At 59.9% G+C, this 113,630-nt stretch carries 104 protein-coding genes and 2 pseudogenes (2 of these 106 running past the window's edge); 52 read left to right on the top strand and 54 right to left on the bottom strand.

Going from position 1 to position 113,630, the window contains the following annotated elements; translation table 11 throughout:
- Positions 1-713, bottom strand: partial view of a LacI family DNA-binding transcriptional regulator gene (locus AM571_RS33840; RefSeq protein ID WP_074065273.1) — the 5' portion only. The gene continues 283 nt to the left of window position 1, outside the view; only the first 713 of its 996 coding nucleotides appear in the window; the start codon lies at positions 711-713; the stop codon falls past the left edge of the window.
- Between the two features lie 175 nt (positions 714-888).
- Here AM571_RS33840 and AM571_RS33835 point away from each other — a divergent pair, with 175 nt between their 5' ends.
- The 6 genes from AM571_RS33835 to AM571_RS33810 all read left to right on the top strand — a co-directional run bounded on the left by AM571_RS33835 (position 889) and on the right by AM571_RS33810 (position 6,215).
- Positions 889-1,836 carry a sugar ABC transporter substrate-binding protein gene (locus tag AM571_RS33835; protein ID WP_074065272.1) on the top strand — a complete coding sequence of 316 codons (948 nt, stop codon included), beginning with the start codon at positions 889-891 and terminating at the stop codon, positions 1,834-1,836.
- 124 nt (positions 1,837-1,960) lie between these two features.
- Complete coding sequence (locus AM571_RS33830) at positions 1,961-3,082, top strand: ABC transporter permease (protein WP_074065271.1); 1,122 nt, start codon at positions 1,961-1,963, stop codon at positions 3,080-3,082.
- 2 nt (positions 3,083-3,084) lie between these two features.
- Positions 3,085-3,879: an ATP-binding cassette domain-containing protein gene (locus AM571_RS33825; protein WP_074065270.1), complete on the top strand. Its 795-nt coding sequence runs from the start codon at positions 3,085-3,087 to the stop codon at positions 3,877-3,879.
- An 81-nt stretch (positions 3,880-3,960) separates the two neighbouring features.
- Positions 3,961-4,764 (top strand): TIM barrel protein, encoded by an 804-nt coding sequence (locus AM571_RS33820; RefSeq protein WP_074065269.1) that lies wholly within the window; start codon positions 3,961-3,963, stop codon positions 4,762-4,764.
- Positions 4,765-4,806: 42 nt separating this feature from the next.
- Positions 4,807-5,799, top strand: coding sequence for an inositol 2-dehydrogenase (iolG, locus tag AM571_RS33815; protein WP_074065268.1), 993 nt, complete (start codon positions 4,807-4,809; stop codon positions 5,797-5,799).
- Between the two features lie 128 nt (positions 5,800-5,927).
- Entirely contained in the window at positions 5,928-6,215 is a 288-nt protein-coding gene (locus tag AM571_RS33810; RefSeq protein WP_074065267.1) for a MurR/RpiR family transcriptional regulator, read from the top strand.
- A 247-nt stretch (positions 6,216-6,462) separates the two neighbouring features.
- Here AM571_RS33810 and AM571_RS33805 read toward each other — a convergent pair whose 3' ends face one another.
- The 5 genes from AM571_RS33805 to AM571_RS33785 are packed head-to-tail and all read right to left on the bottom strand — an operon-like array spanning position 6,463 to position 11,066.
- Positions 6,463-7,695 (bottom strand): ABC transporter substrate-binding protein, encoded by a 1,233-nt coding sequence (locus AM571_RS33805; protein ID WP_074065266.1) that lies wholly within the window; start codon positions 7,693-7,695, stop codon positions 6,463-6,465.
- Positions 7,696-7,727: 32 nt separating this feature from the next.
- On the bottom strand, positions 7,728-8,687 hold the full coding sequence (locus AM571_RS33800) for a branched-chain amino acid ABC transporter permease (RefSeq protein ID WP_074065265.1): 960 nt from the start codon (positions 8,685-8,687) through the stop codon (positions 7,728-7,730).
- Entirely contained in the window at positions 8,684-9,565 is an 882-nt protein-coding gene (locus tag AM571_RS33795; RefSeq protein WP_074065264.1) for a branched-chain amino acid ABC transporter permease, read from the bottom strand. Before AM571_RS33795 ends, AM571_RS33800 begins: the two co-directional genes overlap by 4 nt.
- The gene (locus AM571_RS33790; protein WP_074065263.1) at positions 9,565-10,278 is read right to left on the bottom strand and encodes an ABC transporter ATP-binding protein; all 714 of its coding nucleotides are present in this window, start codon (positions 10,276-10,278) and stop codon (positions 9,565-9,567) included. The genes AM571_RS33795 and AM571_RS33790 overlap by 1 nt, the downstream gene beginning before the upstream one ends.
- Positions 10,275-11,066 (bottom strand): ABC transporter ATP-binding protein, encoded by a 792-nt coding sequence (locus AM571_RS33785; protein WP_074065262.1) that lies wholly within the window; start codon positions 11,064-11,066, stop codon positions 10,275-10,277. Before AM571_RS33785 ends, AM571_RS33790 begins: the two co-directional genes overlap by 4 nt.
- Before the next feature lie 227 nt (positions 11,067-11,293).
- On the opposite strand from AM571_RS33785, the gene AM571_RS33780 reads away from it, so the two are divergent.
- The 7 genes from AM571_RS33780 to AM571_RS33750 are packed head-to-tail and all read left to right on the top strand — an operon-like array spanning position 11,294 to position 17,307.
- Positions 11,294-12,484 carry a cytochrome P450 gene (locus AM571_RS33780; RefSeq protein ID WP_074065261.1) on the top strand — a complete coding sequence of 397 codons (1,191 nt, stop codon included), beginning with the start codon at positions 11,294-11,296 and terminating at the stop codon, positions 12,482-12,484.
- Positions 12,484-13,509 (top strand): amidohydrolase family protein, encoded by a 1,026-nt coding sequence (locus AM571_RS33775; RefSeq protein WP_074065260.1) that lies wholly within the window; start codon positions 12,484-12,486, stop codon positions 13,507-13,509. Before AM571_RS33780 ends, AM571_RS33775 begins: the two co-directional genes overlap by 1 nt.
- Positions 13,510-13,537: 28 nt before the next feature.
- The gene (locus AM571_RS33770; RefSeq protein WP_074065259.1) at positions 13,538-14,452 is read left to right on the top strand and encodes an ABC transporter substrate-binding protein; all 915 of its coding nucleotides are present in this window, start codon (positions 13,538-13,540) and stop codon (positions 14,450-14,452) included.
- A 45-nt stretch (positions 14,453-14,497) separates the two neighbouring features.
- Positions 14,498-15,166, top strand: a complete 669-nt coding sequence (locus AM571_RS33765; RefSeq protein WP_074065258.1) for a 4-carboxy-4-hydroxy-2-oxoadipate aldolase/oxaloacetate decarboxylase — start codon at positions 14,498-14,500, stop codon at positions 15,164-15,166.
- Entirely contained in the window at positions 15,159-15,719 is a 561-nt protein-coding gene (locus tag AM571_RS33760) for a cupin domain-containing protein (protein ID WP_074065257.1), read from the top strand. Before AM571_RS33765 ends, AM571_RS33760 begins: the two co-directional genes overlap by 8 nt.
- Positions 15,716-16,957, top strand: coding sequence for an NAD(P)/FAD-dependent oxidoreductase (locus AM571_RS33755; protein ID WP_074065256.1), 1,242 nt, complete (start codon positions 15,716-15,718; stop codon positions 16,955-16,957). Before AM571_RS33760 ends, AM571_RS33755 begins: the two co-directional genes overlap by 4 nt.
- Before the next feature lie 29 nt (positions 16,958-16,986).
- Positions 16,987-17,307, top strand: a complete 321-nt coding sequence (locus AM571_RS33750) for a 2Fe-2S iron-sulfur cluster-binding protein (protein ID WP_074065255.1) — start codon at positions 16,987-16,989, stop codon at positions 17,305-17,307.
- Positions 17,308-17,396: 89 nt separating this feature from the next.
- Here AM571_RS33750 and AM571_RS33745 read toward each other — a convergent pair whose 3' ends face one another.
- The 8 genes from AM571_RS33745 to AM571_RS33710 form a co-directional block, all read right to left on the bottom strand.
- Entirely contained in the window at positions 17,397-17,828 is a 432-nt protein-coding gene (locus AM571_RS33745; RefSeq protein WP_074065740.1) for a VOC family protein, read from the bottom strand.
- Positions 17,829-18,248: 420 nt separating this feature from the next.
- Positions 18,249-19,622 carry a Re/Si-specific NAD(P)(+) transhydrogenase subunit beta gene (gene pntB, locus AM571_RS33740; RefSeq protein WP_074065254.1) on the bottom strand — a complete coding sequence of 458 codons (1,374 nt, stop codon included), beginning with the start codon at positions 19,620-19,622 and terminating at the stop codon, positions 18,249-18,251.
- A gap of 21 nt (positions 19,623-19,643) precedes the next feature.
- A complete protein-coding gene (locus AM571_RS33735) occupies positions 19,644-21,218 on the bottom strand; it encodes a Re/Si-specific NAD(P)(+) transhydrogenase subunit alpha (RefSeq protein WP_074065253.1) in 1,575 nt (524 codons plus the stop codon).
- 107 nt (positions 21,219-21,325) lie between these two features.
- Positions 21,326-22,453: an S-(hydroxymethyl)glutathione dehydrogenase/class III alcohol dehydrogenase gene (locus AM571_RS33730; protein ID WP_074065252.1), complete on the bottom strand. Its 1,128-nt coding sequence runs from the start codon at positions 22,451-22,453 to the stop codon at positions 21,326-21,328.
- A 493-nt stretch (positions 22,454-22,946) separates the two neighbouring features.
- A complete protein-coding gene (locus AM571_RS33725; RefSeq protein WP_074065251.1) occupies positions 22,947-23,531 on the bottom strand; it encodes a YceI family protein in 585 nt (194 codons plus the stop codon).
- Between the two features lie 19 nt (positions 23,532-23,550).
- Positions 23,551-24,402 carry a hypothetical protein gene (locus AM571_RS33720; protein WP_074065250.1) on the bottom strand — a complete coding sequence of 284 codons (852 nt, stop codon included), beginning with the start codon at positions 24,400-24,402 and terminating at the stop codon, positions 23,551-23,553.
- A 395-nt stretch (positions 24,403-24,797) separates the two neighbouring features.
- Positions 24,798-25,415, bottom strand: coding sequence for a TetR/AcrR family transcriptional regulator (locus AM571_RS33715; RefSeq protein ID WP_074065249.1), 618 nt, complete (start codon positions 25,413-25,415; stop codon positions 24,798-24,800).
- 57 nt (positions 25,416-25,472) lie between these two features.
- Positions 25,473-25,823, bottom strand: a complete 351-nt coding sequence (locus AM571_RS33710; protein ID WP_074065248.1) for a DoxX family protein — start codon at positions 25,821-25,823, stop codon at positions 25,473-25,475.
- Between the two features lie 144 nt (positions 25,824-25,967).
- Between AM571_RS33710 and AM571_RS33705 the strand changes: the two genes are divergently transcribed.
- From AM571_RS33705 to AM571_RS33695, 4 genes and pseudogenes are all read left to right on the top strand, one after another.
- Complete coding sequence (locus AM571_RS33705) at positions 25,968-27,074, top strand: alcohol dehydrogenase catalytic domain-containing protein (protein WP_074065247.1); 1,107 nt, start codon at positions 25,968-25,970, stop codon at positions 27,072-27,074.
- Entirely contained in the window at positions 27,071-27,361 is a 291-nt protein-coding gene (locus AM571_RS33700; RefSeq protein ID WP_074065246.1) for a DUF3861 domain-containing protein, read from the top strand. The genes AM571_RS33705 and AM571_RS33700 overlap by 4 nt, the downstream gene beginning before the upstream one ends.
- A 210-nt stretch (positions 27,362-27,571) precedes the next feature.
- Positions 27,572-27,759 (top strand): annotated as a pseudogene (locus AM571_RS37900) (acetyl-CoA C-acyltransferase); the annotation flags it as partial.
- Between the two features lie 24 nt (positions 27,760-27,783).
- Positions 27,784-28,689 (top strand): alpha/beta fold hydrolase, encoded by a 906-nt coding sequence (locus AM571_RS33695; RefSeq protein WP_074065245.1) that lies wholly within the window; start codon positions 27,784-27,786, stop codon positions 28,687-28,689.
- A 124-nt stretch (positions 28,690-28,813) separates the two neighbouring features.
- Here the strand turns inward: AM571_RS33695 and AM571_RS33690 are convergent, their stop codons facing one another.
- The 3 genes from AM571_RS33690 to AM571_RS33680 all read right to left on the bottom strand — a co-directional run bounded on the left by AM571_RS33690 (position 28,814) and on the right by AM571_RS33680 (position 35,509).
- On the bottom strand, positions 28,814-30,148 hold the full coding sequence (locus tag AM571_RS33690; protein ID WP_081377270.1) for an HlyD family type I secretion periplasmic adaptor subunit: 1,335 nt from the start codon (positions 30,146-30,148) through the stop codon (positions 28,814-28,816).
- 20 nt (positions 30,149-30,168) lie between these two features.
- Positions 30,169-31,893: a type I secretion system permease/ATPase gene (locus AM571_RS33685; RefSeq protein WP_074065738.1), complete on the bottom strand. Its 1,725-nt coding sequence runs from the start codon at positions 31,891-31,893 to the stop codon at positions 30,169-30,171.
- 82 nt (positions 31,894-31,975) lie between these two features.
- Positions 31,976-35,509 (bottom strand): DUF5801 repeats-in-toxin domain-containing protein, encoded by a 3,534-nt coding sequence (locus AM571_RS33680; protein WP_074065244.1) that lies wholly within the window; start codon positions 35,507-35,509, stop codon positions 31,976-31,978.
- 906 nt (positions 35,510-36,415) lie between these two features.
- Between AM571_RS33680 and AM571_RS33675 the strand changes: the two genes are divergently transcribed.
- The gene (locus AM571_RS33675; protein ID WP_074065243.1) at positions 36,416-37,006 is read left to right on the top strand and encodes a TetR/AcrR family transcriptional regulator; all 591 of its coding nucleotides are present in this window, start codon (positions 36,416-36,418) and stop codon (positions 37,004-37,006) included.
- Positions 37,007-37,118: 112 nt separating this feature from the next.
- Here AM571_RS33675 and AM571_RS33670 read toward each other — a convergent pair.
- From AM571_RS33670 to AM571_RS33655, 4 genes and pseudogenes are all read right to left on the bottom strand, one after another.
- Positions 37,119-38,212, bottom strand: a pseudogene (locus AM571_RS33670) (alkene reductase).
- Positions 38,213-38,306: 94 nt separating this feature from the next.
- Entirely contained in the window at positions 38,307-39,089 is a 783-nt protein-coding gene (locus AM571_RS33665; RefSeq protein WP_074065737.1) for an SDR family NAD(P)-dependent oxidoreductase, read from the bottom strand.
- A gap of 295 nt (positions 39,090-39,384) precedes the next feature.
- On the bottom strand, positions 39,385-39,507 hold the full coding sequence (locus AM571_RS33660) for a zinc-binding dehydrogenase (RefSeq protein WP_237358620.1): 123 nt from the start codon (positions 39,505-39,507) through the stop codon (positions 39,385-39,387).
- The gene (locus AM571_RS33655; RefSeq protein WP_074065736.1) at positions 39,504-40,355 is read right to left on the bottom strand and encodes a sugar phosphate isomerase/epimerase family protein; all 852 of its coding nucleotides are present in this window, start codon (positions 40,353-40,355) and stop codon (positions 39,504-39,506) included. Before AM571_RS33655 ends, AM571_RS33660 begins: the two co-directional genes overlap by 4 nt.
- A gap of 340 nt (positions 40,356-40,695) precedes the next feature.
- Here AM571_RS33655 and AM571_RS33650 point away from each other — a divergent pair, with 340 nt between their 5' ends.
- From AM571_RS33650 to AM571_RS33635, 4 genes are read left to right on the top strand one after another with little or no spacing between them, the layout of a single operon-like run.
- Positions 40,696-41,583, top strand: a complete 888-nt coding sequence (locus tag AM571_RS33650) for a sugar phosphate isomerase/epimerase family protein (protein ID WP_074065242.1) — start codon at positions 40,696-40,698, stop codon at positions 41,581-41,583.
- A gap of 60 nt (positions 41,584-41,643) precedes the next feature.
- Complete coding sequence (locus AM571_RS33645) at positions 41,644-42,810, top strand: mandelate racemase/muconate lactonizing enzyme family protein (protein ID WP_074065241.1); 1,167 nt, start codon at positions 41,644-41,646, stop codon at positions 42,808-42,810.
- Positions 42,811-42,814: 4 nt separating this feature from the next.
- Complete coding sequence (locus AM571_RS33640; protein ID WP_074065240.1) at positions 42,815-43,507, top strand: FadR/GntR family transcriptional regulator; 693 nt, start codon at positions 42,815-42,817, stop codon at positions 43,505-43,507.
- Between the two features lie 22 nt (positions 43,508-43,529).
- Positions 43,530-44,504 carry an NAD(P)-dependent oxidoreductase gene (locus tag AM571_RS33635; protein ID WP_074065239.1) on the top strand — a complete coding sequence of 325 codons (975 nt, stop codon included), beginning with the start codon at positions 43,530-43,532 and terminating at the stop codon, positions 44,502-44,504.
- A gap of 88 nt (positions 44,505-44,592) precedes the next feature.
- On the opposite strand, the gene AM571_RS33630 is transcribed toward AM571_RS33635, so the two are convergent.
- The 7 genes from AM571_RS33630 to AM571_RS33600 form a co-directional block, all read right to left on the bottom strand.
- Positions 44,593-45,672 (bottom strand): ABC transporter ATP-binding protein, encoded by a 1,080-nt coding sequence (locus AM571_RS33630; RefSeq protein WP_074065238.1) that lies wholly within the window; start codon positions 45,670-45,672, stop codon positions 44,593-44,595.
- The gene (locus tag AM571_RS33625; protein WP_074065237.1) at positions 45,672-46,781 is read right to left on the bottom strand and encodes an ABC transporter ATP-binding protein; all 1,110 of its coding nucleotides are present in this window, start codon (positions 46,779-46,781) and stop codon (positions 45,672-45,674) included. The genes AM571_RS33630 and AM571_RS33625 overlap by 1 nt, the downstream gene beginning before the upstream one ends.
- On the bottom strand, positions 46,778-46,981 hold the full coding sequence (locus AM571_RS33620) for a hypothetical protein (RefSeq protein ID WP_074065236.1): 204 nt from the start codon (positions 46,979-46,981) through the stop codon (positions 46,778-46,780). The genes AM571_RS33625 and AM571_RS33620 overlap by 4 nt, the downstream gene beginning before the upstream one ends.
- Entirely contained in the window at positions 46,978-47,937 is a 960-nt protein-coding gene (locus tag AM571_RS33615) for a carbohydrate ABC transporter permease (protein WP_074065235.1), read from the bottom strand. Before AM571_RS33615 ends, AM571_RS33620 begins: the two co-directional genes overlap by 4 nt.
- Position 47,938: 1 nt before the next feature.
- On the bottom strand, positions 47,939-48,844 hold the full coding sequence (locus tag AM571_RS33610) for a carbohydrate ABC transporter permease (protein ID WP_074065234.1): 906 nt from the start codon (positions 48,842-48,844) through the stop codon (positions 47,939-47,941).
- Between the two features lie 150 nt (positions 48,845-48,994).
- Positions 48,995-50,302 carry an ABC transporter substrate-binding protein gene (locus tag AM571_RS33605; RefSeq protein WP_074065233.1) on the bottom strand — a complete coding sequence of 436 codons (1,308 nt, stop codon included), beginning with the start codon at positions 50,300-50,302 and terminating at the stop codon, positions 48,995-48,997.
- Between the two features lie 369 nt (positions 50,303-50,671).
- Complete coding sequence (locus tag AM571_RS33600; RefSeq protein WP_074065232.1) at positions 50,672-51,313, bottom strand: TetR/AcrR family transcriptional regulator; 642 nt, start codon at positions 51,311-51,313, stop codon at positions 50,672-50,674.
- Positions 51,314-51,414: 101 nt separating this feature from the next.
- Here AM571_RS33600 and AM571_RS33595 point away from each other — a divergent pair, with 101 nt between their 5' ends.
- The 4 genes from AM571_RS33595 to AM571_RS33580 all read left to right on the top strand — a co-directional run bounded on the left by AM571_RS33595 (position 51,415) and on the right by AM571_RS33580 (position 55,124).
- Positions 51,415-52,611 carry a Tm-1-like ATP-binding domain-containing protein gene (locus AM571_RS33595; RefSeq protein WP_074065231.1) on the top strand — a complete coding sequence of 399 codons (1,197 nt, stop codon included), beginning with the start codon at positions 51,415-51,417 and terminating at the stop codon, positions 52,609-52,611.
- A gap of 10 nt (positions 52,612-52,621) precedes the next feature.
- On the top strand, positions 52,622-53,464 hold the full coding sequence (locus tag AM571_RS33590) for a phosphoenolpyruvate hydrolase family protein (protein WP_074065230.1): 843 nt from the start codon (positions 52,622-52,624) through the stop codon (positions 53,462-53,464).
- Positions 53,465-53,489: 25 nt separating this feature from the next.
- Positions 53,490-53,903: a cupin domain-containing protein gene (locus tag AM571_RS33585; RefSeq protein WP_074065229.1), complete on the top strand. Its 414-nt coding sequence runs from the start codon at positions 53,490-53,492 to the stop codon at positions 53,901-53,903.
- 66 nt (positions 53,904-53,969) lie between these two features.
- Complete coding sequence (locus AM571_RS33580) at positions 53,970-55,124, top strand: M24 family metallopeptidase (RefSeq protein WP_074065735.1); 1,155 nt, start codon at positions 53,970-53,972, stop codon at positions 55,122-55,124.
- Between the two features lie 70 nt (positions 55,125-55,194).
- On the opposite strand, the gene AM571_RS33575 is transcribed toward AM571_RS33580, so the two are convergent.
- Together AM571_RS33575 and AM571_RS33570 are read right to left on the bottom strand one after the other, a co-directional pair.
- Positions 55,195-55,788, bottom strand: a complete 594-nt coding sequence (locus AM571_RS33575) for a DJ-1/PfpI family protein (RefSeq protein WP_074065228.1) — start codon at positions 55,786-55,788, stop codon at positions 55,195-55,197.
- A gap of 54 nt (positions 55,789-55,842) precedes the next feature.
- Positions 55,843-56,541, bottom strand: coding sequence for a GntR family transcriptional regulator (locus AM571_RS33570; RefSeq protein ID WP_074065227.1), 699 nt, complete (start codon positions 56,539-56,541; stop codon positions 55,843-55,845).
- 100 nt (positions 56,542-56,641) lie between these two features.
- Between AM571_RS33570 and AM571_RS33565 the strand changes: the two genes are divergently transcribed.
- From AM571_RS33565 to AM571_RS33550, 4 genes are read left to right on the top strand one after another with little or no spacing between them, the layout of a single operon-like run.
- Positions 56,642-57,676, top strand: coding sequence for an Ldh family oxidoreductase (locus tag AM571_RS33565; protein ID WP_074065226.1), 1,035 nt, complete (start codon positions 56,642-56,644; stop codon positions 57,674-57,676).
- The gene (locus tag AM571_RS33560) at positions 57,673-58,902 is read left to right on the top strand and encodes an iron-containing alcohol dehydrogenase (RefSeq protein ID WP_074065225.1); all 1,230 of its coding nucleotides are present in this window, start codon (positions 57,673-57,675) and stop codon (positions 58,900-58,902) included. Before AM571_RS33565 ends, AM571_RS33560 begins: the two co-directional genes overlap by 4 nt.
- 15 nt (positions 58,903-58,917) lie before the next feature.
- A complete protein-coding gene (locus AM571_RS33555) occupies positions 58,918-60,405 on the top strand; it encodes an NAD-dependent succinate-semialdehyde dehydrogenase (protein ID WP_074065224.1) in 1,488 nt (495 codons plus the stop codon).
- Between the two features lie 11 nt (positions 60,406-60,416).
- On the top strand, positions 60,417-61,241 hold the full coding sequence (locus tag AM571_RS33550; protein WP_074065223.1) for an alpha/beta hydrolase: 825 nt from the start codon (positions 60,417-60,419) through the stop codon (positions 61,239-61,241).
- Positions 61,242-61,470: 229 nt separating this feature from the next.
- On the opposite strand, the gene AM571_RS33545 is transcribed toward AM571_RS33550, so the two are convergent.
- Complete coding sequence (locus AM571_RS33545; protein ID WP_074065222.1) at positions 61,471-61,686, bottom strand: hypothetical protein; 216 nt, start codon at positions 61,684-61,686, stop codon at positions 61,471-61,473.
- A 278-nt stretch (positions 61,687-61,964) separates the two neighbouring features.
- Here AM571_RS33545 and AM571_RS33540 point away from each other — a divergent pair, with 278 nt between their 5' ends.
- Positions 61,965-62,651, top strand: coding sequence for a winged helix-turn-helix transcriptional regulator (locus AM571_RS33540; protein WP_074065221.1), 687 nt, complete (start codon positions 61,965-61,967; stop codon positions 62,649-62,651).
- 122 nt (positions 62,652-62,773) lie between these two features.
- Entirely contained in the window at positions 62,774-64,015 is a 1,242-nt protein-coding gene (locus tag AM571_RS33535) for an aminotransferase class I/II-fold pyridoxal phosphate-dependent enzyme (protein WP_074065220.1), read from the top strand.
- 38 nt (positions 64,016-64,053) lie between these two features.
- Here the strand turns inward: AM571_RS33535 and AM571_RS33530 are convergent, their stop codons facing one another.
- From AM571_RS33530 to AM571_RS33515, 4 genes are all read right to left on the bottom strand, one after another.
- The gene (locus AM571_RS33530) at positions 64,054-65,118 is read right to left on the bottom strand and encodes an extracellular solute-binding protein (RefSeq protein WP_074065219.1); all 1,065 of its coding nucleotides are present in this window, start codon (positions 65,116-65,118) and stop codon (positions 64,054-64,056) included.
- 31 nt (positions 65,119-65,149) lie between these two features.
- Positions 65,150-65,869 carry an ABC transporter permease gene (locus tag AM571_RS33525; RefSeq protein ID WP_074065734.1) on the bottom strand — a complete coding sequence of 240 codons (720 nt, stop codon included), beginning with the start codon at positions 65,867-65,869 and terminating at the stop codon, positions 65,150-65,152.
- A gap of 100 nt (positions 65,870-65,969) precedes the next feature.
- Positions 65,970-66,878 carry an ABC transporter permease gene (locus tag AM571_RS33520; RefSeq protein WP_074065733.1) on the bottom strand — a complete coding sequence of 303 codons (909 nt, stop codon included), beginning with the start codon at positions 66,876-66,878 and terminating at the stop codon, positions 65,970-65,972.
- Between the two features lie 2 nt (positions 66,879-66,880).
- Positions 66,881-67,978: an ABC transporter ATP-binding protein gene (locus tag AM571_RS33515; RefSeq protein ID WP_074065218.1), complete on the bottom strand. Its 1,098-nt coding sequence runs from the start codon at positions 67,976-67,978 to the stop codon at positions 66,881-66,883.
- Between the two features lie 197 nt (positions 67,979-68,175).
- Between AM571_RS33515 and AM571_RS33510 the strand changes: the two genes are divergently transcribed.
- From AM571_RS33510 to AM571_RS33480, 7 genes are all read left to right on the top strand, one after another.
- Positions 68,176-68,886 carry a GntR family transcriptional regulator gene (locus AM571_RS33510; protein WP_074065217.1) on the top strand — a complete coding sequence of 237 codons (711 nt, stop codon included), beginning with the start codon at positions 68,176-68,178 and terminating at the stop codon, positions 68,884-68,886.
- A gap of 89 nt (positions 68,887-68,975) precedes the next feature.
- Positions 68,976-70,337: an aspartate aminotransferase family protein gene (locus AM571_RS33505; protein ID WP_074065216.1), complete on the top strand. Its 1,362-nt coding sequence runs from the start codon at positions 68,976-68,978 to the stop codon at positions 70,335-70,337.
- A complete protein-coding gene (locus tag AM571_RS33500) occupies positions 70,334-72,046 on the top strand; it encodes an acetolactate synthase catalytic subunit (protein ID WP_074065215.1) in 1,713 nt (570 codons plus the stop codon). The genes AM571_RS33505 and AM571_RS33500 overlap by 4 nt, the downstream gene beginning before the upstream one ends.
- Entirely contained in the window at positions 72,043-72,819 is a 777-nt protein-coding gene (gene fabG / locus AM571_RS33495; protein WP_074065214.1) for a 3-oxoacyl-ACP reductase FabG, read from the top strand. The genes AM571_RS33500 and fabG overlap by 4 nt, the downstream gene beginning before the upstream one ends.
- Before the next feature lie 290 nt (positions 72,820-73,109).
- Entirely contained in the window at positions 73,110-73,337 is a 228-nt protein-coding gene (locus tag AM571_RS33490; RefSeq protein WP_074065213.1) for a hypothetical protein, read from the top strand.
- Positions 73,338-73,606: 269 nt separating this feature from the next.
- Positions 73,607-74,839 carry an HlyD family secretion protein gene (locus AM571_RS33485; protein WP_074065212.1) on the top strand — a complete coding sequence of 411 codons (1,233 nt, stop codon included), beginning with the start codon at positions 73,607-73,609 and terminating at the stop codon, positions 74,837-74,839.
- Positions 74,821-76,815 carry a glycosyltransferase gene (locus tag AM571_RS33480; RefSeq protein ID WP_074065211.1) on the top strand — a complete coding sequence of 665 codons (1,995 nt, stop codon included), beginning with the start codon at positions 74,821-74,823 and terminating at the stop codon, positions 76,813-76,815. The genes AM571_RS33485 and AM571_RS33480 overlap by 19 nt, the downstream gene beginning before the upstream one ends.
- A gap of 269 nt (positions 76,816-77,084) precedes the next feature.
- On the opposite strand, the gene AM571_RS33475 is transcribed toward AM571_RS33480, so the two are convergent.
- Positions 77,085-77,735 (bottom strand): TetR family transcriptional regulator C-terminal domain-containing protein, encoded by a 651-nt coding sequence (locus AM571_RS33475; RefSeq protein ID WP_237358619.1) that lies wholly within the window; start codon positions 77,733-77,735, stop codon positions 77,085-77,087.
- A 214-nt stretch (positions 77,736-77,949) separates the two neighbouring features.
- Here AM571_RS33475 and AM571_RS33470 point away from each other — a divergent pair, with 214 nt between their 5' ends.
- Positions 77,950-79,251 carry an amidohydrolase family protein gene (locus tag AM571_RS33470; RefSeq protein WP_074065210.1) on the top strand — a complete coding sequence of 434 codons (1,302 nt, stop codon included), beginning with the start codon at positions 77,950-77,952 and terminating at the stop codon, positions 79,249-79,251.
- A gap of 16 nt (positions 79,252-79,267) precedes the next feature.
- On the opposite strand, the gene AM571_RS33465 is transcribed toward AM571_RS33470, so the two are convergent.
- The 13 genes from AM571_RS33465 to AM571_RS33405 form a co-directional block, all read right to left on the bottom strand.
- Positions 79,268-79,690: a VOC family protein gene (locus AM571_RS33465; RefSeq protein ID WP_074065209.1), complete on the bottom strand. Its 423-nt coding sequence runs from the start codon at positions 79,688-79,690 to the stop codon at positions 79,268-79,270.
- Positions 79,691-79,696: 6 nt separating this feature from the next.
- Positions 79,697-81,046, bottom strand: a complete 1,350-nt coding sequence (locus tag AM571_RS33460; protein WP_074065208.1) for a thymidine phosphorylase — start codon at positions 81,044-81,046, stop codon at positions 79,697-79,699.
- A 3-nt stretch (positions 81,047-81,049) separates the two neighbouring features.
- Positions 81,050-82,582: an amidohydrolase family protein gene (locus AM571_RS33455; RefSeq protein WP_074065207.1), complete on the bottom strand. Its 1,533-nt coding sequence runs from the start codon at positions 82,580-82,582 to the stop codon at positions 81,050-81,052.
- Between the two features lie 23 nt (positions 82,583-82,605).
- Positions 82,606-83,409, bottom strand: coding sequence for an ABC transporter permease (locus AM571_RS33450; protein ID WP_074065206.1), 804 nt, complete (start codon positions 83,407-83,409; stop codon positions 82,606-82,608).
- On the bottom strand, positions 83,409-84,338 hold the full coding sequence (locus AM571_RS33445) for an ABC transporter permease (RefSeq protein ID WP_132659782.1): 930 nt from the start codon (positions 84,336-84,338) through the stop codon (positions 83,409-83,411). Before AM571_RS33445 ends, AM571_RS33450 begins: the two co-directional genes overlap by 1 nt.
- A complete protein-coding gene (locus tag AM571_RS33440; RefSeq protein WP_074065204.1) occupies positions 84,335-85,414 on the bottom strand; it encodes an ABC transporter ATP-binding protein in 1,080 nt (359 codons plus the stop codon). Before AM571_RS33440 ends, AM571_RS33445 begins: the two co-directional genes overlap by 4 nt.
- Before the next feature lie 67 nt (positions 85,415-85,481).
- Positions 85,482-86,660, bottom strand: coding sequence for an ABC transporter substrate-binding protein (locus AM571_RS33435; RefSeq protein WP_074065203.1), 1,179 nt, complete (start codon positions 86,658-86,660; stop codon positions 85,482-85,484).
- Between the two features lie 414 nt (positions 86,661-87,074).
- Positions 87,075-88,019: an ROK family protein gene (locus AM571_RS33430; RefSeq protein WP_074065202.1), complete on the bottom strand. Its 945-nt coding sequence runs from the start codon at positions 88,017-88,019 to the stop codon at positions 87,075-87,077.
- Complete coding sequence (locus tag AM571_RS33425; RefSeq protein WP_074065201.1) at positions 88,019-88,738, bottom strand: ribulose-phosphate 3-epimerase; 720 nt, start codon at positions 88,736-88,738, stop codon at positions 88,019-88,021. Before AM571_RS33425 ends, AM571_RS33430 begins: the two co-directional genes overlap by 1 nt.
- Positions 88,735-89,568, bottom strand: a complete 834-nt coding sequence (locus AM571_RS33420) for an alpha/beta fold hydrolase (RefSeq protein ID WP_074065200.1) — start codon at positions 89,566-89,568, stop codon at positions 88,735-88,737. Before AM571_RS33420 ends, AM571_RS33425 begins: the two co-directional genes overlap by 4 nt.
- Positions 89,565-90,386: a sugar phosphate isomerase/epimerase family protein gene (locus tag AM571_RS33415; RefSeq protein ID WP_074065199.1), complete on the bottom strand. Its 822-nt coding sequence runs from the start codon at positions 90,384-90,386 to the stop codon at positions 89,565-89,567. The genes AM571_RS33420 and AM571_RS33415 overlap by 4 nt, the downstream gene beginning before the upstream one ends.
- The gene (locus tag AM571_RS33410; protein WP_074065731.1) at positions 90,386-91,462 is read right to left on the bottom strand and encodes a Gfo/Idh/MocA family protein; all 1,077 of its coding nucleotides are present in this window, start codon (positions 91,460-91,462) and stop codon (positions 90,386-90,388) included. Before AM571_RS33410 ends, AM571_RS33415 begins: the two co-directional genes overlap by 1 nt.
- Before the next feature lie 10 nt (positions 91,463-91,472).
- Complete coding sequence (locus tag AM571_RS33405; protein WP_074065198.1) at positions 91,473-92,294, bottom strand: sugar phosphate isomerase/epimerase family protein; 822 nt, start codon at positions 92,292-92,294, stop codon at positions 91,473-91,475.
- A gap of 395 nt (positions 92,295-92,689) precedes the next feature.
- On the opposite strand from AM571_RS33405, the gene AM571_RS33400 reads away from it, so the two are divergent.
- Both AM571_RS33400 and AM571_RS33395 read left to right on the top strand, forming a co-directional pair.
- The gene (locus AM571_RS33400; protein WP_074065197.1) at positions 92,690-93,838 is read left to right on the top strand and encodes a Gfo/Idh/MocA family protein; all 1,149 of its coding nucleotides are present in this window, start codon (positions 92,690-92,692) and stop codon (positions 93,836-93,838) included.
- A 9-nt stretch (positions 93,839-93,847) separates the two neighbouring features.
- Complete coding sequence (locus AM571_RS33395; protein ID WP_074065196.1) at positions 93,848-94,801, top strand: alpha/beta hydrolase; 954 nt, start codon at positions 93,848-93,850, stop codon at positions 94,799-94,801.
- Here AM571_RS33395 and AM571_RS33390 read toward each other — a convergent pair.
- Both AM571_RS33390 and AM571_RS33385 read right to left on the bottom strand, forming a co-directional pair.
- Entirely contained in the window at positions 94,789-95,814 is a 1,026-nt protein-coding gene (locus AM571_RS33390) for a LacI family DNA-binding transcriptional regulator (RefSeq protein WP_074065195.1), read from the bottom strand. The two genes, AM571_RS33395 and AM571_RS33390, sit on opposite strands and share 13 nt — an antisense overlap.
- Before the next feature lie 170 nt (positions 95,815-95,984).
- A complete protein-coding gene (locus tag AM571_RS33385) occupies positions 95,985-96,746 on the bottom strand; it encodes a DeoR/GlpR family DNA-binding transcription regulator (RefSeq protein WP_074065194.1) in 762 nt (253 codons plus the stop codon).
- Between the two features lie 237 nt (positions 96,747-96,983).
- Here AM571_RS33385 and AM571_RS33380 point away from each other — a divergent pair, with 237 nt between their 5' ends.
- From AM571_RS33380 to AM571_RS33370, 3 genes are all read left to right on the top strand, one after another.
- Positions 96,984-97,784 carry a class I fructose-bisphosphate aldolase gene (locus AM571_RS33380; RefSeq protein ID WP_074065193.1) on the top strand — a complete coding sequence of 267 codons (801 nt, stop codon included), beginning with the start codon at positions 96,984-96,986 and terminating at the stop codon, positions 97,782-97,784.
- A 5-nt stretch (positions 97,785-97,789) separates the two neighbouring features.
- Positions 97,790-98,728: a PfkB family carbohydrate kinase gene (locus AM571_RS33375; protein WP_074065730.1), complete on the top strand. Its 939-nt coding sequence runs from the start codon at positions 97,790-97,792 to the stop codon at positions 98,726-98,728.
- A gap of 128 nt (positions 98,729-98,856) precedes the next feature.
- Positions 98,857-100,002 carry an ABC transporter ATP-binding protein gene (locus AM571_RS33370; RefSeq protein ID WP_074065192.1) on the top strand — a complete coding sequence of 382 codons (1,146 nt, stop codon included), beginning with the start codon at positions 98,857-98,859 and terminating at the stop codon, positions 100,000-100,002.
- 181 nt (positions 100,003-100,183) lie between these two features.
- Here the strand turns inward: AM571_RS33370 and AM571_RS36755 are convergent, their stop codons facing one another.
- Entirely contained in the window at positions 100,184-100,405 is a 222-nt protein-coding gene (locus AM571_RS36755) for a hypothetical protein (protein ID WP_132551844.1), read from the bottom strand.
- Between the two features lie 146 nt (positions 100,406-100,551).
- Between AM571_RS36755 and AM571_RS33365 the strand changes: the two genes are divergently transcribed.
- The 3 genes from AM571_RS33365 (at position 100,552) to AM571_RS33355 (ending at position 103,696) form a co-directional block, all read left to right on the top strand.
- The gene (locus AM571_RS33365; protein WP_074065191.1) at positions 100,552-101,805 is read left to right on the top strand and encodes an ABC transporter substrate-binding protein; all 1,254 of its coding nucleotides are present in this window, start codon (positions 100,552-100,554) and stop codon (positions 101,803-101,805) included.
- A gap of 157 nt (positions 101,806-101,962) precedes the next feature.
- Positions 101,963-102,844, top strand: coding sequence for a carbohydrate ABC transporter permease (locus tag AM571_RS33360; RefSeq protein WP_420493410.1), 882 nt, complete (start codon positions 101,963-101,965; stop codon positions 102,842-102,844).
- A gap of 6 nt (positions 102,845-102,850) precedes the next feature.
- The gene (locus AM571_RS33355; RefSeq protein WP_074065189.1) at positions 102,851-103,696 is read left to right on the top strand and encodes a carbohydrate ABC transporter permease; all 846 of its coding nucleotides are present in this window, start codon (positions 102,851-102,853) and stop codon (positions 103,694-103,696) included.
- A gap of 286 nt (positions 103,697-103,982) precedes the next feature.
- On the opposite strand, the gene AM571_RS33350 is transcribed toward AM571_RS33355, so the two are convergent.
- Positions 103,983-104,609, bottom strand: coding sequence for a TetR/AcrR family transcriptional regulator (locus tag AM571_RS33350; protein WP_074065188.1), 627 nt, complete (start codon positions 104,607-104,609; stop codon positions 103,983-103,985).
- Between the two features lie 109 nt (positions 104,610-104,718).
- Between AM571_RS33350 and AM571_RS33345 the strand changes: the two genes are divergently transcribed.
- From AM571_RS33345 to AM571_RS33335, 3 genes are all read left to right on the top strand, one after another.
- The gene (locus AM571_RS33345; RefSeq protein ID WP_074065187.1) at positions 104,719-105,405 is read left to right on the top strand and encodes a PspA/IM30 family protein; all 687 of its coding nucleotides are present in this window, start codon (positions 104,719-104,721) and stop codon (positions 105,403-105,405) included.
- A gap of 30 nt (positions 105,406-105,435) precedes the next feature.
- Positions 105,436-105,717, top strand: coding sequence for a YiaA/YiaB family inner membrane protein (locus AM571_RS33340; RefSeq protein ID WP_074065729.1), 282 nt, complete (start codon positions 105,436-105,438; stop codon positions 105,715-105,717).
- Between the two features lie 91 nt (positions 105,718-105,808).
- A complete protein-coding gene (locus AM571_RS33335) occupies positions 105,809-109,204 on the top strand; it encodes an acyl-[ACP]--phospholipid O-acyltransferase (RefSeq protein WP_074065186.1) in 3,396 nt (1,131 codons plus the stop codon).
- A 252-nt stretch (positions 109,205-109,456) separates the two neighbouring features.
- Here AM571_RS33335 and AM571_RS33330 read toward each other — a convergent pair whose 3' ends face one another.
- Positions 109,457-111,241 carry an APC family permease gene (locus AM571_RS33330; RefSeq protein ID WP_074065185.1) on the bottom strand — a complete coding sequence of 595 codons (1,785 nt, stop codon included), beginning with the start codon at positions 111,239-111,241 and terminating at the stop codon, positions 109,457-109,459.
- Between the two features lie 242 nt (positions 111,242-111,483).
- Here AM571_RS33330 and AM571_RS33325 point away from each other — a divergent pair, with 242 nt between their 5' ends.
- On the top strand, positions 111,484-113,630 hold the 5' portion of the coding sequence (locus tag AM571_RS33325) for a DUF1989 domain-containing protein (RefSeq protein ID WP_074065728.1). It continues 223 nt past the right edge of the window; the window shows 2,147 of its 2,370 coding nt (coding positions 1-2,147); it begins with the start codon at positions 111,484-111,486; its stop codon lies beyond the right edge, outside the window.

Genomic DNA, 113,630 nt, shown 5'->3' with positions numbered 1-113,630 from the left:
GTGGCGCTCAGATAACTGCGCGCTGCCTCGGCGCCGGCCCGGGCGCTGTATTTTTCCGCGGCCAGTTCAATGACGCCTTCGATGCCTTTCCGGCGCCAGAAATTTGCATAGTGATGACGCCTGCCCAGCGCCGTCGACAGGGTCCTTGCCCCCGTCATAAAGCCGGGACGTCGATACCCTTTGTCGAACAGATAGTCGACGATTTCACTAAGGGCGAGTTCGGCGTTGCAGGCGATGGCGGGAACGCCGTGGATTTGGCTGTCTCTAGCAAGAACGAACATCGGCGGGAAACCTGGACCGAGCCGTCGATCACCCAGCGTTTCCTCGCGAAAAGCCGTGCCGAACAAGATCACTGCATCGAACTGCCGCTGGTCTGCATTGATCAGTGCATGAACATGATCGAAATGACGGTTGATGTTGATCAATACGGTCAGCAGGCCTTCCGCCTGGAGGCGCTCGGTCAACATTTCCAGAACAGGGAGCTTGTGTGGATTGGCAAAGTCGTCGACGAAGACGGCGACCTGATGGGTGGTGTTCGTCGCGAGGCTGCGGGCAAGCAGGTTGGGCGAATAGTTTAGAGCCTCTGCCGCCTTAAGAACCTTTTGTCGGCTGGCGTCCGTTATGGACGCACCGGGCGTGAACGCGCGGATGACGGTCCATTTCGATACGCCGGCAGCTTCCGCCACCTCTTTCGCCGTCGCCCGTTTGCGCATGGCTGGTCCTCCTGATTGGAATGAATATTCCGCGAAAAAAGAAAAATGGAATGGATGCTTGATTTTTCTCTACGATAAAGTAACTTTGCCGGGCTTGCTACCGGGTGCAAGGGTGGTTGCAACCGGTGGCATCGGGAGGTCCGCAGGGTGCGGGACCGTTTTGTGGGAGGATAAGATGAAATTCGGTTTGAAATCACTTCTGGCAGGCGCGGCCGTCGCTGCGGCGCTCATGTGCACTACGGCAATCGCCAATGCCGCAGACACTCGCATTGTTGCCGTCACCCACGGCCAAGCCAATGATCCGTTCTGGTCCGTCGTCAAGAACGGCGTCGGCGCAGCGGCGAAGGACATGGGTGCCAGCGTCGACTATCGCGCTCCTGAAACCTTCGACATGGTGTCGATGGGGCAGCTCATCGATGCTGCCGTCAATCAGAAGCCTGATGGGCTTATCATCTCCATTCCTGATGCCTCGGCGCTCGGACCGTCCATCAAGAAGGCTGTCGCCGCCGGCATCCCTGTGATTTCCATCAACTCCGGTTCCGACGTTTCCAAGGAGCTGGGAGCGCTTCTGCATGTCGGTCAGGACGAATATACCGCCGGCAAGGCCGCTGGCGCGAAGTTGCAGGAGCTTGGCGGCAAGGAAGGCCTGTGCGTGAACCAGGAGGTCGGCAATGTAGCGCTCGACCTGCGCTGCAAGGGCTTTGCCGATGGTTTCGGCGGCAAGGTCACGGTCCTGCCCGTCAGCAACGATCCGGCAGATGTCCGCGCCAAGGTCAAGGCGGCGCTCAGTTCCAATTCGGCTGTCGACACCGTCATGGCGCTGGGTGCCGGAACGGCTGGCGAACCGTCGCTCGCGGCCGTCGAAGATGTCGGCATGGCCGGCAAGATCAAGGTTGCGACATTCGACCTTTCGGCCGATTTCCTGAAGGCCGTGGCCGACGGCAAGGCAGCCTTTGCGATCGATCAGCAGCAGTTCCTGCAGGGCTATCTGCCCGTCGTCTTTCTGGCCAACTATGCCAAATACGGGCTTATGCCGGGGGGTAATGTTCCATCCGGCCCGAACCTTATCACCAAGGACAAAGCCGCCCAGGTCGTGGATCTTTCCGCCAAGGGCATCCGCTGAACGGAATTGCCGAAAGGCATTCTCCCAGAATCTCCTCCCCTTGATGGGGGAGGGGGTTTGGCTGACTGACCGCGCTGCAAAGCAGCGCCAACGCTATCCTAAATCATGATCCGTGGGAGGAGTTATGGCTTCGCTTGAGCAGAGAACGGCGGCCGCGTCGAAGGCAGATGAGCGTGTCAAACAGGTGAGCTTTCTGACGCAAATGATGCGGCGGCCAGAGCTCGGTGCCGTGGCTGGCCTTGTTCTCGTCATCGTCTTTTTCTTCATCACCGCCGACCGCACCATGTTCTCGCTTTCCGGCCTGATGACCATCATGGCGCCGGCATCGCAATTGGGTATCCTGGCCATTGCGGCGGCCCTTCTGATGATAGGCGGCGAGTTTGATCTTTCGATCGGCTCGATGGTGGCCTTTGCGGGATTGATTTTCGGTGTCATCCTCACGAATTTTGGTCAGCCGCTTTCGGTTGCCATCGTCATGACGATGCTCTTTGCCGCGTTCATGGGGGCGATCAACGGACAGATCGTCATCCACACGCGCCTTCCGTCCTTCATCGTGACCCTGGCATTCCTCTTCATTCTCCGCGGCTTGACGCTCGTCGGCCTCAAATGGGCGACAGGGGGCTCGACACAGCTTCGTGGCATTGGCGAACGTGTCCAGGACAGCCCGCTGCGTAGCCTCTTTTCCGGCGATGCCCTTAAGGGCGTATTTGTCTGGCTCGCGGATCACGATCTGATCGACAAGTTTCCCAATGGCATGCCGAAGGTCTCGGGCATCCCGGTCTCCGTATTGTGGTTCGCCGCGATTGCCCTGGCCGCGACGTGGGTCCTCTTGCGCACCCGTACCGGCAACTGGATCTTTGCCGCCGGTGGTGATCCCAATGCGGCGAGAAATTCCGGCGTCCCGGTCCACAGGGTCAAGACCGGCCTGTTTGCGCTGACGGCATGTGCGGCGGCTCTGGTTGCCATCATCACCGTGCTCGATGCCGGCTCGACCGACGCCAGGCGCGGCTTTCAGAAGGAATTCGAAGCGATCATAGCCGCGGTCATTGGCGGGTGCTTGCTGACTGGCGGCTACGGTTCGGCGATCGGCGCCTTCTTCGGAGCGATCATCTTCGGCTTGGTTTCGATCGGCCTGACCTACACCAAGTTCGACTCCGACTGGTTTCAAGTCTTTCTGGGGTCGATGCTGCTGCTGGCCGTTCTTTTCAACAATTTCATCCGCCGCAAGGTTACCGGGGAGCGCTGATCATGGCTGATGCCAAGTTTCAAATGCCGATCATTGAAGTGACCGACATCATCAAGCACTACGGCTCCGTGATTGCGCTCAACGGCGTGTCGATGCAGGTCTCGGCTGGAGAGGTGCTTTGTCTCCTCGGAGACAATGGCGCGGGCAAATCCACTTTGATCAAGACGCTCTCCGGTGTCGTCCGTCCAAGCGGTGGTGTGTTTCGGGTGGAAGGCAAGCCGGTCAGTTTCCGCAGTCCGCGCGACGCGCTCGACGCGGGGATTGCGACCGTCTACCAGGATCTTGCAATGATCCCGCTGATGTCGATCACCCGTAACTTCTTCATGGGGCGGGAGCCTCGCAAAGGCTTCTTTCCTTTCCGTCACCTCGACCTCACGCACTGCAACGATGTCACACGTGAGGAGATGCGCAAGATCGGCATCGATATCCGCGATCCCAACCAGGCGGTCGGCACTCTGTCCGGCGGCGAACGCCAATGCGTTGCGATTGCGCGCGCGGTCTACTTCGGTGCAAAGATCCTCATTCTCGACGAGCCGACCTCGGCGCTCGGCGTGGCGCAAACCTCGATGGTGCTGAAATACATTCACCAGGTCCGACAGAACGGATTGGGCGTCATTTTCATCACCCACAATGTCCGCCATGCCTATGCGGTGGCGGACCGCTTCACCATCCTCAATCGCGGCAAGACACTTGGCACCTTTTCCAAGGCAGACATCGCGATGGACGAGCTTCAGAACCTCATGGCCGGCGGCAAGGAACTGCAGCAGTTGTCCGCAGAGCTCGGCGGTACGATATAGCCGGCACACTTTTGAGGCGGCGACCGATTGGCTTTCAAAGGTCGCCGCCTTTCACTCAATCATCAACCATGGAATACGGTCATGAACGATGGCTCGTCGAATGCCTCATCCCCCTTCACGCTCGCGGTCTGCGCCGAGATGGTCTTCAAGTCGCTTCCTGTCATCGACAGGCTGAAGCGCATCACCGAACTCGGTTTTCACGCCGAGATCTGGGACTGGACGAAACATGACATCGCCGTCCTTGCAAGATCCGGAGCGGCTTTCTCTTCGATGACGGGATATGTGACCGGCACGCTCGCCGACGACGAAGGTGCAGACGAATTGCTGCGAACTGCCAAGCAATCGATCCCGATCGCCAGGCAGCTCAATTGTCCCCGCCTCAACCTGCACGGGACCGGTCTCGACGGCCAGGGTCTGCCGGTGGTCAAGGTTGACAAGGTGACTGGCGCGATGTGGCTCAAGGCGCACGATACGCTTAACCGCATCGCCGACCTTGGCGAGAAGGAGAACGTCACCTTCGTGCTCGAAAACCTCAATGAAGCCGTCGACCACCCGAAGACCCCGTTTGCCAAGGCAGAAGACACGCTTGCCCTCATCTCGTCGGTAAACCGACCATCTCTGAAGCTCAATCTCGACCTCTATCACGCTCAGATCGGCGAGGGAAACCTGATCGAGCTGTGCCGGCGCGCGCTGCCCTATATCGGCGAAATCCAGGTCGCGGATGTTCCCGGCCGCATGGAACCGGGCACCGGAGAGATCAACTACAAGGCAATCGCCCGTGCGCTCAAGGACATGGGTTATCGCGGGACGATCGGCATGGAAGCCTGGGCCTCCGGCGATGACGAGACGGCGCTTGCCCGTTTCCGGGACGCTTTCACGGTTTGAAGACTTCAATCGTCAACGCTTACATTTCATGGAGAAAGATCAATGATCAGGTTTGGAGTCATCGGCGCCGGCCGGATAGGCAAGGTGCATGCCGCGACCATCGCGGCCAACCCAAAGGCGAAGCTCGCCTATGTGGCGGACGCCTTCAGGGCATCGGCTGAGGCGCTGGCGGCGCAGACGGACGCTGAGGTTGCCAACGCGGAAGATGTCATCAGATCCTCAAATGTCGACGCAATTCTGATTGCGACGCCGACACCCAGCCACGCCGATCTCATAGAGGCGGCCGCGAGAGCCGGCAAGGCAATCCTGTGCGAAAAGCCGGTCTCCCTGTCGGTCGAGCGCATCAATGCTTGCCTGGACGTCGTCGAGAAGAACAAGTCGACCCTGATGATCGGCTTCAATCGTCGGTTTGATCCCAACTTTGCCAGCGTGGAAGCGCGTCTGCGCCGCGGCGATATCGGCGAGATCGAGATCGTGACGATCACCAGCCGGGATCCCGCGCCGCCGCCGGCCGATTACGTCGAAACTTCCGGCGGGCTGTTCCGCGACATGATGATCCATGACTTCGACATGGCCCGCTTTCTCATGGGAGAGGAGTTCGTCGTCGTCAACGCACTTGGATCCTCGCTTGTCGACAAGGCGATCGGGGCCGAGGGCGATGTGGATACCGCAGCCGTGCAGATGCAGACGGCCTCTGGGCGCATCGCCGTCATCACCAATTCGCGCCGGGCGACTTACGGCTACGATCAACGCATCGAAGTTCATGGAGCTGCCGGCATGCTCGCGGCGAAGAACATCCACGCAACCAGCGTCGAGCTTTCCAACGCTCACGGCGTTTGCGGTGATCCTGTCCAATATTTCTTCCTCGAGCGCTACGCCCAGGCCTATGCCAACGAGATCAACGCCTTCATCGATGCAGTGGACACGGGCAATCGGTCACTAAGCCCTGGGGGACGTGATGGGCTCCAGGCCCAGAAGCTGGCGGAGGCGGCCACCGTGAGCTGGCAGAACGGCAGGCCGGTTCAGGTCGATTGACAGGCTTCGAGGCGATGCGGCGACGTTCTCGCGCTGCCGCATCGTCGCCGGGTGCCGTGCCGCGTCGCGATATGCGTTCGGATCGTGCTGCGATTGTCGCAAGGCGACCCTTTGAAAGGTGAAGCACAATGCTAAAGGATCGAGACCGCCGTCCTCCCGAGACACTGCAGGAACTGAAATATCTGATCGCCAAAAGGCACATCGTCTTTTCCAACAGCGTTGAACGGGTCGCCAAGCAGATCATTGAGCGGCCGGAAATGATTGCATTCGAAAGTGCCGCTGCGATTGCGCGCAATTGCGAGGTTTCTCAAACGACAGTTCACCGACTTGCGCATCACATCGGATTTCGGACATTGCGCGAGTTTCGCGCGATGATAAGAGATCATCTTCGCAAGACTGCCGAAAATCACCGCTAAAGAACGTCGCTCGGCGCAAGCTGCCCTCCCGGTCATGAGGTCGAGCGCCCCGGCTTCCTTGCTGCGCTGACCTTCTCGGATGATCGCTCCTGTAAAACCGGATGGACCAGCCGGGTTCCGATTAAGCGGACGGGCCGCTGAATTTGCCGGCGGGCGCAACTGGAATAGATAGCGATTGGACAAGCGTCGGCAGCTCAAAGGAAAGAGGGCGCCGAGGTTGAACGGCACCCATAGCGAAGATCACAGCCTACTCGTGTGTAGTTCCTTCAAAATCCAAAACGCCGCCAACAGGAATGTACCTCTGACCGTCGAACTGGTAAAGCTGAAGGGCTTCAACTGGATAGATGTCGGATCCTTCCTTGGTCGTGATGTTGATGCCGTCGAAGAACAGCGGGTTTTTCCAGCCATCCATGTTGTGGACGACCTTCATCAACTCCTCTCGGGTCGGCTCCTTGAGCTTTTCGAGCGACTGGATGAGCGTGTCGCCGATCGCGTAGCCGGTTTGGCCGATCGTATTGGCGAAGACGAAGTTCACTTTGGCGGCTTTGATGGCATCGAGATAGCGGTCGACGCCTTCGTCACCAGACTTCTGGTCGCTGATGATCGGCTTCAGGAAATCCGAGGTGACGATGCCCTTGGCGTTTTCCAGGCCGACGGACTGGAGGACCGGATAGGCAGACGATAGATTGGTGACCAGGGTCAGCGGCTTCCAGCCGCTTTCGGACTGGAAGCGGATGGCCTCACCGCCCTGCCGAGGGGCAGCGATGATGATGAGGGTGTCAGCGCCGGATGCCTTCAAGGTGCTGAGTTGGGTTTCCACCGTGGGGTCCTGTGATGTCACAGGTTGACGTTCGAGTATCGTGATTTTCGATCCCTCGATCGCGCGGTCGAAGGCTTTCATGAAGGTCTGGCCAGTTTCCGTGTTCAGGTACAGGAAGGCTACTTTAGCGTCAGGCTTGTTGTTTTCGAGATATTTAGCGAACGCGTCCGCCTCCGTCGAGAAAGACGGTACAAAGCCAACCTCCCACTCCGGAGCATTCAGGGAGACGACACCGGAATACATGAAGACGTTCGGAACCTTCTTCTGGGTGATGTAGCGTCCGATGGCGAGATTGTTCGGTGTGGCGGCTGTGCCGACCAACGCGAAGACCTTTTCCTTCTCCACCATTTTGCGGACATTGGCCAGCGTGCGCTGCGGATCAAGGCCGTCGTCCTCGACGACAAGTTCGACCTTGCGGGTCTTGCCGTCTCCCATCTTGACGCCCCCTTCGGCGTTCGCCTGCTCGATACGCGCCCGGATGCCCTCGGCCACGCCGCCGACGACGGCGACCGGACCCGTCAGCGGACCCGTGACACCGATCTTGATCGCTTCGTCGCTAATGCCCGGCGATGGATCCGCGGCACTGGCGTGGGAGGCTGCGAGCAACACGGCAGCGCCCAGGCTCATCGTGCATCCCCTTAGAATAGTGACCAATCTCATTTTAGTTCCTCCCATGTCGATGGCGGGCCATCTCAGCCAGCCGCCCTCCGAAAAATCATCGAAAGCCATTTCTCGATGAAGCCAGTGATCCCGTTGCGTGCGACCATCATGATGAAGATCAGCGCGAGGCCGTAAATTAGGTTGCCGAGGCTCAGGTTGATGTCGGATGCCCAGCTGGGGACGAAAACCATGAACAGGCCGCCGACGAACGCGCCGACGATGCTGGTGACGCCGCCGACGATGCTGCCAATCACGATGTTGATGGACAGGATCGCCAAGAAAGATTCCGGGCTGATGAAGCCACTGACGATGGCGAACACTGCCCCGCCCAGTCCTGCAAGCGCCGAGCTGATCGAGAACGCCCAAAGCCGGGCGCGCGTCAGGTTCACACCGAGCGCCTGGGCAATCTGAGGATTGTCGCGCTGCGCCCTGAGCGCGCGGCCGGTGTCGCCGGACAGTATTTGGAAGACGAGCAAAGCACCGACGCCCGCACACGCAAGCGAGATGAGATAAAGCCACAGCTCCGGAATGTCCGTCATCAAGCCCGGCGTTTCGGGAGCGTCGACGGGAAGCCCGGATACGCCGCCGGTCAGGCTTCCCAGCTTGAGGAGCAGCTGCGGGAACGCAGCCGCTATGCCGAAAGTGACGATGGCCAGCTGCAGACCTTGCAGTCTGAGCGCCGGCAGGCCGATCACCAGCCCGACTGCGGCCGAGACCGCAGCTGCGACCGGTAGCGTAGCCAGCGGGGAAACGCCGTAGGTGGCGTTCAGGATCGCGGTGACATAGGCGCCGACGCCGAACAGCGTTCCTTGGGCAAGGCAAATCTGCCCGGCATATCCCATCAGCAGGTTCAGTCCCAGGATCGCGATGGCATAGGCGATCGCGATGGCCACTTGCTGGAGTGCGTAGGCCGGGGCGAAGACTGGGATCAGAATTGCCACGATTGCGAAGAGACCGAACTTGATCGCGGTTGAGAGGAATAAGTCTCTCATAGTTTTGTCACCTTGTAGGAGCCGAACAGGCCGACGGGCTTCACGAGCAGGATGATCAACGTCAGGGCGATCGGCACTGCGATGCGCATGTCGGCTCCAATAAACGAGAGGTAGCTGGCGCCCAGGCTCTCGGCGACGCCGACCGCGAGGCCGCCGACGATCGCGCCGAGCGGACTGTCCCATCCCCCCAGCGTTGCGGCTGCCAGGCCGTAGAACAGGATCGGTGTCATCATCGTCGGGCTGAGGAACAGGCGGGGCGCGATCAGGATCGCGGCCAGTGCCCCGATGACGGCGGCCAAGCCCCAGCCCAGCATCAGCATTCGTTCGACATCGACGCCCACGAGGACGCTGCGTGCACGATCAAAGGCTGCTGCCCGCAACGACAGGCCGAGCTTTGTGAAACGGAAGATAAAGCCCATCGCCAAGGCAATCGTCAGGAGGATCGTCAGCGTCCCGACAGCAGAGGACAGCACGCGGACCTCGCCGATGCTAAAGCCGCCATCTGGGAAAAGGTTTGGAAACGAGAGCTGTTCTGCACCCCAGATCCACATAGAGGCGGCCTGAAACAGGACGAGGATGCCAAGCGTGATGACGACCACCGCTTCCACGGGAGCATCCATCATAGGTCGGATGATCAGGCGGAATGTCACGATCCCGATGGCGAATGCAGATGCGAGGCTCGCGACAACTGCGAGCCAGAGCGGCACGCCCCACTGCATCAATTGCCAGGCGCCATAGGCCGAAAATGTCGCCATCTCGCCTTGGCCAAAATTGACGACATTGGTCGCCCTGAAAATGAGGACAAGGGCCAGCGCCAGCGCCGCGTAGATAGCACCCGTGGTCAAGCCGCTGACGACGAGCTGAAAGAAGAAGCTCATCAGGCGACTCCCAGATATGATTTCTTGATGTCTTCGTTGCCGATGAGCTCGCTCGCCGCGCCGCTCGCGACGATCTGGCCCGCCTCGATGACGAAGGCCCTGTCGGCGTATTGAAGGGTGACGTCAACGTTTTGTTCGACCACGAGCAGCGTCATGCCGGTCTCCTTGTTCAAGGACTTGAAGATCGCCAGGATTTCCTGGGTGATCGACGGAGCCAATCCGAGAGATGGCTCGTCGCACATCAGCAGTTTTGGCCTCGACATCAGCGCACGGGCCACGGCGAGCATCTGCTGTTCGCCGCCGCTCAAGTTTCCGGCGAGCTGACTGCGCCGTTCCCGCAATCTGGGGAACGTCTCGTACCAGCGCTCCTTGTCTTGCCTCACCTGCGAGCGGCTGGCCACGATCGTCGCGCCGAGCGACAAGTTTTCTTCCACGGTAAACTCTGTGAAGGTGCCGCGACCTTGCGGTATGTGCGCGACGCCGAGCGCAAGACGCTTCTGGGCGGAAATCTTGTCGAGCGCTTTTCCGGCGTAGGAAACCGAGCCCTTGAACGGCAGCAGACCCGAGACCGCGCGCAGAAGCGTCGTCTTTCCGGCGCCGTTGGAACCGAGCAAGGCAACGAATTCGCCTTCACCAATCGAGAACGAACAGTCAAACAGTGCCTGTGTTTTGCCGTAGAAAACGGACAGGTCTTTTATATCCAGAAGGGTCATGCCGCCCTCCCGAGGTAAGCGGCGATCACCGCATCATTTGACTTGATTTCGGCAGGCGTTCCCTCGGCCAGGTTGCGGCCCAGGTGGAAGACGACGATCCGGTCGCAAAGGCTCATCACCAACCCCATGTGATGCTCGATGAGCAGGATGGAGAGATTGCGTCTGCGCCTTATCGCGTCGACCAGCGCGCCGAATTCATGGACCTCGCCGTGGGTCAGTCCACCGGCGGGTTCGTCGAGCAGGAGTATCTTCGGCTCCGCGGCAAGCGCCCGGGCGATTTCCATCCGCTTCTGCAGGGGATAGGGCAGCGATCCGGCCGCGCGGGCGGCGAGATCTGCCATGCCGACCTCCTCGAGCACCGCCATTGCCTTTTCACGCGTAGAGCGCTCCAAGGCTCTGACCCGGAACGGCGCAAAGATCGCCCTTGCGAAATTTCCGCCGAGCCGATGATGGGCGCCCAACATGACGTTTTCGAGAACAGTCATCGACGCGTAGATGCCTAGATTCTGAAACGTCCTTGCGACACCCATTCCGATCATCTCGCGCGTCTCGACGCCTTCGAGCGGCTGGCCGTCAAGCATGATCGATCCGGCTGCGTAGTTTACCAGACGCGTTGCCGCGTTGAGAAAGGTCGATTTGCCGGCGCCGTTCGGGCCGATGAGCCCACAGATCTCCCCTGGCTTTACGCAAAGCGATACCTCTGTCAGCGCCTTCACCCCGCCAAACTGCACGGAGACATCCCGCGCCTGGAGCACCGGGCGCACCTCGACGATGCTGCTGTCGTTCACTGATTTCCTCCCTTCCGAAGCGGCTTCTCCTCGGTCTGTCAATTTCTGTTGTTGACAGCCAACCCCGCTTTGGATACCTATCCGTATCCGAAGACGTTTCGGTATGTCAAGCATCAATCGCATTCGATTGCTTCCCCGAAACGTCCAGAGGTCGATGCTGTCAGCAGGAGAAGGTGGCAGCGAGATTTGTGACAACTCCCCAAAGCGGGAGTGCTGGGAGGACATCGATGACGGGATCACAAACCGAACTGACGGGGGAAAACCTCTACCGGGATCCGTATCCCGTCTATGCGCGTCTGCGTGCAGAGCAGCCCGTGGCATTCTTCGAGGGAACGAAGGAATATTTCATCACACGGTTCGACGATTGCCGCACCGTCGGCGGCAACGACAAGGTGTTCGGGCCTTCGGGCTCGGCAGACCGTCCGGAAGCCCGCGTCATGGGGATGCCGAACGTCCTGACAATGTCTGGCGAGGATCATCAGTGCCTACGTCAGGGTATCGACGAGAATCTCACGCAGGAGCGCGTGCGCTCGTTCGTCGAAGATCTGACGCGCCCGGTCGTGCAGCGTTTTATCGACTCCATCAAGAAGAATGGAGAAGCCAACCTTACCGCCGAACTCTTTGAGCCAATTTCGGTGCGGTGCATCGGCGACGTCATCGGCCTGACGGCGACACCCAACGAGGCCCTCGTCGAGTGGTTTCACGCGATGGCGCTCGGCCTGCAGAACGTCAGCAATGATCCGGCCATATGGAAGCGATTGGACGACGCGCTTGCCGACATCGACAAGCAGATGGGCAATCTTTACCAGGCCTGCCTGTCAAAGCCCAACCACTCTCTTCTTAGCCACGTCATGTATGGCGGCATGCCAAAGGGCGAGGTTCGCAGCTGGGAGGAGATTTCTCCGACCATGCGCGTCATCATCCTCGGTGGCCTCCAAGAACCAGGGCATGCAGCGGCGAACGCCTGTGCGGGTCTTCTTTCAAATCCCGATCAGGCAAAGCTCATGGCCGAGCAGCCGCAGGAAAACGCCATGCGCGCCTTCGACGAGGGCCTTCGCTGGATTGCCCCGATCGGCATAACGCCCCGCATCGCCAAAGAAGACTTCGAGATTGCCGGCACAGTCATTCCTGAGGGGTCGTCTGTCGCCATCGTCATGGGGTCGGCCAATCGCGACGAGACGCGTTTCGAAGACGCCGACCGCTTCGACATGTTTCGCAAGAAGAAGCAGCACCTGTCGTTCGGCTTTCGTCCGCACTTCTGTTCCGGCCATTTCCTGTCGAGGGCCATGGGCGAGATTGCGCTCGCGGAGGTGTTCCGGCAATTGCCGGATCTCCGGCTCGACGCCTCGCGTGAGGTCAAGGGCAAGGGCTGGCGGTTCCGCGGCATTTCCGATCTGCCCGCGAAGTGGAACGCGTAATGTCGCTCATCATCGACTGCCACGGCCACTTCACGACGGAGCCGCCTGAGCATCATGCCTTCCGAACGGCGCAGGTCGCTTATGCGGAAGGCAAGTCCTCCGAGCAGCCCATCTATCCGGGTATCCCGGACAGGCAGCTCCATGACATCATCGAGGCAAACCAGCTGAAGATACAGCGCGAGCGCGGTTCGCATGTGACACTCTTGAGCCCGCGTGCCTCCGGCATGGGCCATCACGTTCCGGGCCTGGCAGTCGCCAAGGAATGGTCGCAGCTGTCGAACGACAATGTCGGCCGCATCGTCGACATGTTTCCCGACAATTTTGCTGCCGTCTGCCAGCTTCCGCAGACAATCGACGGTGGCCTTTCTGCTGTCATCGGTGAGTTGGAGCGCTGCGTCGAGAACGGCTTCGTCGGTTGCAATCTCAATCCTGATCCCTCAGGCGGACGCTGGAGCGCGCCGCCAATCTACGATCCGTGGTGGGACCCGATGTGGGAGGCCATGGTCGCGCTTCAGGTTCCTGCGATGATCCATGTTTCCAGCTCCTGCGAGCGCTGCCTCCACATGACGGGAGCGCATTACATCAACGCGGACACTGCGGTATTCATGCAGCTCATCCAGGGAGATCTGTTCGAGCGCCACCCGGAACTCAAGCTGATCATACCGCATGGTGGCGGGGCTGCCCCTTACCATTGGGGTCGCTATCGTGGCCTGTCGATCATGCTCGAAAAGCCGAGCCTCGACACGCACCTGATGAACAACCTGTACTTCGACACCTGCGTCTACCATCAGGCAGGCATCGACACGCTGTTCAACGTCGTCGATGTCAAGAACATCCTCTTCGGCTCGGAGTTGCTCGGCGCGGTCAAGGCGATCGATCCGGAGACGGGACATCCGTTCGACGACACCAAGAGATACATCGATCACCTTGTCCTCGACGACGACCAGAGACATGCGGTCTTTGAAGGAAACGCACGGCGCGTCTACCCGCTCTTGGACAAGAGACTACGCGAGCGGGGCCTTTGAAGCTTCGCGATCATGAGGGAGAAATCAAATGGCTTCGAGCCGACATCTGAGCCTCGCAGGCGGGGCGCAAGGGTTCAACTGGCTTCCGGTCTTCATCGCCGAAGAGCATGGAATTTTTGCCAGGCATGGACTGACAATCGACTATAAGAAGATGGGCACCGTCGACAAGGCGACCACCGCGGTTCTCGAAGGCGAGGCCGATCTCGCGATAACCCCACCTGAAGGTGCGGTCTCGAACTTCGTCAAGGGCGGCGTGCTGCGTGTGATCGCTTCGAACTCGAACCGCCTGCCGATGTCGCTCGTCGCCCAGCCTTCGATCAAGTCCATCCAGGACCTCAAGGGCAAAAAGGTCGGCACGTCGTCGCTCACCGAAGGCACTGCAATCTACACGCAGATGCTTCTTTCCAAGGAAGGCTTGCGGTATCCCGGCGACTATGAATTCGAACTCGCCGGCATCCACACGAAGCGTTGGGAAGCGCTCAAGGCTGGAGAGATCGACTGCGCGCCGCAGCCTGCACCCTGGAACTTCCTGGCCGAGCGGGAGGGCTTCAACCTGATCGGCGAGATCAACGACGTCATCCCTGAAATCGTCTTTGCCGCTGTCATCGGCCGCAAGAACTGGCTCGACGACAACCGTGACGTTGTTGTCCGCTTCCTGCGGGCGCTGCTCGATGCCTATGCGATCACCAATGACCCCAGCCGGGCAGATGTCACGCTTCCAATCTTCCAGCGGATCACGACCAAGGACGACATCGAACTTGCTTCACGTGGCCTTTGCTACATGCGCGACATGGGTATGTGGCCGGGTGACCTAACCATTCCACAAGCTGCGATGGACAAGACCATTGACCTCATGATCCGCGCGAACCTGCTTGACGAAGCCGCCAGAGCTCTAGCGGGAGACGTGTTCGATCGCGCTCTCCTCGAAGCTGCATCCGCCTGAACGATCTGTTGAGGCGCGTTCCACGGACATGCCAGGAGTTTTTCAATGAAAGTAATGACGAAGACCGCGCGGACGGACCGCGAAATATGCGAAGCACTGGGTAAGCTCGGCGTCGCCACTGTTCACGAAGCTCAGGGGCGCAAAGGGCTGCTGGCGCCGCACCTGCGTCCTGTAATCGACGGCGCTCGCATCGGTGGCACGGCGCTGACCTGCGAGGTTCCGCCCGGCGACAACTGGATGATCCATGTGGCGCTCGAAATGGCTCTGCCTGGGGACATCCTGGTCGTCGCACCGACCTCGCCATGCACCGACGGCTATTTCGGCGACCTGCTCGCCACCTCCTGCAAGGCGCAAGGCATCCTCGGTCTGGTGATCGACGCTGGCGTCCGTGATGTGGCTGATCTTCGCGCGATGAACTTTCCAGTCTGGGCAAAGGCCATATCGGCCCAGGGCACCGTCAAGGAGACATTGGCGAACGTCCAGGTTCCAATGGTGTGTGCCGGAGCCTATATCGAGCCGGGCGACGTGATCGTCGCCGATGATGACGGGGTCTGTATCGTCAAGCGCGGCGAGGCAGCTCAGGTGCTTGAGAAGGCCCTCAAGCGGCAAAGGATGGAAGATGACAAGCGCGGCCTCTACGAGTCCGGCAAGCTCAGCCTCGACATCAACAACATGCGTCCGCAGCTCGAAGCAAAGGGCCTGACCTATGAATAGGGCTGCCGAAGTGCGCATTCCCCGCCGCGTCGTCACGGGCATCAGGGACGGCAAGTCGGTCTTCGTCAGCGATGGCCCGCCCCCCAACGCCCACGCCTACGATTCCGTGCCCGGACATTTGACTTCGGTTCTTTACGCCACCGCCGCAAAACCCTTCCTTCCGCAGGATTGTGCGGAGCAGGCACCCCCGCAGATATTGATCAAGCCTGAACCCGGTGCGACGAAACTCATGATTGTCGTCTTCCCGCCGGATTCGGTATTTGCGACCGTCGATCCCGCCTGCGCCTTTGAGGAGCAGGCAGTCCACATCCCTGGCCTCATCCAGGCATTCGAGCCCGACGCGCCAGGTATGCACACCACCGACACGGTCGACTACGATATGGTCCTCGACGGCGAGATCTGGCTCGAACTCGACGATGGCGCTGAAACCTTGCTGAAGCAGGGCGACATCGTGGTCCAGTGCGGCACCCGCCACGCCTGGCGCAACAAGGGCGACAGGCCCGCCACGATGTGCTTCGTCCTCATCGGCGCCGAAAGGAAGGTCGTGAGATGAGGCCGGACAACCTCACCCGATCTTTCGACTGTGTGATCGTCGGCGGCGGACACGGCGGTTCGCAGACAGCCGCTGCACTCAGGCAATCGGGGTTTTCGGGAAGCATCGCGCTGATCGGCGCTGAACCGGACCTTCCCTATGACCGCCCCTCGCTTTCGAAGGATTATCTGGCTGGCACGAAGACATTCGAAAGGATGCATCTACGGCCCCAGGATTTCTGGGGGACGCGTGAGGTGGAATTGTTGCTTGGGCGGCATGTGAGCGCCGTCGATCCCACGGCTCGCATCGTGGTCACCGATGGTGGCGAGTATTTCTCCTACGGCCAGATGGTTTGGGCCGCCGGGGGCGATCCGCGGAAGCTTTCCTGTTCGGGCAGCGACCTGGCAGGAATTTTCTACATCCGCAGCAAGGCGGATTGTGACGCACTGATCGATGTGCTTCCCAACGCCCGGAGAATCGTGATCATCGGCGGCGGTTACGTCGGCCTGGAAGCGGCGGCAGTGTTCCGAAAGATCGGCAAGGAGGTGACCCTGGTCGAGGCCCTTGACCGTGTGCTGGCGCGTGTGGCGGGGGAACCAATTTCACGGTTTTACGAAAACGAGCATCGGGCGCGCGGCGTCGATCTCCGTCTCAACAGCAATGTCGCCTCCTTGGAGGGCGTGAACGGGCGGGTTTCGCGTGTGGTTCTTGAAGCCGGCGAGGCGATTGCAGCCGACATAGTCGTCGTCGGAATTGGCATCATCCCGTCGGTTGGTCCACTGATTGCCGCCGGAGCTAAGGGCGCAAACGGTGTCGATGTCGACGAGTTTTGTCGTACGTCAGTGCCCGATATCTATTGCATCGGCGACTGCGCCCGCCTGGAAAACGGTCCTGGCATCCGCATCGAATCGGTGCAGAACGCGACCGATCAGGCGACCACTGCTGCAAAGGCGATCTGCGGGGAGTTCAAGGCATATGATGCAACGCCGTGGTTCTGGTCCAATCAGTACGACCTGAAAATGCAGACGGTCGGCCTCAATTACGGCTTCGACAGTGTCGTCACGAGAGGAGATCCTGCCTCGCGGAGGTTCAGTGTCATCTATCTGAAGAACGGGGCGGTTCTTGCCCTCGATTGCATCAATTCGCCACGCGATTACGTGCAAGGGCGAAAGCTTGTCGACAGCGCGGCCAGGATCGATCCCGCCGCTTTGGCGGACACATCGAGACAACTCAATGAAATCGACTTCGTCACGTCGTGAGCGTCAAGAGCGCAGAAAGTGGAGGAAAAATGGCTACCATATCAGTACGGACCCGAGACGGAGGGCTCCATAGCTTCGACGGACGGATAGGCGCCTCGCTCATGGAGAATATCCGCAACGCCGGGTTTGACGAACTTTTGGCGATGTGCGGCGGCTGTCTGTCCTGCGCCACCTGCCACGTGTATGTCGAGCAGCTTCCCACGAGCGCAAGTCTACCGGTGCCCTCGATCGATGAGACCGAGCTGCTCGAGGGATCAGACTACCGTCAGGAGCGCTCCCGGCTTTCCTGTCAGATACCGTTCGACGAGACACTCAGTGGCATCGTGATCGGAATTGCCCCCGAGGACTAGAACGAGGTCCACTTTCGAACAGGGGACGTGACAGGTCAATCTCGCGAACATCCCGGGCGGCTGAACGCGCCCGGGCAACGACCTGCAACCTAGGTCTGCTCCAGCTCGAGTATATTTCCCTCTGGATCGCGCGCATAGGCGATCAGAAGTGGCTTTTCCTCCGTCCCAAGGTCCGTGATTTCGCCAATCTGCGCGCCACCCGCCTGAATGATTTGTGAGAGTATACCGCTGATATCTTTCAGCTGGAACGATAGGTGAGCGAAGCCCGGTTCATTCACTCTTGGCTGATCCCTATCATACGTGACTTTGTGCTCGTGTATTTCCAAGAACGGGCGGTCGAGTTCGGGGAACTTGAGCCAAATCGAGTAGATCTGTGAGTTGGCAATCCCGTTGCCTCGCGACACTCTTTCTCCCGATAAGGCCCTGGGTTCCCGGAGGTGCTCGCATCTCAAGACATCTACATAGAACGCCGCAAGCGCTTCCGCATCTCGGGCGACCAAGTTTATGTGAGCAAGTTTCATGATGTTAGGATAGCTCGGAGATGAGGCCAGCATATCGATTGGCAGGGAACAACAAAAAAGATGGCTTGAGCCGATCACGGTCCCGCATGTAGGGCCGAAGGTTTTCAAGGCAGGAATTCATGATCTGGTCCCGGGTTTGGCCGTCGACGATGGTGGCAGCAAGCTATCCATTTCAGTTTAGGCTCGCAACCAGACGAAGGTTTGATCAGGACGTTGCTCAAAGGGTAGTCTTCGAATTTTCTGCGACCTGCTGGGCCGTCGCCGCAGCGGCAAGGATGAATAGTGAGGCATCCTCAAGGATCTGCTGTGCGAGGTGTTGGGATCGCTGTCGGTTGCGGCCGGCCGCGTTATGCTTCTGTGGGGAGGGAAGTCGCCGTGCAGGCGAGCCCTCCCTCCCACCAGAAAGGGACGAAATGGGGCTCAGTTGATTATCGGCAGCAGCTTGTTGATCGACTCCTTGGCGTCGCCGTAATACATCCGGGTGTTTTCTTTGTAGAACAAGGGGTTTTCGATCCCCGAATAGCCGGTCCCCTGGCCGCGCTTGGAAACAAAGACCTGCTTTGCTTTCCAAACCTCCAGGACCGGCATGCCGGCGATCGGCGAATTCGGATCTTCCTGTGCGGCTGGATTGACGATGTCGTTGGAACCGATGACGATGACGACGTCGGTATTGGAAAAGTCGTCGTTGATTTCGTCCATTTCCAGGACGATGTCGTAGGGCACCTTTGCCTCAGCCAGGAGTACGTTCATGTGACCGGGCAAGCGGCCTGCAACCGGGTGGATTGCGAAACGCACATCCTTGCCGGTGGCGCGTAGCTTGCGGGTGAGCTCGCAGACCGCACTCTGTGCCTGTGCAACTGCCATGCCGTAGCCGGGCACGATGATGACTGAATCCGCATCGTTAAGCGCGGCGGCGGCGCCTTCGGCGTCGATTGCAACCTGTTCGCCCTCGATGGCCATCGCTGGGCCCGAGGCATTGCCGAAACCGCCGAGGATCACCGACAGGAACTGCCGGTTCATCGCCTTGCACATGATGTAGGAGAGGATTGCGCCGGAGGAACCAACAAGCGCGCCGGTGACGATCAGAAGGTCGTTTCCGAGCAGGAATCCAGTTGCCGCCGCTGCCCAGCCCGAATAGGAGTTGAGCATGGAAACGACCACCGGCATGTCGGCCCCGCCGATCGCCATGACGAGATGCGCGCCGATGACGAAGGCGATCAGCGTCATGAGATAGAGCGTCCATGAGCCCGCGCTGTTCATGTAGAGCAACATGAGGACGAAAGAGGCGGCGACCATCGTGAGGTTGAAGGCATGGCGACCGGGTAGGATGAGTGCCTTACCGCCGATGTGGCCCGAGAGCTTCCCATAGGCGATGATCGAACCGGTAAAGGTGACGGCACCAATGAAGACCCCGAAGAAGATCTCCACCTCGTGGATGATCTGCTCTGCATGCGTCGTGAATTCATGCGCCGTTATGTCGGAGTTGAGGCCGATAAAGACGGCAGCCAGGCCAACAAAGGAGTGAAGGGCGGCCACGAGCTGCGGCATGCCAGTCATTTCCACGCGCCGCGCCATCACCGCCCCGACGACCGCACCGACCCCCAGCACGACGACGAGCATTACCGAAAGGCCGACGCCCGGCCCGAAGATCGTCGCAATGATCGCGATCGCCATGCCGACGATGCCGTACCACACGGCGCGCTTGGCGCTTTCCTGGCCCGAAAGCCCGCCAAGCGCGAGGATGAAGAGAACCGAAGCCGCAATATAGGCGGCAGTTTGGATACCGATAGACATTGTCAATTCCCCGCGGCCTGATCAGGACTTCTGGAACATGTTCAGCATGCGGCGCGTCACCATGAATCCGCCGACGATGTTGATCGTCGCAATCGTTACGGAAATGGCCGCAAGCGCCGTCACCAGCCAACCCGCAGCGGTGATCTGCAGGAGCGCACCGATGACGATGATGCCGGAGATGGCGTTGGTGACGGCCATGAGCGGCGTATGCAGCGAATGCGAAACGCCCCAGATCACCTGAAAGCCGACGAAGCAGGCAAGTGCGAAGACGATGAAGTGGCCCATGAAGACGGGGGGCGCAAAGGCGCCGATGAGGAGCATGAGCAATCCGCCGAAAATGAGAAGGCCGACCTGGTTTTGCGTCGCGGCCTTGAAGGCGGCCGCCTCTGCGGCGCGCCTTTCCTCGGGCGTCAACACCCTGGTCTTTTCCTTGGGCTTCTGCGCCGCAATCGCCCGAATCTTTGGCGGCGGCGGCGGATAGGTGATTTCGCCCTTCAAAGCGACCGTCGCACCGCGGATCACGTCGTCTTCCATATTGTGGACGATGACGCCGTCCTTCTTAAGGGTGAGGTCCGTCATCATGTGGCGGATGTTGGTCGCGTAAAGCGTCGACGACTGTGCGGCCATTCGGCTTGGGAAGTCGGTATAGCCGATGACGGCGACGCCGTTGTCGGAGACGATTCTCTCGCCCGCAACGGTCAGGTCGCAATTGCCGCCGCGCTCGGCGGCAAGGTCGACGATGACGGAGCCCGGCTTCATCGCGGCCACCATGTCGGCAAGCCACAGCTTGGGCGCGTCGCGGCCGGGGATCAGCGCCGTCGTGATGACGATGTCGATGTCAGGCGCGATTTCGCGGAACTTCTTCAGTTGCGCCTCGCGGAACTTAGGCGAGGAGGGCGCGGCATAGCCGCCGGTCGCAGCCCCGTCCTGCTGCTGTTCCTCGAAGTCGAGGAAGACGAATTGCGCGCCCATGGATTCGATCTGTTCGGCGACTTCCGGGCGCACGTCGAAAGCATAGGTGATGGCACCGAGCGAAATACTGGTGCCGACGGCGGCAAGACCGGCGACGCCCGCGCCGATGACAAGCACCTTGGCGGGCGGGATCTTGCCGGCGGCCGTCACCTGGCCGGTGAAGAAGCGGCCGAAATTGTTCCCCGCTTCGATCACGGCGCGGTAGCCGGCGATATTGGCCATGGAGGACAGCGCGTCCATCTTTTGGGCGCGCGAGATGCGCGGCACCATGTCCATGGCGATCAAGTTGGCGCCGGTCGCTCCCGCCTGGTCCAGGAGGTCCTTGTTCTGTGCCGGATAGAAGAAGGATATGAGCGTCTTGCCCTGCGAGAGCGCCGACAGCTCGTCGCTGCTGGGCGGGCGCACCTTCGCGATCACGTCGGCGCTTGCAAAGAGCGTTTCGGCGGTATCGACAACTGTCACGCCGGCGGCGCGGTATGCATCGTCGGAAAAGCCCGCAAGCTTGCCGGCGCCTGTTTCGATGGCGCATTGATATCCGAGTTTCTGAAGCTGTATAGCGCTGTCAGGCGTCATTGCAACGCGCGCTTCTCCTTCCAGCCTCTCTCGAGGCGACCCTATCAGCACGTATCCCTCCCTTGAATGTTGAAGTCACCGATCTGAAGCGAGCCTGGGTTCAGTTCCGGCGCAGCCGAACCTATGAAACCCCGGCCCGCGCAATCCGACGATTGGCCTCAATAGATCACCACGCCGCGGATGCTTTGACCGGCATGCATGAGTCCGAAGCCCTTGTTGATGTCCTCGAGCGGCATCGTATGGGTGATCATCGGATCGATCTCGATCTTGCCTTCCATGTACCAGTCGACGATCTTCGGCACGTCGGTTCGCCCGCGCGCGCCGCCGAAGGCCGTGCCCATCCAGCTGCGGCCGGTCACCAGCTGGAACGGACGCGTCGAGATCTCCTGGCCAGCACCGGCCACCCCGATGACGATCGACTTGCCCCAGCCGCGATGGCTGGCTTCCAGCGCCTGGCGCATCACCTTCGTGTTGCCGGTGCAGTCGAAGGTATAGTCGGCACCGCCGATCTGGTCGGCGCCGCGCTTCGTCAGGTTGACGAGATAGGCCACGATGTCGCCCTCGACCTCCTTCGGATTGACGAAATGCGTCATGCCGAACTTTTCGCCCCAGGCCTTGCGGTCATTGTTGATGTCGACACCGATGATCATGTCGGCGCCGGCAAGCCTGAGGCCCTGGAGAACGTTCAAACCGATGCCGCCGAGGCCGAAGACGATGGCCGTGGCACCGATCTCCACCTTGGCGGTGTTGATGACGGCACCGATGCCGGTGGTGACCCCACAGCCGATATAGCAGATCTTGTCGAAGGGGGCGTCGGCATTGACCTTGGCAACGGCAATCTCCGGCAGCACCGTGTAATTGGCAAAGGTCGAGCAGCCCATGTAGTGATGGATCTTGTCCTTGCCGATCGAAAAGCGGCTCGTGCCGTCCGGCATCAGGCCCTGGCCCTGGGTGGCGCGGATCGCCGTGCAGAGGTTGGTCTTGCGCGACAGGCAGGACGGGCATTCACGGCATTCCGGCGTATAGAGCGGAATGACGTGGTCGCCCTTCTTGACCGAAGTGACGCCCGGTCCGACATCGACGACGATGCCGGCACCCTCATGGCCGAGGATTGCCGGAAACAGGCCCTCCGGATCGGCGCCAGACAGCGTGAAATCGTCGGTGTGGCAGATGCCGGTCGCCTTGACCTCGACCAGAACCTCGCCGGCCCGCGGGCCTTCAAGCTGTACGGTCATGACTTCCAGCGGTTTTCCAGCCTGAACGGCAACGGCGGCGCGAACGTCCATTTAGAATTTCCTTTCGAATAAAACCGAGCTTCGGCAAGGCGGTGATCAGTGAAGTCGCATGTCAGAGGCGATAGGATCGAAGCGATGGATAGCCGCGCGCAGGGCAAGATGCCCGGATCCACCGCGTTCGAGATGCCAATTGAAAAACCCCTTGATCCTCCCTCGGATCTGCGGGCCAACCCCCTCAGATCCTTCAGCCGCATTTTCTCGTTAACATACCGAAATGCATCTGCATACCAAAAAGTATCCGAAATACACGAATTGCGAATCTCTGCCGTTGCGTGGCCTTCACCGGCGGGCACGCCTTGCCGTACAGCAGCCGCCGAATTTCGGCCCGTCCTTTCCCGCTTCCGCCTTGGCGCAACGCCGGATGCGCCAAGCGGAGTGTTCACCAGATTTGGCCGGGCGAGTGCAGCCTGACGGTCCATCAACAGAAAAGGCGCCGTCGTGATCAAACGACGGCGTCCTAGGGAGACGACCTGACGGTCTTGCATTATCCCTGGTGTTCGCGACCTTCCACCTCGATCACGAGATCGACCTCGTCGCCGATCATGCCGAGTGCGGCCTTCATGCCGAAATCGCTGCGCTTGACTTTGGTGGTCGCGCTGAAACCGACAACGTGGCTCTTATCCCAGGGGTTTTGACCTTCCTTGTTGAACGTGACGTCCAAGGTCGTGGATTTGGTGACGCCCGCTATCGTCAGGTCTCCGACGATCTGTCCGGTATTCTCGGTTGTCTTCTTGAACTCCTTGCCGACAAACGTGATTTCGGGAAATTCAGTGGCGTTGAACCAGTCCGCACCCTGGATGTCACCGTCACGCTGCTTGTTGTTCGTCGAGATCGAGGCGACGGTGACCTTGACATCGAGGCTGCTGGCGTCCGGCTTGGAAGCGTCGAAATCGAAGCTGCCAGAGAACTCTTGCGCGACACCGATCACCTTCGTAAAGCCCAGATGATCGATGTAGAAAGCGATGCCCGAATGGACGGGATCGATGTCGAATTTCGCGGCCCAGGCGGGCGACACCGCGCCGGCGAGCGCCGTCATCGAAAGTAGCAATGCTGCAAGTCGGTATTTCATTTCCATTCTCCTCCTGATGTTAAACTGGAAAGCTCGACCCATAATCGAGAAATGCGACGGCAAAGGCCGCTGCAGCCGGCACTACAGCCAAGATGACGTGGACGAAAAGGCGCGGAAACGGCAAAGACACGCCCAACGTCCGGCAGGTCCGCTCTGAGAGTGCCGGCAGCACGACGCACAGAGCGAGAACCGCGAGTGCGATGGGGTCGGCCTTGCGCGTGATCAGCAGAACAGTATCGGCAATGGCGATCAGGCCCCCCAACGCGCCGATCGCCGAGGCGCCGCCAAAACGGTAGGCAGGCTTTACGGCGTGAATGACCATGATCCCAAAGCACCCGCCCGCAAAGAGCAGGCAGAGCTGAAACGAGGAAGACGAGGCGCCGAGAAGGGCTATCGGGGCGAAGCCGAGAGCAAGTACGGCAACGACGCCGCCGCGCTTTACGTCGTCTTCTGCGCCCGTTGCTCCGCGCAGCACCATCCCCATGACAGCCATTCCGGCGGCTGCTGCGAGCACCACTTCCCAGGACGCTATCCCCAATCGCGGCGAACCGACATAGAATGCGGCTGCGGCCGGCTGGAGAAGTGCTAGAAGGCGCAAGGCGCGTGGAGCGGCAATCTCGGCGGCGAAGCCGATCGCCGTTCCAAAGGCGATCACGTAAAACACCTTGTTGACCGCACCGACAGGCGGAAAGGTCGGCACCTTGTTATAGGCGAGCCAATACGCTGCAAGCAATGCTGCCGGCATCAGCAGATCGGTAAGCCGGGCTGGGCCGCGCCAGCGCATCAGGCTCGACGCTAAAAAGCCGACGAGCGCCATGACGAGCAGAGACGAGACCAGCGCCTCCTGTGGGGAGTTGCCAAATCCAAGCATGCAATGATTTCCGATTTTCGAATCTAGGACGGCGTGCCGTCGATATATGCGAACTGTGCGACCAGGCGCGTCTTAATCCCTGGCTCGTGCGCCTCGACAGGTCGTTGTCAAAGTAGCTATCTCCATGATCTCCCCATAACTCCGCAGCGCCTCGACAACGGTCGAGGCTTGCGACTTTAAATACCAGTTGGTTTTCACATACCAAATGGTTTCTGGATGAACGCTAGACTTCCAAATTTGTGATGTCAAGCTGGTTTTGTGCTGAAAGACCCATCAACTTCAGCGCAGAAGAAAATTCGAACTGGCCCAGACCGCTTGTCAGTCGAGCCTAGAGCGTTCGCGCCGACCGCAAGCGTCGGCGCGCGCTTCTCATGTCGTAATCTGGATGTCGTTGGTTAGGCGCTAGCCGCCCTGGCGGACGTTACCGCTCGTGAAGATCGGTACATTTCCCGCAGCACGACCCGGACCATGTCTCCAGGCGCGCCGTCCTTGAGGAAGCTTGAAATACCGCCGTAGGTGAGTTCGAGAACGATACCGCCAATGTAGAAGGGGCTCGCCGGCGGCTGCAGAACAAGATTCAGCTTGTCGATGAGGATGTTGCCCACGCCTTCCCATTGATCTCGGAATAACTTCACGTGCCGGTCTCCGAGCGTGTGGTCATGCTGGGCCATTCGAAGAAGCTCTATTGCCAGCATGCCCCACCGGCGATCGTCTCCGCGGTCGTTTGCCCATGCTGCCAAGGTATCAATCAGTCCCATGGGGTCATTGCATTTTCCCAGAAGCTCAGTCAGCTGAACGACGTCGCCACCGGCGTTGCCGGCAAGGAGCTGCAGAAAGATATCTTCCTTATTGGCGAAATTCGAGTAGAACGCCCCCTTCGAGTAGCCCGCCTCTTCGGCAATGCGTTCAATCGAAGCCCCGGCATAGCCGTGGCGTGCCATGACTTCATAAGCGGACGCCAATAGCTTTTCCTTCGTGCGAGCCTGACTTTGCTCACGTGTCAGCCGTGCCATTTCAAAATTCCCGTTCGTGCGTATCCAGACACCGAGGCGTACCTCAAAACGCCATGATCATACAAGAGCCGTTAGCAAGCAAAGGAGTGCCCAAAAAATCGGATATTCCGGACCCATCTTCTGCCAACGCCAGTTCAAGCCGTTGATCTTCACAACCGCGTAGGCTGCACCAACCAGCACAAGAGCACCGAAAACGGCTGCAACTCGGGGGTATATTGAGAACACCAGTCCGACAGTTGCGCAAGTCTCCGCAACGAGGGCGAGCCCCACGAACAGCGTCCCGGGCTTGAGGCCTGCCGCCTCGAATGTTCCTCCGGCCTTCTTATAGTGCAGTCCCTTGCCGATAAGGTGGGGAATGAACCAGACGCCGCACAGAATGCGAAGCCAGTCAATCAACACGAAGTCCATTTCTCCTCCCTGACGCCGGCCTCAGCCGCGTTCGCGAGGATAGATCGCAATTTCCCCGCTTGCATTTTCAGATACTAAACGGTATTCACAATCCAGTCAGGATGTCAATATGACGAGATCTTTGGGTTTGGGAGGATAATGCCGATGGAAATGATGCGTGCTGCGCGCCTGCATGCCGTAGGTCAGGCAATGAGGATTGAAGAGGTCGAGCGGCCCAAGGCGACGGGAAGCGACGTCGTCGTTCGCGTGAAGGCCTGTGGAATGGTTCCGAATTTGGCAAATGTCCTGGCCAACTGGGAAACCTGGTATCCGCAGATGCCACTTCCCCCGCGTCCCGCGATTCATGGCCTCGATCCGAGCGGGATCGTCCACGAGGTCGGCCCTCAGGTTGTCAACCTTAAGGCAGGCGACAGGGTGTATGTGAACCCCGGGCGATTCTGCGGCGCGTGCCATCATTGTTCGTCGGGCAATCCCCAAGCGTGCGAACATTGGACCCTCGGCGGTTACTTCGGCTACAATCAAAAGAGCATCGAAATGTTCACCCGCTATCCTTACGGCGGCTTTGGTGAATTCATGCTCGCCCCGCAGGCGCAGGCCATCAAGATCCCAGATAACATGAGTTTCGTCCAAGGCTCCCGCCTGGGCTATCTCGGCACCTCTTATGCCGCCCTTAAGAAATGCGGCCCATTGATGGGCAAGACCCTGATCATCAACGGTGCGACCGGCACGCTTGGACTGGGCGCGACCTTGTTTGCTCTGGCAATGGGCATCGCAAAAATCTATGCCGTCGCAAGGGGCGAGAAGCTGCTTGAGCGGCTGAAGGCGATTGCTCCCGACCGCATTGTCACCTTCTCGAACGTCAATGGATCGTCGGCAAGCTTCGTGAAAGAGCAGACCAATGGAAGCGGCGCCGACCTCATGCTCGATACGCTCGGCGCAAAGGCCCCACTCGAGTCCATGCTGGATGCCATGGGCGGTGTCAAAAGGGGCGGTCGCATCGTCAACATCGGCGGGACGTCGGGAGCTCTGCCTGTCGACGTCAAGTGGTGGATGGACGAGCAGATGGAACTGATTGGTTCCGTCTGGTTCACTGCCGCCGAAGGCATGGAAGTCGCTGCCATGGTCGAGGCTGGTATCATCGACATGTCCGTCATGTCGCCGATGGTGTGGCCGTTGGAGAAGATCAACGATGCGATCTCCGGCGTCGGGAAGGACGAAGGCGGGTTCACATACTACGCCGTCGAACTATGACGAAGGTGCCATCGGCTCACACTTACCGGGTCACGGTCGAGCGGCTGGAGGGCGACGTCCCTTCGGCTGCCGACGAAGCTCTCGTTTTTCAAACCACCAACCACGATGACCTGTTCAAAATCCTGTCGTTGATGCGCGAAAAGCAGTTGCTGCCTGAAGATGAGATTGCAGAATTCACCATCGGACTGAAGCTCTTCGCAGAGGTTCTCATCAGACACCGCTCCGAAATGCCCTTCAAAGAACTGTTTGCGCATTTCAGCAGCTTCATGAAGGCTCTGAAACGTTGAAGCCGCTTCGGTTGTGACTGCGGCGCAGCCCACGTGGAAGCAGGAGAGGTTGGCAGCGCGGGCCTCCTGCAATTGGCGGCAGACTTCCCGTCGAGGTGCCCGCGATCGTCAATTGGTTTGCGGGAAGGGGCGCAGGCGGTCGTGACCGCTGCGCTGGAGATTGTTGCGGGCGATAGCGATGTGGCCCGCCCGCTCTGATGGATGGGATAGCTCGGCTTGCCGGAAGATATCGTCACTGTCGAGAGCGGTGCCATCGCCATGGCTACCCGATCGGCAACCGGGACCATCCTTGTCAGGGGGCTCCTACACACGATGAATGAGGATAGTCTGCGCCGAGAAGTGGCCACGCTATGCATCGGGGAGGCCAGGGCATCGCTCTCGCCCTCGAAACGTTATAGTCATTTCGAATTCGGGAGTCGGCAATGTTTGAGGGTTCAAAGGAAGGACGCATTGGCGTCGGCGAGGTAGAGATTGCTTGTACGTCGGCGGGGGATGGGCCGCCGGTGCTGATGCTGCACGGATTTCCGCAGACAAAGGCGCTTTGGGCAAGAATCGCGCCGGGATTGGTCGCGCGCGGTTACCGGGTGATCTGCGCCGACCTGCGTGGCTACGGCGCCTCGAGCAAACCGCCGGCCCGACCTGATTTGGAAAACTACAGTTTCCGGACGATGGCGGCGGATCAAGTTGGTTTGATGAGGGTGCTCGGGTACGAGCGATTCCATCTCGTGGGTCACGACCGTGGCGCACGGGTGGCACACCGGCTGGCGCTGGATCATCCAGGTGCTGTCGCCAGTGTCACGCTGATGGACATCGTGCCGACGACCGTGCTGCTCAACGACCTCCGCAAGGAGGTCGCTCAAAGCTACTGGCACTGGTTCTTTCTCGCTCAACCATCGCCCTTCCCGGAACTGATGATTGCAGCCAACCCCGATCTGTTCTACGAGACCTGCCTCTATGGATGGGGTGCAGCGGGTCCGGCGGATTTCGATGTGGAACAGCTCGCCGCCTATCGGGCCTCATGGCATGACGCCGAGGCGATTGCTGGCGGCTGCAACGATTATCGCGCGGCACTAGGCGTCGATCTCGCCGACGATCTGGCGGATCAGGGGCGACGCATTTCTGCTCCCGCACTCATCCTCTACGGCGCATCTGGCGCAATGGCGAAACTCTACGATCTGCCTGCCGCGTGGGTGGATCGCTGCTCGATCATGGAAGCCAGGGCCATCTCAGGCGGGCATTTTTTCCCCGATTCCGCGCCGAATGAGGTCATCGAACAGGTGGCTGCATTTCTAAAACGTCATCCCCTGGAAAGCATTACAGCGAACTGATCGTTTGAGTCCGGGAATGCCTCCTAAGCAGTGGGGTCCCACTCGCTGCGGCGCCGGATGCGAGGGATCTCAACTCGGTGAGTTTCGCTGTTATAGCAAAGAATTGTCATCGGGTGGCCTGCAACTATTTTTCGCGCATCGCTCGGCGGAGATTCTGTGTGATAGGTTCAGCCAGATAAGAAAGCACGGTGCGAGCACCCGTCCGAATCATCGCCTCGGCCGACATGCCGGGCAGCAGCTTACGGCCCTCCAGCTTGGCCAGTTCGCTCTTATCGATCAATACGGTCGCGGCGAAATAGGGTGCCCCGGTGCGCTCCTCCACCATCCGGTCAGCCGACACGATCTCGACGACGCCGTCGAGTGGAGGAAGATTGTAGCGGGCAAAGGCCGGAAAACTGACGCGTGCGCGCTGTCCAGGGGCGATCGTCTCGACGTCCTCTGGCCTGACCATTGCCTCGACCACGAGTTGCTGTCCGAGGGGCACGACTGTCATCAGTGTATCTCCGGGTTTCACGACACCGCCGGTCGTGTGGACCTTCAGGTCCATGACGATGCTGTCGACTGGTGCAACGACGTTGGTACGGGCAAGCACGTCCTTGGCGGCACGCTCTTCCTGTGTGAGGTCAAACAACTCCGCCTCGACCTTGCTCAACTCCCCGACCGCCTCGTTCAACCGCACTGTGTTGAGGTTCAGGATTTGCATGTCAATCTCGGCCATGGCGCTTCTGGCACGAGCGATCGCCGCGACGTTGGTCGCGCGCTCCCCCTCGATCTCGCGCTGTTGCCGCCTGAGCATCAGGTTCCGCTCGCGGGTGACCAGCCCGCGCTTGAGGAGACTTTCAAGGTCTTTGGTTTCACTTTCGATCGCCTCGATCTGCTTGTCTTCGGTGATGATAAGCTCCTTCAGTCCCGTTATCTCTTCCTCGGTCTGGCGACGGCGCTGGCTGAGGATTTCCTGCTCGTCCTTTAAATTGTGGTGCTTTGCTGCGAACACGTCACGCTGTGAGGCCACCGCGTCCCTTGCGGCTTTCGCGGCGTTTGCGAGCAGCCCCGGATCAAATTCGATCTCGAACTTGCCATCCCGCTCAGCCCTCAGACGAGCGGCCAGCGCCTCACGCGTTGCTATCCGATTGTGGATCAGGTCAAGCTTCGCCGTTGCCTGTGTGTTGTCGAGCCGGACGAGGATTTCACCGGCCCTGACGATATCACCGTTGGCGGCGTTCAACTCTGCTATGATGCCGCCCTCGAGGTGCTGGATGAGCTTGCGGTCGCCGGCAACCTTGATGACGCCCGGTGCCACTGCGGCGCTTTCCAACGGGGCAATCATCGTCCAACCCCCCGCCATGCCGAAAAACAGGAACATGATCGCGAAGCCTGTGAGCGTCACACCTGTGAGACGCAGGGGAACTGGGGCGGCAGGTGGCGAAACGGGAAACGGAACGACCTTCATATCCTTCATGGCTGTTTCCGTTTCCTTGCTTAGTTCGCCACTATCGTTGGCATCTGAGTTACCTTGCGGATGCGCGAGGCGAGTTCGTTGAAGACATAGTCGCGTGGACCGAAGAGGTCTTGCTGGCCCCGGTTGAGGACGAGTATCTTGTCAACTGTCTCCATGATGTTCGGTCGGTGCGCGACCAGGATAACGGTCGTGCCAGCCGCCTTGACTGCGTTAAGAGCTGCGATCAATGCGTCCTCACCTTCGCGGTCGAGGTTAGAATTGGGCTCGTCGAGGATAATGAGTGCCGGGTCGCCGTAGAGTGCTCGCGCGAGCCCAATGCGCTGGCGCTGTCCTCCTGACAGCACCGCGCCGGATTCGCCGATCTCGGTGAGGTAGCCCTTCGGCAGTCCTTTGATGAGGTCATGAACTCCCGCCAGCTGCGCAGCCTTGACAACCTTGTCGAAGATCACTGGGCTGAGCTTGGCGAAGCGGCAGATGTTTTCGGCAACGGTGCCGGCGAAGAGCTCGATATCCTGCGGCAAGTAACCGACATAATGACCCCGGTCCTCCGCCGCCCATTGGGCAACGTCCATGCCGTCCAGCAAGGCACGTCCTGCGGATGGACGCCAGGCACCGGCCAATATTCTCACCAGACTCGTCTTGCCAGCCGCGCTCTGGCCGATCAACGCCATTGCTTCACCCGGCTCGAGTCGAAAGCTGATCCCTTTCAGGATGTGCTCGCCTCCCTGCCGGGCAAGCACAATGTTGTCGGCCTCGAACTTGCCTTTCGGTCGCGGTAGTGGCAGAACCGGCGTGGCCTCCGGGTGATTGCCGGCAACTGCGGTGAGACGCCGGTAGGCTGCACGCGCTCCCACCGTGGCCTTCCATGTGCCGATCGCCTGCTCGACCGGGGACAAAGCGCGACCCATCAGGATTGAGGCGGAGATCATGACTCCTGGTGAAGCCTCGTTGCGAAGTACGAGATAAGCCCCAAGGCCCAGAATGCCCATTTGCAGGGCCAGCCGGTGACAACGTGCGATCGCCGCGATGACGCCGCCACGGTTGGCAGCAAGCACTTGGCCTCTGTTGGCCTCGTCCTGATGCGCCTTCCAACCCTCCAGCAGTGGCTTCAACATCCCCATCGCCTGGATGACCTCGGCGTTGCGGATCGCCGCCTCGGCCTGGCCGTATGCCCGCGATTGTGCGCTTGCAGTCTCGGTCAAAGGCTTGCGTGTGAGCCATTCGTTCAGCAACGCCAACGCAAACAGGACGATCCCGCCGCCCAGCGCCAACCAACCCAGCCAAGGGTGCATGAAAAAAATAGCCGCGAAAAACAGCGGCGCCCAAGGCGCGTCAAGGATCGGGAAGATGCTGGGACTGGTGAAGAAATTCCGTACTTGATCAAGGTCGCGCAGCGGACGGGCGTTGACCTGGCCAGGCGCTGAAGCGGCATATTCTACCGATGCGGTCAGGAGAACGGGTGCCAGCCGCGCGTTCATCCAGGATCCGACGGTTGCCAGAAGACGCCCGCGCACCACCTCCAGACCCGCCATTGTCGCAAGCGCCCCTGCCGCCATCACAGAAAGCATCACCAATGTTTCCACGCTGTGGCTGGACAACACGCGGTGATAGACCTGGAGCATATAAAGCGCACCGGTCAGCATCAGCACGTTGATGCCGCCGCTGAACCAGATAAGTGGCCGGATGGCGCGTCTGGCCTCCTTCATCACGACCTGAAGAGCAGGGGCCCGTTCGTTGGCTTTCATCATTTAATCTCTGGTCCCAAGATGGTACCTCGTGCAATGGCAGAACGGGGGGCTGCGCCAGCTGCCCCCCGTTGGTCAAGTGTCAGGCGACGTCAACGAGTATGTGCTGCATCGCTGTCTGATCCGCGTCCGCGTCCTCCACCTGGAAGGCGAAGTCGAGCTCGGCTTCCGGAGTCTCGGTCACGGTCGAGGTGAAGCCGATGTCCGTGATCTTCAGCACGTCGTTGTCGGCGGCGTCGAAGTTCACCAGACCGGTGGTCGCATTGCTGCCGCCGCCAGCGCCGGTCGTCCTGTTCAGGTCGATCGCAGTGTTGTTGCCGGTGATCCCGTTGCCCGACTGCATGATCTGCGCACCCTGCAACACGTAGTCTTCGCCGGCTGCGTTGTAGTCGTTCTGCTCGATGATCACGAGGCCGTCGTTGTTGTCGAGCGTAAACTCGCCGCTATAGGCGGCCGGGACCTGACCCGTCTTGAAGATGTCGGCGTTTGACACGTAGACAGCCCGCGTGATCGTGGAGTTGTCGTCTCCGGTGCCGAGGGTGTTGTCGGCACCGTCCTTGTCGATCAGGTTAAGGATCAGCATCAGGTCCTCGCTGTTGCCGATGCCGTCGAACTTGATGGCCATGGTGCCGGCGGTCGCCGTCGGGGTGAGAGCCTCGTTCTGAATTCCGACGTTGCTGTTGAAGAACCGCAACGTGAGCAGTTCATCTTTCTGGATCGTGTCACCGGCGACACCGTTGGTGTTCTGCGTCGCAGACACCCATGTTTCATTGTTGTTACTCACCATCTCGTGAAGACCCACGGTGAACGTGGCGTCAGTGGATGTCCCCTCGCCATTGTTCGTCAGGCGGAACGGGTTGGCTCTGTTGATCGCGTTGCCCGTGAACTGCACGTAGAAGTCTTCGTCATCGGGCGTGTCCGGATCATCCGCCTGCAGCCGTTCCACCACGATCTGCGGGTGACCCGTGTTGCTCATGGGCTCCTTGGACAAGAGCTCACTGGTGTGGAGCACGTCGACGCTGAAGCCTTCGAGCGGGTCGGTCAGGTTGATGGTATAAGTGTCGGCAACCTTGTCGAAGACGAGCGTGCCGACCGCCGTGCCCGTCTGGACGCCATCCGCGGGGTCCTTGTCGTAGGTGAAGGTGAAGTTGAACGTCGCGGAGGTGAGACTCTCCGACGCGAGCGTCACGTCCGAGGTGAGGAGATTACCGCCACCGCCGCCGGTAATGGTGCCGCTCAGTCCAATCTGTACGCCGGCAAGTGCAACATTCTGGTCGACAAAGTCAGAACCGCCGCCCGCGTAGAACGCGGCCGTGCGTGCATCCGCGCCGATGTTGTACCCGAAGGCTCCGGTGGCCGACGCGTTGAGCACGTTAGCCAGAGTCTCGTGCTGGATACCTGCGGTACCGGGGTCACCGTCAAACGGCACCACGATCGTCGGCGCGTCATCCTCGAAGTTGAGGCTCTGGCCGATGTCGTGCGTGGCCGAGGCTTCATCCCCGTCACCGTCGGTGATGGTCGCCGTCAGAGTAACGAGGTTGGCAGCAGCCAGCGTAGTCGACTGGTCCGGGCCGCTGTCGGGCGTATGCACGACCGCACGCGCTTGATCGAGTGTCACATTACCGTCAGCATCCACGCTGACCGTGAACACCAGATCATTGCCGATTGCAGTGCGGCCCTCGACTATGCCGGCGTTGACCGACAGGTTGACCGCCTGACCGCTCAACGTATCAACCAGACCCGACGCACCCGCGATCACGCCCAGCTCATAGGTGATATCATCACCGTCTGCACCGGCATTCGAGGTGAAGGACGCCGAGAAACTCGCGCTGGCGTCGGTCGTGAAGTCGGTCTCGTCCACCGTGAGTTCCGGCAGGACACCGTCTGCCGTGATCGTCGGCGCGTCGTCCTCGAAGTTGAGACTCTGGCCGATGTCGTGCGTGGCCGAAGCTTCATCCCCGTCACCGTCGATGATGGTCGCCGTCAGAGTAACGAGGTTGGCAGCGGCCAGCGTAGTCGACTGGTCCGGGCCGCTGTCGGGCGTATGCACGACCGCACGCGCTTGATCGAGTGTCACATTACCGTCAGCATCCACGCTGACCGTGAACACCAGATCATTGCCGATTGCAGTGCGGCCCTCGACTATGCCGGCGTTGACCGACAGGTTGACCGCCTGGCCGCTCAACGTATCAACCAGACCCGACGCACCCGCGATCACGCCCAGCTCATAGGTGATATCATCACCGTCTGCACCGGCATTCGAGGTGAAGGACGCCGAGAAATCCGCGCTGGCGTCGGTCGTGAAGTCGGTCTCGTCCACCGAGAGTTCCGGCAGGACACCGTCTGCCGCGATCGTCGGGCCGTCATCGTCGAAGTTGATGAATGAGCCGACTTCCTCGCTGTAGGCGTTGGTGTTCGTCGCCGAGAAATGGAACTCGGTGATGTCGAGGCCCTCATTCGTGTCGACCCCCGCAACCTGCAGCCGATCCATTGGGCTGCTGGTGGTGATATCGACGGTTGTGACGTTATCGAGCCCGGTGATGGTGACGACGTTGCCGCTCCCGCTCAGTCCGGTGACGGTGACGCTTCCGCCTGCCGTGATATAGGTGCCATCGGTGGTGATGGTGGCAGCAAACCCTGATTGACCAGTCAACTTGAGGCTAACGATGTCAACGGGGCTTGTGGTGGTGCCGTCAAAGAACTCCGAGCCTTGATCGTTGCCCGTATTGTTAAAGGCGCTGATACTGATGTCCACTCGTGCTTCCGGATTGGAAGGCGTGATCTGGTTGATCGTGAACCCGGCTTGCGTGATGGTCTCGAGATGGCTGCCGTACTGGATTTGCGAGGCAGAACCTGCGGCGAGGTTGCCGCCGGTCACAAAATCGACCTGCAGCGTTTCGGTCGGATTGATGCTCTGGTTGTCGACCCCGAAGCCCTGTGTACTGACGTTGGCGGTGCCACCGTTCAAACCTATCACCAGAAGCTGCTTGGAAGCGTCATTGGACGAATTGATCAGGTAGAAATCGTTATTGCCGGGCGCGGCGTTCTGGCCTGAGAAATTGTTCACGCTGGTGCCCGTGACCGAGGCGAAGACCTTGCTGGTCAGATCGATGCGGTCGTCCGCGCTGGTGGCGTCGGGATGGAGCAACGGGACGTATTGGACCGTGTAGAGGTCCGCATTGGTGTTGCTGGTGTTGATCAGCGCAAACGAGAAGGCGAGCGGCCCGGCCTCATCGGGCTCGAGGTTCGGATCAGCAGTACCGATGACGCCGATCACGATGTTTGGATGAGTTGGGTCCTGGAACAGCCAGACCCAGTTGCCATCGACCGTCTGAATGCCGCTGTTCACGCCGACGGTAGGGGAAAACGGGGTACCATTGAGGTTCTGGGAGAGAACGACCGAGGTGATGGTTTCCCCTGCACTCGCCGAGGCCACCACGAAGTTGGTCTGGAAGGCGACTTCCGGTGAGGTTAGCCCGCCGGAATCGTCAAGACCCAACAGATATTGCAGTGTGGTGTTGCTAGCGTGCGGCGAACCGGACGGGTCAATATCGTCGTCGGTAAGACCGGTAGTCTCGTCGATGATGATGTCTTGGGTCGTGATGTCGAGTGCCATGGAGATTCTCCCTCGGTTTAAATCGCGACAAGGGGAGGAATCCAGGCGCCAGATGCCAAGCAGCGCCCGCCCGGGTCTACCCTTGCGCATTGAACTTGCGGCTCTCGATAGACGACGATCGTCTTTGCCGATTGGGACCGCTGGTTCATTCTCAGTTAGAAGGTAATTGGTGAATGGCCGTACCTAGGGGTTGCCACAATAACAACGTCGAAGGTCAATTCCTCAGGTGCAAGAGGAAGTTGGAAAATGCAAAAGCAATCCATGAAGATATGGCCAGACCTCTCGCCCATGCGCGATTTTATTTCGCCTACACTTTCTTTATAGTACGAACACATCTGCAATGCACGTAGCCACTTAGAGCTACAAAGTGGAGTGATAGTAATCACATCGCGAGAGTTTGGCTTCATTTTAGAAGGAAAACGCATCCGTTCTGATTTTCGGTAGTTAAAGTAAGAAGAGGTCTTCCGGTTACTATAGAATGAGGTGTTGCCTGGCAGATTATTTTTGAGAATGCCGACGTTCGGTCGATGTCTGGCCACTTAGATCTGAGTGTCTCGGAGGCAGGTTCTCTGCGCGAAGATGCGATGGCGGCGCATCAGAAACCCGGTGGCGGATCCTCAATTGAAGTGGAAACGGCTCAGCGCCAATGGCAACTCTAGTGCCAAACGTGTTGATTCATTGAGCTAGGTTTATCACGTTCCACGAAAGGGACACTTGGTTCCTGGAAAGCGCGGCGGCGTTCATTTTAGCGCTGGCGGCGCGATCTCAACGCACTTCGATCTTGATTGCATCGGTTCGCAAAAACATCTCTGCAATGTGCTTGCCCCGGTTGGTTTGACTCACTAAAACGACTATATTTGATGATGGTCAACATCATTTGATTGCACCGCTGCCAGGAGCGCTCGCATGCGAATAACGGAAGAGAAGAAGCAGCAAAACCGAGAGGCCATTATCGCCGCTGCTTCTGAATTGTTTCGACAAGGCGGATTCGACGGAATAGGTGTGGCGCAGCTGATGGAAAGAGCAGGGCTCACCCATGGCGGCTTTTACAATCATTTCCCCTCGAAAGAGAACCTGATCGTCGAGGCCACAGCCCATGGGTTCGACACCATCGTAAGCCGGTATGTTGGCTTTAACGCGTCCACGATCCTTAATGTATATCTATCAAGGGAACACAGGGACAATCGCGGCGCCGGCTGTCTGATCGCCGCGCTGAGCGGAGACGCTGCACGCCAAACAGATGAAACAAGGGCGCCATTTGCTGAAGGTATCGAGAAGTTCATCAGGCTTCTCGAAAAGGATATTGCCTTCAAGCAGAATGATGGCCCTGGCGCCCGGGCCAAGGCTATCAGCGCACTTGCCCAAGCCCTCGGAGCGCTGGTGATGTCCCGAGCATGCCCCGATGGGGCACCATTGGCCGACGAAATACTTGAAGTCGCCCGAGACGCTTGCCGCTTGGCGATTGATCAAGTTGGTCCGGAGCGATCAACGCAATAAGTGGACCGCCTGGTTTAGCCGCTGCAATACTTGTCCGAACGACATTTGGGGACGCGGGCAACGACCCTTGCATCGTGAAGGGCCACGCGCATGGGCGTGGCCGCCATGACAGTCAGGCCCGAAGTTTGTCTGCAACGGTTGGGTAGTCGGTGTAGCCGGCGGCTCCCCCGCCATACAGTGTGGCGGGATTGAAATTTGCCAAAGGGACACCCTTCCTGAGGCGGTCGACGAGATCAGGATTGGCGATGAAGGGCCTCCCGAAGGCGATCAGATCCGCTTTGCCTTCATCAAGATGGCTTGTTGCGAGTTCCAGATCATAACCATTGTTGGCAATGTAGCTGTTGGTGAACCGCCGCCGAAGTTCCATGAAGTCGAATGGCGCCACGTCGCGCGCTCCGCCGGTCGCCCCTTCAACGACGTGCAGATAGGCGAGATTGAGTTCATTCAGCTTATCGACGATGTAGTAGAATTGTCCCTGCGGATCACTGCTGGAAACGCCGTTCGCCGGCGAGACTGGCGAAATCCGGATCCCGGTGCGCTGTGCGCCGATCTCGTTGACGACGTTTGCCGTGACCTCCAGCATCAGTCTCGCACGGTTTTCGATGGTTCCTCCGTATTCATCGGTGCGCAGATTTGCGCCGTCCTTCGCAAACTGGTCCAGAAGATAACCGTTTGCTCCATGGACTTCGACACCGTCGAAGCCGGCAGAGATCGCGTTCACTGCGGCACGACGAAAATCATCGACGATATCCCTTATCTCATCCAGCCGAAGCGCGCGCGGCTCCGACACGTCGACAAAGCTGTTGTTCACGAAGGTTTTCGTCTCGGCACGGATTGCCGAAGGGGCCACCGGCGCTTGGCCGCCGGCTGCAGGTCGGTATGCGATATGCGTCCCACGTGCCACAGCTGCAGGAAGATATGTCCTCCCCTGGCGTGGACGGCATCGGTCACCTTCCGCCAGCCTTCGATTTGCGCCTCGGTGTAGATGCCTGGTGTGTCCTGGTAACCCTGGCCCTGTTTGGAAATCTGGGTCGCTTCGGAAATGATCAGCCCTGCCGAGGCACGCTGCGCGTAATACTCCGCAGCAAGTTCGCCAGGGGCAAGACCCGGGCCGGCCCTGTTGCGCGTGAGTGGGGCCATTACGATCCGGTTGCTCAGCTTCAGCGCGCCAAGATCATAGGGTTCGAGCAAGGTTGGAACAGTCATGATGGACCTTCTGGATTGAGTCATTAGAGAGGTCGGGCAGCGATCGTCAAACCACCATCGTCCGATACGGGCGATCGTTGCGGGTCGAAGCCTTTTACTGGCGATAGCGCTTGGCGGCATGTTCTTGCCGGGTGTTGGGAAGAATGGCCAGGCGAGCTGCCTGATAACCGTCCCACTGCGTAACATCGGGAAGCGGCGGAATGGTAACGGGTTCGCGCCGATCAAAGCCGACCAAGGCGGCGTCGACGAGTTCTTCGACTTCCATCACGCTAGTGAGCGAATTGACGTCGATGCCGGAATGCTCCCAGATTTCAGTGCGGGTGGCTGCGGGAAGAACCGCCTGGACGTAAACGCCCTTTGGAGCGAGCTCCAAGCTCAGCCCCTGCGAAAGAAACGTCACAAACGCCTTGGTTGCGCCATACACAGTCATGCCAAACTCCGGCGCGATGCCAACGACCGAAGAGATGTTGACGATCGAGCCTTCACCGGCCTTTGCAAGCCGCGGCGCGATGGCACTCGCAAGTCTTGCGACAGCTGTTGCATTCAAGGCGACAAGCTGAGCGACGTCGTGAGTTTTCTGATCAACGAAGCTTCCCGGAAGATTGCCGCCGGCATTGTTGATCAGGACGCCGATCGAGTGATGATCGCGCAGTAGCGCTTCGACCGAAGCAAGATCGTCGAGATCGGTCAGGTCCGCTTGCAAAACCTCGACCGCGACGCCGGTGTCATTGCGAAGTGTTGCCGCAACGGCGTCCAGCCGCAACTTGTTGCGAGCGACCAAGACGAGGTCATGACCGCGATGCGCGAAACGATGAGCATAAGTCGCGCCGATGCCCGTCGATGCGCCAGTAATTAGAACCTTAGGAAGTTTACTCATGGAATATCTTTCTCGTGTCGGCAAATGATCAATGATGATGGTCGTCATCATTGATACAGTGGGTCCGCGTCAGATGTCAACCAAGCGCATTCCGATTTGGCGTTATGCACGCACCTGCCGCACTTTTGGGTGTGTCTGCCGATTAGGCAGTGAGGCATTACCGCTTCAATAGTCTCGAAAGGAAGAGGCGTTCTGTCACACGCGTCTGCGAGCGACAGGGTCAGGTTGCGCGTAGTTTGCGCATCGACTTCGCAAAGCTATTTTACCTTGATCACGACCTTGCCCTTTGGCGCGATCACTTTAGGTGCGGCGTCTGTTCGAAGGGATAGACGGTGTCGATGACCGGGCGGACCGCGCCTGCATCAACCAGATCGGCGAGCTTGGCAAGCTGCTCACCGCTGGGCCGCACTTCATTCATGCTGCCGCGTGCCATCCATCGCGAATATGGCGGTAACCTTCGCGATAGACCGCTTCCGGCGTCTCGCAAAAGTCGCGCCAGACCTTTGTCGCGGCGGCAAGGTCCTTGAGTGCGCGGCCGAAGGACTCGATCGTCAGCCAGCCGTCGTAGCCGCTTGCGCGCAGCGCCCTGAACGTCTCGGCCCAGGGAATGTTGCCGCGCCCTGGTACGCCGCGGTCGTTCTCCGAAATGTGGACATGCACGATGCGGTCACTGTTTCGCGTGAAGGCGCCGATCGGATCGGCCTCCTCGATATTGCTGTGGAACGTGTCGTACATGGCGCGGATGTTCGGATGCCCGACCGCATCGACATGGGCGGCGATGGCGTCCATCGTATTGAACAGATAACATTCGAAGCGGTTCAGCGCCTCGAGCCCGATCGTGACGCCGCGCTTTGCTGCATGGTCGCCAATCGCGCGTTGCGAATAGATCGAGCGCTTGAGTTCTGCCGCGCTCGGCCCGCTTCCGGAAAATTGGCCAAGTGTCGAATGCAGCGGCCCGCCCAGAATCGTTGCGCCGAGCGCATCGCTGCAGTCGATTGCCCATTTCATGTAGTCGATGCCGCGTTTGCGGATCTTGGCATCGGGCGCGATCAGGTTCATCGAGGGATCGCCCATGGCGGAAACGGCAGTCCGTTCCAGGCCTATCCGGTCGAGCAGGCCCCCCAGCCGACGGTAGTCGTCGGGCGTCCCCGAAAATATCGGAATCTCGACGCCATCAAATCCGGTGTCCTTGATGTCGCGCAACAGTGCCTCATGCTTGCGCCCGACACTCGTCGTCCACAGGAACATGCACATGCCGATCTTCATGTCTCCTCCCTCCGGGCTCTTTGGCCCCTGCGCCTGGTTCGACACTGTTTGTCTCCGGCATCTGGTCATACCAAAATCGGAAATCCGGTCAAGCCAATTCTCAGCGACAATCGCTTGCAGGATTGGCGTGTATTCCGAATTTCCAACGTTAAACATCGGCATAAGAAGATATGTTTCCGTTTCTCGTTCCGCCTTGCAGAGGCTGAGAATTTGCGCTAGAGCTTTCAACAGCGATAATTGGCCAAACCAGATGCGCGCAATCTCGGGCTTGGCTGACAAGAGGGACCGCTTGCCGCCCTCAGCGGTCGAGCGAGCCGCAAACAGTCTGGGAGGAGACCTCATGCATCTTTCAACACACAACTGGATGCGGGCCGAGCCGCTTGCCGTCACGCTGAAGCGGATCAAGAAATACCGCTACCAGAGCATCGAGATATCGGGCGAGCCGACGCAGTACGATGTGAAGGGCACGCGCGCGCTGCTCAAGGAACACGGCATCCGCTGCTGGGGCGCCGTCACTCTGACGCTGGGCGAGCGCAATCTTGCCGCCAAGGACGAAGGCCAGCGCGCCAGGACGGTGGATTACGTCAATAGCGTCATCACCATGGTTAGCGAACTCGAGGGCGAGATCGTCACGCTCGTGCCGGCGACCGTCGGCAAGGTCGTGCCGGATGCGACCGAAGAGGAGGAGTGGAAGTGGGTGGTCGACGCCACCCGCGAGTGCTTCACCCACGCGCAGAAGAAGGGCGTACGGCTGGCGATCGAGCCGCTCAACCGCTTCGAGACCTATCTCATCAACCGCGCCGCCCAGGCGCTGGCGCTGGCCGATGCGGTGAGCCCGCAATGCGGTGTGTGCCTCGATACCTTCCACCTCAATATCGAGGAGGAGGACATGTACGAGGCGATCCGGCTGGCCGGCAAGCGCCTCTTCGATTTCCACGTGGCCGACAACAATCGCTTCGCCGCCGGCCTCGGCCAGCTCGACTGGCCCAAGATTATCGGCACGCTGAAGGAAATCGGTTATGAGGGTGCGGTGACGAACGAGTTCGTCGCCCCCGTCGATCGCACGCCGGCTGCCAAGTACCCGGACATGGTGGAGCGCAACCCCGTCGATATCCCGCCGGAGCAATTGAAGTTCATCCAGGACCACGGCTCGAGCCTTCTCACCGAGACGTTCTACGACAATCAGATGCGGATCACGGCCGAGACGATCCTGCCGCTGATCAAGTGATGAACGGAAAGGCATATGCCCTGCCGGCCGGCGAGGTCGTGAGGGCGGGGGATCCGACACATGCATATCAAAACCGTAGAGGCCTGGTGGGTGAAGATCCCGATCGAGGCGAGCCGCCAACACCGTAGCGACTTCGGCCGACTGACGACCTTCGATGCCGCGATCGTGCGTATAGAGACGAATGACGGCATCGTCGGCTGGGGAGAGGGCAAGAATGCTGCCGGCAGCGCAGGCACTTACGGCACGCTGGTGCATATGCTGAACCACGAGGTGGGGCCGAAGCTCATCGGCCGCGACCCTGCCGACATCTCCGCCATATGGGAAATGCTCTACAACGGAGCCCGCCACGAGATGGCGGCGATTTCGGGTCACGCTATGCCGGAGATCGCGCGGCGTGGTCTTTCCATCGCGGCGATCAGCGCCGTCGACATGGCGCTTTGGGACATTCTCGGCAAGTCGCTCGGCGTCCCCGTCTGGAAGCTGCTGGGCGGCCGCAAGGCCGACAGGTTGCCTGCCTATGCTTCGGGCGGTTGGGAGAGCGCGGACAGGATCGGCGAGCAGCTCAAGTCCTATATCGCCACCGACGGCTTCAAGTCGGTCAAAATGCGAGTCGGCGCGATGGACGGTGCGCCGCATGTCTCGGCGTCGCGGGTGCGGGCGGCTCGCAAGGCGATCGGCCCTGACATCGACCTGATGGTCGATGCGCACGGCACCTATACGGTTGCCGAGGCGAAGCGCTTCATCCAGATGGTGGCTGATTGCGACATCGCCTGGTTCGAGGAGCCGGTGATAGCCGACGACAAGCCGGGCATGGCGGAGGTACGCGCGTCCGGAAATGTGCCGATCGCCGCCGGCGAGAGTGAGGCGACCCGCTTTGCCTTCCGCGATCTTGCCGTGCTGCGGGCTGCCGATATATTCCAGCCCGATCCGGCCTTTTGCGGCGGTATCACCGAGGCGATGCGCATCAGTTCGCTCGCCAGCGCCTTCAACCTTCGTTTCGCACCGCATCTGTGGGCCGGAGCGCCCTGTTTTTTCTCGGGCCTGCACCTGTGCGCGGCTTCCCCGGCAAGCTTCGTCATCGAATACTCGCTTGGCGCCAATCCGATGATCCATGATCTCGTCGAAGACACGGTGTCGGTGAAGGACGGCATGATAGAGATTCCCGATAAACCCGGCCTGGGCTTCACGATCAACCGGCGGGTCCTCGAGGCTCACGCGCAAAGATAGTAAGATGAAAGAAAACTCCTTACTCTCCGATCTCGCAGGCTATCTATTCTCGAATTCGAGCGACAATGGCCGCACGCCTTCAGAGCGGGAGCTTGCGGAGCATTTCGGGGTCAGCCGCGGCCAGATTCGCGAGGCGCTGGCGATCCTGGAAGCCATGCGCATCGTCGAACGCCGCGCCAAGTCCGGTATCTACCTGACGACCACGGAGGCCAGCGTCGAGGCGATGGCACTGTTTGTGCGCGCCGGCGTGCCGCTTGATCCTATCCTGATCTACGAGACCGTGGAGCTTCGCAAGATCCATGAGATCAAGGCCGCCGAACTGGCCTGCCTGCGGGCGACGGAAGAGAATTACCAGCGCCTGCGCGACATCCTCGCCGCGTCCGAGGCGAAGCTTGCCGCTGGCGAGGGACTGGCACGCGAGGATCGGGATTTCCATCTGGAGATCGTCCGCGCTACCAAGAACAGCGTCTTTTATCGCGTGTGCAGCGTCTACTACGTGATGGGCGAACAGCGCCTGCCGATCTATTTCGGCGACATCGCCCGCAGCCGGCGCTCACATGAGGAACATATCCGCATCTACGAGGCGCTCGTTGCCCGCGACGGCAATCTCGCCCAGGCATTGATGAACGCGCATCTCCAGGGTGCGGAAAGCTACTGGAAGGGTCTCATCGGCGGGCCAGCGACGGCCGTCGGGTAGGCGTAACCGGCTGGGAGGTCCGATGAGCTTCATCTTTTCCACGCATCCCCTTCATCCAGCGGCTGAGGCCATGCTCAAGGCTGCGGGCGATCTGCGCGTCGCGTCCGCCGCCGATCCTCAAACCTTTCTTCGCGAAGGGCGGGGCGCTGGCATCATCATCGTGCGCGCGCCGATCCCGCCGGACTTCTTTGAGAATGCGCCGGCCCTTCGCGCTGCGATCCGCCACGGCGCCGGGCTCGATATGGTGCCAATGGATGCGGCGACCCGTGCGGGGGTGCTCGTCGCCAACGTGCCGGCCGTCAACGCGCCGACGGTCGCCGAGCACGTCTTCCTTGTGACGATGGCCCTGCTTCGGCGCTTCCGCCCAATGGACCGGGAATTGCGTCAGAAGGGCTGGGCGGCAGGGCGCAGCCAGTCGGACGGGGCTGTCGACCTTTGCGGCCGCACCATAGGCATCGTCGGCATGGGCAATGTCGGCAAGGCGATCTTCCGGATCGCGAAGTTCGGTTTCGGCGCGGAGGTGGTCGCCACGAGCCGCTCGCCTGAAAGCGTGCCGCATGGTGCGCGCTCCATGCCGCTCGACGACCTCGTCGCCATGGCCGATATCATCGTGCTCTGCTGCCCCCTGACGCCGGAGACGGCAGGCCTGCTCAATGCCGGGCGCATCGGCCGCATGAAGCCCGATGCCATTCTGGTCAACGTCTCGCGCGGCCCGGTGATCGATGACGCGGCGCTGATCCAGGCGCTGGACGATGGCCGCATCGGCGGAGCCGCGCTTGACGTCTTCGCCACGCAGCCGCTGCCGCTCGACCATCCCTATTTCGGTTTCGACAATGTCATCGTCACCCCGCATCTCGCCGGCCTAACGCAAGAGAGCATGATGCGTATGGGAACGGGCGCGGCCGGCGAAGCCATGCGCGTCTTGAAGGGCGAACTGCCAGTCAATCTGCGCAATCCCGAGGTGGTCGAACACTATCGCCGGCGTTTTCCGGCATAGCTGCGAGCCCCTTTGCGACAATCCGAAACGCCGGCGTTCCCCCGCAGTTTTTCGAGGGGCTCCGTCGGCGTCTTGCGGTGCGATCAGGTCATGTCGCGTAGCGCAGGCTCATACCGCTGTTGCCGTCGAAAAGGACGACCTTTTCCGGATTCCAGCAGAAGCGCACGGACTCGTCGATCGCCAGCTCCGTGCGGGCCGGCACGGTTGCCTGCAACAGCTCCCCGTTTCCGGTTCGCAGCGTCACGATCTTTTCGACGCCATGGTTCTCCACGTCGTGCACCCAAGCTTGTCCCGGCGCACCGCTGTCGAGAAAGAGGTCCTCGGGGCGGATGCCGAAGGTGAGCGGGCGACCGTCCGTCGCAATCGCGTACCCGTTGCCGAGCGGCAGCCGGTAGCCCTCGCTGGCCACGGCCTCGCCGCCTGAAAGCGTGCCGCCGATCAGGTTCATCGGCGGCGAGCCGACTGCGCGGGCGACAAAGGTGTTGACCGGGTTGTTGTAGATTTCATGCGGGGTGCCCGTCTGCACGAGATGGCCGTTGTTCAGCACGCCGATCTTGTCGCCCATCGACATGGCCTCGATCTGGTCGTGTGTGACGAACAGGAAGGTTGCGCCGAGGTTCATCTGCAGGTTTTTCAGCTCGGTGCGCAGCGCCTCGCGCAGTTTGGCGTCGAGCGCCGACAGCGGTTCGTCCATCAGGAAGACCCGCGGCTTTCGCACAATGGCTCGGCCGATCGAGACGCGCTGCATCTCGCCGCCCGACAGCCGGTCGGTCTTGCGGTCGAGCAGGTGCTCGATGCGCAGGGTTTTCGCGACCCGCTCGACGCGTTCCTTGATCTCTGCAGGTTCGACACGGCGGATGCGGGATTTCAGCGGAAATTCCAGGTTCTCCCGCACCGTATAGCGCGGATAAAGCGAATATTGCTGGAGCACCAGCGCCACGTCGCGCTCGGCGGCCCCCCAGTCGGCGACGTCCTGCCCGTCGATGAGGATCTGCCCTGCCGTCGGCTTTTCGAGAGCGGCGATCAGGCGCAGCGTCGTCGTCTTGCCGGCACCGGTCTGGCCAAGCAGCACGAAGAACTCGCCGTCAGCAATTTCGATGTTCAGGTTATTCAGCGCCGCGTGCTTGCCGAAGGTCTTGGTGATGCCCTTGAGTTCGATATGCGCCATCAGAGTCTGATCCCGAGCGACGAGCCGGTCGCCGTGTTGAAGAAATGGGCCTGCGCGGGGTCGATGCGTGCCCAGACGGTTTCGCCCGGACCAGACACGAATCCGCTCTTGGTGCGAGCCCTTATCATCTGGTCGCCGACCTTCAGGTCGACGATATCGTGCGAGCCGAGCGGTTCGATGATGTGTGCCTCCACTGGCAAGAAGCCCTCGCGCGCCTCGCGCGAGATGAGTACGCCCTCTGGCCGGACGCCGAGCGTCAGCTTGCCGTTCTCGGCCTTCGCGTCCGAGAGGCGGTTGGCAAGGGCGGCGGGGAACTCGAAGCCCTTTGCTCCACCGCTGATCTGCACACTGGCATGGCCATCCGTTTCGCTGACCGTCGCCTGCGCCATGTTCATGACAGGGCTGCCGACGAATTGCGCGACAAACATGTTCGCCGGATAGGCATAGACCTCGAACGGGCTGCCGACCTGCTGAAGAATGCCCTCGTGCATGATGACGATGCGGTCGGCGAGCGACATGGCCTCGACCTGATCGTGGGTCACGTAGATGGTGGTCGAGCCCTGCTTGAGATGCAGGCGCTTGATTTCGGCGCGCATCTCCTCGCGCAGTTTTGCGTCGAGGGCGCCAATCGGTTCGTCCATCAGCATGGCCTTTGGCCGGCGCACAAGCGCCCGGCCGATCGCCACGCGTTGCATGTCGCCGCCCGAAAGCGCTGAGGGCTTGCGGCCGAGAAACTCGCTGATGCGCAGCACACGCGCGATCTCGCCCACCGCCGTATCAATGTCGCCCTTGCTCATGCGCGTCGCGCGCAGGGGAAAGGCGATGTTTTCGTAGACCGTCATGTGCGGATAGAGTGAGAAGGACTGGAATACCATGGCGATGTCCCGGTCCGACGCCTTCATGTGCTGCACCGGCTGGCCGTTAATCAGGATGTCGCCTTCGTCGATGGTCTCCAGGCCGGCTACGGCGCGCAACGTCGTCGTCTTGCCGCAGCCGGATTGTCCGAGCAGCACGATGAATTCGTTGTCGGCGATGGCGAGATTGAGGTTCTTGATGACCTGGACGGCACCAAAATATTTCTGGATGCCGCGAAGTTCGATCTGCGTCATGAATGGCTGCCTTCGTCTCGTTGTTCCTCCCGCGGGATTTTGGTCGTCACCATGAAGGCGATCAGCCCGATGAGCGTCATCGTCATGCCGTAGCGGTGGAGAAGCAGGTTCCAAGGTTGGCAGAGGGCGATGATGCCGAAGATCATCAGGTACTGCGAACCGGGTTCGAGATATTTCTGGTTCAGGGCGCGGAAAGTCATTTGCGGATCGCTCCGAAGCTCATGCCGCGCAGGAGATGGTTCCTGAGCAGGAAGGTGAAGATGGCGACCGGCAGCAGGAACAGGACCGTGCCGGCCGCAATTACCGTCCAGTCCGGCAGGCCCGAGCCAACCTGGCTCGGAATGAAGGGAGGTGCGGTCTGCGCGCGCCGGTTCGTCATGATCAGCGCGAATGCGTATTCGTTCCAGGCGGTGATGAAGCAGAAGACAGCGGTGGCGGCGATGCCTGTCGCCGCTTCCGGGATCACGATCTTGAAGAAGGCTTCCATGCGGGTGTAGCCGTCCACGAGAGCCGCCTCCTCATATTCCTTCGGGATCTCGTCGATGAAGCCCTTCATGAGCCAGACGGAGAAGGAGAGGTTGAAGGCAGTGTAGAGTATGATGAGGCCCCAGTGCGTGTCGTTGAGACCGACGGCGCGGTACATAAGGAACATCGGGATGGCGACGACGACGGGCGGCAGCATGCGGGTCGACAGGATAAAGAAGAGAAGGTCGGCCTCTCCCTTCACCTTGAAGCGCGAGAAGCCGTAGGCCGTGAAGGTTCCCATGCTGACGGCCAGCACCGTGGAGGTGATGGCAATGATCAGCGAGTTCATGAAGCGGTTTGGATAGCCCGACGGTTGGATTTCGCCGCGGCCGGAGCGGACGATTTTCTCGCCCCCGTCGAATACCATGCGCTCCCACCAGGGGGCGTCGGCATATTCTTCAGGAGTCGGCGCGACGCGCAGTTGCGAGCGCTTGGTGAAGAGCTTCACGAAGGGCGAGATTTCCGGCTCGAAAAGCACGGTCGGCGGAATGGTGGTGGCGAGGTTGCGCGGTTTGAAGGCCGTGGAGGTGATCCAGTAGATCGGCGCCAGGAAGATCAGAGTGATGACCAGCACGGCGGCGATCGCCACCCGGTTCAGCGCGCGTTCGGAGCGGGTTTGGACGGCAGCCATCTCAGCGCTCCTTCACCTTGTTGAGATATTTGACATAGATGTTGGTGATGGCGAGCACCATGATCAGCACGATGTAGGCGAGAGCGCAGGAGCGCCCCGTCTGCCATTCCTGGAATGCCATCTTGTAGAGCCGGATCGAAATCACCTCGGTCGTCGGTTGGCTGGTCAGGATGTAGGCGAGGTCGAAGGTCTTGAAGGCTTCCATGGTCCGGAAGATGATGGCGATCATCAGGATCGGCGCCACCAGCGGCAGCGTGATGCGGAAGAAGGTGTAGAACGGACCCGCCCGGTCGATAGCTGCCGCCTCGTAGAGATGCTTCGGCACGGCAGACAGGCCGGCGAGCGACAGCAGCATCACGAAGGGCGACCACATCCAGATGTCGGTGATCGCCACGGCGTAGAGCGCCATGTCGGGGTTCGACAACCATTCAAAGGAGCCGAGGCCGAGGGTGTAGTTGATGATGCCGAAGGAAGGATCGTAGAGCAGCTTCCAGAAGAGGCCGACCACCGCCATCGACAGCATCATCGGCAGCAGGAGCAGCGTGGTGAGCAATCCCTTCAGCGGAATGTCGCGGTTGAGCAGCATTGCGGTGCCGAAGCCGACGATCACCTGCCCCGTCACAGAGACGATCACATATTTTGCAGTGATGGCGAAATTCGACCAGATGAAAATGTCGTTGAGCAGCTCGCGGTAGTTCCGCAGGCCGACGAATTTGGCCGGCGCGTTTGACGAGGCGCGGAAGTCGGTAAAGGAATAGCCGAGCGAATAGATCAGCGGAAAGATGTTGAAGACGATCAGAAAGAGGATCGTCGGGATGATGAACAGGTTGCGGATACTGATATCGCTCATTCCGCGCGATGCGGCACGCGATTTCGCGTCAAGGGATGTCATGACGACGGTTGCCAATGTGCTCCTCCTCAAAGAGCCCAGCGCTGGACGCGGTGATGGCATCCGGTTGCGCATTGCCTGGGCATGGACGAAGTGCCATGCGTCGTTTGGTTCTCTGGTGTAGAAAAACGGGAGGAAGCCAGGCAACCTCCCGTCATGTATCAAGGCTTATTGACGACCATACTTCTTGAAGGTCGTGTTCCAGTCCTTGGCAAGTGCGTCGAGCGCTTCCTTCGCCGTGCCTACGCCGGCGGTGACGAAGGGATAGATGCGCTGGTTCATCTGGATCAGCAGTTCGGCATATTCAGGCGTCGCCCAGAAGTCCTTCACCTTGAACATGGTCTCGTAGAAGGCCTTGTTATAGGGTGTCGCATTCTGGAACTCCGGCGATTCCAGCACTTTTGCGCTTGCCGTGTAGCCGCCGAGTTCGGCCCAGCGCTTCTGGGTCTCGTCCTTGATGAACCATTCCAGGAACTTCATCGCCTCTTCCTGGTTCTCCGAGTATGAAACGATCGAGATACCCTGGCCACCAAGCGCTGCGAACTGGTCGCCGCCCGGGCCGGCCGGGTTGGCGAAGAAGCCGGTGACCTTGGCGTTCGGATTGGACGCCTCGTTGACCAGCGCCGGGAAGAAGGCGAAGTAGTTCATGCTCATCGCCGCCAGATTCTCGGTGATCGCCTGGTTGTTCTCGACGAAGAAGGTCTTCGCCCAGCCGGGAGGCGTGAAGCCGTAGAGCTCGCGATACATTTCGAGCGCCTTGACGTTCTTTTCCGAATTGATGATGCCGTCGACCTTGTAGTTCTGATAGTCACCAAGTTCGCCACCATAGGAAAAGATCGCGTTTTCCACGCCCATCACGAGTCCGTCATAGGAGTTGTCGGTGTAGATGGCGATGCCGTAGCGCTTTTCGTCTGGACGATGGAAGAATTCGGCGATGTCACGCATCTCGGCCCATGTCTTGGGCGGGGCGAGGTCGTAGCCGTATTTGGCCTTGAAGGCCTCCATCTCCTTGGGGTCCTCGAACCAGTCCTTGCGGTAGGCCCAGCCGACTGCGTCGCCTTCAGCCGGGATCGACCAGTACTTTCCGGAGTTCGCGGGATATTCGGCGTAGTATTTCACCGTCGCCGGCGCCATGACTTCGTTGAGCTTGTGCTTGTTGAAGAAGTCGGTGAGGTCGACATAGTGCCCGGCTTCGGACGCAGCGCCGATCCACTGGCTGTCGCCGACGACCATGTCGTAGGCCGAGCCCTTGGCGTTGAACTCTGTAAAGGCCTTGGTCTGGAAGTCGGCCCACGGCGTGGTCTCGACAGTGACCTTCACGCCGCTTTCAGCCTCGTATTCATTCACGAGTTCCTGAAGGTAGTTTGCCGGGTCCCACTCGGCCCAGAAGATCGTCAGTTCCTGGGCTTGTGCGGCCGTTCCGCAGGCCAACATCAGCCCGACACCGGCCAAGAGACCGGTCATAGTTTTGCGCATAACGTTTCCTCCCATTTATGCACGCTTCCCGCTTCGTGCGGGCCTTCCGATCCGACTTTCCGATCCTCCTGGGTGGTGTTCGCTCTGGTGGGCCTCCCCCGACCTTTTTCCCGTCTCAGATCTCCAGCCCGAATGCTGGTTGCTAAATCTGGTAATACCAAACATAATAAGCGTCAAGACCAACTTTCGGCGATGCCTACACCCACGACGCCTCTACAAAGGCTCTAGATCGAGTGCATAATTGCGCATTTGTGGATATTGTCTTGTCGGCTCGTCTCATTGGCTGTGGCCGCTCTGGCCCGCAATGCGAAAAGATACTTCCAAAACTGGTAGAACCAGTTGCCGTTTGCGATCCGAAGGTCGTCGATGTCATGCCTCGCTCCCCGCCTCCCGTACCGCAGCCTCAACGAGCGCCTTGGCCGCCCATGCGGCAACCGACTGTGCGCTTTCCGAGGTCAGTCCCCAGATATCCTTTAGCACGATCAGCACCTCGACCCCGAAGACAAGGGAGAGCGCCTGTGCAAGGCGTGCGCGGGCCTCGGGCGACACGGTGCCCTGAAGCGGCTTCGTCACGCTCTCCAGGAGATCGACGCGGTGGCCGCGCGTGAACAGTGGCTCGTTGCCGAGCGTGCCGGCCTGGCGCTGCGCCCACTGGTCCAGCGAAAGCTTCAGTGCCGCCTTGAAGGTGGCCTCGAACTCGTCAATGCGCGGCATCGCGGTCGCCAGCAGGTCGGCAACGCGGATGCGTGCATCGGGACTGTCGGACGACCAGTCGAGTATCGGCCCCAGAGCCTCGTCCACCACGGCGTGCACGAGCGCGGCCTGGCTTGGAAAATAGCGGTAGGCGGTTGCGCGCGACACTTCGGCAGCCTCGGCGACTTCGCTTACCGACGGAGTGATGCCGGATTGCATGAGCCGCGTTGCCGTTTCGAGCATCAGTTTCCGCGTGCGGGCCCGCGGGCCACGCTCGACGGTTTTGGCGGTTTCATTCTGTTGACGTGAGACATGCATGTCTTTACGATACGCGCGTCTCACCAATTTGCAAGAGCCAATCGAATGGCTGTAAGGGCGGGATATGGCGTGGTGGGGATCCACGTCGTCGTGGAGGAGAAATGAAGAACATCTACGTCGTCGCAACGGCCGACACGAAGGGCGAGGAGCTCGATTACCTGGCCGCTTGCGTCGAGGCGGCGGGCGGTGATGTCGTGCGCGTCGATGTCGGCACCCGCCAGCCGGCGACCGCCGTCGATATCAGTGCCGAGACGGTTGCCGCCTGCCATCCGGGTGGCGTTGGAGCCGTCCTTGCCGGCGACGACCGCGGCAGGGCGGTCGAGGCGATGGGCATTGCCTTCTCGCGCTTTCTCGCCGAGCGCCAGGACATCGCCGGCGTCATCGGCATCGGCGGAGGCGGTGGCACCTCGATCGTCACCGCAGGCATGCGCAATTTGCCGCTCGGCCTGCCCAAGGTGATGGTCTCGACGCTGGCGTCGGGCGATGTCGCTCCCTATGTCGATGTTTCCGACATCGTGATGATGCCCTCGGTCACCGACATGGCGGGCCTGAACCGGCTGAGCCGGGTCATCCTGCACAATGCAGCCCAGGCCATCACGGCCATGGCCACCCGGCCAGCTGAGGTGACGGCATCGAAACCGGCCCTCGGGCTTACGATGTTCGGGGTAACGACACCTGCAGTAACCGCAATGGTCGAGCGCCTCAAGGCGGACTACGACTGCCTGGTCTTCCACGCCACCGGCACGGGCGGGCGCACGATGGAGAAGCTTGCAGACAGCGGCCTCGTCTGCGGTGTGCTCGACATCACGACCACCGAGGTCTGCGACCTGCTTTTCGGTGGCGTCCTGCCTGCCACCTCGGACCGTTTCGGCGCAATCGCCCGCTCACGCCTGCCCTATGTCGGCTCCGTCGGCGCGCTGGACATGGTCAATTTCTGGGCGCCGAAGACGGTACCGGGGCACTATGCCGACCGGCTCTTCTACCGCCACAACCCGAACGTCACGCTGATGCGCACCACGTCCGCCGAATGTGCGCAGATCGGGCGCTGGATCGGCGAGAAGCTCAATCTCTGCCAAGGCCCCGTTCGCTTCCTCATTCCCGAAAGGGGCGTCTCGGCCCTCGATATCGAAGGTGGTGCATTCTTCGACCCGCAAGCCGACGCCGCGCTCTTTGCCGCGCTGGAGGCGACCGTGAAGCCGACGGCGGCGCGACGCATCATCCGCCTACCGCTGCATATCAATGACCCGCAATTCGCCGAAGCCGCGGTTGCGGCCTATCGCGACATCGCCAACCCTTGAGAGACAACCAATGCCAGCCATACCCCGCAAGACCATCCTCGAAAAATTCCACGGCATGATTTCAGCCGGCGTGCCAATCGTCGGTGGCGGCGCCGGCACGGGCATCTCCGCCAAGGCCGAGGAGGCGGGCGGCATCGACCTCATCATCATCTACAATTCGGGGCGCTATCGCATGGCCGGCCGCGGCTCGGCGGCCGGCCTGCTCGCCTATGGCAATGCCAACGAGATCGTGAAGGAGATGGCGCTCGAGGTGCTACCCGTCGTGAAAAACACGCCGGTGCTTGCCGGCGTCAACGGCACGGACCCCTTCGTGCTGATGCCGCGTTTTCTCGCCGACCTGAAGGAAATGGGCTTTTCCGGTGTGCAGAACTTCCCCACGATCGGCCTCTTCGACGGCCGGATGCGGCAGAGTTTCGAGGAGACGGGAATGGGCTATGGTCTGGAGGTCGAGATGATCGCCACTGCCCACGCGCTCGACCTATTGACGACGCCCTATGTCTTCAATGAGCGCGAGGCGATCGACATGACGGTTGCCGGCGCCGACATCGTCGTGGCGCATATGGGTGTGACGACCGGCGGCACAATCGGCGCCACTTCCGGCAAGTCGCTCGATGACTGCGTCGACGAGATCACGGCGATCGCCAAGGCGGCGCGCTCCGTGCGCGACGACGTCATCGTGCTTTGCCACGGCGGTGCGATCTCCATGCCGGAGGATGCGCGCTACATCCTGGAGCGTTGCCCTGGCTGCCACGGCTTTTACGGCGCAAGCTCGATGGAGCGCCTGCCGGCAGAGGCGGCCATCCGCAAGCAGACCGAAGATTTCAAGGCACTCGCCATCGGCGCGGTCGTCTGAGGAAGGACACGGAGGCGGCCCTTTCATGGCAAAAGACGGGTATTTCATCTATCCAAAGGATGTCAGCGCCTTCGGATTTGACTGGGGCAGGCTGTCGCTGACGGTGGCGCCGGAAGTCAACGGTTCCAGCCGTTTTTCCGGTGGTGTCGTCGACCTGCCGAGTGGCCAGGGACATGCCCGCCACAATCATCCGGGTGCGGAAGAGATCATCTTCGTCATCCGTGGGGAGGGCGAGCAGATGGTTGAGGACGAAAACGGCAATCCGATCACGACGAAGGTTGGGCCTGGCTGCACCGTCTATGTTCCCGAAAGCCGCTTCCATTCGACGAAAAATACCGGCGCCGGGCCCATGCAGCTCTTCGTCGTCTATTCGCCGGCGGGGCCGGAGCTTGCGCTGCGCGAGCTGCCGGACTTTCGCCTGCTGCCGCCGGGCTCCTGAAGCCGGGCCATACGTTTTGTGGGAGGAGAAGCGGTGTACACCAATGCAAGGGAAACAGGTTTCGCCATGCCGCCGTTCGATACGGCCAAGCTCGACGGGCTCATGGAGGAGGCGGGCATCGACGTCATCGTCGCTACCTCGAAGCACAACACCCAATATCTGATGGGCGGCTACAAGTTCATCTTCTTTATGGCCATGGATGCCATCGGCCATAGCCGGTACCTGCCCGTCGTCGTCTACGAAAGGGGCGCACCTGACCACGCGGCCTATCTCGGCAACCGAATGGAAGGCGGCGAGCACCAGAACAACCCATTCTGGACACCGACCGTGCACACGGCGACCTGGGGCACGATCGATGCCGCAGCACTTGCCGTCGAACATCTGAAAAAGATTGGCAAGGCGAGCACGCGCATCGGGATCGAGCCGGCATTCCTGCCGTCGGATGCCCGCGATGGGCTTGTCGCCGGGCTAAAGGGCGCCAGTTTCGTCGATGCGACGCATACGCTCGAGCGCCTGCGCGCGATCAAGACGCCGGACGAGCTTTCCAAGCTGCGAACGGCTTCCGAACTTATCACGGAAGCGATGAAGGCGACGATCGCCGGCGCCCGGGAGGGCTCGACGAAGGCGCAGATCATCGAGCAGCTCCGGCGCGAGGAGACGAACCGCGGGCTCCACTTCGAATATTGCCTGCTGACGCTCGGCTCCAGCCACAACCGCGCGGCCTCGCCGCAGGCCTGGGAGAAGGGCGAGGTCCTGTCGATCGATTCGGGCGGGAATTATCACGGTTATATTGGCGACCTCTGCCGCATGGGCGTGCTGGGCGAGCCGGATGACGAACTCGAGGATTTGCTCGCCGAGGTTGACGCGATCCAGCAAAAGGCTTTTGCAAGGGTCCGCGCTGGCGCTTTCGGCCGCGAGATGATCGAGGCGGCCGAGGCGGAACTGAAGGCATCGCCTTCTGCGGCCTTCACCGATTTCTTCTGTCACGGTATGGGCCTGATCAGCCACGAGGCGCCGTTCCTGATGACCAATCACCCGGTCACCTACGAGGGCATCGATGCGGAGCGGCCGCTGGAGGCAAACATGGTACTGTCGGTGGAGACGACCATGCTTCATCCGAGGCGCGGCTTCATCAAGCTGGAGGATACGCTCGCCGTCACCGAAGGGGGCTACGAGATGTTCGGCAGCACGGGCCGAGGCTGGAACCGCGGCGGCGCGTGATTGCGAGGCCCCAGCGCAAAAAGGTCCGGCAGATGTCACCTGCCGAACCCTTTTTTTCTTGGCCGCCGTATCAGGCGTGACGGATCTCCGTGCCGAGAACCTTCAGGCATTCGCGGATGAAGGCGGCGAGTGCCGTCCAGCCCTTGGCTGATACCATCGTGCCATCAACATAAGCTTCCGTCGGCGACAGATCCACATAGGTGCCGCCGGCCAGCGTCACTTCCGGCTCGCAAGCGCCGAGCCCGCCCACCTTCCTGCCGCGCACGACGCCATCGACGGCGATCAGGATCTGGACGCCGTGGCAGATAGTGAAGATCGGCTTTTGCGTTTCATGGAAGTGGCGGACGATCGTCTGAACGCGCTTGTCGGTGCGAATGTACTCGGGCCCGCGACCGCCCGCGCAGTAGACGGCGTGGTATTCGTCGAGTTGCGCCTCGGCCTCCGAAAAGGTCTTGTTGATGACGACGTTGTGTCCGAGCTTTTCCGTATAGGTCTGGTCGCCTTCGAAGTCGTGCAGCGACGTCTTCAGTATATCGCCTGCCTTCTTATCGGGGCAGACGACGTGCACCGTGTGGCCGACGGCCTCCATGGCCTGCTGATAGACGAAGATTTCGTACTCCTCGGTGAAATCGCCGGTGAGCATCAGGATTTTCTTGCCTGGCATGGTTCTCCTCCTCGTTGTCAGGTCGGGCAGGCACGTCCTTGCCCGCCGGGTTGCTCATGTTTCGTCGAATGCTGGCAGCAGCCGGTCGCGCGAGTGTTCGATATGAATGCGCATTGCGTTCGCCGCGGCTTCGGGGTCGCGAGCCGCGAAAGCATCGAGCAGCGTCTGATGCTCGCCGAGCGCCTCCTCGGTCACGCGTCGATGGAACATCAGGCGGAAGATATGGAAATGCGTGTGCTGGAATGTCAGCATCTCGCGGATCAGTTCATTGCCGGCAAATTCCATGATGCGGTCGTGGAAGATGGCGTCCTGGCGGGCGAAGGTCGAATAGTTGGCCCGCTCGTCCCTGTTGTCACGACGCGTCATCACGCCTGCGGCCTCCGTCAGGATCGCAAGCCTTTCGTCGTTCATCGCCTGGGCTGCCTTCGCAGCGCCGGGGGGCTCAAGCAGCAAGCGGAGTTCGTAGAGTTCGTCGAAGCGCTGGTGCGTGATCTGGGGTGCGGCACGATAGCCGATGAGATGCTGCTTGACGACGAGACCCTCGCCCTCTAGCCGGCCGAGTGCTTCGCGGATCGGAGTGTGGGAGACGTTGAACTCCTTGACCAGGTTATCGACCGTGATGCGCGCACCCGGGGCGATCTTCAACGACATGAGCTGGTTGAAGATCGCTTCGTAGACGTCGCCGGCCAGGCTGTTGGCGCGCTGTATCTGGGTCGTGGCCACTGAAGGTTCGTTGGGTCTCGTCGAAATCATCTGCTGTCTTGCCTCTTGACAGGTTCAACCGCTAGCACGATGCTACGGCGAATACAATCCTATATCCTATACGATTCTATTTTAGCGGAGGGAGGAGAATATGCGCTTAACCGAAGCGGCAGCCCTTGCGCTCGCCACTCGCCTGCTGGAAGAGCACGGCGCGCCGCGTGACCACGCGGTCCTGCAGGCACGTGTCCTGGTGACGGCCGACATGAAGGGGCACCCTTCACATGGCCTGCGCCGCCTTCCGCGACTGGTCGAGCGGATCAAGCGCGGGCTGGTTGACCCTCAGATGAAGGGCACGCAGCGCTGGCGGGCGGATGCGGTGATGGAGGTGGAGGGTTCTTCGGGGTTCGGTCCTGTGGTCGCCATGGCGGCGATCGAGCGGCTGGCACCCCACATTCCCGATCTGGGCATTGGCCTCGTCGTCGTGCGCAATGCGAACCACCTGGGCATGCTCGCCCATTATGTGGAGGCCATCGCCGCGATGGGTTTCGTCGGCATCGCGCTGTCGTCGACTGAGTCGCTGGTTCATCCCTTTGGCGGCACGCGGGCCATGCTCGGCACCAATCCCGTCGCGATCGCCGTGCCGACGGCCGCCGAACCGCTCGTGCTGGATCTCGCCACCAGCCTGGTGCCGATGGGCAGGATCCATCATCACGCGGCGACCGGCAGGCCCCTTGCCGAAGGATGGGCGCGCGATGCGGAGGGCCACCCGACGACTGATCCGGTTCGTGCCAAGGCCGGCGCGATTGCGCCCTTCGGCGACGCGAAGGGCTACGGCCTCGGCATCGCCATGGAATTACTGGTGGCAGCCCTTGCCGGCTCGGCGCTCGCGCCTGATGTGCGCGGCACATTGGACAGCCATTTTCCATGCAACAAGGGCGACGTCTTCATATTGATCGAGCCCAGTCTGGCGCCCGGACTGCCAGCCCGGCTATCGGCCTATCTCGATGCCGTGCGGGCCTCACCGCCGGCAGAGGCAGGCGCGCCGGTTCTGGTGCCGGGCGATCGTGCCCGAGGCCGGCGGGCAGCGGCCAGCCGCGACGGTTTCGATATCGACCAGCGCCTCTGGGAAGACCTCAACGCGCTTTCCAGCTCCCGCGTTCTGGCCTTTGAAGGACTAAGATCATGAGCCTGTTTGCCGTCTTGAGGCTGCCGCGCGAAATTCTGTTCGGCGTAGGCCAGCGCCATGCCCTGGCTGGTGTCGCCGGTAGGACCGGCCAGCGCGCGCTCGTCTGCACCGATGGTCGTTTTGCCGCGACGCCCGTCTTCGCTGAAACGATCGCCGCGCTCAAAGCCGCCGGTATCGTGGTACTGGTGTATGACCAGACGTTGCCGGACGTGCCGCGCGATACGGTCGCCGGTTGCGTGGAGGCTGCGCGCGGCTTTGGTCCCGACATGCTGATCGGCATCGGCGGTGGCAGTTGCCTCGACATGGCGAAATGCGCCTCCCTGCTGCTTGCCCATGGCGGCGGGCTCGGTGATTACTATGGTGAGTTCAAGGTGCCGGGACCCGTCCTGCCTGTCATTGCCGTGCCGACGACTGCAGGCACCGGCTCCGAGGTCACGCCCGTTGCGGTCGTCTCCGATCCAGACCGCACGCTGAAGGTCGGAATCTCGAGCCCGTATCTCATCGCCGCAGCGGCGATCTGCGACCCGGAACTTACTCTCTCCTGCCCGCCGCAACTCACGGCGATCGCGGGCGCGGATGCGCTGACGCATGCCATCGAAGCGTTCACGGCCATGCGCCACCCCGGCGATCCTGAACTCGCGCAGCAGCATGTCTTCGTCGGCAAGAGCGATCTCTCCGATCAGTTCGCCCTTCATGCCATCAGGCTCCTCGGCCGGAGCCTGGAAAAGGCCTTCGTCGACGGCTCTGACATCGATGCGCGCGCCGATGTGATGATGGGCGCGCTTGCGGCAGGCTGCGCCTTCGGCACGGCGGGCACCGCTGCGGCCCATGCGGTGCAGTATCCGGTCGGTGCCGTGACCCATACGGCGCACGGCCTCGGGGTCGCCACCATGCTGCCCTACGTGATGACCTATAATCGCCGCGTCGCCGCTGCGGAGATCGCTCTTGTCGGTAGGGCGCTCGGCCTCGACCCAGCCGGCCTGGAGGGCCAGGAGACACTTGCCGATGCGGCGATCGGCGAAGTATGCCGGCTTTTCGCCGCGATCGGCATCTCGCCGACGCTCGCCGGGCTCGGCCTGCCGGAAGACCGCCTTGGCTGGGCCGCCGAACAGGCGCTCGGCATCGCTCGGCTGATCAAGAACAATCCGCGCTCCCTCGATGCAGCCGACATGCGTGGCCTCGTTCGCGCCGCCTATGACGGCGACCTGGCCGCTTCCGCCCTCTAACCTTGAGAAAACATCATGAACGTCAACCACAATCCTTCGCATCCCGACCACGATCGCTTCGGGTTCGGCTCGTTCTCCTACGGCCTCTATATTGGCGGCGCCTGGCGGCAGGCTGCGGGCGAGGGTCAAATTCAGGTGATCGATCCCTCGACCGAGGCACTCATTGGCGCCGTGCCCGATGCGACTGTCGCTGATGCGGCGGCGGCAGTGGAGGCTGCTGCGGGCGCGACAGAATGCTGGCGCGAGACGCCGCCGCGAAAACGTTCCGAGATCCTGCGCCGCTGCTTCGAACTTATGGTGGAACGCTCCGAAACGCTTGCCAGTCTCATTTCGCTCGAGAACGGGAAGGCCTTGCGCGACGCGCGCGGCGAGGTTGCCTATGCGGCGGAATTTTTCCGGTGGTACGCGGAGGAGGCGGTGCGCATCTCCGGCGAATTCGGCGTTGCCCCGTCCGGTGCGAACCGCATCGTCGTCGATTACCAGCCCATCGGCATCTGCGTTCTCGTCACGCCGTGGAACTTCCCGGCTGCAATGGCGACCCGCAAGATCGCGCCCGCCCTTGCCGCAGGCTGCACCGTCATCCTCAAGCCGGCGAGTGAGACGCCGCTGACGGCCTATGCGCTTGCGTCCCTTTACCAGGAGGCTGGCGTGCCGCCGGGCGTTGTCAACGTGCTGACGACATCGACGCCCGGCCCCGTCACCGCCGCCATGCTGGCCGATCCGCGCGTGCGGAAACTCTCCTTCACAGGGTCGACGGGCGTCGGCCGCACGCTTTTGGCGGAAGCGGCGAAGAATGTCATCTCCTGCTCGATGGAACTCGGTGGCAACGCGCCGTTCGTCGTTTTCGACGATGCGGATCTCGACGCGGCAATCGAGGGCCTGTTGGTCGCAAAGATGCGAAATGCGGGCGAGGCATGCACGGCCGCAAATCGCATTTATGTCCAGTCCGGTGTCTACGATGTCTTCGCGGAAAGGTTTACGCAACGCATGGCCGCCCTGCGGATGGGCCCAGGTGTGGATCTGGACACGGAATGCGGTCCGATGATCACGCGCAAGGCGGTGGAGAAGATCGACCGGCTCGTTGCAGACGCCATATCGAAGGGCGCGCGCGCCCTTTGCGGCGGACAGGCACCGGCCGGACGAGGCTTCTTCTATCCGCCGACGGTGCTTGTGGATATTTCACCGGCTTCCGACATGCGTCACGAGGAGATTTTCGGTCCCGTGGCGCCGCTTTACCGTTTCGAGAGCGAGGCAGAGGTCGTCGCAGTTGCCAACGATACCGAATACGGCCTTGCAGCTTATATCTACACCCGCGACATCGGCCGTGGCATGCGCGTCGCCTCGAAGGTGGAGGCAGGCATGATCGCCCTCAATCGTGGACTGGTCTCCGATCCCGCCGCCCCCTTTGGCGGAGTGAAGCAGAGCGGCCTTGGACGGGAAGGAGGGCAGCGTCATGGTATCGCCGAGTTCATGGAAGCCAAGTACATTGCGACTAGCTTCTGACGGAGGGACCTGTGGCCGCCGATCCGTTCCGCATTCGTGACCAAGTCGCAGGTTTCGACGATATTGTCGACGATATCCGTACCCGCAGCATCGCCACTCGCCGCACCGTGGCCATGGAGGCCAACATCGCCTATGGTCGTGAGCCGGACGAGACACTCGACATCTTCCTGCCAAATGGCACCGGCTCGGGCCTGCCGATCCACATGTTCATCCATGGCGGCTATTGGCGGATGTTCTCCAAGGACGACTATTCCTGCGTCGCTGAGACCGTGACACGCGCTGGCGCGGTCGCCGCCATCGTCAATTATTCGTTGATGCCCATGGCGAGGATGGAGGTCCTGATCGATCAGGTCCTGAAAGCCAAGACCTTCCTGCTGGCGCATGCCGATCGCTTTGGTGCCACGCCCAGCAGGTTCTCCGTCAGCGGCCACTCCGCTGGCGCACATCTTGCGACCTTTCTCTTCAATCGATCGGTCGCGCCCTCGAGGGTGGTTGCTGCTTTCCTGCTTGGCGGACTATACGATCTCGCACCCTTGCAGACGTCTTTTCTGCGTGACGAGATCGCCTTGAGCGACGAGGAAGTGAAAAGGTTTTCGCCGATGCGCAACGTGCACGATCCTGCAACGCGCGTGGACATCATGACGGGCGAACTGGAAACCAGCCCTTTCAAGAATCAGGCAAATGCCTTCAGGGACGCGCTTGCCGGCCAAGGGCTTGAAGTGCGCGACTCGCGCGTTGCAGACGGGGATCACATGACCACGATACGCGATCTCGCCGTCGCTGGCACGCCCGTAGCGGCAGCCTTGCACGCCCTTATTGCCAATGATGCCAGTTAGAAACCGCAAGCGGCGTGGCTGAGGCGGGACTGCCGCTCATCCGCATTGGGAGTCCCGCCAAAGCGTTCCTGAAGACACGGGTGAAAGACACGGACCGCTTCGCTGGGGCGACACGCCTTGCAACCTGGCGGGCACGGAGGATGTCTCCTTGGAAATGTCCGACGCGCCGAGCGGCATGCTCCGGCTTCACTCGCGTGATCCACGAGCGAAGCCTATCTCAGCCGAGCTCTCAGCCGTCGTTGCCAAGGTGGCGAAATACCCGCACCCAGAAGGCGAAGTCGCCGCTTCGTTCATCGCTTCGAGCATGGATGGCGCACCATGCGACCGCTGTCTTGGCGCAATCGCCATAAATCGAGCGGGCCGTGGCCGCAGCCCGTTCGACCGGAATGTTGTCTATGAGCGCCGTTACACGGCGCCCCTGCTGCCTCGCACTCTTGTCACGCATGCCACTTGTCCCGTCACCGTCCGGCGCGGGTTGATCGAAAAGACTGTTGCCGGACGTCAATCCCCGCAGGGCCACGATCACGTGCCGTCCTTGGCGATCAGCCACAAGTGACAGCGTTGAGAGAACACCAGATCTTTTTATGTTGCAACAAAAAAAGAGCTAATGGGCTATCAATCGCCCAAAACGTGTCCTATAAGCAAATATCAACACTTATCTGCAACGTAAGCGTTCATATTTGTAACATCAAAAATCATTCACTGATCTCGACGAGGTGCCATATGAAACCCTGTATCGCAATCCTCTCGACCGATGCGGACTATTACCTGATGTTGTCCTATGTGCTTGATGCCAGTGGTTACGAAACGGTGCTGACCGACGAGCTCGATGCGGCCCTTGCACTGATAGCCGGGTCGAAGATCGTCGCCCTTCTGGTCGACTGCCAGCCAGAATCATCCCTTCTTTCCGACCTTTCCAGCCGACTTAGGGCACCTGACATTGAAAGTGACGTTCCTGTCGTGGCCCTGGTTTCAGCAGGGGTCCGCTATATTGAGATCCTGAAGGCCGAGGTCGATGAGAGCTTCATTCGCCCATTGAAACCGGAGCGGCTGCTCTCCTACCTTCATCAACGCCTGAACGAGAGCGGTGTGGCAGTCTCCCGTCCAGCCTATGCCGGGGCGAGTGATCTACGGCTCGATGCGGATGCAAGGCGGGCGCTCGCAAACGAAAAGCCTGTCGCTCTCAGCCCCATCGAATTTCGGATACTCAGCACTTTGATGAGCGCGCCTGGCCGAGTGTTCGGCCGGCCCGAACTGATCGAGGCGGTCTGGCCGCAAGCCAACTTTGTTGACCCGCGAACCGTCGACGTGCATGTCGCACGTCTGCGCCGCTCCTTGCACGATGCTCTCGGCCGTGAGGTGATCCGTACCGTTCGCGGGCAGGGATATGCGGTCGACGTCAAGGGTTGACCGTCACCGTGGCCCTTCGAACATTCATGCAATCTTAGGGAAAAATTCAGGCTGGCTTCGTTGTATGAAGCTGGGCCTCCTCCTTACGCTCGGTGTCACCTGACAGCAGTTCGGAGGACCCCATGCAGAATGAAGCGCGGCACAATGCGTCACCCCCAACGCGGCATCGCAACACGGCAAGTCTTGTACACACCTCGGCGCCGCATTTTGCGGCAGCCCATCTGAACGGGCTGATGGCGCTCTATGCCAGGCCGCTTGAAGGCCGGAAGGCCGAGATACGATCGCCGAAGGGCAAGACGAGGATCGTCACCGATTTCGTTCGATGCTCCTATCTCGGGCTCGATAACCATCCGGCGATTGCGGTCGGCGCGATGGCATCGCTCCTCGATTACCGGAGCCTTCACTGGTCCTGTGCACGAACGCGGCTGAACTTTGCCGCTCTCGGCGATCTCGAGGACGCGCTTTCGGATCTCTTCGGTGCCCGGATCATTACCTACACGACCGTGCTTGCCGCCAACATGAGCGCCTTGCCTATCATTGCCTCCGGCGTGCTGACGGAGGGTGTGAAACCCTTCATGGTCTTCGATCGCCTGGCGCATGCGACCCTTGCCTACAACAAACCGGTCGTTGCCGCAGAAACGGATGTCCGCACCATCGCCCACAACGACCTTGCCGCGCTCGAGGAGATCTGCCAGGCCCAACCCTGCGTCGCCTATATCTGCGACGGTGTCTATTCGATGGGCGGAAATGCGCCGATCGCCGAACTTCTGGATCTACAGCGGCGCTATGGCTTGTTCCTCTATATCGACGATGCGCACGGCGTTTCCATCTTCGGCGAAAAGGGTGCGGGCTTTGCCCGTTCGCAGATTCCAGACGGTCTTGGCGACAGGACGATCCTTGCAGCTTCCCTTGGAAAGGGCTTCGGCGCGTCCGGCGGCATACTGATGCTCGGCACGGCCGAGCAGGAGGAAATCTTCCGGCGCTTCGCTATTGCCCATGCCTTTTCCGCTTCGATCAATGTCGCCGCAATCGGCGCTGCCATGGCGTCTCAAACGCTTCATCGCACCGGGGAGCTGAAGCTGCGACAGGAGAGGCTGGCATCGAACATCGCGCTCTTCGACGAACTTGTTCCGACCGCCCAGTCCGGATCGCCGTTACCGATCCGCACTGTTGTCATTGGCGACGAACTGGCAGCGATCGGGGCTGCGCGGTCCGTTCTGGACACGGGAAGCTACGTCTCGGCGATATTCTTTCCGACAGTCGCCTCAGGGCGGGCCGGGTTGCGTGTCTGCCCGACCGCCGACCATTCCGTCGACGAAATAAAGGCGCTTGCTGCCGCAATCAGCAACGCTTTGGAGCGGTAGGGAAGGGAAGAGCCGGGTTTTTCGACCCGGCACGTTCTTCAGCGTATCCAGGCGTTCCAGCGCTCCAGCAATGCCGCAGCATTGGCATTGATCCAGGCGGCGTCCGGGATGACGATATGATCGCGAATATCTTCTTCGCTCGGCAGTGCTGCGCGCGCCGCCGGCGACATCGCGGCGATCGCCTTGGTGCTCGGTGGCGTGCATAACAGCTCCTCGCAGACTCGCGCCTGGGCTTCCGGACTGTTCAGCCAGAAGGCGATCAGCTTCAAGGCATTTTCCTGGTTCGGCGCGCCCTTGATGACGGTCAGACGATCGCCGACGAGAAAGGAGGCTTTATTGGACCAGCCAATGGCTCGGCCTTCGGCCTTCAACGCGTTCGCCCGTGTCAGCCAGATCTGGCCGATACTGTAGTCGCCGTTGCGAAAGCCCTGGACACTCTGGTCACCCGTCTTCCACCAGACGGAAATATCGCTGCGGATGGTCTCAAGCTTGGCAAGCGCCCGGTCAATGTCAAGAGGAAACAGCCTGTCCTTCGGCACACCGTCGGCAAGCAGGGCAGCGGCCATTACCCGCCAGGGATCATCAAAATTCGGAAAAGCCCGCCCGCCAGGAAAGCGCTTCGTGTCCCACATGTCCACCCAGGTTGCCGGTGCGCCATCCGGATATGCGTCGGATCTATAGGCCATCAGCGTTGCCGTCGAAAACAGCCGGGCCCCCGCGCCGATGCAGGCATCCTCGACCAAATCCGACCGGTTCTTGAACGCTTTGCAGAAGCCAGCAAGATCTTCCGAAGTCGTCTTGTGATTATCCGAACCCGCCTGGATTTCCCCGTCGGGGTAGAGATCCCAGGTCACATTGCCGGTTTTGACCATGGCAGTTGCCTTGGCCCGCATCTCGGCATTGGTCGCAGCCACCGAAAAGACCTTGATCCCCGTGCTCTCCTCAAATGGATCGAACCAGAATTTCCGGAGTGCCGCATCATAGGCGCCGCCCGTCGTCGCAATGACGACCTGCTCTGCGGCCGCCGCAGCGCTTGGCGAAAGCAAGGCAATATGCAAAGCCGCCGTCGCCAAGGCAGAAATGAAAGTGATTGACCTCTTCATGTCTTTCCTCACGTCATGAAATTCGGGCCGCCTACGTCTCCCGGCGGCCCTTCAGGAGCTCGACCGATCCCATCAACAGCAGTGAAACGGCGACCATGAGGGTCGAGACCGCGGCGATGACGGGGGTCAGGTTGAAATCGATGTCTTCGAACATCTTCCGGCTGATCGTCTTTCCTCCGGTGTCGGAGATGAAAAAGGCGACCGTTGCCTCATCGAAGGAAGCGAGGAAGGCGAAGACCGCGGCTACTGCTACGGCAGGTGCGATACTCGGCAGGACCACGCTGAAAAAAGCTCGTGTCCGTGTCGCCCCGCAGCTCAACGCCGCACGTTCGAGCGCCGGATCGAACCGCTCGAGCGCCGCGGTGACGGTAATCACGACATAGGGGATCGAAAGGACGCAATGGGCGATCCGAAAGCCGGAGAAATTGCCGGTGAGGCCGATTGGCGAGAAGACGAGGTAGAGTGCAACGCCGAAGACGACATGGGGAACGATCATCGGGGCCATCGCCAGTGCCTTCAGAGCATTCCGTCCCGGCAGATTTCCCCTCACGATCGCAAGCGATGCCAGCGTGCCTGTCACAGTGGCTGCGACCGCCGTGGCAAGCGCAATCTTGAGGCTGAAGATCGTTGCAGCCCGCCAGTCCGGATCGGCAAGGTAGTCAAGATACCATTGCAACGTCAGCCCGCGCGGCGGCAGCTCGATATAGGCCGTCTTGTTGAGCGACATCGGGATGACCAGAAGCGTGGGCATCAGCAGGAAGAACAGGACGGCGCCGACGCCAAGGCCGCCTGCCAGCCGGACGGTGGCGGTACGGAGCGGGCGATTGGAGGCTTTTGGCGAAACGGAAAGATCAGGTGACACTGTGTATTCCTTTGCTGACCGAAAGTGCGCGGCGGAAAACGACGACGCAGGTGAGCGTTACCAGAAGCAAGATGGTCGAGAGCGCTGCTGCAAACGGCCAATCGAGGACGACCGTTGTTTGCTGGGCAATGAGCGTCGCCATGGTCATGGCTTCCGGTCCGCCGACGAGGGCGGGGGTGATATAAAAGCCGATCGCAAGGATGAAACACATGACGCATCCAGCAAACACGCCCGGCAACGAGAGTGGCAGCACAATGCGCATGAAGGTAGCAAACGAGCCGGCGCCAAGGCTGCGGGCGGCGCGCGCATAGTCCGGGGGAATCGAGCGCAACGCATTGGTGACGGGCAGGATCATGAACGGCATGAGCACATGCGTCATTGCCAGGATCACCGCGCCGTCGGTGTAAAGCAGCTTGAGTGGCGCAGCCGTGAGACCGCTGTCGACCAGAAAGGCGTTGACGAGGCCGCTCCGCTGCAAAAGCACGATCCAGGCATAGGACCGTACAAGCACCGAGGTCCAGAGAGGAATGAGGACTGCCGCGGCGATCACAAGCGCCGCACGGCCCCGGGCTCGGGCCATCGCCAGCGCGACCGGATAGCCAAGCGTCAGGCTCAGCACCGTGACGATGGCCGCTGTCGAGATCGTGCGCGACAGGACGCCGAGATAAAGCGGCGTCGCCAAGATGCGCCGGTATTGCACAAGACCCGGCGCGGCGTCGCCGAAGCTCATGATCACGAGCCGCCCGATCGGGTAAAGGAAGCCGATCGAAAACAGGACGATCAACGGCATCAGCAAAACGAGCGTCAGGGATGGCCCGTAGCGCCCGGCCGGTGTCGCTGCTCTGAGCAGCGGCCACCTGGTCAAGCTTCCTGATTTTGGCGCAGCCGATGTGTCCATGATCATGACTCCTGCCTTTCGAAAACATGCAGATTGTCGCGGTCCGCGATGATGTCGACCCGCGCGCCGGCGTCGAGACGAGCAGGTTTGGAAGCGGCAGGTGTCTGGACCTGTATAAGCGGCCGGCCTTCGGTGTCTGCGCGCACAAGGTGCAGAACATAGGCACCGGTAAAGACGCTCGCCTCCAATGTTCCGGGAATGACGTTGACTCCGCCTTTGCCGCGTGCCGCGAGGCAAAGGCTTTCAGGACGCATGGCAAGCTGCAGCCGCGCGCCCGGACTGATCGTGCCATTGACGCTTCCGGCCTGAAGGACGACCGCCTCACTGAGCCGAACCGAATGGGAGCCATCGCGTTGGCCAACATAGGTCCCATCGGCAAAGCTCATCCGGCCGATGAAATCGGCGACGAAAGGCGTTTGCGGCTTCCCGTAGAGAGACGCGGGCGTTCCGGTCTGGACGACCTCGCCGGCCGCCATGACGGCGACGCGATCCGACATGGTGAGCGCCTCCTCCTGGTCGTGGGTAACGTAGATCACTGTCGCACCGAGGCGCTGCTGGAGTTGCTTGATCTCCAGCTGCATGGCCTCGCGCAGCTTCTTGTCGAGCGCCCCCAACGGCTCGTCCATCAGCAGCACTGGTGGCTCGAAGACGATGGCGCGGGCAAGGGCAACGCGCTGCTGCTGGCCGCCCGACAGCTGATGGGGATAGCGTCCGGCGAACGCGCCGAGCTGCACAAGCTCCAGCGTCGCGGCGACCTTGCGCTTCCGCTCGCTTGCCGGCACCTGGCGCATTTTCAGGGGAAAGGCGACATTCTCTGCAACGGTCATATGCGGGAAGAGTGCATAGCGCTGGAATACCATGCCGATGTCGCGCCGGTTCGGAGCAAGCCGCGTGACGTCGCGTCCACCGATGACGATGCGCCCTGAACTCGGCAGTTCGAAGCCGGCGATCATGGTCAGAAGCGTCGTTTTTCCCGAGCCTGATGGCCCGAGGATCGAAACGAATTCTCCAGCTTCGATCGCAAGCCTGACGTTCCGGACCGCAGGATGGGCGCCGTAGTGCTTGCGTGCGTCGTCGATGAGTATGGGGGCACCAATCAAGTCTTCTCCTCCTAGAGAAATGTGAACGTATCGGGCTCGCGCTTGCAGACATGGCTACGCCCGTCCCGCCAGTCTCATGCGCCCGGCGTTGCGATTGTTCATAATCTCGTTATGCTGTTACATTAAACGGTAATACGTCTGTAATATCTCTTTTGTTGCAACAAAAATCACGGATTGTCAATGCTGGGAGATGAAATATGAATGAAAATACAACCGCACGTCCGTGCGCACCGGAGGTTCACCAGGGCCGGCTTAGCGATTACGTCTATGAAGCCCTTAAGGACAAACTCACCAGGGGCGCCTATAATCCCGGCAAGAAGCTGCCGATCCGCACCGTCGCCGAAGAGTTTGGCGTCGGATCGACTCCGGCGCGCGAGGCCATCAATCGGCTTGTCTTCGAGGGTGCGTTGGTAATGGCGGGCCCAAAGACCGTCATCGTTCCCTTCCTCGATCTTGCGGGACTTTACGAGGTGACGCAGATGCGGCTTGCCCTTGAGGGGCTTGCCGCGGAAAAAGGCACGATCAATGCAACCGATGGAACGGTCGAAGCCCTTTTGAAATTACAGGAGAAAATCACCCGATCTCTCGACGAAAAACGCTATCGTGACGCGCTCCACGACAACAAGGAGTTCCACTTTACCATCTATCGTCTTTGCGGCATGCCGCATCTCCTGTCGACAATCGAGATCCTGTGGCTTCGCGTCGGATCATCCTTCCACGATCTTTACCCGGAATTTGCAGAGCAGCGTTACGGCGTCCACAACCACATGGTCGCCATCGAAGGTCTGGCCGAGCGCGACGCTTCCTCCGTGCGGGCTGCCATGGAAAACGACATTCGGGATGGCTACCGGCGTCTGAGGAAAGCAGCCCTGTCGCGGGCCGGTGAAGGGTCTGCGCCGTCTGGTTGATTTTTTTTGTTGCAACTTTTCTAGCATTGTGATTTTTGTTGTAACAAAATTGCAATGTTTGGACGCATGGTGCGCTCCGGAGGAAAAAGATGCTTCATACACGTGACGTTTCCGGGGACCGGCCGCTTTCGCGCGCCCGGTCCCATCATTTTTTCAACAGGGGGCGCAAGATCTTTCCCTCGGGGGTGACGCGGGTGACGGTCGAGCGTCAACCGATCCCCCTCTACATTGCACGCGGCGACGGCGCCTACGTGCACGACGTCGACGGGAACCGGTTCCTGGATCTCAACAACAATTTCACGACGCTGATCCACGGTCATGGTTTCCTGCCGGTTGCCGACGCGGTTGCCGACCTCCTTCACCGCGGAACCTGCTTTTCCAATCCGACCGAGCACGAAATCGCCCTTGCCGAACTGCTTGGCGAGCGCATTCCGGCGATCGAACAGATTCGCTTCGTCAACAGCGGAACCGAAGCGGTGATGTTCGCCATCAAGGCTGCCCGTGCCTTTACCGGACGGGCCGGCATTATTCGCGTCGAAGGCGCCTATCATGGAGCCTATGACTGGGCCGAAGCCGGCCAGTCGGGTTCTCCAGCCCTTTGGGGAGAGGCATCCCGCCCCGCATCCGTCGCTGCTTACCGGGGAACGCCGCCCTCCGTCGCCGAGGACGTCACCGTCGTTTGCTTCAATGACGTCGAAAGCCTCGAACGGAGAATGGAGGAGGTTGGAGGTAGGACAGCCGGCATCCTGATTGATCCCATGCCGAGCAGAGCCGGTCTGATCACGCCGCGGACGGATTTCCTGGATGCGCTTCAGTCAGCCGCGCGAAGGCATGGAGTCCTCGTCGTTGCCGACGAAGTTCTCAATCTGCGGCAATCCTATCGCGGTGCCTCGGCCCGCTACGGCCTTGCGCCGGACCTGATCGCCTGCGGCAAGATCATCGGCGGCGGGTTTCCGGTCGGAGCCATCGGCGGGAGGGCCGACGTGATGAGCGTCTTTGCCAACGACAAGGGCAGGCCGCTCCTGCCGCAGGGCGGCACATTTTCGGCAAATCCGGTGTCGATGGTGGCCGGTCGCGTCGCGATGGAAGCGATGACAGAGGCAGCCTTCGATGGCCTGGAGTGCCTCGGCGAGCAGGTTCGCTCAGGTTTGCACGACGCAATCGATCGCGCCGGCGCATCCTTCAGTGTGAGCGGTGCCGCGTCGCTGTTTCGCATCCATCCGAAGAAGGAAGCGCCCAGCGATTATCGAAGCGGCTATGCCACACCTGTCGAAAACGACGTTACCAGCGCGCTTTCCGATCATTTCCTTCACCGTGGCATCCTGTTGCCGAATGGTGCCGCCGCATGCCTGTCGACGGCGATGACGGCATACGAAGCCGATGCGATTGTCGCTACCTTCTCCGACTTCCTTTCGACCCCCGCAGCTCATGAATTCGAGGCCTCCCGATGACACGTCCCAATGAAATGCAGACCGTCGCAGAGCGTATTGCGCACAGCCTGAAGCGGCATGACGTTTCGATGATCTTTGCGCAGAGTCTGCCATCCGCCATCATCCTTGCGGCAGAAGCCATTGGCATCCGCCAGATCGCCTATCGGCAGGAAAACATGGGCGGCACGATGGCAGATGGTTATGCCAGACGGTCAGGGAAGGTCGGTGTCGTCGCCGCCCAGAACGGTCCTGCGGCAACCCTTCTCGTTCCACCTCTCGCTGAGGCCTTGAAGGCCTCTGTGCCAATCGTGGCCCTTGTCCAGGACGTCGAGCGGGACCAGGCCGATCGCAACGCCTTCCAGGAACTCGACCAACTGGCGCTATTCCAGTCCTGCACCAAATGGGTGAGAAAGGTGATCGTCTCCGAACGCATCGACGACTATGTCGACGCCGCCTTCACCGCCTCGGTATCGGGCCGGCCGGGGCCGGTGGCACTGCTTCTTCCCGCAGACCTGCTCCGAGAAAAGGCCGCAGTCCCGCCACTGCATCGCGCCGCAAGTCTCGGCCGATGGCCGCTTGACCGGACGCGACCGGCTGACAGCGAGATCGGCCGGGCCGCTGCGCTGATCGCAACGGCGCGGGCGCCTGTCGTGATCGCCGGAGGCGGCGTGCATGCAAGCGATGCCGCCCAGGCGCTGGCGAAGCTTCAGGAAGAAGCAAACCTTCCAATCCTGACGACCAATATGGGCAAGGGCGCCGTCGACGAGCATCATCCATTGTCGGCAGGTGTGCTTGGCGCACTCGTCGGGCCGAGGTCTCTCGGACGCCACACGCTTCCCCTCGTTCAGGAAGCGGATGTCGTTCTTCTCGTCGGCACGAGAACGAACCAGAACGGCACCGACAGCTGGCGTCAGATCGATCCGGCCTCGACTGTCATCCATATCGACGTGGATCCTTGCGAAATTGGCCGCACCTATGAAGCCGTCCGGCTTGCCGGAGATGCGGCAGAGACAATCGATGCGCTTCGCGCGGCGCTTGGCATGTGCGATCTGTCGAAACGCCACGCCGCGCGGGCGGAACTTGTCGGGCGCATCGCCAACTGCTGGTCGATGTTTGACGCTGATCGGCAAGCGAGCCACTCCTCTGGGACGCCGATCCGGCCGGAACGGATCATGCGTGAACTGCAGTCGCAATTGACATCGAATACGACGGTTGTCGCCGACGCGAGCTACTCCTCCATGTGGGTTGCGGGACAGCTCAGATCTCTTTCGGCAGGCATGCGCTTTCTGACGCCGCGCGGTCTTGCCGGTCTCGGTTGGGGATTGCCCCTCGCCCTTGGTGCCAAGCTGGCCGAGCCGGACAAGCCGGTTGTCGTTCTCGTCGGCGATGGCGGTTTCGCTCACAGCTGGGCCGAAATCGAAACGATGGTTCGAAGCAACATTCCCGTGCTGATCATCGTTCTCAACAATGGCATTCTGGGCTTTCAGCGCGATGCAGAGATGGTGAAGTTCGGTCGGTTCACGAGTGCTTGCCATTTTGTCGATGTCGATCACAGCCAGGTCGCCACGGCATGCGGTTGCCCGGCTGTCCGGGTCAAGGACCCCGAGGCGCTTGCGCAACATATCCGCACAGGGCTTTCCGGCAAGGCACCTCTCTTGATTGAGGTGCTGACCGATCCGGAGGCACATCCGCCGCTGTCGCTGTTTGCGGCGATGGACGAGGCGGCATGAGCACCGGCGGTGAGGGCCCGGTCGCCGTCATCACTGGCGGGACCACTGGCATCGGCCTCGCGACCGCCCGGCGGTTCCTCAAGGATGGATATCGCGTCGCCGTCTTCGGGCATCGTTCCGAGACCGTCAAGGCGGCAGGCACCACCCTTGCCGAGGGCGTCGGAGCAGATCGCGTCGTTGCGTTGCAGCTCGATCTTCGTGACCCCACAGCCATTCAGGGCTTTTTCAATGATGTTCGAGGGCGCCTTGCTGCGCCCTCGGTACTTGTCTGCAGTGCCGGTGTTTCGCCGAAAGGCGCCAATGGTCCATCGCGGGTTGGTACTATGCCGCGCAAGGAATGGGACGATGTGCTCTCGATCAATCTGACAGGCGCAATGTTGTGCTGCCAAGCGGTGTTACCCGACATGCAAGAGAACCGCTTCGGACGCATTGTCTTCGTCGGATCGGTGGCCGGAAGGACGCGGCCGCTGATTGCCGGCCCGGCCTATGCCGCCTCGAAAGCAGCCCTGGCCGGTCTGTCGCGTTCACTCGTCACCCAATATGGATCTTTCGGTATCACCGCCAATGTCGTTGCCCCTGGGCGAATCCTGACTGGAATGACGGGTCCAGTCTCGAGCGATGCCAATCGCGAGGCAATCAAGCGCATCCCGGTCAGCCGGCTAGGGACGGTCGAGGACATCGCAGCGGCCATTGCGTTTCTCGCATCCAGCGAGGCAGGCTTCATCAATGGAGCGATACTCGACGTCAATGGTGGCGAATTTGCACCCAGTTGAGGCGAGGGCTTTTGATGGAACAGTGCGCGCTGATCTCGCAATCGGATGCTCAGCAGTATCTTTTGATTCCGACCAGATGTTCGTTCCGGCCACGCGTTCCATAGGCTTCGAGCGTGCTGCACGCCTTTCAAATGTCTCTCGCTTCTCCGGCCTGCTATCGAAACAGTTGGCGCTTGCCGGCTGAGAGCGGGTCTACCCGGCTCTTGATGCAGACGGGGCAGAGACTGCTTCAAGCCGATGCTGCGACCGTTTCGTCGCTGGCTGCGTGAGCGCGATCGGTGGTCAGCGCGATGAATGCGCTCGGGAGGAGAAATGAAATTGTCTCTGTCACGCATGAATTGACGGACGAACGCCGCCAGTTGATGCGCGAGGGGTTGATTGATGCTATCATCGACCAGGATCCGGCGCTTGAAGTACGAGCGGCCGTTGAAGCACTGGCTGCCCATTTCGGTCGCAAGGACGACCCACCTGCCTGCCTTACAACGTCAATCCATATTCACCTGATCGAGAACTGTTGAGCTGCTTTTCCTGATGAGACCATTCGGGCTGAGCAGACGAAAGAAAGACGGCGACATCGCCTAAAAGACACCTCTCGGTCCATCATGATACAAAACGAATACAGTTGCTTCATTACCTTATTGCAACACCAACTGCACGTATCGCGCGCAGCCGGTTCTCCCCTTGCCCATCGCCGTGATGCGCCTAGATCACCACAAGATGGAGTTGCATTCACTTTGCGCTAGCCTCACATGAGTGCCTTGCGGTTGATAAATTTTCGGAAGTGCCAATGATTTGGAACCACCGCATCACCCGTATTCTGGTCGGCCTATCACTGCTGGCGCTTGTCATCGTTCTTATGCTGCCCAGCCTGACTGGCTTTACAAGCCTCGACGGTACAGTGAATGCACGATTTGCGATCGTGAACGCTCCCATCGACGGCGAGCTCCAAGAAGCACCCCCAAAAGTTGGTGCGCACGTGTTGGCAGGCGAACCGCTCGCCTTGATACACAATGCCCGCGTGAACCGCGCAATACTGACGTCGCTGCAGGCCGACCATATGACCGCCGTCGAACATGTTACGGCGCTAAAGCGGGAACGCGATGAGCTCGTCCGGCTTCGTGATCAGTTGGGTGCACGCATGGAAGTCTTTACGCGTACAACCATTGCCGACCTGGAGCGACAAGTCGAAATCCTGAACAAGCGGGTCAAGGTCTCAGAAGCGCAGGACAATGTCGCGCAGGTCGACTTTGACCGGCGACTGGCGCTCGAGGCCAAGGGTATCCTCTCCACCAAGATGGTCGAATCCGCGAAAGCCGCCTGGGAAGCGGCGGGGGGCGAACTCGAAATCAGTGGCCTGACCGTTGCGCAGCTCGAACAGAAGCTGGAAGCCGTTCGCCAGGGGGTTTTCGTTCTCGGTGACGGCCAGAACGACGTGCCCTATTCCCGCCAGCGGCAGGATGAGGTGATTGTTCGTATCAACGATCTCAATACACGCATCGCCGAGAACGAAACACGGGCCGCACAGGTGCAAAAGCAGCTGATTGAGGAGGAAAACCGGGTCCGAAGCCTCACTTCGGCAACAGTTCCATCACCTTTCGAGGGAGTCGTATGGAGCAGCAACGTCGTCAACGGCTCGAACGTCATCCTCAACAACGAGCTGATGCGCATCCTCGATTGCAGCGATCTGTTCGTCGATATCCTTGTTCCAGAGGTCGATTACCAAGCCATTTATCCTGGCCTTGCTGCAGAGGTGCGCTTGTTAGGCGCAGGCGACGTCTTCAAAGGCGTGGTGCTGTCGGTCAGAGGCAGCGCTGCGGTCGCCGAGAAGGACACGCTGGCCGCCAATCAGCCCGAAACGACCAAACGCAACGATCGAATCCGCGTGGGCCTGTCTCCCTCAGCTCTCAATGCGGATTTTGCAAACTTTTGCCAGGTGGGGCGTTCTGTTCAGGTGCGCCTGCCCAAACCTAACATCCGCATATGGAACTGGGTGGAAGGCCTGTGGTTCAGTATCTCATAGCACTGGTGCCGACGTTTTTGGTTTTGGCGTTCTTTCTACTTGGGCCCTTCAACTGGTCGCGTAATCATAGCTGGACGCGCGCGATCACATGCGCAGTCGTTGGCGCCATTGCATTGCGCTACATTCTTTGGCGGTTGTTCGAGACGGTACTTCCTTATCCCAATGATGGCCCCAATTTCTACTGGGTCTGGTTTCTGTTCATCGTAGAAATTCTCGCGTTCTTTGAAGTCGTCCTCTTCCTGGTCTTGATGAGTCGATATGTCGACCGCAGCGCAGAAGCGGACAGGCTCGCGCGGGACTTCTTTAGCGGTGACGAGGATGAATTGCCGACGGTGGATGTGTTCATTCCTACCTACAACGAACCGCTCGACGTCCTGGAGAGAACGATCATAGGGGCGCTTGCGCTCGATTATCCGCAAGACAAGCTTAAGGTCTACGTGCTCGACGATCAGCGTCGTGATTGGCTTAAGGCCTACTGCAAGGAGAGGGGAGCTATCCACGTCACCCGGCCCGACAACAGCCATGCCAAAGCCGGCAACATGAACAACGGTCTGAAGGTCAGCTCCGGCGACTTCATCGCAATATTCGATGCTGACTTCGTGCCCTATCGTCACTTCCTGCGCCGAACGCTTCCCTTCTTTTCCGATGCAACCATCGGCATCGTTCAAACGCCGCAGCATTTCTTCAACACCGATCCGGTGCAGACAAATCTCGGTCTCGAAAATATCTGGCCGGACGAACAGCGACTGTTTTTTGATGAGATCGCGCCGAGCCGAGATATCTGGGACGTCAGTTTCTGCTGTGGGTCATGCTCGATCGCGCGGCGCAAGGCGATCGATGCGATTGGGGGTTTTCCGACCGAATCCATCACAGAGGACTTGTTGACCACTCTTTCCATGCTCAACAAGGGTTACAAGACCCGTTACCTGAATGAGCGCCTGTCGATGGGATTGGCCGCAGAGAATTTGACTGGCTATTTCGTACAGCGCGAGCGCTGGTGCCAGGGAGGAATTCAAACACTCTATCTTCATAACGGCCCGCTGCGCGGCCCAGGTCTCTCACTTTTTCAACGCATCATGTTCCTTCCGCTGTCGTGGTTGGTCCAGTATCTGGTGCGCTTTACGATACTGATCATCCCGATCATATATCTCTGGTTCGGCTTGCTACCGCTCTACTTCACAAACGCAGCAGACTATATCTCCAATCAGGTCCCGTTGCTGACGGCCTATTTCCTGTTGATGCTTTGGATAACACCGACGCGGTATTTGCCTATCGTATCGAGTGCCGTAGGCGCTTTTTCGACGTTCCGGATGTTGCCAACCGTCATTTCGAGTGTCGTGCGTCCCTTCGGCAAACCCTTCAGGGTAACCCCGAAGGGCAGCGGCAATGAGGCGATTGGATTTGACGGATACAGTTTTGCCTGGATAGCAGCGTTGATTTTGGCGACGGCCATCGGTCTTGTCATCAATATTGTGCCGGAGACCTCCCATGTCGAGGCGCAGTTCTCGCCGATTGCGGCTTGCTGGTCGGGCATCAACATTGTCGTTCTCGCTATCGCGTCGTTAATCTGCTTCGAGAAACCGCGACGGCTCTTCAATGCGTTCAAACTTGATGAAGCGGTTCTCGTGGACGACGTTCCCGGACGCCTGGTCAGTCTGGCGCTCGACAAGGCGGTCGTTGCCGTGCCGACGGAGACGCGCTTTGCATCTGCCGATGTCACTCTGTCGCTCGAAGGCTTTTCACCCTTCAAAACGGAACTGAGAATGGTCACTCAAAGACGAAGGAGCGTTGCCCGCCATGGCGACAAGGAGGCTTTCTACCTGCACCTCCATTTCGATCTTAGCGGGCCGGCTCGCGATAAAATGATCGTCAAGCTTTATACCGGGCGTTACTCCCAGGACGTTCGTGACATTGACAAGGTCGCTGTATCGATCAACCTGCTGCTTCGGACGTTCGGTCGAACCCGGACGCTTTGAGCGGAATGTGGGCCGCACATATACTGGGTTGGAAGCGCACAGAACTCTTCGAAGCGGCTTGGCCATCTCCAATGCATGGCCTGTTCGCCCTCATCAAAAGTCGTCCTGTTCGAAGCGGCCGTCGACCACGTACACACGTGCGCAAGCCTTTGGAAGTGTTCCCCCAGTCAGCGGCCTAGTCTAGTTGAACCGTTGCGCCTGAAAAATCGGCGCAAGGGCCTCCGGTTCGATTGCAGAATTGTGCTGATGTCCTCCCGATAGCGAATTGTCTAGGGAATTGCTGGCGAAGAAGGAATTACCCCTGCCAGTACCGTCCGCACGATCGTGTCAGCCGCCGCGTCGTAATCGACGGGCCTGATCGTCTTGGTACCAAGTGCGTCGCAGGCAAGAGGCTGGAAATCGCTATAGAACTGTGTGGTTGCCCAAAGCATGATGAACAGGTGCCGCGGATTGATCGCCGCCATGCGACCTTCACGTATCCATTGGCTGATGACGGCAGCATGCTTCTCCGTCGCCATGCGCATGTGGGCGCGATCCTTCAGGCTCAGGAAACGTGCGCCCTGAATGATTTCACTCGCAAAAAGCCGCGACTCCCTGGGGTTCTTGCGGGTATAGTCGAGCTTTGCCCTTATATAGTCCCGCAGCGCATCGGCCGGTTCGCGATCGGCGCGGATATTGGTCAGGGCCTCGTCCCAACCGGCGATCAGGCGCATCATGATCGCTGAGTAGATTTCCTCCTTGGAGGAGAAATAATAGTAGATGTTGGCCTTTGGCAGTTCGGCGAGTTCGGCAATCTCGGCGATGCGTGTCCCATCGAATCCCTTGCGAGAGAATACGTCCGTAGCCACGTCCAGAATAAGCCGGATATTACGGGCGCGGATCTTCTCGTCAATTCTTGGTGAGATTCGGGGCATCGTCATCTTTCGCTCGGCATCAGCTCTGCTCTTGTCGTGCAATATAAACTTGCGACTGTCATGGCAACAGCACTGTTTTTCGCTTTTCAGTAAGCAGAATCATGAGGCTAAATTGACGACTTGGTCAGATAGCGTCTACTCTGTTTCCATAAGACGACCATTCCGACAAGGAATTCGGCGCCCAGGGGGGTGACATCGATGAAACGTACGGAGCCGAGCCATGCCCTTTGACCTCCTCATCAAGAATGCCAATCTTCCCGATGATCGCATCGGCATGGACATTGCCGTTACCGGCGGCAAGATCGTTGCCGTCGAAAGCGATATCACCGGGGAGGCCGGACGTGTCATCGACGCAGGCGGAAGGCTGGTCACGCCGCCCTTCATCGATATCCATTTCCATATGGATGCCACCCTGTCACTCGGTACTCCAAGGCTCAACCAGTCGGGAACCCTGCTGGAAGGAATCCAGCTTTGGGGCGAACTGAAGCCGCTGCTCGACAAACAGGCCATCATCGAGCGCGCACTTCGCTACTGTGATCTCGCCGTCGCCCAGGGTCTGCTTGCCGTGCGTTCCCATGTGGATGTCTGCGACGACCGCCTGGTCGGTGTCGAGGCGCTGCTGGAGGTGCGGGATCTGGTGAGGGACTATCTCGACCTGCAGCTCGTGGCTTTCCCCCAGGATGGCTTTTACCGATCGCCGACGGCCGCTGGCAATCTCGTTCGAGCCCTGGACATGGGTGTTGAGGTCGTTGGCGGCATTCCGCATTTCGAACGCACGATGGAAGACGGCCGGCTTTCGGTGAGAGCACTTTGCGAAATCGCAGCTGAGCGCGGGCTGATGGTCGACCTGCATTGCGACGAGACCGATGACCCGCTGTCCCGTCACATCGAGACCCTTGCCTTCGAGACCCAGCGCCTCGGGCTGCAGGGGCGCGTTGCCGGGTCGCATCTGACGTCCATGCATTCCATGGACAACTATTACGCCTCCAAGCTGCTGGCGCTGATTGCCGAGGCGGAAATCCACTGCGTCCCGAACCCACTCGCCAATATTGTCCTGCAGGGACGACACGACGTCTATCCGAAGCGGCGAGGGATGATGCGCGTACCGGAACTGATGGCGCTTGGCGTCAACGTTGCCTTCGGCCAGGATTCCTGCATGGATCCCTGGTATTCGTTCGGCAGTGCGGACATGCTGGAAGTGGCCCATATGGCGGTCCATACCGGCCACATGACGAGCCGCGACGCCGTGAAATCTTGCTTCCGGGCGATAACGGAGAATCCGGCGAGGGTGTTCGGTCTTGGTGGTTACGGCCTGGCACCTGGCTGCAACGCCGATTTCGTCCTTCTGGAGGCGCGCGATACGATTGAAGCCATCCGGCTGAAGGCGAACCGGCTCTCCGTCGTCCGCCGCGGCAAGGTGATCGCGGAAACGGCCCCGCGCATGGCGATGCTTTCCCTGGAAGGCCGGCCTTCGACCGTGGAGCCCTGGCGTTACGCGCCAGTCGAGGCGCGCTCCAGCTGAAGTGAGCCGAAGTGGCTCAAAAATCTCCGGCAGAGCCGCCTTCCTTCCACGCATAGATTTCCCAGAGTTCGTCATCGGGGCCGCTGAAATATGCCCCGCGTGCGTTCCAGACATAGTCGGTCGGCTCTCCGTAGAAGCAGACGCCTTTCTGCTTAAGTTCGCCATAGGCGTCGTCGACAGCCGATGGCGAAGGCACGCGCACGGCAATACATGCCTTGTGATGGCCGGCTGCCTTGCCATTGGAAACACCAGTGTGCTTACTCAAATGGTCTATTTCCCAGCAGGCGAGCGTCAGTCCTGCGCCGTGGAATTCGGCAAAGCCTTCGGCTCGCCGGTTGATCTTGAAGCCGAGCTTCTCGACATAGAAGTCGATGCTGCGCTCAACGTCCTTGACGAGAATGCAGATGTCGGTGATCGCGTGGTCCTGGGCAAAAGCCATGATCTTTCAGCTCTTCTGATTGAGTGTGGAAAGGCGCCCGGTGACGACGCGCCGGCGCTCCGGCTGAGCGGGTTCAACAAGGACGGCGGCGCGGATTGCCTGCGCTGCCGTGTCGAAATCGGCTTGCGAACGGCAGTGAAGCACGCACAGCGGATCGCCCGCCTTGGTCAGGTCACCGACATGAACCATCCCGGTAAGTCCGACATCGTGATCGATTGAGTCACTGGCGATCTTCCGCCCGGCACCGAGGCCGACCATAGCGAGCCCCATCGAATAGGCGTCGATCCTGTGCACATGACCGTCAGCACTGGACGGCACCGGTGCGACGACGGGCGCAGTCGGGAAATATTCATCCAGGTTTTCGATCAGATCGGTGGGGCCGCCGAGCGCGGCGACCATCCGGCTGAAACGATCGAGTGCGGAACCGTCGGCGAGACGGGCCTCGAGCAGCGTTTCGGCTTCCTCTGTAGACGTCGCCAGCCCGGCCATCAACAGGATCTCGGCTGATAGAGCGATGACGAGACGCCGCAGGCGGCCCTCCTGCTTTTGCCCGCCCAGGAAGTCGATGGCTTCTCGCACCTGGAGCCGGCTGCCAATCGCATCCCCCATTACCTCGTCCATGTCGATCAGCAGAGTAACGATCGGCAACGACACGATTTCGGCGACCGAAATCAGGCTTTCTGCCAGCGCCCTGGCATCGTCAAAGGTGGGCATGAAAGCACCGGATCCGTAATTGACGCTCATTACCAGGCCTGAAACGCCGGATGCGAGCTTCTTGGACAGGATCGACGAGGTGATCAGTGGAATCGATTCTACCGTTGCTGTCACATCCCGCACGGAATAGATCGCAGCGTCGGCCGGAGCAAGCTCCCGCGTCGGCCCGATGATCGCAGAGCCCGCCGTTGCCATCGCGCAAACGAACCGGTCCGCCGGCGGAGCGATATCACAGCCGGGGATCGCCTCCATCAGGTCCACCTCGCCGCCGGTATGGCCAAGCCCGCGGGCCGAGATCATCGGCACATGGACGCCGCAAGCTGCGACAAGTGGCGCAAGGATGAGACTTACCTTCTCGTCGCCGGTGCCACCGGTCGAATGCTTGTCGATGATCGTTCGGTGCGCAATGCCGGAGCCTGACCAGTCGACGACCTTACCTGAATCGCGCATGGCAAGTGTCAGCGCGGCCGTCTCCTGCGGCGTCATGCCGTTGAGAAAGGCCGCCATGGTGAAGGCAGCGATCTGCGCTTCGGAGACCTCGCGCTTGGTGATGCCCTCGACGAAGCGGCTGATCTCGCCATCGGACAATCGCTCGCCATTGCGCTTGGCGCGAATGACCTGGGCCGGCAGGAAGAGCGACATCGATCAGCCTGCCCGCCGGTCGGGGCCGGGCCAGAGCGGCATGTCGCCCTGGTAGCGGTTGATGCCGATATTCTGGACGGTCGCCCGTCGGTACATCTCTCGGATATATGGCTCGAAACGGGCGTTTAGATTTTCGAGATAGGCGTGCTCGGCAAGATAGGCAGGTAAGAGCTCGCCAAGTTCGGCGAAGATCTCCGCCTCGTCGATTGTCAACAGCTTGCCGTCCTCGACGACGACCTCGCCATTGGCGATCACCATGCGGATGCTGGAACCGTTTTCGCAATAGACGAGGTGATGATCGAGCCGGTTCAACGGCATGTAATCATAGCCGGAAAGATCAATCATCAAGAGGTCGGCGCGTTTGCCAACCTCGAGCGAGCCTGTGACCTGGCCGAGCATTGCCGTGCGGGCGCCCTCTATCGTGGCCGAGCGCAGCACTTCGGCCGCCGTCATCCAGCGCTCGGTATCGGGTGTGGCGATTTCGTGCAGCAGGGCGGCCAAGCGCATCACGTCGAAGATGCGGGCCGTGTCGTTGCTGGAAAGCCCGTCCGTGCCGAGCCCGACATGTACGCCGGCATCGAGCAGCCGACGGATGGGCGCGATGCCGGAGCCCAGTTTCAGGTTGGAAATGGCATTGTGGGCAACGGAACAGCCTGCCTCACCCATCAGCGCAATGTCGTCGTCACTCACCCAGATCGAATGGGCGATCGTGGTATTGGGCGTGAGAATGCCGATTTCGTGCATGTAGCGGATCAGACTCCGTCCGTAGAACTTTGGCCCGGTGACCGCCTGCGTTTTCGTTTCCAGAACATGGGTGTGATATGCCACGCCTTTCGCCTGTGCCATGCCCATGCCGGCCTGCATCATCTCGGTGGAGCACCGCTGCGGCGCAGAGGCAGAGATCATGAAGCCGAGCCGGCCGGCGCGGCCATGCTGGGTTGCGAAGACCGCTTGGCAGTAGGCTATATATTCGTCCGGGGTGATCGAGGGACCTTCCACCTCGTCCTGCAGGTCCTGCGGCATCAGTTCGCGCAGATAGGGCATGGTGTCGAAGACATGCTTGTCGATTACGCAATGGGAGACATTGGCACGGATGCCGGCGTGGTCGTATGCGTCGAAAACGAGCTTCAGGCGGTTCAAATCGAAGCCGGGTGGATCGAAGAAGTCGTCGACCAGCGTCGTGACGCCAGCCTTCAGGGATTCCATTGCCGTCAGCAGGCTGCGCAGGTAGAGCAGCCGCTCGGAGATCGGTTCCTTCATTAGGATCGGGTAGGAATAGAGCATCCAGACCTCGAGCGGCATGCCGTGGTAGCGGCCCTTGAAGAAGGTCTCGCAGGAATGCAGGTGTGCGTTGACGAGGCCCGGCATCAACAGCTTGCGGCCAGCATCGATGACGCGCGCCCCCGCTGGCACGGGAAGGTTCGCCCCGATCGCCACGATGCGGTCGCCTTCGACGAGCAGGTCGCCGGAAAACGGAGTTACCCCATGAACCTTGTCCATGGACAAAATGGTGGCATTTCGGAAGAACAGGCTCATGGGTCACTCGGGTTTGAGTTGGGTTATGATCGGCTTTCGGACTTGCCGATCAAAAGCGGTAGCAGCACCAGCTCCAGGCCGACGAGCACGAGACAGGAGATGGCGAAGACGATGGTGCCGATGGCATTCAGCGACGGATCGATCGCGGCGACGAGCACCGAATATATCGCGACCGGCAGGGTCGGCTGGAAGCCCGAGACGAACCAGGCGATGATGAACTCATCGAAGGAGAAGGTGAAGGCGAGCAGCCAGGCGCCAAGAATTCCGGGCAGGGCAAAGGGCAGCACGATACGGGTGACCGCTTGCCATTGGGTTGCGCCGAGGTCCCAGGCGGCTTCCTCCAGGGAGGCCGGCATTTGCGACAGCCGCAGCTGGATAATGGCGAGCGCCGGCGCGACGATCAACACGACATGGGTCAAAAAAACGGCAAACAGCGTGCCCGAAAGGTGCAAACGCGCAAGAAGCCCGAGAAAGCCGACGCCGAGAATGAGTGGCGGGATGAGGATCGGCAGCGTCACCATGGCTAGAAACGTCGTTTTTCCGCGAAAGGTGAAACGATTGAAGGCATAGGCCGCGAGGAAGGCGATCACAGTTGCAACCGAGGCTGCGGCGGGCGAGACGATCAACGTGTTGCCCAGCGCCTTGATCAGCGTGCCATCGGTGAACAGCTTGTCGTACCATTGCAGCGTCCATCCCTGCAGCGGGAAGCCGGGAAAGCGGTTCTTCTGGAACGAGAAGAGCACGAGTACAACAAGCGGCAGGAACATGAAGGCATAGGCAAGGCCGAGCCACAGCCGGCCGAGCAGGATCCAGGGATTGGCGCGCATCAGCCGATCCTCCGCCGTGCCTTGTCAGCCAGAACGAAGCCGACGGCCAGCGTCAGCACCATGACGGCGATCAGAATGGTTGCGAGCGCCGAAGTGCGAGGCAGATTCGTAGAGCTCGAATAGTCCGACATGATCATGCCAGCATAGGTCGGCAGCTTGCCGATGATGGAGGCACCGGCACCACCGCCGAGCAGATTGCCGGAAAGCGCGTCGCCGAGCGAGACGATAACGGCAAAGCTTGCGGCGGTCATCAGCCCGAATCGTGACAAGGGTAGAATGACGCGGGTAAAGGCCTGCCAGCGGGTGGCGCCCAGTTCCCGTGCCGCCTCGATCAGCACCCGGTCGATGGCAAGGATGCTGACGTAGAGAATAACGATCAGGATCGGCGCCAGGTAATGGATGAGCCCGATGCGGGTGGCCACTTGCGTATAGATGATGTCGATGCGGTACTCGGACAGGCCTACCTGCTTGAGGATCGAGTTGATCACGCCGTTGCGCGACAGGATCGTCTGCCAGGAATAAAGGCGCAGCACATAGCTCGACCAGAAGGGCGCGATTGCAACCAGAAGCGCAAGCCTCTGCCAGCGCGCCGGCACCGCAAAAGCGATCGCAAGCGCCACCACGTAGGAGAAGACGACGGCGAAAACGGCCGTGGTGGCGGCCACCCAAAGAGACTGGACCAGGGCCAGGCCGTAGCGGGAGCGGGAGAAGAAGCTCGCGAAAATCTCCTGATAATTTCCGAGCGAGAGATCGGGAACGGCCTGGAAATTCTCGACCCGCCAGAAACCGATCCACAGAAGAAACACCAGCGGCAGAAGAAAGAGAACGGTCAGCCAGATGGCAAGGGGAGCAAGAAACCACACCTTCAACGGGCTGTCATTTGGTGTCTTCATGTATTTCGAGGATGGTGCACCGGGCACTGTCGTCATACCGTTCCCCTGATTAGTGAGGCATCAGAGGGTGCAAAATACGTGCTGACCGATTGGTTGATCTCGACCGGCAGCACCTGCTGCACGATCATCTTGACCTCGGTGCCGTCAATCAGGTCGAGCAGGTAGACATTGTGGGAGCCCCCATATTCACGCCCGCGTAAGGTGGCCTCGAGCCGATTTTCGCCGCTCGCGCCGGTCGGCGTGCTTGAGAGCCTGTCGGCCTGCACCACCACGACGACCGCGGTGCCGACCGGTGGCGGATCATCGATCGCGACGTTCACTTGGCCATGGGCGCAATGGACGAGCGCCGTTCCCGAACCGATTGCTTGAATACGCCCGGAAAAAAGATTGTTGGTTCCAACGAAGCTGGCGACGAATTCCGTCTTCGGCCGGGCATACATTTCCTCAGGTCCGTCGATCTGTTCGATCCGGCCCTTGTTCATGACCACAACCCGGTCTGCCATGGAGAAGGCCTCAATTTGATTGTGGGTGACGTAGATGAAGGCCATGCCGAGCTGCTGCTGGATGCGGCGCAGCTCACCTTGCATGCGGATTCTCAGATGCGCGTCGAGAGCCGACAGCGGCTCGTCGAGCAACAGGATTTCCGGTTCGGTGACAAGGGCACGGGCAAGTGCTACCCGTTGCTTCTGGCCGCCGGAAAGCTGGCCGATCTTGCGCCCGAGGAAGTCGGAAAGGCCGGTGAGTTCGGCCATCGCCTTCACCTTGCCAGCAACGACCGCCTTATCATGGGGCTTCAACGTCAGGCCGAAGGCGATATTTCCGGCCACGTCGAGATGCGGAAACAACGCGTAGTTCTGCCATACGAGCCGGGTGGAACGCAGGTTGACCGGCACGTCCGAGACATCGTTGCCACGGACATAGAGCTGGCCGGACGTTGCGGTCTCAAGACCGGCCATAATGCGCAGGAGGGTCGTCTTGCCGCAGCCGGAAGGACCCATGATCGCCACGAATTCCCCGCGTCCCACCTTAAGGTTGACCGAGTCCACTGCAACGAAATCGCTGAAGCGCTTGGTGATCGACAGAAGTTCGAGATCGGCGGGGGGAGGGGTCATGGGGCATCCGGGACGATATGGAGCGGCATCCCGGGATATCCGGGACGCTTGGCTTGAACGAAGGGGATCAGGCTGTCTTGAACTCGTTGAAGATATCGATCCAGGCCTGTTCGGGCTGGTTCGTCGGCAGACCACGCGGCATCGAGCGATCGATCAGCGTCTCGACCAGCATCTTGCCGGGGTTCTGCGGGTCCGGGACATAGGAGAGCAGTTTCTTTTGCTCGTCATCCCAGTAGTCGACGATCTTCATGTTCGGGCCGCGTGCTTTGAAAGCCTTCGTATAGACGAGTTTCGACTGGACCTTGGGGGAGGTCATGTACTTGACCCATTCCAATGCGAGGTCCTTGTTCTTCGAGGCCGAGCACACGCAGGCCACTTCCTGCCAGCGGATGCCGCCCTGCTTCGGGATTGTCGATGAGAAGTTGTCGTAGCCTGCAAGCTTCAGATCAATGTCGAGGTCGCCGGTCGGGGAGGCGACGATGTCACCGGCGAGCATTGCCTGCGCGATCGGTTGGTTGGAAGAGCCGAACATACCGATCTGCGGCCGTAGCTTGGTCAGGAACTCCTTGACCTTGGCAAGCTGATCGTCGCTGATCGTGTAAGGGGTCTGGTTGCCGGGATTGATGGCCAGGCTGGCGTTGCCGAGATTTGGCAGATACCAGTCGAACATGCCAATCTTACCTGCATATTTCTGATCGAGCAGCGTGTTCCAGTCGGTCGCCTCTTCTGCCGACATCTCGTCGGTATTGTAGGAAATGCCGTAGAAGGAGAAGCGTGTTGGGATGCCGTAAACCGTGCCGGCTGCCTCCCCTTTGGTCGGGGAAAAATCGCGGAACTTCGGATGATAGTTGGCAAGTTCTGCGAACCCATCGGTCTTGTAAGCATCGATGGCCTTGCTGGCCTTCAGCTTCTGGACATATTCGGCGTCGGAGATGATGGCGTCAAAAGTGCCGGGCGGGGTCTGGGCAAAGAACTGCAGCATCTGCTCGCCGCCAATATAGATTTTGAACTCCACCTTCGTCTTGTAGAGATCTTCGAACTCGCCGATGACGTCGCGCTCTTCATACCCTGGCCAGCACAGTACGCGCAGCGGCTCTGCTGCACGTGCCTGGCGCGAAAAGATCGTGAAGTTGCCGAGCGCAGTCGCCGCAGCGCCGGCGGCCGTCGTTCTCAAAAAGTTGCGTCGAGACAGAGTGGTCGTCGCCGAAGCTGAAGTCTCGCTTTCCAAGGAAGTCTTCTGCGTCATGTTGTTCCCCTGATTGACTTGTGCAATTGCAGTTAAAATAACGCAAAATTTGTGCCAATGCTTAAGTGGCGGAAAAGGCGAGGTAATTTTGTTTCCTTGAGAGAGGTCCCGTTGAGGTGGAGATCAAAAACTGACCATTTGGTCAATTTTTCTCCACTCTCGGTCAAGCTTAATATGAAGGTTGGGGCGCTAGGGCACGGGCCAGGGCGATTACACGTCCCTTGCACCGCTACCAATGCAGGGATGCCAAGGAGGCGTGAGACTGTTTAGACGCGTCATAGGGGGCATGTCACTGCGCTCTGAGGCTGCCCGCAGTGCTCGAATCCCCTGCAAAATGCTGTTCATTTTCGAAGGTTCGAGCCTCGTTGGGCTCGGGATCCAGCCTTGAAAAATCTTGCAGTTTGCGGGCATCTTTCAATTGAGAAGGATCAAGCTTGCGGCGCCCACCAAGCCGGCATGCCCGCCGAGCTGCGCCGGCACAACCGGCACGTCGCGATAGGCCGGCATCGCTCGCTCCTGAATGGTCGCCTCGATCGGTTTGCGAAGCAGATCATAGCCATAGGAAATTCCACCACCCATGACGATGATATCGGGCGAGTAGAGATGGAGCAGATTGGTGAAGCCGATGCCCAGCCAGCGTGCTTCCCTGTCAATCAGCCCAAGTGCTGTTTCGTCACCGCTTCGCGCAGCCTCGACGACATGTCGGCCCGTCACGTCGCCCTCGCGCGACAGCCTTCGCAGCGTCGAGCCGTCGCCTGGCTTTGTTAAAGCGGTGGCACGCCGGCCAAGCGCAGTACCCGACGCTACAGCCTCGAAGCAGCCCACCGCCCCGCAAAGGCATCGATCGCCCTCGCTCGTGATGGTCATATGGCCGATTTCGCCTGCGAGCCCTCGGCGTCCATGCACGATGCGGCCGTCGGAGATCACCCCGCCGCCGATGCCGGTAGACACGGTGACGAAAACCAGCGAGGCCGCGCCGCGGCCGGCCCCGAAATGCCATTCGCCGAGAGCGGCGGCGTTCGCATCGTTCTCCAGCCGCACAGGCAGGTTCAAGCGGTCCTGAAGGCGGCTCGCAAGCGGGACTTCACGCCAGCCCGCCAGGGTTGGTGGTGCGGTAAGGATGCCCGCGACCGGATCGAGCGGGCCAGGCGCTCCGATGCCGATACCAAGCGGCTTGGCGTCGGGAACTTGCGAACAGGTTTTCTGCGCGAGCATCGCGATCTGCTCGATGACCGCATCCGGTCCATCGTTGGCAAGTGTTGGCATGGAGGCGAACGCCAGCAGATTGCCACCGTCACCAACCAGTGCGGCGCGCAGCTCCGTCCCGCCCAGATCGAATGCAAGCGCAATCCTGCTCATCAGAACGGGCTTTCCAAAGCATGCAGCCAAGCAATACGACCTGGCAGATCCTCGTCGCCGAACGCCAGTGATCCGAGCACGACCGTCTCCGCCCCAGCTGCCCGCAACAGCGGAACGGTCTGTTCGCGAATGCCGCCGTCTGCAGCAAGGACAATTGCCTTTTCGCGTCCGGCACGCCTGATCATCGACCGCGCTTCGCCCAGTCGCCCGCAGGCCTTGTCCGAAAGGCTTTGTCCCTTGACGCCGATCGACGTCCCGAGCAGCGTGAAGAAGGCGACCTCGGCGAGGAACGGTTCTGCCTCGGCGACCGGTGTTTCCAGCCGCAGAACGACGCCGGCTTCTGCCCCGAGCCGCTTTGCAAGTTTTATCGCGCGCAAACCGGCTTCGCCGGTCTCGGCATGAACACTGACGAGATCGGCGCCCGCCTCGATGAACTGGCGTGTTTGCTCCTCGACAATCTCGGCTTCGACCATCAGGTGCACATGAATGGGTTTTGCCGTCAGCTTGGCAATGCGGGCGACAAAATCGGGAAAGAACAGAAAGCCAGGCGTGAAACGCGCGTCGGCAACGTCGATATGGTGAAGATCGACATAGGGCTCGATGCGGTGAAGGTCGCGCTCGACGTTGGCAAGATCTGCGGACCAGAGCGAAAATTCGCCGAGCAGTCTGTGCCGGGGCAATGCGGCGATGGCGCCACCCAAGAGAGATTTCGACGTCATGGATGAGCAAGGCTCCGATGTTTGAATTGCGTGTCGAGGAATTGCCGGATGACCGTTTGCACTGCGGCGAAATGCGCTTCGCGAGCGGCTGCCTTTGCAGGCACTTCGAGGAAGTGCGCATCTGGAAGCCTATCGGCCATCAATTGCGCGACGGCGAGAGGGTGAATGGCATCCTGCCGATTGGCGAGGACCAGAGCGGGAATAGCGAGGCTTGCCGCATCCTCTTGCGAAACGCCGGTTCCATCCGAAGCGATGTCGTCCAGTACGTCGGCAAAGGCCAACGCATCCGGGCGTTCGAAATAGCCGAGCAGGGAAGCAAGATTGTCCGGCGCCTCCAGGCGCAGGCGCTCGGCCGTTAGCGAGCTTGCAAAGATCGCCCGGCCTTCGGCAAGCGAACGGGATCGAAGCAGTGCCGCGATTTCGCGGATCGGTTCGAGGTTGTCGGGAGCGCGAGCAAACGACCAGGCCGGCCGTACCAGGATGAGGCCCATGACGCGTTCCCGATGTGTTTTTGCCAGATGCAGCGCGATGGCTGCGCCCATGGAGATGCCGCCGGCGATGAACCGGCCTATACCTTTTTCGTCTGCAGCGGCGATGATGTCGGCTGCAAACATCGCAATCGAGAAGGGGCGCCGCGTGCCGAGCGTCGAACTGCCATGCCCGCGGCACTCAGTCGTGATCCGCCGCCAGTCGAGGCCCTGAGGGAGAACCTCGGCGACCTGCGCCTCGCTGCCTCCGAGCCCGTGTTGAAAGACCAAGGCGTCGCCTGCCCCGCTCTCGTGGAGTGAAAGATCGGCGTCGTCTCGTCTGAAGGTGATGTGCGTCTTCATCGGACCAGATCCGAAAGGTACCTGGCGACGGCGGGTGCTTCCACTGCCGCAAGACCGTGCGCGACGAGCGGACCGTCGAAACCGGTCACGCGCAGACTGTCGACGAAGGCTGGGAAATTGACGATACCCTGACCCACTGTCGCAAAGCGGCCATCGGCGTGGCGATCCTTGGCATGAGCCATCGTAATGTGACCAGCCGAGACATCGACCGCCCTTTCGACGATGTCGGACACTTCGGCCGCCGTTGCCCGCTCGAAGAGATTTGCCGGATCGAGCACGATGCGCAGGCGCTTCGAACCCATCTCCTTGATCAGCCGCACCGCATCAGCGGCAGACGTGACGATGTTTGCCTGTTCCGGCTCGATGCCAAGATAGATGTCGTGCCGCTCGGCAAGTTCCAGCGCCTTTTCCATTTCGGCCGCCATATCGGCCCAGGCAGTTGGAAGCGCGTTGTCCGGATGGCCCATCCATTGATCCTGGGCATTGCGGCTGCCGGTGCAGAGTGTCACCAGCGGAATCTGCAAGGCCGCTGCCGTCTCGATCACGATCGCAAGCTGTTTAAATCCCGTATCGCGCACGGTTTTTCCCGGGTGAGCCATGTTATAGGTCCCTGAAAGCGCCGCCAGCGAAACACCGGTACTTCTGGATGCCGCACCGATCGCGGCAATCGTTTCCGGCGCAACGGCATTTGGCATCGACGGCAGGCCGACACAGGCGAGATTGAACTGCGTCGTCGCAAAGCCATTTTCACGCACGGCCGAAAGCACTCGCTGAGGATCGGTACCGGGAAAGGTCTTTGCAAAGATGCCGAGCTGCATCAGACCGATCCCGTGACGGTTGCAAGTTCCACACGTTGGCCCGTTTCTACCGAGCGGGCGATGGCGACCATGGCGCGGATGGAGGCGATGCCATCGTGGATATTAGCACCTCGCATCGGCGCGCCGTGCAGTACGGTCTCGGCTAGCCCTTCCAGCTGTCTGCGGAAGAAGTGCCCATCGGCTCCCAGCGGCTTGCGCGTCGTGGCGTCCTTTTCGTGGAAGATCTCGACCTCACTCGCCCTCAGGTACCAGGGATTGAAGGTCTTGGCGATCACTGAGCCATTTTCGCCATAAAGGTGGAAGCCTTCATGCCAGTCCATGCGGACCGCGACCGTCAGATCGAGGTGTCCGAGCGCGCCGTTGGCGAATTCGGTTTCCACGAACCAGCAATAGGCGCCGGCACGCTCGAGAAGCCGGGCTCGGACCGCGACGATCCCGCCACACAAAAAACGCGCGGTATCGACGAGATGCGAACCGTGCGCCAGCATGAAATACCGGCGCAGGTCAGCCTTGGGATTTCCGGCGGGTTTCCTGGCGAACTTGCTGGTGATTGGCAGTGGCTGGACTGCGTCGGTGTTTGTGTAGCGGTGGGTGGAGTCGCAGTACCAGGCTTTCAGCGCGAAAATCTCGCCGATGTCGTCACGGACAAAATCCCGTGCAGCCTCCAGTGCCGGGTCGAATCGCTTCATGTGGCCGACCTGCAGCACTTTGCCGGAGCGCTTGACGGCCTCGGCGAGCGCCTGGCCTTCCTCGATCGACACACCTGTGGGCTTTTCGCACAGAACATGCTTTCCAGCATCGAGCGCCTTGATCGACATCGGCACGTGATAGGCGTCTGATGTGGCGATGATGACGGCTTGGAGTTCCGGATCGGCAAGCATTGCGTCATAATCGGAATACATCTTGCGGGGCTCGTATGTCGCGCCCATGCGCGCAAGCAGGTCGGGTGCTGCGTCACAAATTGCATAAAGGTCGGCATTCCTGGCCTTCGCGCAGGACTGGAGATGGGCGAACTGTGCGATCGGGCCGCAGCCGAGCACGCCCACGCGCAGCCGTCGATCTTCCTTGGGGATCATGACTTCTTCCTCAGGCACCATAGCGGCGCATCGTTTCACGGTTCGCCCTGACGGCAGTCGCAGGGTCAGCGGCTGCCGTGTCCGATTCCTCTTCCAGTACCAGCCAGCCATTGAAGCCTGGCGCCGCAGCGACGATGTCGATCACGGCAGGCGTATCGCAGCCCCCCTTGCCAAGCATGGCCCATTTGCCGTTCGCATCGGCATCTTTCAGATGCAGATAGCGGATGCGGTCCTGGTAGGTCCGCAGCGTATCGATCATGTCCGCATGGCCGCGCAGGAGATGGCCGGTATCCGGTACCCAGCCGACGAGGTTCTCGTCGACGAGCGAGAAGATCCGGTCATAATCGCCACGGTCGAACAGCAGCGTGTTGTGGTGCGAGCTGGGATGCAGGGCGATATCCACGCCCGATGCTTTGCCCAGTTCGCCAGCGCGATTGTAGAACTCCGCGGCGATCTCGAATTTCGCCTTGCGTGGTCCTTCAGAGACGACTGTCGCCGAGCCGATCGAAACGAGGGCGCCAGAAAAGACGGCCGCGAAATCTATCCAGCGCTGTGTGGTCCTAAGATCGCTCTCGATTTCTTCCTTGACGGTGAAGCCGCTTTTCGAGCCGATCGCCAAGGCCACGAGGGTCAGGCCATGTTTTTGAAGGCTTTCGGCGAAATCATTGGGACTGTCTGCGTAGTGGCCGATCATCGTGTCGGTAATCTCGATGCCCGCATAGCCGCCCTGGGCAATGGCTTCCAGCAGATCGTCCGGACTGCCATTCCAGTTTTTCCCGAGCATTTCCCAGGTGAACGTCTGGCAGCCAACTTTCAGGTCCCTGATACTCATGCCCTATTCCTTGATATCGTCCCGTCTCGGACCTTCGATGATATGTTGCTGTACCGGGATGATCGGCGCCATTCATGATGGCCGAGATGGTGCGTGAACCTCCACCATGCCAGATGAGATCACCTGCCGCTGCTGCACGATGCTCATTCAAAACGCACCTGCTCGCGAACTCCTTCTCGAGGAAGAACGCGGCTCGCCAAGCGACGTTCTTGCCCGTCTCAATCAATAACCCCTGCCTCGCACGGCGAGCCGCCTGCTGCTGCTGGCTCTCTATTTCCGCATGTTTTATAAAAAATTATCGCGCGTCAAGAAATAAAATGTTCTATAGCGGCTGTCACGGCAGCGATGCCCATCGATTATGGTCGCAGTATCTGAATTGGCGGGGAGGCCAATTTATGAAAGCACATTTGGGAACCAGGCTCGGCATCGGCGTTATCGGCTGCGGCAATATCTCTATGACCTATCTACGCAACGCTGCCCTGTTTGCCGGCATCGAACTGAAGGCATGTGCAGACATCTCATCTGACATGTCGGCGCTGAGGGCGAAGGAATACGGCATCCGGGCAATGGCGGTCGATGCGCTGTTGGCCGATCCCGAAATCGACCTTGTCGTGAACCTCACGATCCCGGCCGTCCATTTCGACGTGACGATGTCGGCGCTTAGTGCGGGCAAGCACGTCTTCACCGAAAAGCCGCTTGCGACGTCGGCTGCCGAGGGTCGTAAGCTTGTGACCGAAGCCAGAAGTCGGGGTCTTTTGCTGGGTTCGGCTCCCGATACATTCCTCGGCGCCGCCGGCCGGCGTGCGCGAAGCCTGATGGATGCAGGGGCGATTGGCCGACCGGTGAGCGGCACCGCCTTCATGTTCGGCCGCGGCATGGAGCATTGGCACCCCAATCCGCAATTCTATTATCAGCCCGGTGGCGGCCCGCTCTTTGACATGGGCCCCTATTATCTGACGATGCTCGTCAATCTACTCGGCCCGGTGAAAAGCGTCATGGCGATGGCGACGAAAGGCCAAGAAGAGCGGCTGATCACCGCTGACGGCCCCTTCAAGAACACCAGCTTCAAGGTCGCGACGCCGACCAACGTGCTCTCGCTTCTTGAGTTTCAGTCGGGTGCGACGGTGAATTTCGGTGCGTCGTGGGATGTCTTTCGCCACTCCAATCATCCGATCGAATTGCACGGCACCGAAGCTTCGTTGCGCTTGCCCGATCCTGATACCTTTGGCGGAAGAGTTTCGCTCTCCGAGCGAGGTGCGGTATGGAAGGATTTCGAAAGCGAGGGCGACCCGTATGGCGCCTCAAACTGGCCCTTTAACGCTCCCGACCGCGCCAATTACCGCATGCTGGGCGTTGCCGATCTCGTCGGCGCGCTTGGCAAGGGCACGGCGCCGCGCGCCTCCGGCGACCTAGCGCTCCATGTTCTCGAGATCATGGAAGCGACCCTGGCGTCCAGCGAGAGCCGCAGCGCGGCTGCGGTTGCAGGCACAGTTGCGCGACCACCGTTGCTCGGCGAAGATGAGGCGCGTAGCCTGCTTGCTTGAGGGAAATGGATGGAACATCAAGTGGATCCCGGCGCTGCACATGTCCTGGCACTCGCTCGCGCTGCCAACCAGTTGCCATTTGAACTCGGGACCGCGAACGAGGCGCGCGCTGCCTATGACGCCGGTTGCCCGACATTGCAGGGCGATCGCGAAGCAGTTGCCGGCATCGAGAACGGGACGATACCTGGGGCGGGCGGCCCGATCCCGCTCCGGATCTATCGCGGCCTGGGCGCTCCGATCGCCAATGCGCCGGCCCTTGTCTACCTTCACGGCGGCGGCTGGGTTGTCGGCACGCTTGAATCCCATGACGAGATCTGCCGGTGGTTTGCAAATATCGGTGCCTGTATTGTATTTTGCCCCGACTATCGGTTGGCACCCGAGCACAAGTTTCCGGCTGGCTTGGAGGACTGCGTATCGACCCTTGCCCATGTGGTGGAGCAGGCAAGTTGGCTTGGTATCGATCCAGATCGGATCGCGGTCGCCGGCGATAGTGCCGGCGGCAATCTGGCCGCTGTCTTATCACTTTTGTCGCGAGATGGCGCTGCTCGGAAGATCTCGGCGCAACTTCTGTTCTATCCCAACACTGACGCAAGGCAGACAGCCGACAGCTATGTCAGGTTTTCGGAAGGATACGGTCTGACCGCCTCGACGATGCGTTGGTTCCGGGATCATTACGTCCGCGATGCCACCGACATCGGCGATTGGCGCATCTCTCCCCTTGTCGTCGAGACTGTCGCGGGTGTGCCGCCGGCCTTCATGGCGATTGCTGGCCACGATATCCTCGCAGACGAAGGGGAGGCCTATGCCCGCCGGCTTGCCGAGGCCGGTATCCCTTTAATCTTGCGGCGTTGGCCCGATCAGATTCATGGCTTCGTTTCCATGGGACGGCACATTTCGGCGTCGCGGCGGGCGGTGGAAGAGGCCGTATCGGGATGGCGCAGCCTTGTCGATCAAGCCGACTGACGCATCATCAATGTCCCGTCGAGTATGATTTTTCGTGCAGTGGCCCCTTCAGAATCATCGGGTTCGTCCAGGATTGAACGCAGCGCCTCGACGCTGCTGCGCGCCATGGCCGTGAAGTCCTGTGCCATTGTCGTCAATGGCGGGCAAGTGTAGCGGCTGAGGGGGTGATCGTCATGGGCGGCGATGCGGAGATCACTGTCGCTCCTGCGGCCGACGCGCAGGCCGCGCGAATGGGCGGCTGCCATCGCGCCGAAGGCGAGGCGATCGTTCGCGCAAAGAATTGTCCTGCCCGGAAGCGTACCGGCCGTGATCATCGCATCGGTCTGCTCATAACCCATATGTTCGAAATTCCAGCCGTAACTCTCAGTGTTGCCAAACACCACCGGTGAAAATCCGAGCGACTCCATCGTGGCGATATAGCTTGCCAGCCGCTCCCCGGAATTGTGATTGACATGGGGAATGTCGAAATAAGCAGGCGGCTCGCCCGATCGACAGAGATAGTCGACAATGGTCGCAACGCTCTGGACGTTGTTGTTGCCAACGAATAGCGTGTTTCCTTCGATGAACGTATCGAAGTAGACAATGGGAATGTTCTCGCGAAGTTTTTCGAAGATGCCAGGATCGGAAGCGAGACCCAAAGGTGCGACGATCGCGCCAGCGGCCTTCAATGACATTAGGGTGTTCACAGCCTCGGCTTCAAGATCCGCAAGGCCGTGGGACGAGATTACGATTGGCCAGTAACCTTCGCCACGGACGAGTAATTCCAGACGGTTGACCATTTCGGCATAGAATGGATCCGTTATGACGGGCACGAGAATGCCAATGTTGCGCGTCCTCTTGCGGTTGAGGTTGCGGGCATAGAGATTGGGGCGGTAGTCGGACGCCGACAGCGCGTCCTCGATGCGTTTGCGCGTCGCCGGCTTTACGCTGCTCGGGCGATCGAAATACCTCGAAAGCGTTGGACGAGAAACGCCGCAGGACCGTGCGAAATCGTCCATGGTTTTGATCGTCATCTTATCCCTTGGCAATTCTGGTTTCTCTGCGCCAAGAAACGTCTGCGTCCGTTGATGTCGCAAAGGCAGTCAGTGTGATGTTTTTCAAACTGCGTTTGTAGCCTGACAAGATCGCATGCGCAAAATTTTTTTGTTACAAAAAGTACAATCGGCAGCAGTAGCCGCTCCCTCTATACATAGCGAACTTCGACCCCTAGTTTGTCCAAACGACTGCGAATCCCCTGCGGCATGCCCGTATCGGTGATGATCAAATCGACCCGCGAAAGCGAGAATGCCTTCGAGGATGCGCCAATATCCCACTTGCTGGAATCCGCCACCAGGATCACGCGCCTCGCCATACGGACCAGATTGCGTTTGGTCCGTGCGATGTCTTCGGAGACATCGACGACATCGAACGAGTGATCGATTGCATGTGCGCCGAGGAACGCCTGGTGAGCAACAAGACCGCCCACGGCCTTGTCGGAATCCGAGACAATCGTGCTGACAGTGCTGGGAAAGACCCGACCGCCAATCATGTGCACGTCCAAGCCTGGCCGATACATCAGATGCTGCGCGATATTCATGGCGGTTGTGGCCACCACGACATTGTTGACCGGTGGCATTTGCATGGCGACCTGCAGCAGAGTCGAGCCGCTGTCAAAGACCACGGATTGGTTGTCGATGATCTGGCGTGCCGCCATCTGAGCGATGCGTCGTTTGGCATCGAAATTGCGGTTCATACGTTCTTCAAAGGCAGCCGCGGGCGAACTGGCCGGCAAAGCTATCGCACCGCCATGTGTCTTGATGAGCTGCTTCTTGGCATCCAGAATTTCCAGGTCGGATCGGATGGTTACTTCGGAGACGCCGAAGTTTTCCGCCAGCTGGCTGGTGCGCGCTTGGCCGGTCCGCTGAAGTTCCAGAATAATCTGATGTCGCCGTTGTTCTGCAAGCATGTGAGAGCCTCGAATTGGCTTGCGAATAGGGTGCCTTGTGCCTTGCCGATCTTTCGAAAATCGAAAGTACGGCATCGTCCATATTATTCAAAGGGCGAGAGAAAAGCCTATGTCAGCCTTTGTCAGCTTCGCAGTCGTAAACTTAAATTAAAACGAAAGAAATCGAAATATTGAGTATTCGTTTATTTTCGAGTTAGGGTCTCCCGCGAGATCGAACCTATAAAGGACGGCATTGCTATGGGCCTTGGAACCAAGATTCGCCTGTCACGGCTGTTTTCTCATCCGTCAGGGCATTTATTCGGTGGCGCCGTCGACCACTTCGTTGGCTATGGCAACGTCCGCGAGGGTGGTCTGGCGGATCTGCCGGGCGCCCTGAAGCGGGTAATGGCCGGAGAGCCGGACTATGTCAGCATTCAGCCTGGAGCTGCGCGTCACTTGTGGGCAGGCTATGCCGGCAAGGCGGCGCTGGTTATTCAAGCCGGCTGCTTTACGCCGGACGATCGAATCCGTCAGTTGATCGCGTCCCCTGAGGATGCGGTACGCTATGGTGCGGATGCTCTGGCCGTGGCCATTCCGGTGCGCGGCAATACCGAAGGCGAATACATTCGCTGGCTTACCGATACCGTCAACGCCGCTGCTCGCTTTGAAATGCCGGTCGTTGCGCATGTCTATCCGCGCGATTATTCAAACGGCGGCAAGATCGTATTCACCCCCGATGAAATCGCCTATGCCGTGCGGATCGGGTTTGAGACCGGGGTCGACGTGATCAAGGTCGGATATACCGGGGACTTCGCTTCATTCCAAGAGACTGTTGCCACGTGTCCGGTTCCCATCGTTATCGCGGGCGGTCCGAGGGCGGATAATCTGCTGGCGGCCCTGACACAGACCTCCGATGCCTTGCGCGCGGGGGCAAAGGGTGCCGTGGTGGGGCGAAACCTGTGGGGGCACGGCGACACGACGATGGCTGCACGCGCCTTCAAGCTGGTCATTCACGGTGGTATGGAGCCGCAAGAGGCGCTCGCGGCCGCGGGCGGTTGACACAGGTGACACGCAACCTTCAGGTTCTGGGCTTTGGGGCCCTGGCGATCGACGATATCATCTATGTCGACGGACCGCTGAGTGCCGGCAAAGGGAAGGTGACAAATCGAACTCAGGACCACGGCGGCAATGTCGCGACGGCCCTCGTTGCAGTCGCAAAACTGGGAGGGCGGGCTGGTTTCGTCGGCTGGTTAAGTGATCAGCCTCTCGCCGATGCCAGCGCCCGCGAGCTCGAGCGGCACGGAGTCGATATATCCTTTGCGCCGCGTCGCCCAGATGCCAGGCCCATACGTTCGGTGATCACGGTCGGATCCGAAGGCGACAGGTTCATTGCCTATGACGATGATGTACCGCACGGAACCTCCGAGGCTGTGACCGATGAGACGCTTGGACAAGCCCAGGTGCTGTTGGTCGACGGCTATGCCGTCCACGCCGAAATGGTTGTTGCCCGCGCCCGTAAGCTGGGCTTAGCGGTGGTGGCAGACATTGAATGGGCGATCGGGCCTGCAACCGGACGATTGATGAGCTTAGCCAATCACCTGGTATTGCCATTGAAATTTGCGCAGACTTATTCCTGCGCAACCGATCCAACATTGATCCTGCACAAGCTGTGGTCTGATGACCGGACCGCAGTCGTTCTGACCGACGGCGAACGGGGGTCCTATATCAGGCAGACGGGAGATGACGTTTTATGGCATGTCCCAGCCTATGAGGTCAAAGCGGTCGACACGACCGGCGCCGGAGATTGTTTTCACGGCGCCTATGCCTTTGCCCTTACACAGAAAAAGCAGCCTGTCGCCTGCGCGCTTTACGCAACTGCCGCAGCGGCGATCGCCGTGACCGGCCCGGGTGGCCGTATGGCGCTGCCAGATCAAAGCGCCTGTCTCGCGTGGCTGGCCAAGGATGATGCGCCCGTGCCCAGACCGATTGCGCCTCCAGGCTGAGAGTTCATTGCACCGGTGCCCTTCAATCGGAAGAGCGCTTGTGCAGATGACGGCTCGCTTCGATCTGCGGTCGCGGCGGGAGGATTGTCCGAAAGATCGGATGGCGATGATAGTAGGGAGGAAGTGCCGTGGCTGTTGTTGTACTGGACAGGATCTGCAAGACATTCGGAACGAAATTCCACGCAATCAAGGATCTTAGCCTGACGATAAATGATGGCGAGTTCCTCATCCTCGTCGGTCCTTCGGGATGCGGAAAATCGACTGCGTTGCGCATGATCGCGGGACTGGAGGAGATCAGCAGCGGAACCCTGAGCATCGGTGGGGAAAATGTCGAGGATCTCGCGCCGAAGGACCGGGATATCGCGATGGTCTTCCAGAACTATGCCCTGTATCCGCATATGACAGTGTTCGACAACATCGCTTTTTCGATGAAGCTTGCTGGCAAAAGCAAGGACGAGCGCACGAAGCGGGTCCATGAAATTGCAAAGACGCTTCAGTTGCATACCCTGCTCGACAGCAAGCCGGCGGCGCTGTCTGGCGGCCAACGCCAGCGGGTCGCCATGGGACGCGCAATGGTGCGCGAACCGGCCGCCTTTCTCATGGACGAGCCCCTTTCAAACCTTGATGCCAAGCTGCGCGTGCAAATGCGGGCCGAAATCGTCAGCCTGCAAAGACAGTTGGGTGTGACGACGATCTATGTAACGCACGATCAGACGGAAGCCTTGACCATGGGGGACCGGGTTGCGGTCTTGAAGGGCGGCGTCCTTCAGCAGGTCGACACGCCCAAGGCATTGTATAATCGCCCGGTCAATGCCTTCGTCGCGGGTTTCATCGGCTCACCGTCCATGAACCTGTTCGAGGGCCGCCTGCAGGACGGCAGGATCAATCTGCCCGCCTTTTCGATACCGGTATCGACGACCGCATTTGCGCGCTCTCCCGCTCTGACGAGGTTTAACGGCAAGACGATCATCTTCGGCATCCGTCCAGAAGACCTTTACGACAGCAGTCTGGAATCTGGATCACGCTACGAGACGATCCCAGCCGCCGTAAGATCGATCGAGGAATTGGGTTCGGAACTGATCGTTCATTTGAATATCGAAGCGGTGCGTATCGACTCCGGCGACCCCGATGCGGTCGAGGATTTGAGCGGTGCGGCAAACGCCGTAGCGAAATTCGAAGCCATCAGCTCGGTGCGGCCGGGCGCGATGATAGATCTGGCCATCGATGCGGCCAAGTTACACTTCTTCGACCCACAAACGCATTTGGCAATCTAGCATGATCGGCGATAGCGGAGCCTCAGTGGGCAGCCGCAAGACAGCATGCTTCTTCTCACCGCAAAGCTCCTCGTTCCGCCACGCCACTTGGCGTGCATAGACCGGCCCAGGGACGCACGCCGTCTTGGATGCAGCCGCAGGTCCGGATCCGTCTGTGCTGTTCCTCGGTAACCCGAGCGCTTCAACCGGCGACCAAGTGGTCGAAGCCTTTTTCAGTTGCGATGTCGACCGGCGCGGAGGAGGCCGCCATAACCCGTTTTTCGTCGATCAACGAGCCTTTCATTTGTTTTCCTTTGGGCGCGGTGCCTTTCATTTGTTTACGAAAGTAAAGAAAAAATGCGACACGAGCAATGTGCTGGTTCGAAAAAAATGTCTCGGGGTCCCTCGCTAAAGCTAAGGTCATTCAACGGGTTATGGGCTTTTTGTTGTTCCCTGCGGGCTGCCGACCTTTGCCGATGACAGTTCTTCATTGACAGCTAGACCCCGAAAGGACCCTACTTTGATCTCGATCGGGAGGATCGAGCAAAATCGTTTCAATGGGAGGGAAACATGAACGTCAGACGATATATCATGGCGGCCCAGTCGGCTGTGGCGGTCTGGACACTATGGGCCACCTGCGCCTTTGCTCAGACCAATCTTGAGTTCATTCAATGGTGGGAGCCCGAAATGCCCGCCGGTGCTTTGCGAAGCATCATGGACGATTTCGAAGCGGCAAACCCCGGCATCAAAGTGACGCTCGTCAGCGGCCCGTATTCCGCCACCCATGATCAGATCGTTGTCGGTGCCGCGTCGGGGACGCTCAGCGATGTCGTTGGCCTCGACGGAGCCTGGGTCAACGGCTTGGCAAAGCAGGGCGCAATCGCTTCGATGGACAGCCTGATGGCTGATGCCAAGTATGATCAAAGCCAGATCGCCGACATTATCAAGGTCAACGGCCAAAGCGTCATGTTCCCGCTTGCTTCGTTCGTCTATCCGGTTTTCGTCAACCTCGATCTGGCAAAGGCTGCCGGCATCGGCAAGACGCCGGCCAACCGGACAGAATTCGCCGATGCTGCGAAAAAGATGACCAATGCGGACAAGAACCAGTACGGGTGGGTGCTACCGCTTTCGTTGCAAAATCCCGGCGGTATCCAGAATGACGTGATGTCCTGGGTCTGGGCATCCGGAGCGTCCATGCTGAAGGATGGCAGGCCCGATCTGGAAAACCCCTCCGTGGTCGGGACACTTGAATATATCAAGTCGCTGCAGGACGCCGGCGTCATCGCGCCTGGTATTTTTGCCAAGAAGGAGCAGGACAAGGTCGAAGAATTCGTCAATGGCCGCGTGGGCATGATGATCGATTCACTCGCTCACATCAACCTCATCCGCCAGCGTAACCCCGATCTCAAGTTTGGCATCTCGGCCCTTCCAGCAGTCGACGGCTATAGCGGCAAACGCGGGTTGCCCTATGCTTCATGGGGTATCGGCATCAGCGACAAAAGCGAGCACAAGAAGGAGGCCTGGAAGCTCGTTGAATATCTGATGAGCCCCGAAGTGAACAGCCGCCTCGTATCGGTCGCCAATGCCTTCCCGGGCAATATTCACGCCAAACCCGACTTCTCGAAATCGGACCCGCTGTTTGAAGAAGCCTTCAAGATATTCCAAAGCGGGAAGCTGGCCAACGAATTCGTCGGACTGCCGGTAGCCGAAGATCTCATGCGGCAGATGAACGTCGAAGTTCAAAAGATGTTCGACGGCCAGCAAACCGCGAAGGAGGCGGCCGCCAACACGCAAAAGCAGTGGCTGGTCGAGTTCGAAAAGTAGGGTCTTTACCGGCAATCATCGGCAGCGTGATAGCATTTGTCGCGCTGCCGCTGCATCAGGAAGAATTGATGCGTTTCACGATAGGCGGAAATCACATCTCATGAGCCTCGCCACAGGGACTATCATCCGGACGCAAGCGAAAACGCGCAAGCGTGGCATGCTGTCTTACAAAACGAGAAAGAGGCTTGTTGCCTACTTCTATGTTGCTCCGGCGACGTTTCTGTTCTGCCTGCTGATGCTGTTTCCCATGATCACCGTCTTACGCTATTCTCTGATGGACGGCGCGATCACGAAAAAGGACACGGCTTTCGTCGGATTGCAGAACTATGTGACGATCTTCAAAGATCCGGTTTTCTGGCAGTCGGTCGGGCACACGCTCTACTTCACTGTGATGAGCGTCATCTTTCATCTTCTGATCGGTCTTGCCTTTGCCCTTTTGCTAAACAGCCAACGTGTCGACCCGTTGATCAGAAGCATCCTGCGGGTTCTTTACATTTTGCCGTGGCTCTTCACGGCGGTGATCATCGCCATCATCTGGCGATTGCTCCTGGATCCCAATGGAGTCATCAACAGCATCCTGATGACGTTGCACATCATCAACTTCAAGGTCGAGTGGTTCTCTTCGACGAAAACCGCGCTGCATGCTTTGACCTTTGCGAATATCTGGGCGGGATACCCGCTCTATATGGTGAGCCTTCTCGCCGGTCTTCAGGGCATACCCAAGGATCTCTACGAGGCAGCCGGCATTGATGGCGCTAACGAGTTCCAAAAATTCCGCTACATCACGATCCCGCAACTGATGCCCATCATCATCAGCATCGCCCTGCTGGACTTCATCTGGACAATGCAGGTCTTTCCCCTCGTGTGGATGACGACGGGGGGTGGTCCGATCTACTCGACCGAGGTGCTTAGCACCTACACCTATAAACTCGCATTTTCGAGTTACGAATTTTCCCGTGCCTCGGCGAGCGCAATCGTCATTTTGATGATCTCGATGGGCGCCACGTACTTCTACATCAAACATCAGAAGGCCAGGTGACCGGCAATGGCAAAGCGTTCCCTCAGTCGCACAATACTACCCACGCTGCTGACATATCTCGGACTTGCGGTTGGCCTGGTCTTCGCGGGCTTTCCGATCCTTTGGATGTTCTTCACTTCGTTGAAATCAAACACTGAGATCTTTGCCCTGCCGCCGCGGCTGCTGCCCAATGATTTCACGAACGTCGCCTATCTTTCGATCTTCAACGACCCGGCCAAGGTTCGTTTCTTCCTCAATAGCTATCTCGTCGCCGGAGTGGTAACGCTTCTGACCTTGCTGATCACCATCCTGACGGCCTATGGCTTCAGCCGCTATTCATTTCGGTTCAAGAATACGCTGAACGTGTTCATCATCAGTACGCAGACGGTTCCGCCCATCACGCTTTTGATCCCCTATTTCGGCATGGTCGTCGCCTTCGGCATTTTCAACACCTATTTTGCGCTGATTTTGACCTACATGGTCTTCACGCTGCCTTATGCGATCCTTCTCATGACCGGCTACCTCAATACCCTGCCAAGGGAGCTCGATGAGGCGGTGCTCGTCGATGGTGGGTCAAGCTGGACGGCGCTGTGGCGCGTGATCATCCCACTGTCAGTGCCTGGCATCGTCGCGACCGCGGTCTATACATTTCTGCTGGCATGGAACGAATTTCTCTTTGCTCTGACTTTGACGAAGTCGATGGATATGCGGACTGTTCCCATTGGCATCGAGTTGCTCATGGGCCAACACGCCTTTGAATGGAACGAGATGATGGCTATGAGCGTGCTGGGATCGCTCCCGCTTTTGCTCTTGTATCTGATCGCCCAGCGCTATTTCCTCGCTGGCATGGCAGCCGGGTCGGTAAAGAGCTGAGCAGGCGCGTTTAAGTGCGGTATCGATGGCAGGTGGTAGCGCTGCCCGAAAAAATTTCGCGATCCGAACATCGTCATTAAAACCGAGTGGGCAAGCCCGAACTGATCCGCATTCGCTTGCTGTTATCAGCGTGCCGAGTTGGGCTGGCGATCAGAAACCCTTTTCCGTTGTGACCTCATCACGGGTGGCACACCGGCTAATTCCGAGTGGGATTCAAATTCATTCTTGCCCTCGACGGAGCGAGCCATCCTGGCATTGGAACAATAGCTGAGCGTTTTCAAAGCCTCTATTCCCCTCGGGCCTGCGGCCCTCGTCCTGCGACCGCCCCAGCCGCGATGGTCAGAACGAACTCGTCGAGCTCGCGTTCCAGCCGATCGGACGGCAGGCCGACGAAGCGCGCTTCCAGGCTGATGCTGATCACCCCATGCACCGCCCCGAACAAGGTGCGAGCACGAATTGCTCTATCTTCCGCAGGCATATCCGGTTGCAGTTCCGCGAGGGGCTCAGCGATCACATCCATCAAGAACAGATGTTCATCGAGATGCCATTGGGGCGTGGGACTGCTTTCTGGCGGATGGTGGTCGAACAGTGCCTTCCACAGATTGCGATGGGCAAGCGCAAACCTGAGATATCCCTGTGCCAGATTGCGCAGTCGATCTGTTGGCGTACGGTTCTTGACTTCTGTGAGAGCCAGCGATTCCTCCAGAGCTTTAAGCGTTGAGGAATTGACCTGAATAATGAGCTCGTTGAGGTCGGCAAAGACCGTATAAAGACCTCCCAACGCACAACCGGCCTCCTGCGTGACGTCGCGCGCCCGCAGGTTTGCCAGCCCTTCATCGGCTATCCTGTTGCGTGCGGCATCGATCAACCGGGCCTTCAGGTCTTCGCGTTTTTCTTCTCTTCGACTGGCCATTAACCACTCCAGTTTCATCTTTGAACATTGTTCAAGAAAAAGCTTGAACAATGTTCACGACTGTGGCAAAACTCTTTCGTGAACAACGTTCATAGATGGGAGACCTGAAATGTTCAACCTGATTGTCACATTGCTACGGGGCAGGGCGCATGACGCCGAACGTGCTCTTGCCGAGCGTAACGCCTTACCTCTGCTTAGTCAGCAAATTCGCGATGCCGCCCACGCCATCCAGTCTGCCCGCCGCGCTGTGGCGGTGGCAATTGCACAAGATGAGCAGGAAAAGAGCCACTACACCATGATCCAGTCCCGGATCAAAGATCTTGAAACACGCACTCTTGCCGCATTGGAAAAGGGCAGTGAGGCACTTGCCCGCGAAGCGGCCGCCACGATCGCCTGTCTCGAAGCCGAGCGGGATGCGTCGGAAAAGGCCCAAGCCCAGTTCACGACGGCGATTGCCAAGCTCAAGGGGGTCGTTCGTACCGCTGAAGGGCGATTGCAGGATCTGCAGCGTGGCGAGCGGCTGGCCCGAGCAACCGAACAAGCCCAGAAGCTTGATCGTGCCGCTGCCGGATCTGGTCTTGCTACACTCGATGGGGCCGAGGAGACCCTTACCCGCCTTCGCGCTCGCCAAAGCCAGAACGATACCATTGCCTCCGTGCTCAAGGAGATGGACTGCGCGCCCGGCTCTGCCGGGATCATCGAGAAGCTTGCGAATGCCGGCTGCGGTGCGCCGCTGCGCTCATCGGCTGATGATATCTTGGCAAAGCTGCGGACGCGGATCAACAACGCTGCCTAAAAATGTATGTCGAACAAAAGGACCACGAAGATGAACGACAGTTTCCAGAAGCATTCCTCCAGCTGGGTCAGCTTTTCATACATCTCCTTCGGCACGGCAGCTTTCATGCTTGCAGCCGGCCTTTACATGATGCCGCTCGACCTCTGGGGAAAAGGCTATCTCGCCATGGGCATACTGATGCTGGTGCAAACGACGGTGAACATCACCAAGACGCTGCGCGATAACGCCGAGTCGGAGAAGTTGATCCGCAAGATCGAGGACGCCAAGACAGAAAAGCTCCTCGTCAACTTCAATCGTGGCGGCGAAAGCTAAGACTTCTTAACCACACCACAGAGTTGTTGCTGTCTGAAACTATTGCGTAACAACGCTGTGGCTTTCTCTTGCGATCCAACAGGGGACCGCCATGCACGGCAATCTTATGACATCGAGGAAGTTCGCGCCGTTATTCTGGACGCAGTTTCTCTCGGCCTTCAACGACAATTTCCTGAAGCAGACGCTTATCTTCCTGATCCTTGCGCAGATGGCGGCCGAGGGAGCTTGGCTCGTGACGTTCGCCGGCGGAATTTTTATCATTCCGTTCCTGCTGCTTTCGGCGCTGGGCGGTGAGCTTGCCGACAGATATGACAAGGCGAAAATGGCCGAAATCCTCAAGCGTTGCGAGATCGCAGTCGCGGCGACCTCCGTCCTAGGTATCGCGGTGTCGTCGATCTCGATCCTTATGCTGGCTCTTTTCGGCTTCGGTGTCATCTCGTCGCTTTTCGGACCGATTAAGTACGGCATTCTTCCCGATCATCTCGAACGCAAGGACCTGCCAAAGGCGAACGCCTGGATCGAGGGCGGCACGTTCATCGCCATCTTGGCCGGAACGATCGTAGCAGCGCTTGCCTTCACGAACGGCGAGAACGTCTGGGTGTTCGGACCGATGATGATGGGGCTTTCGGTGCTTTGCTGGTTGGCCGCTCGCCTGATCCCCGCCACGGGTTCAAAAGCGCCCGATCTCGTTATCGACAGAAATGTCTTCCGCTCGAGCGTCACACTTGTCAATGAGCTGCGGGAAGACGAGCGAATCTGGCGCTCGGCGCTGATGAACTGCTGGTTCTGGTTCGTGGGCGCATTCGTCATGTCGATGCTGCCCTTCATTGTGACGGAGATCCTTGGTGGTTCGGAGATCGTCGTACCTGCCTATCTCGCCGTTTTCGCGATCTCCATTGCGATCGGTTCAGCGATCGCCGGCTGGATGTCGGCAGGTCGCGTCGTCTTGCTGCCGGCGCCAGTCGGCACCGTCATCGTTGCACTCTTCGGAATAGATCTCGCTTGGAACCTGTGGGGCCTGCAATCCGCCTCTCATGCTGAGACCATATCCGCCTTCTTTGCCGAACCAAAGACGATGCGTGTGGCGGTCGACCTCGCCGGTATGGCCATTGGAGGAGCTTTCATGGCCGTGCCGACGTTTGCGGCGATGCAGGCCTGGGCAAACCAGGCCCGCCGTGCCCGCGTGATTGGAGCTGCGAACGTTCTGTCGGCGTTGTTCATCACGACCGGCCTTGCGCTGGTCGCAATCTTGCAAGCCGTCGGTGTCTCCGTTGCGATGATCATTCTCGGTCTTTCGGTCATCAATGCCGGCGTTGCCTGGATCATGTTGAAGACGCTGCCCACCAATCCGTTGCGTGATTTCATTTCCATACTGTTCCGTGCCTTCCTGCGCCTTGAGGTGGAAGGTCTGGAGAATATCAAGAAGGCTGGCCAGGCACCGATCATCGCGCTCAATCATGTGAGCTTTCTTGATGGAGCTCTGGCGCTTGCAATAACCGAGGAAGAGCCCGTTTTCGCCGTCGACTACAAGATCGCTCAGGCTTGGTGGGCTCGCCCTTTCCTGAAGATGTGCAAATTCCTTCCGCTCGATCCGACAAAGCCGATGGCGACACGTTCGCTCATCAAGCTTGTCAACGACGGCAATGCGATCGGCATCTTTCCGGAGGGTCGCCTGACAGTGACCGGGGCGCTGATGAAGGTCTATGACGGCGCAGCAATGGTTGCCGACAAGACGGGATCGATGATCGTGCCGGTCCGTATCGATGGGCTTGAGAAGAGCTACTTCTCGCGCCTTTCGGCTGGCCAGGTGCGCCGTCGCATCTTTCCCAAGGTCAAAGTGACGATCCTTGAGCCGGTCAAGCTCGACGTTCCTGACCACATCAAGGGCCGCAAGCGCCGTATTGCCGCCGGCGCTGCCCTGTACCAGGTCATGTCGATGTTGATGTTCCGCACGACGAACACCAATCTGACGGTCCTGGACCGCATCATCGAGACGGCTTTGGAAGGAGGTGGGGGAAAGCTTGCAGTCGAGGATCCGATGAGCGGCCAGCTGTCCTATGCTAAGCTTCTCACCGCCGCTGCGGTTCTGGGTGCCAAGTTCAAGGCGTTGTTGCCCGATGAACAGACGCTTGGCGTCCTGCTTCCAAACGCCAACGGCACAGCTGCGACAGTTTTGGCTGTGATGTCGGCGGGCAAAGTTCCGGCGATGCTGAATTTCACCGCCGGCGCCGCCAATGTCTTGTCAGCGTGCAGGGCAGCAGAGGTCAAGCAAATCCTCTCCTCACGTGCCTTTATCGAACAGGCCAAGCTTGGTCCGGTGGTCGCCGAGCTGGAAAAAGAGATGAGGATCGTCTGGCTCGACGAACTTCGAACGACAGTTACCGTCGTCGACAAAGTTCGCGGCTTCCTCAACAGATACAAGCCGCTGATCAAGCGCAGGGCCGATGACACCGCCGTGATCCTTTTCACATCTGGTTCGGAGGGAACACCGAAGGGTGTCGTTCTCACCCACCGCAACATTCTGTCAAACGCCGCCCAGGCTGCCGCGCGCATCGACTTCCATTCCGGGGACAAAGTCTTCAATATCTTGCCGGTGTTTCATTCCTTCGGTCTGACGGCGGGAACCGTTCTGCCTTTGATCTCGGGCGTGCCGGTATATTTCTATCCTTCGCCGCTTCACTACCGCGTCGTGCCGGAACTGATCTACACTTCCAACGCGACGATCGTCTTCGGGACCGATACTTTCCTGAACGGCTATGCCCGAACTGCGCACCCCTATGACTTCCGATCGATCCGCTACATCTTTTCGGGTGCCGAGCCGGTCAAACCATCCACCCGCGAAACCTATATGGAAAAGTTCGGCCTGCGTATCCTCGAAGGCTACGGTGTTACCGAAACGGCGCCCGTGATCTCCCTCAATACTCCAATGTTCAACCGCTCAGGCACCGTCGGCAAGATCATGCCGGGCATGCAGTGGAAGCTCGAGCCGGTTGCGGGCATCGATGAGGGTGGTCGCCTTTTCATCCGCGGCGCCAACGTCATGGCCGGCTATCTGCGCGCTGAAAACCCTGGCGTGATCGAGTCGCTCCCGGATGGCTGGCATGACACCGGTGACATTGTCACCATCGACGAAGATGGCTTTGTCACCATCCGCGGCCGTGCCAAGCGCTTTGCCAAGATCGGCGGCGAGATGATTTCGCTGGCTGCCGTCGAAGCACTTGCCGGCCAGTTATGGGCCGGTGCCCTATCGGTCGTTTCATCTGTTCCGGATGCAAAGAAGGGTGAGCGACTGGTGCTGCTGACAGATGCCCCAAACGCTACTCGCGCCGAATTCGCTGCCTTTGTCAAATCCAGGGGAGCCATGGATATGATGGTTCCGGCGGAAATCAAGATCGGCAAAGTACCGGTGCTAGGTTCGGGAAAGGTGGATTTCGTTGCAGCAAGCAAGATTGTCCAAAATTTGCAGCCCCCGCAGCACGCTGCGTAAGCGATGGGTGGTCGCACGACTGGGCATCGACGGTGCCAGACCGAGCGCCTGCAGGCGATGTACCACGGACGGACCGTGTCGAGTGCAGCGACGTCCGGTGGGGCAGGACCTTCTTCGGTTGCAGAGTTCGGCGTGCTCGCGTTCAACGCACATCACGTCGAGCATTTTGCAGGGACACGAGTTAGCGCCCCGGCCATCTTCGAGGATCGCCGCCCCTAGGCCAGGGCGGCGACAAAATGAATCGTCTCAGGCTTAGGCCGGCAGTTGGAAGATCCAGTTCGCAATCAGGACTATCGCCAGACCGCCGGCAAGCGCGACATAGGGAAGGATGCCCGCCTTCTTCGCGCCAAGGTCCTGACCTGTGAGGCCCAGATCGTCCATCGCTCCCGCAGGAAATTTGCCTCCGTCCCGCACATAATGGCGATAGGCAAAGACCGGGAGGATGACGGCTGCGAAGGCGAAGCCGACCCAAAGTGCGTTGGCATAACCCCAGACCTTCGCGCCCGCGCCCAGGAAGAGGGCATTGACGAAGGCGAGAAACGTGTTGAGGCCAATCAGCCAGCTCGGCGCCTTCCAGGGACGTTCGATGTGACCGGAATCGATGCGATGGATCCAACCGGAGTTCAGGTTGAGGAAGTTGAAGATGATGTAGCCGACATTGGAGACAGCAAGCACAAAGAAGTAGCCGCCGACATCGGATGCGATCGCCAGAAGGAAGAGGTTGAAGGCGAAGTCCGTCCACATGGCGCGGGTCGGCGCGCCGTTCTCGTTCACATGGTCGAGGTATTTCGGCAGCCAACCGTCCTTGGCGCCTTGATAGAGGGTGCGCGAGGATCCTGCCATGGCCGTCATGATAGCGAGGAAGAGTGCCATGATCATCAGGACGACGAGAAGCTGGGTGATGATGCGACCCGCGCCGATCAACCCACCGAGGGCTTCCGCTACGCCGGTACCGTCGACGATTCCAGGTGCCAGCATGCCGGCATGGCCGAGAACACCCTGGAAGGCGAAGGGCACGAGGAAGAAGAACAAGCAGCATGCAAGTCCGGAATAGAAGATCGCCTTGAAAGTATCGGTCTTCGGATTCTTCAGTTCCCGGGTGTAGCAGACGGCGGTTTCGAAGCCGTAAGTAGACCAGGCGGCGATATAGAGGCCGCCAAGGAAGAGCGTCCAGCCGCCGTTGCTCCACGTACCGTCCACGTCTGAATATGCTGCCGTTGGCGGAAGCAGGCCTGTGACGTTCGCAGCAACGATCTGACCGCTGAAGATCGGGTAGATGCCGATCAAAAGCAGCGGCACGAGCACGATGATCGCCAGCCACTTCTGCACGCTTGCGGTTTCCGAGATGCCGCGATGCTGGATGGCGAAGATGATCAGCATCAGGATGCCGCCGATGAAGAAAGTGGCGTTGATGTTGGCGGTAGCGAGGAACGGAATGCTGAAGCTTGCGAGTGACCAATTGCGGATCGCTGGCGTCAACGCCGCTACGGCATCCGTGCTCAGCAGCGCTTTGATGGCAGCGTCCGGCGCCGTACCGGCATGGGCTGCTATGTATTCTGCAACGCGCGGGCTATCTGCCGTGATCGACGCGGCATGTGCGGCAACCCAATCGAGAGCTGCTTGCGAGTCAGCTGCCGGAATCGGAAAAAACGCATTGAGAATATAACCGGCGGCGATGGCGCAACCGAGCGAAAGCACCGGCGACCAGGCAAACCAGTTGCACCAGACCGAAAGCGGCGCAATGAACTTCGAATATCGCAGCCAGGCGGTTGCGCCGTAAACGGAGGCGCCGCCGGATTTGTTGCCGAACATGCCGGCAATCTCTGCATAGGTGAAGGATTGCAGGAAGCCCATGATCATGGAAATGATCCATACGACGAAGGCGAGCTTGCCTGTCGTGCCTGCGATGCCGCCGATGGAGAAAAGGACGAGCGGCGGCACGCCCGCAGCCACCCAGAATGCACCCTTCCAGTCGAGGGCACGTATAAGCTTACCTTCGGTGCCGGCCGAAATTCCGGCGTCCACTACGTCTGTCATTGCTGAAGTTCCCCATTCGATTGTTCCGGACGTCTCTTCGTGCGTCTCCCTGAACGTGCCTCTCCCGGCATTTGCGGGGCCAGCCTGGTTTTTGGCGATCCGCGCTCGCGCATGGATTCTCAGCTTTGACCCTTGATGCATAGTGAAGATATTTTCTTTTTAGTCAATATGGTTTACTTTCCAACGGCATTTTGTAAACCTGTTTTGGCGGGCGAAAGCGCGCTCCAACGCAAGAGGGTATGATGCGAGATCTCCATCGGGCGATGACCGGGGTGCGGCCGGCTTTCCCGAGCATTGTCCGCTATCCGGGCATTCCCGCGCTGCCGCAGGGCACGCAGCGCTACCGCGTCAAGGGCGGCGGCTCGGCGGTTATGCGCGTCGAGGTCGGTGATCACGTGACCGTCACCGACATGGAAGGCGGTCAGCCTTGTGAGCTTTCCTTCGTCGATGAGGCTGGGCGTTTCCTGTCGGCAGGTCTCGGCGCGGCCTTCACCAATGCCGCCGAGGGACTGAAGGCCATCCTTGCGACTGGGGAAGAGAGCGCCATCCGTACCCGCGCTGCGCTTGCTCGTCGCGGCGTGGATCTTGCGGGGGCCGGCGCGCTACGTCTCTTCGGAGCGGCAGCGACGCCAGGAAGCTCCGCAGAACTTACCATCGTCCTGAAAGGTCTCCTGGTTGTCGCTGCTCCTGCAGGCGTGATGTTGCCGCACATGCAGGATACGTCGACGCCGATCGAGATCAGGATCAGGCGGAGCCAACTCATTCGCGATTATTCTTCGGCCCTGCCCGAGCCGATGGCCGATCCGATCGAAGATATTCGCATCAAGGCGGCAACAGCCTCGGCCTACTTCGTCCGCGCTGGCCAATTCATTCAGATCATTGACGTTTATGGGCGGCAATGCACGGATTTTCAGGCTTTCGCGGCCCGCAAGGTGGACAAGGGTCTCGACCTGGCTTTGGATTCGACCGTCACCCGCACCCTGCTCGGCCGCAGCTACCCGATGCCCGGCCTGCCGTCAAAGGCGTTCGATCGCGATTTTGAACCTCTCGTCGAGATCGTCCAGGACACGGTCGGCCGTCACGACGCCTTCGCCACCGCCTGCAACTCTCGCTACTATGACGATATGGGCTATCCTGGCCACGTCAATTGCACGGACAACTTCAACGCTGCATTGTCGTCTTACGGGATTGCCCCTCGCAACGGCTGGGAAGCGCTCAACTATTTCTACAATACAGGCATCGATGACAAGAACCAGCTATACCTCGACGAGCCTTGGTCGCGCCCCGGCGATTATGTGATGATGCGGGCGCTGACCGACCTCGTCTGCGTCTCCTCCTCATGTCCAGACGATATCGATGCCGCCAACGGCTGGGATCCGACGGATATACATGTCCGAACCTTTTCCAAAAAAGAGAAATTCTCACGAGCGGTAGCCTATCGCATGACACCTGACTCCGACGCTGAGCTGACGCACGAGACCGCCTTCCACCCACGCTTTTCGGCACTCACGAGGGATTACGCGGAATATCGCGGCTACTGGCTCGCGAACCGCTTTTCTGCCGAAGGCCCCGTCGAAGAATATTGGGCCTGCCGCGAAAGGGCAGTCGTCATCGACCTCTCGCCGCTGCGAAAATTCGAAATCACCGGTCCAGATGCCGAGGAACTGCTGCAATATTGTCTGACGCGCGACGTGCGTAAGCTGTCGTCCGGACAGGTCGTCTATTCGCCCATGTGCTACGAAAACGGTGGCATGATCGATGACGGTACGCTTTTCCGTCTTGGCGATAAAAACTTCCGTTGGATCGGCGGTGATGACGCAAGCGGCATCTGGCTGCGCGAGCAAGCGGAAAAGAAAGGCTTCAGGGCCTGGGTCCGCTCCTCAACCGACCAGATGCACAATATCGCTGTGCAGGGACCGAAGAGCCGCGACATTCTGAAGGAGATCATCTGGACGGCGCCACGCCAGCCGACGATCGGAGAACTCGAGTGGTTCCGCTTCACGGTCGGGCGCATCGGGGACCTGGAAGGCGCGCCCGTCGTCGTCTCGCGCACCGGCTATACCGGCGAGCTGGGTTACGAGATCTTCTGCCATCCGAAGGACGCGATGAAGGTGTTCGACGCGGTTTGGAAGGCTGGTGCGCCGCATGGCTTGAAGCCTATGGGTCTCGAAGCGTTGGACATGGTGCGCATCGAGGCGGGGCTGATATTCGCCCATCACGAGTTCACCGACCAGACCGATCCGTTCGAGGCCGGCATTGGTTTCACCGTGCCGTTGAAGTCCAAGGCGGATGATTTCATCGGCCGCGAGGCTCTGATCCGGCGCAAGGAGCATCCGCGTCATCTGCTGGTCGGGCTCGACGTGCAGGCCAATGAAGCGGTTGGCCATGG

The organism is Rhizobium etli 8C-3 (assembly GCF_001908375.1).
Classification (GTDB): domain Bacteria; phylum Pseudomonadota; class Alphaproteobacteria; order Rhizobiales; family Rhizobiaceae; genus Rhizobium; species Rhizobium etli_B.
This window is presented reverse-complemented; position numbering and strand designations above follow the sequence as displayed.

Bases quoted from the DNA above. Each gene is read 5' to 3' on its own strand.
- AM571_RS33835 (WP_074065272.1), top strand. From the start codon at position 889: ATGAAATTCGGTTTGAAATCACTTCTGGCAGGCGCGGCCGTCGCTGCG.
- AM571_RS33830 (WP_074065271.1), top strand. From the start codon at position 1,961: ATGGCTTCGCTTGAGCAGAGAACGGCGGCCGCGTCGAAGGCAGATGAG.
- AM571_RS33825 (WP_074065270.1), top strand. From the start codon at position 3,085: ATGGCTGATGCCAAGTTTCAAATGCCGATCATTGAAGTGACCGACATC.
- AM571_RS33820 (WP_074065269.1), top strand. From the start codon at position 3,961: ATGAACGATGGCTCGTCGAATGCCTCATCCCCCTTCACGCTCGCGGTC.
- iolG (WP_074065268.1), top strand. From the start codon at position 4,807: ATGATCAGGTTTGGAGTCATCGGCGCCGGCCGGATAGGCAAGGTGCAT.
- AM571_RS33810 (WP_074065267.1), top strand. From the start codon at position 5,928: ATGCTAAAGGATCGAGACCGCCGTCCTCCCGAGACACTGCAGGAACTG.
- AM571_RS33805 (WP_074065266.1), bottom strand. From the start codon at position 7,695: ATGAGATTGGTCACTATTCTAAGGGGATGCACGATGAGCCTGGGCGCT.
- AM571_RS33800 (WP_074065265.1), bottom strand. From the start codon at position 8,687: ATGAGAGACTTATTCCTCTCAACCGCGATCAAGTTCGGTCTCTTCGCA.
- AM571_RS33795 (WP_074065264.1), bottom strand. From the start codon at position 9,565: ATGAGCTTCTTCTTTCAGCTCGTCGTCAGCGGCTTGACCACGGGTGCT.
- AM571_RS33790 (WP_074065263.1), bottom strand. From the start codon at position 10,278: ATGACCCTTCTGGATATAAAAGACCTGTCCGTTTTCTACGGCAAAACA.
- AM571_RS33780 (WP_074065261.1), top strand. From the start codon at position 11,294: ATGACGGGATCACAAACCGAACTGACGGGGGAAAACCTCTACCGGGAT.
- AM571_RS33775 (WP_074065260.1), top strand. From the start codon at position 12,484: ATGTCGCTCATCATCGACTGCCACGGCCACTTCACGACGGAGCCGCCT.
- AM571_RS33770 (WP_074065259.1), top strand. From the start codon at position 13,538: ATGGCTTCGAGCCGACATCTGAGCCTCGCAGGCGGGGCGCAAGGGTTC.
- AM571_RS33765 (WP_074065258.1), top strand. From the start codon at position 14,498: ATGAAAGTAATGACGAAGACCGCGCGGACGGACCGCGAAATATGCGAA.
- AM571_RS33760 (WP_074065257.1), top strand. From the start codon at position 15,159: ATGAATAGGGCTGCCGAAGTGCGCATTCCCCGCCGCGTCGTCACGGGC.
- AM571_RS33755 (WP_074065256.1), top strand. From the start codon at position 15,716: ATGAGGCCGGACAACCTCACCCGATCTTTCGACTGTGTGATCGTCGGC.
- AM571_RS33750 (WP_074065255.1), top strand. From the start codon at position 16,987: ATGGCTACCATATCAGTACGGACCCGAGACGGAGGGCTCCATAGCTTC.
- AM571_RS33745 (WP_074065740.1), bottom strand. From the start codon at position 17,828: ATGAAACTTGCTCACATAAACTTGGTCGCCCGAGATGCGGAAGCGCTT.
- pntB (WP_074065254.1), bottom strand. From the start codon at position 19,622: ATGTCTATCGGTATCCAAACTGCCGCCTATATTGCGGCTTCGGTTCTC.
- AM571_RS33730 (WP_074065252.1), bottom strand. From the start codon at position 22,453: ATGGACGTTCGCGCCGCCGTTGCCGTTCAGGCTGGAAAACCGCTGGAA.
- AM571_RS33725 (WP_074065251.1), bottom strand. From the start codon at position 23,531: ATGAAATACCGACTTGCAGCATTGCTACTTTCGATGACGGCGCTCGCC.
- AM571_RS33720 (WP_074065250.1), bottom strand. From the start codon at position 24,402: ATGCTTGGATTTGGCAACTCCCCACAGGAGGCGCTGGTCTCGTCTCTG.
- AM571_RS33715 (WP_074065249.1), bottom strand. From the start codon at position 25,415: ATGGCACGGCTGACACGTGAGCAAAGTCAGGCTCGCACGAAGGAAAAG.
- AM571_RS33710 (WP_074065248.1), bottom strand. From the start codon at position 25,823: ATGGACTTCGTGTTGATTGACTGGCTTCGCATTCTGTGCGGCGTCTGG.
- AM571_RS33705 (WP_074065247.1), top strand. From the start codon at position 25,968: ATGGAAATGATGCGTGCTGCGCGCCTGCATGCCGTAGGTCAGGCAATG.
- AM571_RS33700 (WP_074065246.1), top strand. From the start codon at position 27,071: ATGACGAAGGTGCCATCGGCTCACACTTACCGGGTCACGGTCGAGCGG.
- AM571_RS33695 (WP_074065245.1), top strand. From the start codon at position 27,784: ATGTTTGAGGGTTCAAAGGAAGGACGCATTGGCGTCGGCGAGGTAGAG.
- AM571_RS33690 (WP_081377270.1), bottom strand. From the start codon at position 30,148: ATGAAGGATATGAAGGTCGTTCCGTTTCCCGTTTCGCCACCTGCCGCC.
- AM571_RS33685 (WP_074065738.1), bottom strand. From the start codon at position 31,893: ATGAAAGCCAACGAACGGGCCCCTGCTCTTCAGGTCGTGATGAAGGAG.
- AM571_RS33680 (WP_074065244.1), bottom strand. From the start codon at position 35,509: ATGGCACTCGACATCACGACCCAAGACATCATCATCGACGAGACTACC.
- AM571_RS33675 (WP_074065243.1), top strand. From the start codon at position 36,416: ATGCGAATAACGGAAGAGAAGAAGCAGCAAAACCGAGAGGCCATTATC.
- AM571_RS33665 (WP_074065737.1), bottom strand. From the start codon at position 39,089: ATGAGTAAACTTCCTAAGGTTCTAATTACTGGCGCATCGACGGGCATC.
- AM571_RS33660 (WP_237358620.1), bottom strand. From the start codon at position 39,507: ATGAATGAAGTGCGGCCCAGCGGTGAGCAGCTTGCCAAGCTCGCCGAT.
- AM571_RS33655 (WP_074065736.1), bottom strand. From the start codon at position 40,355: ATGAAGATCGGCATGTGCATGTTCCTGTGGACGACGAGTGTCGGGCGC.
- AM571_RS33650 (WP_074065242.1), top strand. From the start codon at position 40,696: ATGCATCTTTCAACACACAACTGGATGCGGGCCGAGCCGCTTGCCGTC.
- AM571_RS33645 (WP_074065241.1), top strand. From the start codon at position 41,644: ATGCATATCAAAACCGTAGAGGCCTGGTGGGTGAAGATCCCGATCGAG.
- AM571_RS33640 (WP_074065240.1), top strand. From the start codon at position 42,815: ATGAAAGAAAACTCCTTACTCTCCGATCTCGCAGGCTATCTATTCTCG.
- AM571_RS33635 (WP_074065239.1), top strand. From the start codon at position 43,530: ATGAGCTTCATCTTTTCCACGCATCCCCTTCATCCAGCGGCTGAGGCC.
- AM571_RS33630 (WP_074065238.1), bottom strand. From the start codon at position 45,672: ATGGCGCATATCGAACTCAAGGGCATCACCAAGACCTTCGGCAAGCAC.
- AM571_RS33625 (WP_074065237.1), bottom strand. From the start codon at position 46,781: ATGACGCAGATCGAACTTCGCGGCATCCAGAAATATTTTGGTGCCGTC.
- AM571_RS33620 (WP_074065236.1), bottom strand. From the start codon at position 46,981: ATGACTTTCCGCGCCCTGAACCAGAAATATCTCGAACCCGGTTCGCAG.
- AM571_RS33615 (WP_074065235.1), bottom strand. From the start codon at position 47,937: ATGGCTGCCGTCCAAACCCGCTCCGAACGCGCGCTGAACCGGGTGGCG.
- AM571_RS33605 (WP_074065233.1), bottom strand. From the start codon at position 50,302: ATGCGCAAAACTATGACCGGTCTCTTGGCCGGTGTCGGGCTGATGTTG.
- AM571_RS33600 (WP_074065232.1), bottom strand. From the start codon at position 51,313: ATGCATGTCTCACGTCAACAGAATGAAACCGCCAAAACCGTCGAGCGT.
- AM571_RS33595 (WP_074065231.1), top strand. From the start codon at position 51,415: ATGAAGAACATCTACGTCGTCGCAACGGCCGACACGAAGGGCGAGGAG.
- AM571_RS33590 (WP_074065230.1), top strand. From the start codon at position 52,622: ATGCCAGCCATACCCCGCAAGACCATCCTCGAAAAATTCCACGGCATG.
- AM571_RS33585 (WP_074065229.1), top strand. From the start codon at position 53,490: ATGGCAAAAGACGGGTATTTCATCTATCCAAAGGATGTCAGCGCCTTC.
- AM571_RS33580 (WP_074065735.1), top strand. From the start codon at position 53,970: ATGCCGCCGTTCGATACGGCCAAGCTCGACGGGCTCATGGAGGAGGCG.
- AM571_RS33575 (WP_074065228.1), bottom strand. From the start codon at position 55,788: ATGCCAGGCAAGAAAATCCTGATGCTCACCGGCGATTTCACCGAGGAG.
- AM571_RS33570 (WP_074065227.1), bottom strand. From the start codon at position 56,541: ATGATTTCGACGAGACCCAACGAACCTTCAGTGGCCACGACCCAGATA.
- AM571_RS33565 (WP_074065226.1), top strand. From the start codon at position 56,642: ATGCGCTTAACCGAAGCGGCAGCCCTTGCGCTCGCCACTCGCCTGCTG.
- AM571_RS33560 (WP_074065225.1), top strand. From the start codon at position 57,673: ATGAGCCTGTTTGCCGTCTTGAGGCTGCCGCGCGAAATTCTGTTCGGC.
- AM571_RS33555 (WP_074065224.1), top strand. From the start codon at position 58,918: ATGAACGTCAACCACAATCCTTCGCATCCCGACCACGATCGCTTCGGG.
- AM571_RS33545 (WP_074065222.1), bottom strand. From the start codon at position 61,686: ATGCGTGACAAGAGTGCGAGGCAGCAGGGGCGCCGTGTAACGGCGCTC.
- AM571_RS33540 (WP_074065221.1), top strand. From the start codon at position 61,965: ATGAAACCCTGTATCGCAATCCTCTCGACCGATGCGGACTATTACCTG.
- AM571_RS33535 (WP_074065220.1), top strand. From the start codon at position 62,774: ATGCAGAATGAAGCGCGGCACAATGCGTCACCCCCAACGCGGCATCGC.
- AM571_RS33530 (WP_074065219.1), bottom strand. From the start codon at position 65,118: ATGAAGAGGTCAATCACTTTCATTTCTGCCTTGGCGACGGCGGCTTTG.
- AM571_RS33525 (WP_074065734.1), bottom strand. From the start codon at position 65,869: ATGCCCACGCTTCTGGTCATCCCGATGTCGCTCAACAAGACGGCCTAT.
- AM571_RS33520 (WP_074065733.1), bottom strand. From the start codon at position 66,878: ATGGACACATCGGCTGCGCCAAAATCAGGAAGCTTGACCAGGTGGCCG.
- AM571_RS33510 (WP_074065217.1), top strand. From the start codon at position 68,176: ATGAATGAAAATACAACCGCACGTCCGTGCGCACCGGAGGTTCACCAG.
- AM571_RS33505 (WP_074065216.1), top strand. From the start codon at position 68,976: ATGCTTCATACACGTGACGTTTCCGGGGACCGGCCGCTTTCGCGCGCC.
- AM571_RS33500 (WP_074065215.1), top strand. From the start codon at position 70,334: ATGACACGTCCCAATGAAATGCAGACCGTCGCAGAGCGTATTGCGCAC.
- fabG (WP_074065214.1), top strand. From the start codon at position 72,043: ATGAGCACCGGCGGTGAGGGCCCGGTCGCCGTCATCACTGGCGGGACC.
- AM571_RS33490 (WP_074065213.1), top strand. From the start codon at position 73,110: ATGAATGCGCTCGGGAGGAGAAATGAAATTGTCTCTGTCACGCATGAA.
- AM571_RS33485 (WP_074065212.1), top strand. From the start codon at position 73,607: ATGATTTGGAACCACCGCATCACCCGTATTCTGGTCGGCCTATCACTG.
- AM571_RS33475 (WP_237358619.1), bottom strand. From the start codon at position 77,735: ATGACGATGCCCCGAATCTCACCAAGAATTGACGAGAAGATCCGCGCC.
- AM571_RS33470 (WP_074065210.1), top strand. From the start codon at position 77,950: ATGCCCTTTGACCTCCTCATCAAGAATGCCAATCTTCCCGATGATCGC.
- AM571_RS33465 (WP_074065209.1), bottom strand. From the start codon at position 79,690: ATGGCTTTTGCCCAGGACCACGCGATCACCGACATCTGCATTCTCGTC.
- AM571_RS33460 (WP_074065208.1), bottom strand. From the start codon at position 81,046: ATGTCGCTCTTCCTGCCGGCCCAGGTCATTCGCGCCAAGCGCAATGGC.
- AM571_RS33455 (WP_074065207.1), bottom strand. From the start codon at position 82,582: ATGAGCCTGTTCTTCCGAAATGCCACCATTTTGTCCATGGACAAGGTT.
- AM571_RS33450 (WP_074065206.1), bottom strand. From the start codon at position 83,409: ATGCGCGCCAATCCCTGGATCCTGCTCGGCCGGCTGTGGCTCGGCCTT.
- AM571_RS33445 (WP_132659782.1), bottom strand. From the start codon at position 84,338: ATGACGACAGTGCCCGGTGCACCATCCTCGAAATACATGAAGACACCA.
- AM571_RS33440 (WP_074065204.1), bottom strand. From the start codon at position 85,414: ATGACCCCTCCCCCCGCCGATCTCGAACTTCTGTCGATCACCAAGCGC.
- AM571_RS33435 (WP_074065203.1), bottom strand. From the start codon at position 86,660: ATGACGCAGAAGACTTCCTTGGAAAGCGAGACTTCAGCTTCGGCGACG.
- AM571_RS33430 (WP_074065202.1), bottom strand. From the start codon at position 88,019: ATGAGCAGGATTGCGCTTGCATTCGATCTGGGCGGGACGGAGCTGCGC.
- AM571_RS33425 (WP_074065201.1), bottom strand. From the start codon at position 88,738: ATGACGTCGAAATCTCTCTTGGGTGGCGCCATCGCCGCATTGCCCCGG.
- AM571_RS33420 (WP_074065200.1), bottom strand. From the start codon at position 89,568: ATGAAGACGCACATCACCTTCAGACGAGACGACGCCGATCTTTCACTC.
- AM571_RS33415 (WP_074065199.1), bottom strand. From the start codon at position 90,386: ATGCAGCTCGGCATCTTTGCAAAGACCTTTCCCGGTACCGATCCTCAG.
- AM571_RS33410 (WP_074065731.1), bottom strand. From the start codon at position 91,462: ATGATCCCCAAGGAAGATCGACGGCTGCGCGTGGGCGTGCTCGGCTGC.
- AM571_RS33405 (WP_074065198.1), bottom strand. From the start codon at position 92,294: ATGAGTATCAGGGACCTGAAAGTTGGCTGCCAGACGTTCACCTGGGAA.
- AM571_RS33400 (WP_074065197.1), top strand. From the start codon at position 92,690: ATGAAAGCACATTTGGGAACCAGGCTCGGCATCGGCGTTATCGGCTGC.
- AM571_RS33395 (WP_074065196.1), top strand. From the start codon at position 93,848: ATGGAACATCAAGTGGATCCCGGCGCTGCACATGTCCTGGCACTCGCT.
- AM571_RS33390 (WP_074065195.1), bottom strand. From the start codon at position 95,814: ATGACGATCAAAACCATGGACGATTTCGCACGGTCCTGCGGCGTTTCT.
- AM571_RS33385 (WP_074065194.1), bottom strand. From the start codon at position 96,746: ATGCTTGCAGAACAACGGCGACATCAGATTATTCTGGAACTTCAGCGG.
- AM571_RS33380 (WP_074065193.1), top strand. From the start codon at position 96,984: ATGGGCCTTGGAACCAAGATTCGCCTGTCACGGCTGTTTTCTCATCCG.
- AM571_RS36755 (WP_132551844.1), bottom strand. From the start codon at position 100,405: ATGACCTTAGCTTTAGCGAGGGACCCCGAGACATTTTTTTCGAACCAG.
- AM571_RS33365 (WP_074065191.1), top strand. From the start codon at position 100,552: ATGAACGTCAGACGATATATCATGGCGGCCCAGTCGGCTGTGGCGGTC.
- AM571_RS33360 (WP_420493410.1), top strand. From the start codon at position 101,963: ATGCTGTCTTACAAAACGAGAAAGAGGCTTGTTGCCTACTTCTATGTT.
- AM571_RS33355 (WP_074065189.1), top strand. From the start codon at position 102,851: ATGGCAAAGCGTTCCCTCAGTCGCACAATACTACCCACGCTGCTGACA.
- AM571_RS33350 (WP_074065188.1), bottom strand. From the start codon at position 104,609: ATGGCCAGTCGAAGAGAAGAAAAACGCGAAGACCTGAAGGCCCGGTTG.
- AM571_RS33345 (WP_074065187.1), top strand. From the start codon at position 104,719: ATGTTCAACCTGATTGTCACATTGCTACGGGGCAGGGCGCATGACGCC.
- AM571_RS33340 (WP_074065729.1), top strand. From the start codon at position 105,436: ATGAACGACAGTTTCCAGAAGCATTCCTCCAGCTGGGTCAGCTTTTCA.
- AM571_RS33335 (WP_074065186.1), top strand. From the start codon at position 105,809: ATGCACGGCAATCTTATGACATCGAGGAAGTTCGCGCCGTTATTCTGG.
- AM571_RS33330 (WP_074065185.1), bottom strand. From the start codon at position 111,241: ATGACAGACGTAGTGGACGCCGGAATTTCGGCCGGCACCGAAGGTAAG.